Source organism: Arthrobacter sp. P1_D4 (assembly GCF_056406115.1).
Genome location: NZ_JBFUAU010000017.1, coordinates 57,672 through 171,492 on the forward strand (window position 1 = coordinate 57,672; position 113,821 = coordinate 171,492).

Here is a 113,821-nt window from a genome sequence, read left to right on the forward strand (position 1 = left end):
GGCAAGTGCCGGGCGGGCACACAGTGAAGCCGTCCGAGGCCGCCTGGGACACCGCCTGTAACACCGTGTGATCCACGCCGCAGTCCTCTTTGGTTTATCCACAGGATTGACTACAATGGATCAATACCTTTCCCCCGCTGAGCTGGTTACTGCGTCATAAAAGTGGCCACCGTGGCGGGGTCTTTGCTTGTATGACCACCCAAAGGAGAAGTCCGTGTCTACCACCAACAGCGCAACTGCGGCTTGGCTTACCCAGGAAGCTTTTGACCGCCTGAAGGCAGAGCTGGACAACCTTTCCGGCCCCGGCCGGGCAGAAATCGTCCAGAAGATCGAAGCGGCGCGCCAGGAGGGCGACCTCAAGGAGAACGGTGGCTACCACGCTGCCAAGGAGGAGCAGGGCAAGATCGAGGCCCGCATCCGCCAGCTCACGGCGCTCCTCCGGGACGCCCACGTCGGGGAGGCCCCGGCCGACGACGGCATCGTGGAGCCCGGCATGATCGTCGTGGCCAGGATTGCCGGCGACGAGGAGAGCTTCCTGCTCGGCTCCCGCGAAATTGCCGGCGACTCGGACCTGGATGTCTTCAGCGAGAAGTCCCCCCTCGGCGCGGCCATCGTCGGCCACAAGGAGGGCGACAAGCTCAGCTACACCGCCCCGAACGGCAAGGACATCACGGTGGAGATCATCTCCGCCAAGCCGTACGCCGGCTGACACCAGCGACATAACAGCGACGCCGGTCTCCCCTCGCGGGGAGGCCGGCGTCGTGTTTTCCGCCCGTTGGCGGGGGCTGCTGGGGCCGGCCGGTTTGGCCGGAGTCCCCGGAGGTGTCCTCTACCCGGGTAGTCAGCGTCCCGCGGGCAGCGCCCCGGGACGCCTGGTGCTCAGCAGCAGCGCGGCTGTGATGCCGCCGATAGCCCCACCCAGGTGGGCCTGCCACGAGACGAAACTGGCCACGGTGGGCAGGATTCCGAACAGGATGCCGCCGTAGGCCATGAACAACACCACGGACAGGGCGATCTGCCACCAGTTCCGGTTGATGAAGCCGCGGACCAGGAGGAACGCGAAGAGCCCGAACACCAGCCCGGAGGCGCCCACGGTGACGCTGGCGCCGCCGATGAGCCACACCACGAGCCCGGATGCCAGCCAGCTGGCGGCCAGTGCGGTGATGAACACCCGGTGCCCGGAGAGGAACACGAGGAAGCCGAAGATGATCAACGGAAGCGTGTTGGACATCAGGTGGGCCAGGCTGGAGTGCAGCAGCGGAAAGGTCAGGATGTCCAGGATCCCGTCCGGGCTGCGCGGCCGCAGCCCGAAAGTGCGGTTCAGGGAGTGGAACAGTGCGGTGTTGAGGATCTCGATCAGGTAGAGCAGCACCACGAAGGAGCCGACCACCAGCAGTCCCCGGCGGGCCCGCACCGCGGTGCTCTCCCCCTCCTGCGGCTCCCCGCCCCCAAACGAGTCCATCACCATGGCCCCTAGTGCACCACGATCGGCTGGAAACCCTCGGCGCGCAGCGCCGCCAGGACCTGGCTGCAGTGCTCGTGGCCCTTGGTTTCCAGGTTGACGGTGATGGAGACGTCGCCCATGCTGATGGAGCCGCCCACCCGGGTGTGGTCCAGGCCCGTGACGTTGGCGTCGTTCTCGGCGATGATGCGGGCGATCGTGGCCAGCGAGCCCGGACGGTCGTCCAGCATCATCCGCACGGTCATGTACCGGCCGGCGGCGGAGAGGCCGCGCTGGATGACCTTGAGCATCAGCATGGGGTCGATGTTGCCGCCGGAGAGGACCACCGCAACGGTTCCGGGATTTTCGATCTTGCCTTCCATGAGCGCCGCGACGCCGACGGCACCGGCAGGTTCCACCACCATCTTGGCGCGCTCCAGCAGGAAGATCAGCGCCCGGGCCAGGGCGTCCTCGCTGACGGTGACGACGTCGTCGACGAGCTCGCGGATGATGCTGAACGGCAGCTGGCCCGGCCGGCCGACGGCGATGCCGTCGGCCATGGTGGAGACCTTTTTGAGCGGGACGAGGGCGTCGGCTGCGAGCGAGGGTGGATAGGCGGCGGCGTTTTCAGCCTGGACGCCGATGATGCGGATCTCGCGGCCGAGTTCTTTGGCGCGCGCCTTCACCGCGACGGCAACGCCCGCGAGGAGTCCGCCGCCGCCGACACCCATCAGGATGGTGTCGACGTCGGGGACCTGTTCAAGGATCTCCAGCCCGACCGTCCCCTGGCCGGCGACGACGTCGACGTCATCGAAGGGGTGGACAAAGACGGCACCGCTTTCATCGGCATAGCGCTTGGCTTCCGCCAGCGCCTCGTCCACGTTGTGGCCGTGCAGCACCACCTCGGCGCCGTGGCTGCGGGTGGCGGCGAGCTTGGGCAATGCGACGCCGAGCGGCATGTAGATCCGGGCCTTGATGCCCAGGCTCTTGGCTGCGACAGCCACGCCCTGGGCGTGGTTTCCGGCAGAGGCCGCCACGACGCCGCGCTTCTTTTCGGCGTCGGAGAGCTTGGCCATCCGCACGTAGGCGCCGCGGACCTTGAAGGAGCCGGCGCGCTGCAGGTTTTCGCACTTGAGGAAGACCTCACCGCCGACCGTGCTGCCGAGGGCCCGCGATGATTCCACGGGCGTCCGCGTAATAATCCCGTCGAGCAGCTTCTGCGCCTCCAGGACATCGTCCAGCGTGACGGGCAGGCTCTCAAGGGTATTCACGAACTGTTCTCCTTCTTTGGATCAGGCGTCGGTGCCCCGTCCGGCATCGCTGCCCGGAGCACCGCTGTTGGGTGCGGCGCCCTCGCCGCCGGGGTTTGCGCCCGGCAGGTGGACGTCTGTGAAGGTGGTGTCTGCGCCGGGTTCGGGGGCAGAACCGCCCCCGGCTCCCGAGGTTGCCAACACTTCATCATGTTCCCACGTTCTGCCCGCAATGTAGCGAATCGACGAGTTTGCTACGGCAAGGATCGGAACGGAGAACAAGGCGCCGGGGATCCCGGCGAGGTAGGAGCCGGCCGCGACGGACAGGATCACGGCGACGGGGTGGAGGGAGACGGCCTTGCCCATGACGAGGGGCTGCAGGATGTGGCTTTCGAGCTGCTGGACGCCGAGCACGATCGCCAACATGATGAGGGCGTTGACGGGCCCGTTGGCGACCAGCGCCAGCAACACGGCGATCGCGCCGGTGAACAGCGCGCCGACCACCGGGATGAACGAGCCGAGGAAGACCAGCACGCCCAGCGGCAGCGCGAGCGGCACGCCGATGATGGCGGCGCCGACGCCGATTCCCACGGCGTCCACGAAGGCGACGAACATTTGGATGCGTGCGTAGCTGACCATGGATGTCCAGCCGCGGCGGCCCGCGCCGTCCGTGGCCCGGCGCGCCTTCCGGGGCATGAGCCTGACGAGGAAGGCCCAGATCCTGTCGCCTTCGAGCAGGAAGAAGATCAGGATGAACAGCGCCAGGACCAGGCCGGCGGCGAAGTGCCCGGCGGTGCTCCCGAACGTCAGAGCCCCGCTGAGGATGCTGCTGCTGTTGTTCTGCAGGGCAGCGGTGGCGTCCTCGATGTACTTATCGATCTGGGCGGCCGTCAGGTGCAGCGGGCCTTCCGACAGCCAGGTCTGTACCTGCTGCACGCCCGTGAGCGCCTGGGACCACAGTTCGCCGAAGCCCTGCATGAGCTGGCGCCCGACCAGGGTCAGGGCACCGACGATGAGGCCGATGAAGCCGAGCACCGTGATGGCGACGGCGAGCCCCTTGGGCACACGCCGGTTGGCCATCCAGCGCACTGCGGGGCTGAGGAGCCCCGAGAGGAGGGCGGCCACCATCACGGGGATGATGAGGAAGCTGACGTGGCTGAGCAGCCAGACCAGCAGCCCGATTACGAGCAGGATCAGCCCGCCGCGCCACGCCCAGGCGGCGGCGATCCGCACGCCGTAGGGAATGTCCTGGTCGATCTCCCGGTCGGTCCGTGCCCGGGCCCCGGCGCGTGACCCGGTCCCGGCCGCGGAATAGGAGGGGCTTGTGGCAGGTGCGGCGTCCTCAGCTGGCGTCATAGCCCCATGATTCCGTAGGCGACGCCCAATAGGAAACCAGAAACCAGCAACCAGCAACCGGCAACCAGCACCGGGCTACGGTCCAGGCACGGGCGACGGCCGAGGCACCGGCCCGGGGGCCGTTCATGGGGTCAGGCCGCCCGGTCAGCCCACAGCGTCAGCCGGCAGCGGCCGTCAGCGAGGCGGAGATGCCCCAGGTCATGGAGAACTGCTCCCCCGGCGCAAGCCAGCGCAGGCCCTCGCCGCTGTTGAACGCGTTGGCGGGACCGGTCATCGGCTCGATCGCGACCGCCTTCGACCGGCCCGGAAATTCCGTCGTCACGAAGACATGGACATACCCGCAGCTCGCGTCCTGCCACAGGCTCACCGTCCGCCCGTCGGGTGAGCGCAGCGTGTGCCGGGCGACGCCGCCGTCGAACTCCAGGTCCGTGTAGGCCGAATCGAGGTCCAGGGTCCCCACCGGCCGCCCGCCGCGCAGATCGAAGTCGCCGCTGACCGGTTCACTGCTGCGCGGGATGAGGCGGTCGTCGGCGACCAGCCTGGTCCGGGCGTCCACACTCACGGTGAGGTCCTCGCTGGGCACATCGCCCAGCCGCAGGTACGGGTGCGCGCCGAGCACGAACGGCGCACGGTCCTGGGAGTCGTTGATCAGGGTTTGGCGCACCACCAGCCCCAGGTCCTCGGCCAGTTCGTAGCGGACCCGGTGCCGCAGAAGAAACGGGTAGCCGTGCTGCGGAAAAACCGCCGCCTCCAGGGTTACGGAGAACTCGTCCTCGTCCACGAGATCGTAGGAGGAGTTCCGCAGCAAACCGTGGCTGGCGTTATTGCGGGAGACCTCGGTGATGTCCAGCTGCAGCTTCTTGCCGTTGAGGTGCCAGACGCCGTCCTCCACCCGGTTGGCCCAGGGTGCCAGCGTGATTCCGGTGGCGCCGGGCGCGATGTCGGCATCCCCGTAGGTTTCCGTCAGGGCGGTGTCTCCACGGCTGTAGAGCCGCAGGCCGGCGGCGAGTTCGGTGACGACTGCCAGGGCGTCGCCGCGCCGGAGCTCGTACTGCCGGCCGGACGCGTACCTGCGCATCGTGTCATTGGCGGCGGATACAGTGCCGGATGCCGGGGGTGTCGCTGAGAGATCCATGGTGACCACCGTACAGCCCGCACCACACAAACAACCCCGCGAACCCGTATACCTTGGACCCATGACTTCCAGCAGCGCAGGAGCCAGGCCATGAATCAACCCCTGGACGGCCGCGGGCTCGCCGCCCGGTTTGAGACGGTCTTCGGCGCCCGGCCCGACGGCGTGTGGCAGGCACCGGGGCGGGTCAACCTCATCGGCGAGCACACCGATTACAACGAGGGCTTCGTCCTGCCGTTCGCCATCGACCGGGCGGCCCGGGTTGCCGTCCGGGTCCGGCCGGATTCCACGGTGCGGATGCTCTCCACGTTCGGCAACCAGGGGCTGACCACCGCGGAGACCGGCTCGCTGGCCCGCGCCAGTGCCAGGGGCTGGACAAAGTACCCGCTCGGGGTCATCTGGGCGCTGCAGCAGCGGGGCCTTCAGGTTCCCGGCGTGGACCTGCTCCTGGATTCCGAGGTTCCGCGAGGGGCCGGCCTGTCGTCCTCCCACGCCATCGAATGCGCCGTGATTTCGGCGCTGAACGGGCTCATGGACGCCGGCCTCTCCGTGCAGGACATGGTCCTGGCCACCCAGCGGGCGGAGAATGACTTCGTCGGCGCGCCGACCGGCATCATGGACCAGTCCGCCTCGCTCCGGGCCACGGCCGGCCACGCCGTCTTCCTCGACTGCCGGGACCAGAGTGTCCGGCTGGTGCCGTTCGACGCCGATGCCGCGGGACTGGTGCTGCTGGTTGTCGACACCCGGGTTTCCCATTCCCACGCCGACGGCGGGTATGCGGCCCGCCGGGAATCGTGCGAACTCGCCGCCGAGGTCCTTGGCGTGCGGGCGCTGCGCGACGTCGGGCTCGAGGACCTCGAGGAGGCCAGCGGGCTTCTGGACCGGGAGACCTTCCGCCGGCTCCGGCATGTTGTCACCGAGAACCAGCGCGTGCTGCAGACGGTGGAGCTGCTGGACACCCGGGGCCCGGCCGCCATCGGCCCCTTGCTCGACGCGTCCCATGCCTCGATGCGCAATGACTTCGAGATCTCCTGCGCGGAGCTGGATCTTGCCGTGGACACGGCGCGGTCGGCCGGCGCGGTCGGCGCCCGCATGACCGGCGGCGGCTTCGGCGGCTCCGCGATCGCCCTGACCCCGGCGGGATCGGCGCAGCAGGTGCGCTCCGCCGTCGAACGTGCCTTCGCCCGGGCCGGGTATGCCGCGCCGGAGATCTTCAGCGTCAGCCCCGCGGCCGGAGCCATGCGGCTGGCCTAGGCGGGGCGTAGTCTGGGCGCATGCCAGAAGCTGTCATCGTTTCTACTGCCCGGAGCCCGATCGGCCGTGCGTTCAAGGGGTCCCTGAAAGACGAACGGCCGGACGATCTCGCCGCGGCCATGATCACGGCGGCCCTCGCCGGGATTCCGGAGTTCGACGCCGCCGCCGGGGCCGGCCACGGCCTGGACGACATCTATCTGGGGTGCGCCGAGCCAAGCGGCGAGGCCGGCTCCAACATGGCCCGTGTGGTCAGCATCCTGGCCGGGCTGGACAACGTTCCGGCCGCCACGATCAACCGTTTTTGTGCCTCCAGCCTGCAGACGCTCCGGATGGCCTTCCACGCCATCAAGGCCGGCGAAGGCCAGGCGTTCGTGGCCGCCGGGGTTGAGGCCGTGTCGCGCTACCGGGACTGGGCCGGTGCCGGCGAGACCGACGCCAGCACGCACAATCCGCGCTTTGAGGCGGCCCGGAAACGCACCGAGGCCCGCGCGGCCGCCAACACGCCGTGGACCGACCCGCGGCTGGGCGGCCGGATGCCGGACGTGTACATCGCCATGGGCCAGACGGCGGAGAACGTCGCCACAAGCTACGGCATCACCCGTCAGGAGCAGGACGCCTGGGCGGTGCTCAGCCAGAACCGGGCCGAGGCGGCCATCGCTTCCGGGTTCTACGCCCGCGAAATCACCCCCTATACCCGCGCCGACGGCTCGGTGGTGGACCGCGACGATTCACCGCGGCCCGGGGTGACAGCAGAGGCGGTCGGTGCCCTGCAGCCGGTTTTCCGCAGCGGCGGCACCGTGACGGCCGGGAACGCGTGCCCCCTCAACGACGGGGCCGCCGCCGTCGTGGTTATGAGTGATTCTCGCGCCCGCGAACTGGGCCTCGAGCCGCTTGCGCGGATCGTCTCCACCGGTGTCAGCGCCCTGTCCCCGGAGTTGATGGGCATGGGGCCGGTGGCAGCGACCCGCCGGGCGCTCACGATCGCCGGGCTGACCATCGGGGACATCGACCTCGTGGAGCTCAACGAGGCCTTCGCGGTCCAGGTGGTGGCCAGCGCCCGGGAGCTCGGCATCGATCCGGAGATACTCAATGTCCATGGCGGCGCCATTGCCCTTGGCCATCCCTTCGGGATGACCGGCGCACGCATGACCACCACGCTGATCAATGGGCTCCGCGCCCGCGACGCCTCTTTGGGACTGGCCACGCTGTGCGTCGGCGGCGGCCAGGGCATGGCGGTTGTGTTCGAGCGGCTCAGCTGACGGCTTCCTGCTGAGCCGCATACGAGAGGAGCCCCCTGCGGGGCGCCGGCGTTGATGGCCGCCTCGATCGACGTGAAGTCCATGATCAGGGAGAAGGCGGCCAGGCCGATCGCCAGGAAGCCGATGAAGACGCCGAGCGGGATGCCCATGATCTCCACGCTGGTGCTCAGGCCAAACGGCGTGGTCACGGCCCCGGTCATCATCATGACGACGTTGACGAGGGCAAACACCGCATAGCCGATCAGGGCGATCATGAAGAACCGCATGAGCTTGGGCGTCGCCCGGACCTTGCCGCTCTTGAACAGCACGAGCGTCACGGCGAAGACGGACAGCGTCCCGACGACGGCCTGGATGCCGACTCCCGGGAACAGGTTGTCAAGGATGCGGGTCAGGCCGCCGAGGAAGAACCCTTCGAGCAGGGCGTAGGCCAGGATAAGTCCGGGCGACGGCTGCTTCTTGAAGGTGTTGACCATTGCCAGGGCGAAGCCGCCGAGGGCTCCGAGGATCATCAGCATGGATCCGGTGCCCTGCGGGACGGCGAGCGCCACTGCCGCGCCGACTACCAGGATGCCGAGGCACCCCGCGGTCTTGACGATGACGTCGTCGTACGTCATCCGTCCAATGTCAGCCGGCCCGGCCGCCGGGCGGTTGTACAGGTCCTGGAGCTGTTCCTGGGTCATGCCCTGCTGGGCCGCATTCCACCCGCCCTGGACCGGGGCCTGACCGTAAGCGGTCTGGCCATACGGGTTCTGACCGTACGGGGCCTGACCGTACGGGGCCTGCGGGGCAGGCGGTGCCTGGGTGGCTTCGCGGAAATTCTTTCCGCTGAAGATCGGGTTTCCGCCATGTGCCATTGCGGGTGTCCTCCAAAATAAGGGGGTGGGTGATGTTCCGGTGCGATGCGGACTAGACGAAATGGGGATTTTATATAGTCACGCTACCAATTCCCACGGCTGACCGGGAGGGATAGTTCCCCACGGGGACCGCCGCAACCGAACCGTGATCTAGGTCAGCGGGTTTTTCAGGCCTAGCATGCCCGCGGAGGCCAGCCTCCCGGTGCGGCTCGCGAGTGTGCGGCTCGTGAGCGTGCGGCTCGTGACTGTGCCGGCCGCCAGCAGGCCGGACTGTCCGTCACCGTGGAAATCGTCGAACCGCTGCGACGGGTCACCCTTCGGCTCGGGGAGCGGGCCGGGAACCGGCGCCGGCGTTCCCGTGCCGCTGTTGATAATGACGTCGTCGATGTAGATGTCGGCCATTTGCTGATCGTGTTCGGAGCCAAGCTGGAGCGTGTCGAGCGTCGTCGCGGAAATACTGACAGTGCCGGCGTAGACCGAACGCCCGTCCCACCAGATTTGGACGTTGGTCCCGGGGCCGTTGGGGACCACGTGCATGACGAGCCGGTGCCAGGAGTCAGTCGGGACGTCCCGCCGCAAGGTGGTGTAGGCGAACCCTGCGGGTGACGAGGTACGGAGCACGAGCTCATGGGAGATGTTCTGCCGGAAAACATCCAGGACGCGGACTCCGCCGGCAAAGAACCGGAAGTAGGGAACATTGTTTCCCGCCATTCCTTCGGCGGCGATGTTGAACCAGCCGTCCGCATATGCCTCCGTGGTCCCGGGGGTCAGGCCCACCGTCAGCCTGGCGATGGAGCCCGGCACCGCGGTGGTGTGCAGGAGGGCGGCACAGTTCCCGGAGTGCGAGAGCCCGGTGGACACCGAGACGCTCCCCGTCCCGGCCGCGGAAATGCCGAACCCGTCCAGGGTGCCTGCCTCGAAGCTGGACGCCGCGGCCTGGATCCCCGGATAGGGGTCCCTGAGTGCCTCCGTGGAGGGAACGCAGGCCTGCGCCCCGGCAGTTTCGGGTCCCAGGCTGAGCGCCGGGAGGCCCAGGATCGCCAGTACAAGCGAACCCGCGAGGCACAGCTTGACCACCCGGTTCATCAGTCGGCCCTCCACGATCGGCCCCTGCCTTCGGCGCCGGCCGGATTCCGGAACGAACGGACTCGGGTTCTGGCGCTCTCCGCACCATAACGCCGGCGGGCTTGTAAAAAGCTTGGGGGTGGCGGTTCCGCGGGCCGGAGCGTACGTGCCCAGCCGCCCGCGCCAGCAGTGGGTGGCCCGGCGAATTGCGGACCGGGCAGGCCACTGTTTAGGCATACTCGGAATCAACAAAAGTTTTCTTTAGCTGGGCTACAGCATGGTGTCGGCGGCGCTACACGGTTGTTACCCGATCGCGACGTTCTCCCTGCTCGCAGCGGCATTCTTTGGGTCGCCCGGGCTGTAGCATAGGCCACACAGGGTGACGGACATCACAACACGTGATCGTAGTGCCAGACGCTCGTCCCCTGACCGTTCGCAACGGTTGCAAAGGCGCAACCCACAGCACCCCCATGTGGAGGTTTTCAATTTGAGAAGCACAACGAGCGGCCTGTCGCAGAGACGGCGCGGCAGACTATTGAGGGCTGTGGGGTCAGTATTCGCCGCCACGGCTGCGCTACTGCTCATCGTGGCCCCGGCGTCCAGCGCCACGACCCCCTCGCCGACACCATCCCCGTCGGCCACCCAGTTCACGAACAGCATCAGCGGCTTCCTGCGCGGCGACGACCGCGCACCGATCCCCGGGGTGACCATCACCGCCACGAGCGGCGATTTCACGGGAACCACGAAATCGGGAGCCAACGGCGCCTGGACCATCGGCGTCCCCACCCAGGGAACCTACGAGGTCAAACTCGATGAGTCCACGCTTCCGCAGGGCATCAAACTGGCCGAGGGCCAGGAGAACCCCCGCAACGTCACCTTCAGCCAGACCTCAAACCTCTCGGTGATCTTCACGTTTGGCAAGGGCATTGTCGTGGAGCAGCAGAACTTCATGCAAAACCTGCTCAACCGGCTGGTGGCAGGCCTGAGCTTCGGCCTGTTGCTCGCCCTCGCGTCCGTGGGCCTGTCCCTGATCTTCGGCACCACCGGCCTGACCAACTTCGCGCACGGAGAAATGGTCACCCTCGGCGCGGTACTGGTGTTCGCCTTCAACCAGATGCACCTGCCGTTCTGGCTGGCCGTCATCCTGGCCGTCATCGGCGGCGGATTGTTCGGCTACGTCCAGGACGCGGGCCTGTGGAAACCCCTGCGGCGCCGCGGAACGGGGCTTGTTCCGATGATGATCGTCAGCATCGGCCTGGCCCTGTCCGTGCGCTACATCATCCAGTTCTACTTCGGCGGCGCCACCCAGCAACTGCCGTTCGCCCAGAGCGTGGAAATCCTGATCGGCCCGATCTCCATCTCCCCCAACAACCTCTTGTCCCTCCTCGTCAGCGCCGTCGTGATCGCCGCCCTCGGCGTCGTCCTGCTCAAGACCCGCCTCGGCAAGGCCACCCGTGCTGTGGCCGACAACCCGGCGCTGGCCGCGGCCTCCGGCATCGACGTCGACTCCGTCATCCGGATCGTCTGGGTGGTCGGCGGCATGCTCGCCGCCCTCGGCGGCATCCTCTGGGCCTACTACCGTCCCGGCGTCACCTTCGACATGGGCTCGCAGATCCTGCTGCTCATCTTCGCCAGCGTCACCCTCGGCGGCCTCGGCACAGTCTGGGGCGCCCTGGTCGGTTCCATCATCGTCGGCATCTTCGTTGAGCTGACCACCGTGTTCGGCCTCGCAGCCGACCTCAAATACGTGGGAGCGTTGTTCATCATGATTGTTGTCCTCTTGTTCCGCCCTCAGGGCATTCTGGGCCGCAAAGAGCGCGTGGGTTAGGAGACAGCCATGGACTTCGGATTCATATTTTCCAGCGCCGCCGGCGAACTATTCAGCCCGACGACAGCTGCCTACGCCCTGGCCACCCTCGGCCTCGCGGTTCACTTCGGCTACACCGGCCTGCTCAACTTCGGCCAGGCCGGCTTCATGGCAGTGGGAGCCTACGGCTTCGCCATCTCCACCCTGACGTTCCATGTGCCGTTCTTCGTCGGACTGCTCGTCGCCGTCGTCGCCTCCGCCATCTTCGCCCTGCTACTGGGCATCCCGACGCTGCGGCTGCGGGCGGACTACCTGGCCATCGTGACCATCGCGGCGGCCGAAATCGTGCGCTACATCGTCACGACCAACCAGCTGACCGCCGTCACCGGCTCGGCCAACGGCCTGGCCGCCTTCGAGGGCGATTTCTACGCCATGAACCCGTTCCCTCCCGGGACCTACATCGGCATGAACAACCGTGACTTCTTCATCCGGGTGGTGGCCTGGGCCGTCGTGGCCGTGTTCTGCCTCTTGGTCTGGCTGCTGATGCGCAGCCCCTGGGGCCGTGTGCTCAAGGGCATCCGCGAGGACGAGAACGCCGTCCGCTCGCTGGGCAAGAACGTGTACGCCTACAAGATGCAGTCCCTGATCATCGGCGGCGCGCTCGGTGCCCTGGCAGGCATGATCTTCACGATTCCCCGCGGCGCGGTGCAGCCTGCCAACTACGGCACGGAATTGACGTTCTTCCTCTACACCTGCCTGCTGCTCGGCGGGCTCGGCACTGTGCTCGGCCCGGTGGTCGGCGCGATGATCTTCTGGGTGGTGCTCTCGCTCACCCAGGGCATCCTCTACGGCCTGATCGAGTCCGGCACCATCACGTGGCTGAACACGGTCCAGGCCGGGCAGCTGCGTTACATCCTGGTCGGCGTGGCGCTCATGCTGCTGATGATCTTCAGGCCCCAGGGCGTTCTCGGCAATAAGAAGGAGCTGGCATTCGCATGAGCATTCCAAGCGAAGAGTCACGGGACGAACCCCGCACGTCGGAAGAGATCGACTACATGACGGACACCCGTCCGATCGCCGCCGGCGAGATCGCGCCCGGTTGCAAGAAGCGTGATCCGATCGTGGTGGCAGAAAACGTCACCCGCACCTTCGGCGGCATCAACGCCGTCGACGTCCAGTACCTTGAGATCCCGCGGCACAAGATCACCGCACTGATCGGCCCCAACGGCGCCGGCAAGACCACCTTGTTCAACCTGCTGACGGGATTCGATACCCCGAACTCGGGTACCTGGCAGTTCGAGGGCAACAACATCGCCGGCGTCTCCTCGTACAAGGTGGCCCGGATGGGGATGGTGCGTACGTTCCAGCTCACCAAGGTCATGGGCAAGCTCACCGTCATGGAGAACATGCGCCTCGGCGCCTCCAGCCAGTCCGGCGAACGGCTGTCCAAGGCTTTGTTCAAGGGCATCTGGGGCGGCCAGGAAAAGAAGATCACCCAGGAAGCCAACGTGCTGCTGGAGAAGTTCAAACTGGACGCCAAGAGGGACGACTACGCGGCGTCGCTGTCCGGCGGGCAGCGGAAGCTGCTGGAAATGGCCCGCTCCCTCATGGTGCGGCCCAAGCTGGTCATGCTCGACGAACCGATGGCCGGCGTCAACCCGGCGCTGACGCAGTCGCTTCTGGACCACATCAAGAACCTCAAGGCCGAGGGCATGACCGTCTTGTTTGTCGAGCACGACATGAACATGGTCCGCCACATCGCCGACTGGGTGGTGGTGATGGCAGAGGGCAAGATCGTGGCCGAAGGGCCTCCCGCCGAAGTCATGAAGAACCCCGCCGTGATCGACGCCTATCTCGGCGCCCACCACGACGTGGATCTCGGCGACGCCGAGGGCATCAAGGAACTGGCCGCGGAGCTGGTCGCCGATGAGGAATCGATTGTCGGCACTGAAAACGCCGGCATCATCTCCGCCGACGTCCTCACCACCGAGGCGGAGGAGGCGACGAACGGGACAACGCGCGGCCGCCGCAGCGCCGGCGAGCCGAACACCGCCGAAGAGCCAAACCGCACAGAGAAGGACAAAGAATGAGCGCCACCAGCGCGGCACCGGCCGCCCAGCCCGCCTTCGATGGCGACTCGGTCGTGAAGGTCACCGATCTGGTGGCTGGTTACATCCCCGGCGTCAATATCCTCAATGGCTGCAGCATCGAGGCCCGCAGGGGTGAGCTGATCGGCATCATCGGCCCCAACGGCGCCGGCAAGTCCACGCTGCTGAAGGCCATGTTTGGCCTGGTCAAGGTCCACTCCGGCTCGGTGGTGGTCCGCGGGCAGGACATCACCGGGCTCAAGGCCAACAAGCTGGTCAGCAAGGGCGTCGGCTTCGTTCCGCAGAACAACAACGTGTTCGCCGCCCTGACCATCGAGGAAAACATGCAGATGGGCATGTTCCAGCGGCCCAAGGACTTCGCCCAACGGTTCGACTTTGTCTCCGAACTGTTCCCGGAGCTCGCCAAACGGCGCGCCCAGCGGGCCGGCTCGCTCTCCGGCGGCGAACGCCAGATGGTCGCCATGGGACGGGCCCTCATGATGGACCCGGCCGTTCTGCTGCTCGATGAGCCCTCCGCGGGCCTCTCCCCTGTCAAGCAGGATGAGACCTTCCTCCGGGTCCACGAGATCAACCGGGCCGGCGTCTCCGTCATCATGGTGGAACAAAACGCGCGCCGCTGCCTGCAGATCTGCGACCGCGCCTACGTGCTGGACCAGGGCAAGGACGCGTACACAGGGACGGGCCGGGAGCTCATGAAGGATCCCAAGGTCATCCAGCTCTATCTGGGGACGCTCGCAGACACTGTCGAATAGCGCCGGGCAGTATCCCCCACAGGGCCGTCACCAGCCGGTGGCGGCCCTTGTGCGTGCCCGGCGGCGCCTGGCTGCGCCCCAGGCCTCTGGCCACGCCTCCGGGCGCCTCCGCAGCCTGCGACGGCGTCACGCGTTGCAGGTTTATGGACGGGGACCTTGAGGGCGTAGCTGGAAATCCGGCGTCAGCTGTCCAATGCCGGTCTAATGGCTGCCGTGCTTGATGCCTGGCCCGTACGGACGCTGGCCCGCTCCCCCGCACACAAAAGACCCCCGTCCGGACTGGACGGGGGTCTTCTGTTAGTCAGGGGAAGCGGCTTACAGCTTGCCGAATTCTTCCTTGACCGGCTTGTAGGTGTTGTCATCCTGGTACTCGTAGATGCCGATGTAGGCTTCCGTCGGGTCGCCGGCGTCGGAGAACGTCACGGGGCCGGACTGGCCGTCGTAGTCGATGTCCTTACCGTTGCGGAGCAGGGTGACGCAGCTCGGGAAGGTGTTGCACTTCTCTCCACCCTCAGAGACTGCCTTGAGCTGGGCTGCGATGTCGGTGCCCTTGGTGCTCTTGGCGGCCTCGGCGGCCAGTGCGATCAGGTTCACGGCGTCGTAGGACTCGCCGGAGTAGCTGTAGTCCTTCAGCGCCGGGTCAATCCCCAGGAGCTTCTTCTTGAAGTCCTCCTTGGCGAAGGTGCCCGGGATGGTGCCCTGGGCGCCCTTCAGGGTTCCTGCCTGGAAGTCCTTGCTGTAATCGGACATGTTGCCGTCCACCATGAAGATCTGGGTCGGCTTGACGCCCTTGCCCGTCATCAGCGGAACGATGCTCTTGGCCTGGTCGAAGGTGATCAGGGCAATGGCATCCGGCTTGGCGGCCAGAACCTTGTCCACCTGGCTGCTGAACTGGGAATCGCCTTCATTGAAGAGCTCCTGGGCAACAACCTTGCCGCCTGCCGCCTCGAAAGCGGACTGGACGTTCTTTGCAAGGCCGGTTCCGTAGGCGTCGTTCAGGACGATCATGCCGACCGTCTGGGCGCCACAGGTGGCCATGTAGTTGCCGAGGACCTTGCCCTGGAGCACGTCCGAGGGGGCGGTGCGCCAGTAGAGGCCCTTGTCATCCCACGCCGTGAAGTCCGGGGAGGTGTTGGCCGGGGAGAACTGGACGACGCCGGCGCCGGTGATCTGGTTGATCACGGTCTTGGAGACGCCCGAGGAGGCGGCGCCGACGATTGCGCTGACGCCCTGTCCGAGCAGTGCCGTGGTGGACTGGGTGGCGATGTCGGTCTTGGTGTCGCCGGAGTCACGGTGGATGACCTCTACCGGCTTGCCCAGGACGCCGCCGGCATCGTTGACCTCCTTGATGCCGAGGTTGACACCTGCAATTTCGGGCGGGCCGAGGAAGGCCAGCGAACCCGTCGTGGGCAGGAGCGAGCCGATCTTCAGGGGCGTGGGGGTGGTGGTGGCCGAGGCGGGCACAGTGCCCGCTTCGCCGGCGGCGCTGGTACCGCCACCGGTGGCGCTGGGAGCCGGGCACGCGATTCCCGCGGCCGCGGCTGAGCTGGATCCCGACGAACTCGGGGCGGGTGAACCGCCACAAGCCGTAGCCAAAAGGGCGACGCCGAGGCTAAGCACGGTGAGCTTAGCGACGCGGGGCGCAACCCGGGGGAGTGAAGTCATGTACAAGCTCCTCGATCTAAAGGTGCGAACGGCCTTTGACGCGAAAGATCAGGTGTTCCTGATTCCACTTCAAGCTAGTGCAATTTCGACGTGAAAATAAGTGACTACGGTCACATCCTTATAACACTCGTTGCATAGAGGAAATCTGGACGGTTTGCGGCGGCTGTTTTGTCGGGGGCGACGGCCCGGAACGGCTGCCCGGGTCAGTCGATCCCGAGGGCAAGCACGTGCGAGGGACAAGCCCGTGCGACGGGCCTGGGAACGCCGGGGGCCAGGGCCGCCAGGCTGCCGGGCGCCGCAGGGCGGCGCGCAGCCCAGTGCCCCAGGTGGGACTCGAACCCACAACACGCGGATTTTAAGTCCGCTGCCTCTGCCAATTGGGCTACTGGGGCGCCCGGTCAATGGTATCCCGCCGCCGGGCGGATCAGTCCGCGAAAGGCTCCGCGTAGCGGAAGGTGCCGCTCACGCCGCCGGGCCAGACGGCGAGCGGCAGCAACTGGAAGTGCGCGGCCCAGCCTGCCTCCGGCGGCGCCACCCCGAGCGAGGTGGACGGAACAAAGCCGAAGCGGGAGTAGTACTCGGGACTGCCCAGCAGGGCTATCCCCCGCTCCCCCGCGGTGTTGGCCCGCGCCACGGTCTCGTTCATGAGCGCGGTGCCGATGCCGTGGCGCTGCAGCCGCGGCACCACCCCGATCGGCCCGAGGCCGAGCAGCTCCAGTCCGTCCACCCATCCGCGGGTGCTGATCACATGCCCCACGATTTCGCCGTCGAGTTCGGCCACGATACTGAACGCCGGCAGGTATTCCTGGCACTCGAACAACCGCGCCAGCAGCTTCACTTCCTCGGGTTGGCCGTCGATGTGCTCTCCGGTGGCGGGCGAGATGGCAAACGCGGCGGCGGTGAGGGCGAGGATGGCGGGACGGTCCGCCGGTTCCTCGCTGCGCAGCACGAGTTCCGGTGCCGGTTTGTGCACACCGTTGGCCGCGACGAGCTCGTGCAGTACCTCCAGCGCCCGTTCGGTGTCCGCCACCGGCACCAGCAGATGGTCATGGTGGAAGCCGGCAAGGACGTTGCAGCTGATCTTCGCCTCGGTCAGGGCCGCGCTGACGGCTGCCGTGAGGCCGATCGCCTCCAGCGAAGAGTGCACCTGGAGCGTGATCCAGGCCGCGACGAAGTCGTAGGAGAGCCCCAGGCTGTCTGCTTCGTTCCGCGGCAGCACGACGGTCAGCCCTTCCGCCTCACGGACGGCGGCCGCAATGGCCCCGGCCAGGGGCTTGCCGTGCGGCCACAGGGCGTAGACGTATTCGCCCTCGCGCAATTCGGGGTGCATGGTGGCCAGGAGGGCGTGCAGGTCCTTTTCAGCTGTCATGGAGCCAGTCTAGGCGCGGGGCCCGTGCTCCGGTCCGCTCCCGGCGTCCTGGGGCGGCTGCCCGCCACGAAAACGGCGGCCGCTCCCCCTGAGGGGAACGGCCGCCGTCGAAGGCTCAGATCAGGCTACTTGGAGTCGGCCGGAACAGCTTCCTTGGTGTCGTTCTTAGCAGTGCCGTTCTTCCCGGCGTCGTTCTTGGCAGCATCCGCAGGCGTGCCGGCAACGGGAGCAGCGGCAGGCTTCGGGGCCGGCGTCGCTGCGGCCACGAAGGCGCCGCGCGGGTTGTCCAGATCCATCAGCTGCGTGGTGTCGCGGCCCAGGAAGAAGGCCCAGATCCAGCCGGAGATCACGCGGATCTTGCGCTCCACGGTGGGGATGGCCATGCCGTGGTAGCCACGGTGTGCCAGCCAGGCCAGCGGGCCCTTGAGGCCGATGCGGCCAAGCAGGTTGATGTTCGCCACGCCCTTCCATTCGCCGAAGCCGGCGACGGCGCCCAGGTTCTTGTGCTTGTAATCCTTGAGCGGCTTGTCCCAGCGGGAGGCCCACAGGTTCTTGGCGAGGCGCTTGGCCTGGCGCAGCGCGTGCTGCGCGTTCGGCACGCACGTGCCGTCCGGCAGGCCGCTGCCCGTGAGGTCGGGGACGGCAGCGACGTCGCCGGCGGCCCAGGCGTTCTCGATGATGCCCTCGTCGCCTGCGATGCGCAGATCGGCCAGGACGCGGACGCGGCCGCGCGGCTCGAGCGGGAAGTCGGTGGAGCGGACCATCGGGTTGGCCTGCACACCGGCAGTCCAGACCAGGGTGTCGGTCTCGAATTCCTGGGCCGGGCTCTTGTCCGGGAGGTTGATGAGCTTCAGGGAACCCTCGGCGTTGTCGAGGGAGGTGTTCAGCAGGACCTCGATGCCGCGGCTGCGGAGGTGCTCGACGACCCATTCGGCCTGCGATGCCGTGACCTCGGGCATGATGCGGCCCATCGCCTCGACCAGGACGAAGCGGACTTCCTCCTGCTTGATGCGCGGGTTGTTCTTGACCGCGGCGCGGGCCAGGTCTTCCATTTCGGTGATGCACTCGATGCCGGCGAAGCCGCCGCCGACGACGACGAACGTCAGGGCGCGGGCGCGCTCAACGGGGTCCGTCATGAGGGAACCGGTCTCGATCCGCTCGAGAACCTTGTTGCGCAGGGCGACGGCCTCTTCGATGGTCTTCAGGCCGATGCCCTTGTCCGCGAGGCCCTTGATCGGGAACGTGCGGGTGATGGCGCCGGCGGCAAGCACGACGTCGAAGTAGGGAATCTCGAAGGTGCCGCCGCCGTCGGAGGGTGCGACCACTGCCGTGCGGTTGGCGTGGTCGATCGAGGTCACGCGGCCCTGAATGAGTTCCGTCTGCTTCAGGTGCTGGCGGTGCGAGACGACTGCGTGGCGCGCCTCGATGTTGCCGCCGGCAACTTCCGGCAGGAAGGGCTGGTAAGTCATGTAGGGCAGCGGATCCACGAGGGTGACGATGCCACCGGCATTCGCGATCTTTTTCTGAAGTTTGAGGGCTACATACAGGCCGACGTACCCGCCGCCGACGACGAGTACCCGGGGACGGTCCTGGAGCTGAAGGGAGGATGCCATATCTCAAGAATACAGTAGTTTGTGAAAACCTTCACTAACTATGACGGCTTGCTGGAGTCCACCGGATTGACGGCCTCGGGTTCGGCCCTGCCGGTCCCGTCCGGCCCGTCCGGGCCGTCCTTCGGCGGCGTGCGCATGGCGGCCCGCAGCTGGAACGCGGCGGCCACAACGATTCCGACGAGCAGGGCTCCGAAGCCCAGGACCACCGCGGCCGGCACTGCACTGTCCAGCTGGGACGGCTTCTCCGCGACGGGCACGGTCGCTTCGGGCAGGGTGGGGGCAGCGCTGGAGGGTGCGGGCTCCGCGGCAGGGTCAGTCGTGGCGAGGTTTCCGCGCCGGTGGACCCGGATCCAGTCCGAAATGGACCCCAGCGGATTGACTTTGGTTTCCGGGACATCGGCCTTGAGGGCGGCCTCGGCGTTCAGCACGCCGAAGCCATAGAGCGGATCCTTCCCTGGCGCCCCGGCGTCCTTGGCCGTGGTGACGATCCGGTTGATGACCTGGCTGGCGGACATTTCGGGCCATTTGGAGCGAATCAGGGCCGCGACGCCCGACACGATGGGCGTGGCTCCGGAGGTGCCGGCCCAGTCGGCGTAGCCGCCGCCGGGCAGGCCGCCAACCAGGTCCTCGGCGGGAGCTGCGACGCCGATGCTGATGCCCTGGGAGGAGGAGTCGATGCTGGCCGCGCCGGTGCGGTCCAGGCCTGCAACCGTCAGGACGCCGGGGATGGTGGCCGGGGCGCCGACCTGGACGTTGCCGCCCACCCGGTTGCCCGCGGCGGCGACAATCACGACGTCCTTCTGTTCGGCGTAGAGGAATGCCGCGTCCCAGCTCTGCGGCCATTCCGGCGACGTGCTGCCGAGGGAGATGTTGATGACGCGGGCGCCGTTGTCCACGGCCCAGCGCACTGCCTCCGGGATCTGGTCCTGGTCGCTCTTGCCGCCCGGGTTGGCCGAACCGAGCCAAGTGGAGACGGACAGCAGCTGCGCTTCCGGGGCGACGCCGACAACCCCGTCAGGTCCAGCGGCCGGGCCAGCGCCAGGGCCAGTTGCGCTGGCGCTCGGTTTGGCAGTTGCTTCGGGCGCCTGGTGCCCCCGTCCGGCGAGCATGGTGGCCACGAGGGTGCCGTGTTCGGGTTTGGCGCCGATACTCTCCTGGCCGTTGGCCTTGCCGGCGCCGGAAATGTCCGCGCCGCCAGCGAGCACGCCGCCCAAATCCGGATGCCGGCCGTCCACTCCGCTGTCAATCACGGCGACCTTGACCCCGGCCCCCTTGGAAACGTCCCAGGCTTTGGTGATGCCGGACTCGGCGAGCCAGTATTCCTTGTCCCGCCAGGAGTCTGCGTGGGCGGGCGCGGCCAGGGTCAGCGCCGCCGTGGACGCCCCGCCGGCGAGGGCCAAGGCCATCAACGCGGAGGCGGTCCGGCGGCGCCGGGCTGTTGCTCTGGTCATTCAGGTCCTATCGGCGGATGCACCAGCGGCACGGGCGCGCGCTGGGGCACGGCTGCTGGGGCGGGATCATCGGATGCTGAGGGCAATTCCGTCAAGAATATCGTGTTCGCTGCTCACGGCCGTGGTGATGCGGCCGCCGGTGACCTCGGCCAGGCGCTGCAGGACCCGCCGCCAGACCAGGCCACCGGCGCCGATCACGTCCACCCGCCCGGGGTGCATGTAGGGCAGCGCGGCCCGCTCTTCCCGGGTCATTTCGAGCAGCTCGGTGCAGGCTTTCCGGATCGCGTCCAGGTCCAGTTCGGTGCCGTGGATCGCGGCCGGCGAGTACTCCGGCAGGCGCAGCGCGTGCGCGGTGATGGTGGTGACGGAGCCGGCCACGCCGACGACGGCGGTGGTGCGTTCCAGCGGAACGGTTTGTGCCGCCTCGCTGATGGCGGCGTCGACGTCGGCCTCCGCGGCCGCGATCTGATCCGCGGTGGGCGGGTCGCTGCGCAGGTGCCGTTCGGTCATCCGGACGCAGCCGACGTCGACCGAGCGGGCCGCGATGACGCCGCCGGCGTTGCCCAGCACGAACTCCGTGCTGCCGCCGCCGAGGTCCACCACCAGCACGGGGTCCTGCCCGCGGGAGGGCAGCACACTGCTGGCGCCGGCGAAGGACAGCGCGGCTTCCTCGTCGCCGGTGATCACCTCGGGTTCGACGCCGAGGATGTCGCGGATGCCGTCGACGAAAACCTGGCGGTTACGGGCATCGCGGGTGGCGGAGGTGGCCACGAAGCGCACCTTTTCGGCGCCGTGCTCGCGGATGAGGGCAGCGTAGTCCCGGGTCGCGGCGAAGGTGCGCTCGAGCGCTTCCTGGGCCAGTTCGCCCGTGGAGTCCACGCCCTGGCCCAGCCGGACCACGCGCATTTCCCGCACGATGTCGGTCAGCCGCGGTGTGGCCGGCCCTGTTGCGTCGCCTGCGCTCACATCGGCGATCAGCAGGCGGATGGAGTTGGTGCCGCAGTCTACGGCCGCGACCCGGGTCACTTGGACTCCCCCGTGCCGGTGGTACCGGCCGTCTCAGCAGCGCCGGCGGTAGCGGCGGTGTCAGCGACGCCGGCGCCGGCGGCGTCGACGCGGGACTTGCGGACCGGTGCGGGCCGGCCCACGATCTCCGGCAGGCCTTGGGGGCCATGGCGGCTGAGGTCCCGCGACGGGGCCTCCCCGCCGGTGTCCCAGGCGCCGTCGCAGTAACAGCGCTCCACGGTCCACCACTCGGCGATGGCCGCGATCGATTCATCCCCCAGCGGGTTCACGCCCGGGCCGGCCGCCAGCGAATGCCCCACGAGGACGTGCAGGCATTTGACGCGGGTCGGCATTCCCCCGGCGGAGACGCCGTCGATTTCGGGAACGGCCCCGATGCCGGAGCGCGCGCCGATCTCGGCACGGGAGGCCAGATATGCCTCGTGGGCGGACCGGTACCGGGCCGCGAGGCCGGCGTCGGCAGCGAGCCGGTCGTTCATTTCGTTCATCAGCCCGGCGGCCTCCAGCCGCGATACCGCCGACGTGATCACCGGGTGGGTGAGGTAAAACGTGGTGGGGAACGGCGTACCGTTGCTGAGCCGCGGCGAAGTGGCGGCGACGAGCGGGTTTCCGCAGACGCAGCGGGCCGGGATTTCGACGACGTCGCGCACGGGCCGGCCCAACTGGCGGCTGAGGACCTCGAGATCGTGCGGTGACGGCTGGCGGGAGCCCTCCGGGGCGTCTGCCCTGTGCCGTGGTGCCGGGGTCTTGGCCCCGTCGTTGTCCTCGGCTGCTCGGTTCTGGTCCACTCGGTTCTCGTCCACGGGAGTGGCACCTTCCTGCCCTGTTCCGGATTGTCCGCGGGACAATCCCGGCGGCGGGCGCCGCTTCTAGTCTGTTGCCGATCGCCTGATGGACTCCCAGAGGGCGTCCACCCAGGGCAGGTTGGCCGGGTCTTGTGCTGATGCTGCACCCGCCGCGCCACCGGATTGCGCGGCAGGAAGATCGCTGCCGAATACCCAGTAGCCCGTCTCTCCGGGCATAACCATGTTAATGCGGTCGCGGGCCTGCTGTTTCACATAGTTGGGATCCTGCCACCGCGACACCTGGCGTTTGAGGTCCTCCTGCTTCGTCTGTTTGGCCGCAATGTCGGCCTGCAGCGCCGCGATTTCGGCGCGTTTGTCCAGGAAGATCTTGACCGTAGGGGCCAGCAGGATGGTGATGGCAATCATGACGACACCCAGGGCCAGCAGCCGGCCCGAGAACGCTTTGGCGGGCACGGGGTCCAGGGATTCGTCCGGCCCCCCTGCGGCGGTCCGGCCCTGGTTCTTGCCGCCGGTCCTGGCGTCGGTCCTGCTGCCGGACTTGGCGCCGTCCTTCCCGGCCGCCGGGCGGCTCTCGGGCTTTGCCGGAGCTCCTGCCGGGGCTGTTACGGGACGGGGTTTGGCCGCAGATGCGGCGCCGGAGCTGCCCGGGGCCGGCTTGCCTGTGGAGGCTGATACCCGTGGCGGGGCAGGCGCAGCGCCGGCCGGCGCCGCCGTGCCGCTGCGGGCGCCGCCAAAGTCCGCCTGGATGACCTCGCCGCCGTCGGCTGCTGCCCCCAGGCCCGTGGCCGCAGGCTTGGCAGCAGCAGCCTTGGCGGCAGGCGTAGCCCGGGGAACATTGGGGCGTCGGGTTGCCATGTCACTCCTTCAAAAGCGGACCAAAAAAAGAACCGGTGGCCATGGTCTTTCAACCATAGCCACCGGTTACCGGTTTTCGCGGCTAACTAGCCCTTGAAACGCGGGAACGCGCTGCGGCCGGCGTACCGTGCGGCGTCGTCGAGTTCCTCTTCGATGCGCAACAGCTGGTTGTACTTGGCCACGCGCTCGGAGCGTGCCGGGGCACCGGTCTTGATCTGTCCCGCGTTGGTGGCAACGGAGATGTCAGCAATGGTGGTGTCCTCGGTTTCGCCGGAGCGGTGTGAGGTGATGGTGGTGTAGCCGGCACGCTGGGCCAGGGACACGGCGTCCAGGGTCTCGGTCAGGGAACCGATCTGGTTGACCTTGACGAGCAGCGAGTTCGCGGTCTTGGTGTCGATGCCGCGCTGCAGGATGGCCGGGTTCGTGACGAAGAGGTCATCGCCCACGAGCTGGACCTTGTCGCCGATGGTGTCGGTGAGGGTCTTCCAGCCTTCCCAGTCGTTCTCATCCAGCGGGTCCTCGATGGACACGAGCGGGTAGTCGGCCACGAGCTCGGCGTAGTAGGCGCTCATCTCGGTGGCGGAAAGTGCCTTGCCTTCGAACTGGTAGGCGCCGTCCTTGAAGAACTCGGAGGAGGCGACGTCGAGGGCCAGGGCGATGTCCTTGCCCGGGGTGTAGCCGGCGTTCTTGATGGCTTCCTGGATCAGGTCCAGGGCGGCACGGTTGGACGGCAGGTTCGGCGCGAAGCCGCCCTCGTCACCCAGGCCGGTGGACAGGCCCTTGGCCTGCAGGACGGACTTGAGGTTGTGGTAGACCTCGACGCCCCAGCGCAGGCCTTCGGAGAAGGTCTCGGCGCCGATCGGGACGATCATGAATTCCTGGATGTCCACGTCGGAGTCGGCGTGCGAGCCGCCGTTGAGGATGTTCATCAGCGGCACGGGCAGGACGTGCGCGTTGGGCCCGCCCAAGTACTTGTACAGCGGCAGGTCAGCGGAGGCGGCGGCGGCGTTGGCCACGGCCAGGGACACGCCCAGGATGGCGTTGGCGCCGAGCTTGCCCTTGTTGGGGGTGCCGTCCAGGTCGATCATGGCCTGGTCGATGCTGCGCTGGTCGGTCGCGTCGAAGCCGGTCAGGGCCGGGGCGATCTGGTCGATGACCGCGTCGACGGCCTTCTGGACGCCCTTGCCGAGGTAGCGGCCCTTGTCGCCGTCGCGAAGTTCAACGGCCTCGTGCTCGCCGGTGGAAGCGCCGGAGGGAACTGCTGCGCGGCCGATCTGGCCGTCCGAGAGCAGGACTTCAACTTCTACGGTCGGGTTGCCACGGGAATCGAGGATTTCGCGGGCGTGGATGGCATCGATAAGCGCCATGGATATGCTCCTTTGGGTGAAGCGATCTGCAGGGAATCTGACTGCTTGGACTCTGGCTGAACATCAAGCGGAAAGCCGACGTCGTCGTCGCTACTAGCGTAGTCGAGAGCGGGATAAGTTACGGAAACCTATCCAATCCCCGGACGTCATGATGGTGCCGCTACCGTGCCGACTCTAGTCTGCCAGCACTATTGTGCCGAGGGCCTGGGGCCGGTGCTGTCCTGGAACCGGCGCAGGGCGCCGCGGAGAGCGCGTTCGGCGTCGAGCCCGCCGGCCCGGGCAGCGGCCACGATCCCGAACAGCAGGTCGCCGAGTTCCTCCTCGGCGGCCGGGAGGTCGACGGCGGTTCCGGCGGCGGTTTGGCCGGCGGCCGCTGCCATGCCCGCGCGTTCGGCGCGGTCCAGGAGCTTTTGGGCCCGCGCGAGGGCCGGCAGCGCGGCGGGAACCCCGTCGAAGACGTGGCCGCGTTCGGGCATCTCGGCCTTCTTGACGGCGTCCCATTTCAGGACGATCTCCTCCACCGTTGCCGGGAAGGAATCCTGCAGCGAGCCGTCGGGCCGGAACACATGCGGGTTGCGCCGGATCATCTTGGCCTTCAGAACCCGGGCGACATCGTCCAGGTCAAAGGCGCCGCGTTCCTCGGCGAGCCGGGCGTGGAGCACCACCTGCAACAGGACGTCCCCCAGTTCAGACTGCAGTTCCGCGTCGCCGGCGCCGGTCTCGATGGTCTCGGCCACCTCATAGGCCTCCTCCAGGAGGTACTCCACGAGGGACTCGTGGGTGAGGGCACCCATCCAGGGGCAATGCTCGCGCAGGGCCGCGATCGTCCCCCGCAGCTCCCCGACCTCGCAAGCTCGGCCGGGGACCCCTGCCGCTGTGGGCCCAGCGAGCCTCTGGACGGGTGATGTGTCCTCGTTAGCCAAGATCGGAGTAGGCCTCGTTGATGTATTCGACCAGGGCTTCCTTCTCCTCGAGCGGCAGGAAGGCGGCCTCGGCCGCGTTCAGCGTCAGCTCCAGCAGGTCATCGAGGTCGTAGTCGAACGTCTCAACCAGGAGTTCGAACTCGTCGGTCAGCGTCACGCCGCTCATGAGCCGGTTGTCGGTGTTGATGGTGACGTTGAAGCCGAGCTGGTAGAGCATGTCCAGCGGGTGGCTTTCGATGCCCTCACCGAAACCGGCAATGGCGCCGGTCTGCAGGTTGGAGGAGGGGCAGATCTCCAGGGCGATGCCACGGTCCCGCACCCAGCTGGCGAGCTCGCCCAGGGTCACCATGCCGATGGTGTCGTTGACGGAGTCGTCGAAGCCTTCGGCGGCGGCGGCCTCTTCGTCCTCTTCGAATTCGATCGTGACGTCCTCGGCGATACGGACGCCGTGGCCCAGGCGCAGGGCCCGGCCGTCAACGAGGGCCGACTGGATGCTTTCCAGACCGGCGGCTTCGCCGGCGTGGACGGTGGCCGGGAAGTTGTGCTGGGCCAGGTAGGTGAAGGCGTCCTTGAAGCGGGACGGCAGGAAGCCGTCCTCGGCGCCGGCGATGTCGAAGCCGACGGCGCCGTTGTTGCGGTGGCGGACGGCCAGTTCGGCGATCTCCTGGCCGCGGTCGGCGTGGCGCATGGCGGTGATGAGCTGACCCACCTGGATATCGCGGCCGGTCTCTGCCACGGCGTCCACTCCAGCCTCGAGGCCGGCCTGCACGGCTTCGACCACGTCGTCCAGGCTCAGGCCCTTCTGCAGGTGCTGTTCGGGTGCCCAGCGCACCTCGCCGTACACGACGCCGTCGTCGGCCAGGTCTTCGACGAATTCCTTCGCGACGCGGAACAGGCCCTCCTTGGTCTGCATCACGGCGATGGTGTGGTCGAAAGTCTCCAGGTAGCGGACCAGGGAACCGGAGTCGGCGGATTCGCGGAACCACTCCCCCAGGGCGACGGGGTCCGTGGACGGCAGCGTGTGGCCGACGGCCTCAGCAAGTTCAATGATGGTGGCCGGGCGGAGTCCGCCGTCCAGGTGGTCGTGAAGGGAAACCTTGGGAAGGCCCTTCAGGTCGAAATCGAGGTCAGGGGCAGCGTCAGGAATAGTCTCAGTCACGTTCCAACCATAGGGTCGCCGGGCGCCGGAAGCTACTTTCCGGACGCTCCGGACTCAGCGGACGGACCGGCCAGCATCGTGCCGTGCAGCTCGGAAGCACGCTCACCGGAGGCGGGTTCGGCGACGTATTCGGTCTCAGACGGGACCGGACGGGTGTCGTGGCGGCCCAGGCGCTTGTGCCACCAGCGCAGGAGATGGTCGATGAGGACACCGAGCACAATGGCGAATACCACCGCGATGCCCGCGCTGAGCAACGGGTTGTGGTGCAGCCACGGGAAGGAACTGGCCAGGACGCCGATGCCGATGGAGTAGGCGACCCACGTCAGGCAGGCGAAGCCGTCCAGGAAGAAGAACCGGCGGTGCGGAAACGCCGTCGTGCCTGCCACGTAGTTGACCGCGACACGGCCCCACGGAATGTATCGGGCGGTGAAGATCAGGACGGCGCCGCGCTTCTCGAGTTCGTAGTGGGCCCAACCGAACACCTTTTGGACCTTTGGCTTGCGCATCCAGCGGAACCGCTCGAGGCCAATCTTGCGGCCGAGCATGTAGGCCATGTTGTCGCCGGCCATGGCTCCCACGAGCGCCGTGAGGCCCAGGATCCACAGGTTGGGCTGGCCGCTGTGCACGGAGTACGCCGCCAGGGCAACGATCAGGGTCTCGCTCGGGACCACCATCGCGAAGCCGTCCACGAAGAAAAAAACCAGCAGGAGGGGGTAGATCCACCACTGGCCAGCGGCATGGAGCACGGCCTCGTTAATGAACTCCATGCAGGTGGTGCTCCTTGATGACTGGGAACGGACAACTAAGCCGTAACGTACTCGCGATGACAGTGGGTAGAACTATGGACGAAACTTTGCGCGACGTGCGGCCAACAAACGTGACCCAAATCGCTCCTAAGTGTCCCATGGGCGGGCCCAATCCGCCTAGGACTCGGCGGGCGGCACGGAATGCGTCGGTTCCTCCGGTGCGCGGCCGCGCACCCTGCTGATCACGCGGTCCAGGACGACGCCCAGGACGATCGCGCAGACGATGGCAATGGCCGCTCCCAGCACGTGGTTTTTCTCAAACCACGGACCAACAGTCAGGCCGATCCCCACCGAGTAGCTGGCCCACAGCAGCGCCGAGAGCACCGTCAGGCTGACGAATCTGCGCCACGGGTAATGTGTGGCACCGGCGGTCAGGTTAACGGCCACCCGCCCGATCGGGACGAAGCGGGCAACAAGGATCAGTGAGGCAGGCCGTTTCCGCAGTTCCCGGCCGGCCCAGCGGAAGGCCGCCTGCATGCGCGGGCCGCGCTGCCACGCCCAGCGCCGGGTTCCGGTCCCGCGGCCGATCAGGTAGGCCATGTTGTCGCCCACTAGTGCCCCTGCGGCAGCCGTTGCGATCAGGAGCAGAGGGTTGGGGACGCCCGCCGTGGCGGCGACTGCAGCCAGGCCCACCACCACCGATTCGCTCGGAATCGGGGGGAAGAAGCCGTCGATCACGCAGCAGGCGAAAACCAGGACGAGGACCCAGGGTTGCCCTGCGGCGGCGAGGATGAAGTCGTTGATTGCCTGCACAGCTTCCTAACGCGCGGCGGGGCCAGATCGATCCAAGCGCAGGCTCGGCCGGAGCCGGGCCTGCGCCAAGGGTACTGCTGTGGAGTCAGTCTTGTGGAGTTAGTGTACCGCCGGCTCCGGCCGCCGTTGCCCCATCACGTACGGCTGTTATCCCCAGGGTTTGGGCGCCATAAGGGATAGGGCAACGGGGTTAGGCGATGCGGTCGATGATGAGCTTCTGGGCGGGCCGGGAGCCCTCGGGGGCGATCACGGCGGCGTGTTCGAGCGCTTCCTTGGCACGCTCGAACTTCTCCGGTGTGTCCGTCAGCAGGGTCATGAGCGGTTCGCCCGCCTTGACCGTGGCGCCGGGCTTGGCGTGCATCCGCACCCCGGCACCGGCCTGGACCTGGTCCTCCTTGCGGGCGCGTCCGGCGCCGAGCCGCCAGGCAGCGACGCCGACGGCCATCGCGTCGAGCTCCACCAGGACGCCGTCGGCCGGGGCGTAGATGACCTCGGATTCCTTGGCGACCGGGAGCTTGGCGCGCGGGTCTCCGCCCTGGGCCTCAATCATCCGGTTCCAGACGTCCATAGCCCGGCCGTCCCGGAGTGCTGCCCGGGGATCGGCGTCGCGGATGCCGGCACACGCCAGCATTTCCTCCGCGAGCCGGACGGTGAGTTCGACGACGTCGTCCGGGCCTCCGCCGGCGAGGACCTCCACGGATTCCTCGACCTCGATCGCGTTGCCCGCGGTCAGGCCCAGCGGCGTGTTCATGTTGGTAAGCAGTGCCACCGTGTTGACGCCGGCGTCCTTGCCCAGGGCCACCATGGTTTCGGCCAGTTCGCGGGCGCGCGCCTCGTCCTTCATGAACGCGCCGCTGCCCACCTTGACGTCGAGCACCAGCGAGCCGGTGCCTTCGGCGATCTTCTTGCTCATGATCGAGGAGGCGATCAGCGGGATGGCCTCCACGGTTCCGGTGACATCGCGGAGCGCGTAGAGCTTCTTGTCCGCCGGGGCCAGCCCGGCCCCGGCCGCGCAAATGACCGCGCCGACGTCCTGGAGCTGGGCCATCATTTCGTCATTGCTCAGGGCCGCACGCCAGCCCGGGATGGCCTCGAGCTTGTCCAGGGTGCCGCCGGTGTGGCCGAGGCCGCGGCCCGAGAGCTGCGGCACTGCCACGCCAAACACCGCCACCAGCGGAGCCAGCGGCAGGGTGATCTTATCCCCGACGCCGCCGGTGGAGTGCTTGTCCGACGTCGCCTTCACGCCGCCGTCGGGCCGCCGCAGGCTGGAGAAGTCCATCCGCTCGCCGGAGGCGATCATGGCCGCCGTCCAGCGGGAGATCTCGGCCCGGTCCATGCCGTTGAGCAGGATGGCCATGTTCAGGGCGGCCATCTGTTCGTCGGCGATGGCGCCGCGGGTGTACGCGTCGATTGTCCAGTCGATCTGGGCCGGGCTGAGCACACCCTTGTCCCGCTTGATGCGGATGATGTCGACGGCGTCGAACGCTTCACTGTTGTTGGGGTTCTGTGTCGTTTGTGTCACCGGGGTTCCTCCAGGTGTTGGGGGCCAAAGGCATCGGGAAGGACCTGGTCCATGGTCTTGATTCCCTGCGTGGTCATGAGCTCCATGTCCGGAGCCCGGAATTCGTAGAGCAGCTGGCGGCAGCGCCCGCACGGCATGAGGACATTCCCGCCGGCGTCGACGCAGTAGAAGGCGCGCAGCCGTCCCCCGCCGGTCATCTGCAGGTTGCCCACCAGGGCGCACTCGGCGCACAGTGTCAGCCCGTAGCTGGCGTTTTCGACATTGCAGCCGCTGACGATCCGCCCGTCTCCGGTGAGGGCCGCGGCCCCCACCGGAAACTTCGAATACGGCGCATAGGCGTTCTTCATGGCGGAGACTGCCGCGGCTTCGAGTGCAGCCCAGTCGACGTCGGTGCTGTCCATTCTCAGCCCTTGATGTACGGTATGCCGTCAGCGGCCGGCGGCCGGGAGCGGCCGACGAGCCCGGCCACGGCAAACACGGTCACCACGTACGGCAGCATGGCCATGAACTGGCTCGGCACCGGGGTGCCGATGATCGTCACGATGCTCTGCAGGTTGTCGGCGAAGCCGAACAGCAGCGCCGCGAAGAACGCCCCGATCGGGTTCCAGCGGCCCAGGATCATGGCGGCGAGGGCAATGAAGCCGCGGCCGCCGGAGATTTCCTTGGTGAAGCTGTCGATCGCCACGAGGGTGAAGAACGATCCGCCGATCCCGGCGACGGCGCCGCCAAGAGTGACGTTCCAGAAGCGGGTCGCGTTGACCTTGATGCCCAGGGTGTCGGCCGCCTGCGGGTGCTCGCCCACGGCACGGACGCGCAGGCCCCACTTCGTCTTGAACAGTGCGACCCAGATCACGATGACTGCCACGTACATCAGGTAGCCCACCACGGACTGTTTGAAGAGGATGGGCCCGATCACGGGGATGCTGGACAGGACCGGGATATCGATGATGGGCAGCTCGGCGGGCGAGTTGTATTTCTCGGGGTCCGACTGCATCACCGTGGTGAACAGGAAGCCGGTGAGCCCGGAGACCAGGACGTTGAGCACGACGCCGACGATGATCTGGTTGACCACGTACTTGATGCTGAACACTGCCAGCACCACCGACACAAGGGCGCCCGCCACGGCCGCCGCAAGCAGGCCCAGGTAGGGGTTGTGCGTCAGGCTGGCGACGAGCGCGGCCGTGAAGGCACCACCCAGGAGCTGGCCTTCGATGGCGATGTTAACGACGCCGGCGCGTTCGCACAGCACACCTGAGAGGGAGCCGAATACGATCGGCACGGCGAGGGTCACGGATCCGGCGATGAGGCCTGCCAGCGAAATACTGGGGGTCCGGGCGCCGCCCACCACCCAGATCAGGAAGGCGACCACGAAAACGACGGTGAACACGGCCGGCACCCAGCGCGGGGGCCGCCGGTTCGCTCTCGCCTTCAGGACCAGGGCGTAGCCCGCGAGGACCAGCAGGATCAGGGAGAGCACCATGCCGGACAGGAACGCGGGTACTTCGATCGCCGGGAGCTGGAAGAAGTCTCCGCTGGATGAAACCCCGAACTTGGCGTTCGCCTGCGGGCCCAGCAGTCCGAAGAAGATGAAGGCGATGGTGGCCAGAACCGCAAGCGTGACCGGCAACTTCCAAGTCACGGGCTTGGCGGACACCGTCGGCCTGTGGTTCTTCTCCGGCTGTGGTTTTCCTTCAACGGGCGAGGTTGCTGTTGTGCTCATGCGGCACCTCCGGTGGTTGCGGCCTGCTTGGTTTTGCCGGCGATCGCGGCCTTCTTCTTGCGCGGGTTGAGTCCGAAGATCGCCCGGACCAGCGGCGGCGCCGCGATGAACAGCACGATGAGCGACTGGACCACGAGCACGATGTCGATCGGAGTTCCGGTCTGGATCTGCATCTGGACGGCGCCTGCGCGGAAGGCCCCGAACAGCAGGCCGGCGGCGAAGGTGCCCCATGGCGAGGACCGTCCCAGCAGCGCGACCGTGATGGCGTCAAAGCCGTAGGTTGCCGCGACACCGTCGGTCAGGACCTTTTCGGTGCCCGCCACCTGTGCCACGCCGGCCAGGCCGGCCAGGCCACCGGCAATGGTCATCACCAGGATGGTGGCCCGGGAGACGTTGATGCCGGCGGTCAGGGCTGCCTTGGGGTTGGCCCCGACGGCACGGAATTCGAAACCGAGCGTGGAGCGGTTCAGCAGCCACGAAACAAACACGGTGGCCGCGATGGCCAGCAGGAATCCCAGGTGCAGCCGGTACTGGCTGCCGAAGATCAGCGGGTACGCGGCGCTGGGGTCCACGATGGGCGATATCGGTGTGTCCGCCCCCGGACGCTGGAACAAGTCCGTGTCGAGCAGGTAGCGCAGGAAATAGAGTGCGATGTAGTTGAACATGATGGTCACGATGACCTCGTGGGCGCCGGTCCGGGCTTTGAGCACGCCGACGATGCCGCCCCAGACGGCGCCGCCGATGACGCCGGCCACCAGGACCAGCAGCAGGTGTATCCCCAGCGGCAGGTGCAGCGCGAAGCCGACCCACGAGGCGAGGATGCCGGCCATGATGATCTGGCCCTGCGCACCGATGTTGAACAGGCCCGCGCGGAAGGCCAGGGCGACGCCGAGGCCGGCGGTGATCAGCGGGGTGGCGATGGTCAGCGTCTCCATGAGGGGGGCGAACTGTCCGGCCACGCCGTTCCCGCGGGGGTTGAAGACCGCGCCCTGGAAGAGGGCGACGTAGGAATCGGTGGCGGCGGACCAGACGGCGAGGAGGAAGTCACTGGGCCGGGCAAAGAGATAGCCCGCCGTGGTGCCGACAACCTTGTCCGTCATGGCGATGAGCAGACCGCCCAGGATCAGCGCGAGCAGCACCGCCAGGATGGTCACTATGCCGTTGCCGGTGAAGATCTTGCGCAGCAGCGACTCCTCTTCCGGGGCACCCGGAAGAGCTCCGCTCTGGGTCGAGACCGGAACGGCCGATGGCTGGTGGGCGCCTCCCGCGGTGTCCAGCGAGGTGACGAAGTCTGCATCGTCCTCGAGCGGTTCAGGCTCCACGTCGGTGGCCTGCGATGCCGGAAGTTGGTCCGGGTCCGGTGCGGCCGCGGACCGCGGCTCGGTGTTCTCACTCATGGGGGTCTCCTACGGCGCCGGAGCCGGGCTCCTGCACGGACGGGGCGGCGGGGGCCGGGTTCATGGCCGGCTTCGTTGCGGGTTTTTCGGCCGGGGTGCCGGCCGGGTTTTCTGCTGCGTTCGCGGCCGGGTTTTCAGAAAGGGATCGGGCCGAGTGCCTGCCTGCGGCGTCGGTCTGGGCCTCGTCCGGGGAAACGCCGGCCATCATCAGGCCCAGGACGTCACGCCCGGTGCCGGCCGGGACGATCCCGACCAGCCGGCCCTTGTACAGCACGGCGATCCGGTCGGCGAGTTCAATCACCTCATCCAGTTCGGTGGAGACGATCATGACGGGCGTGCCATGGTCCCGCTCCGCGACGATCCGCTTGTGCAGGAACTCGATGGAGCCCACGTCCACGCCGCGGGTGGGCTGGGAGGCGATGAAGAGCCGCAGCGGCCGGGAGAGCTCCCGGGCCATGACGACCTTCTGCTGGTTGCCGCCGGACAGGGTGCCGGCTGCCAGCGAGCCGGACGGGGTGCGGACGTCGAATTCCGCGATCCGGGTCTTGGCGTTCTCCAGGACCTTGGCCGGGCTCATGCTGATGCCCTTGGCGAACGGCGCCTGGTCGTACCGGTCCAGGATCAGGTTCTCGGCGATGGAGAACGTGCCGATCAGCCCGTCGAGGGAACGGTCTTCCGGCACGAATCCGACGCCGGCGTTGAGTACCTCCTTGACGCTGCGGCCCACGAGTTCTTCGCCGTCGAGGGTGATCGAGCCGTGGACCCGCTCGTGCAGGCCGAGGATGGCCTCGGTCAGCTCGGTCTGGCCGTTGCCCTGGACGCCGGCGACGGCGAGGATCTCGCCGCGGGCAATTCCGAAGCTGATCCCGTCGACCACGTGCTGGCCGTTGGGGGCGATGACGGTGAGGTCCTTGACCTCGAAGGTGGTCTCCTGCGGATTCGCGGGAGCCTTGTCCAAGGTCAGGCTCACGGCCCGGCCCACCATCATGGAGGCCAGCTCGGTGGTCGAGGCGCCGGGATCGGCCGAGCCCACTACCTTGCCGCGCCGGATGACGGTGATGGTGTCCGAAACGGCCTTCACCTCACGCAGCTTGTGGGAAATGAAGACGATCGAGGTGCCGTGGCTCTTGAGCTGGCGCATGATGTCCAGCAGTTCATCGGTGTCCTGCGGGGTCAGCACGGCCGTGGGCTCATCGAGGATGAGCACCTTGGCGTCGCGGACCAGGGCCTTGATGATCTCCACGCGCTGCTGCACGCCCACGGGGAGGTCTTCGATCAGCGCGTCGGGGTCGACGTCGAAACCGTACCGGTCGGAGATCTCCCGGATTTTCCGGCGGGTGTCATCCAGGTCCAGGAATCCGCCGGTCTTGGTGGTCTCCGCTCCCAGGGCAACGTTCTCCGCGACGGTGAAGACGGGGACCAGCATGAAGTGCTGGTGCACCATGCCGATGCCGGCCGCCATGGCGTCACCGGGGCCGCGGAACGTGACCGGTTTGTCGTCGATGAGGATTTCGCCCTCTGTGGGCTCGTACAGTCCGTAGAGGACGTTCATCAGCGTGGACTTGCCCGCGCCGTTCTCACCGAGCAGACAGTGGATCTGCCCGGGTTCAACAACCACATCGATGTGATCGTTTGCTACCAGGGAGCCGAAGCGTTTGGTAATGCCCTTGAGTTCAAGTTTCAAAACTCTGACCAATCTCGAGGTGTCCGGAAGGCTTGGTCCGGACGCGTAGGGGCGCTGCAGCACCAGCTTAGTGCCTGGGATCTGAGGCACTAAGGGCCGCAACGAAAAGCGCCACAGCCCGTGCGGTGGTGACCGGACGGGCCGTGGCGCTTAGCGGAGGAAGTTAGGCTTTCGGGCTTGCTGCGGATTCAACCTTCAGCTTGCCGTCGGCGATGTCCTTCTTGATCTGGTCCAGCTCGGACTTCAGTTCGGCCGGAACCTGGGAATCCATGTCGTGGAACGGGGCAAGCTGAACGCCGTCGTTCGCGAGCGTGCCGACGTACGGCTTGTTGGTGAACTGGCCGTCCTTGTCCTGCTTGACGACCGCCTCGACGGCCTGGCCCATCTGCTTCATGACGGAGGAGAGCATGATGTCCTTGTAATCCGGTGCCGTGAGGAAGCCGTCGGAGTCAACCCAGATGAGCTTGACGTCCTTGCCGGCTGCCTTGGCTTCCTGCAGGGCCGCGCCCGCACCCTTGCCGACCGGACCGGCGACGGGCATGACGATGTCGGCGCCCTGGTCCAGGAAGTTCTGGGTGAACTGCTTGCCCTTGTCCTGCTTTTCGAAGTCGCCGGTGAAGGAGCCGTCCTGCTTGGCCTTGTCCCAGCCGAGAAGCTTGACGTCCTTGCCCTTCTTCTCGTTGTAGTACTTCACGCCGTCGGCAAAACCGTCCATGAAGATGGTGACCGTGGGGATCTTGATGCCGCCGAACGTGGCGACCGTCCCGGTCTTGGTGGTGCCGGCTGCGAGGTAGCCGGCCAGGAATGCTGCCTGGGCGGTGTCGTAGATGATCGGCTTGACGTTGGCGACCGGGGTGTCGTAGCCGAAGTCGATGATGGCGAAGTGCTTGTCCGGGTTCGCGGTGGCCTGGGACTTGGTGGCGTCGCCGAGCAGGAAGCCGACCGTGATGGTCAGGTTGCAGCCGGCGGAGACCATGGCGCGCAGGTTGGGCTCGAAGTCGTTGTTGGTCTTGGACTCGGCCTGGTTCATGTTAAGGCCCAGCTCCGACGTGACCTTCTTCAAGCCCTCGTAGGAAGACTGGTTGAACGACTGGTCATCGAACCCGCCCGAGTCGGACACGATGCAGCCCTTGTAGTTGCTGGCGGTGTTGGTGGCGGTGCTGGCCTCCGGGGCAGCTCCGCAGCCGGTCAGCAGGAGTGCAGCCGCGCCCGCGGTGGCGACGCCGGCCATTGATCCGCGCTTAAAGGTGGCACGCAGAGAGTTCTTCAATTTTCCTCCAGGAAGAAAGAGTAGGCGCTACGACGGAAGTTCAATGAGTGTCTGTCTGCGGTGTTCCGCTGATCTCTGTTGTCACTGATGGATTTCGCAGCACTGCGCCGAGGCGCACTGATGCAAGCTACTGTAGTGGCCTGCGCCACGTCCCGATAACACACGTCCCGGCGAATGCCCAGATTGTTGAGAACTTGTTACCTAGAGGTAGCCGGTGCCCGCCGCGACCACATAAGCTCCGGCGCCGGTCCCCGCAGGAACCGGCGCCGGAGGCGTATGTGGCGGCACGGCGATTGCCGGGTGTCAGGCTACAGCCGCACGAGCATCTTGCCGGTGTTGGCGCCGTCGAGCAGGTCCATGAAGGCCTGCGGGGCATTCTCCAGCCCGTCCACCACCGTCTCGTCGTAGCGGACCGTTCCGTCGGCCAGCCAGCCGGACATGGTCTCGACGAACTCGGCCATGTGCTGCCAGTAGCCGCCCACCAGGAAGCCCTTGAGCGTCAGCTGCTTGCCGATCGCCAGCATGAGGTTCCGCGGCGCCGGCGTGGGCTCGGTCGCGTTGTACTGGGCGATGGCCCCGCACATGGCCACCCGGCCACCGACCGTGAGGGCGGACAGCGCGGCTTCGAGGTGCTCGCCGCCGACGTTGTCGAAGTAGACGTCGATCCCGCGCTCACCCGCGGCCGCGGCGAGCTGTTCCGCCACGGGGCCGTCGTGGTAGTTGAACGCGGCGTCGAAGCCGAGTTCGAGCAGGCGTGCCACCTTTTCCGGCGAGCCGGCGCTGCCGATCACCCTGGACGCGCCCATGGCCTTCGCGATCTGCCCGACAAGCGAGCCGACCGCGCCGGCGGCGCCCGAGACGAACACGGCGTCGCCGGGCTTGAATTCCGCGACCTTCAGCAGTCCCGCGTAGGCGGTCAGCCCGGTCATGCCGAGGGCGCCGAGGAATGCTGACGCGGGGGCAAGATCGGTGCGCGCCACCGTGGTGGCCGCTGCATCGACGACGGCGTATTCGCGCCAGCCGAGGCCGTGCACCACCGTGTCGCCCACAGCGCGCGCTTCGGCCCGGGACGCGATGACTTCGCCGACGGCGCCGCCGTCGAGGGCGCTATCCAGCGCAAACGGCGCGGAGTAGGACTTGACGTCGTTCATGCGTCCGCGCATGTACGGGTCCACCGAGATGAACAGGTTGCGGACCAGGACCTGGCCGTCCTGCAGTTCTGGCAGCGCCGACTCGGCGAGGCGGAAGTTCGCCGGGACGGGGCGGCCGTGGGGGCGGGACGCCAGCTGGATCTCGCGGGTGGTGGCGGGAAGGGTGAGAGTTTCGGTGTTGTTGCTCATGCGGCTACCTCCAGGATGGTGATGTCGACAGTGATGTTGCCGCGGGTGGCGTTGGAGTACGGGCAGATCTGGTGGGCCTTGGCCACGAGGGCCTCGGCCGTGTCCCGGTCCACGGCGGGCAGGGCGATCTCAAGTTCGGCGGCCAGACCGTAGCCGGCACCGTCTTCGAGGGCGCCGAAGTGGATTTTGGCGGCGACGGCGGAGTCCGTCAGGTCGGCGCGTTCCTTGCGTCCCACAAGGCGCAGGGCGGAGTGGAAGCATGCGGCGTAGCCGGCGGCAAAGAGCTGTTCGGGGTTGGTGCCCGCGCCGTCACCGCCGAGTTCGACCGGGCTGGCAAGGGTGACGCTCAGCTTGCCGTCCTTGCTGATGGCGGTGCCGTCGCGGCCTTCGCCGGAGGCCAGGGCCTCTGCTGTGTAAAGGGTCTTCATGGGGTTTCCGTTCTGTCGGAGGGAAGAAGGGGTTCAGTGGGAACTCGCCGGAAGCCTGCGGAGTCGCCGTAAATTTCCGGCGAGTTGGCACGCCTCCCGCGGTTTCGACGTCGGCCGTGTGGGCCTGGGAAGGGTGGTGGAGGGGGAAGGGCTTAAGGGAAGGGCTTAGTGGGAGGCGTGAAGCGCGTTCGTCAGCCGGCCCAGGGTGTCGCGGAGCTGGTCCAGTTCCGATGCGGTGAGCCCGGCGGCGTCTGCCAGTCGCTGCGGGATACCGCTGGCCTTGGCGCTCAGGGCGGCGCCGGCGTCGGTCAGGAAGATCTCCACGCGGCGCTCGTCCTCGGCGGAGCGGCGGCGCTGGACGAGGCCGAGCGCTTCGAGCCGCTTGAGCAGCGGCGAGAGCGTGCCGGAGTCCAGGCCCAGCTCCTCCCCCAGTTCACGCACGCTGCGCGGCGCCGCTTCCCAGAGCACCAGCATGGCGAGGTACTGCGGGTAGGTCAGGCCGAGCTCCTCGAGCATGGGCCGGTAGGCGGCCGTGGCGGCACGTGAGGCAGAGTACATCGCAAAGCACACCTGCCGGTTCAGGCGGAGCGCTTCCGGGCCGCCAGTGCGGGCCTCTTCTGACGTGGTCATGCCTCCACCATACTGCACAATTCAGTTGTGTACAATTCAGTTGTACACAACTGAATTGCACAGCGGGAACCGGTAACAGGTGTGCAGGGGGCCAGCCGCGGCACCGTTCCCAGCCGCGGCCGCCGAGATTCCCCATGTTTGACGGGTGCCGCCGGCGTGTCGGCCCGCAACCGCCGGCGTGTCCCGGCGTCGTGCCGGCAAAGGTGGGGAAACTCCGCGCGGCGGTCCTGGCCGGGTGTAGCGGGGCAGGACCGGCGTAGGGGCCCGGGCGGAACGGCTTACAGGTCGCGGATGGTGCGCAGGGCCGCCGCCGTGAGCACCTGGATGCCCAGGCCCAGCGCCCGCTCATCGACGATGTAGTCACCGCGGTGGAGGTCATACTCTTCCCCGCCGGGCGTCTTCGTGCCGAGGCGCATCATGGCGCCGGGGGTGTCGGCCAGGAACCAGGCAAAGTCTTCCCCGCCCATGGACTGCGGGGTCAGGACCACGGCGCCCTCGCCGATTTCGGCGCGGGCCGCGGCCTCGATCAGCGCGGTCTCGTGCTCGGAGTTGACCACCGGCGGCACGCCGCGGGTGTGTTCCAGGTGGACATCGACGCCGTACGGCTCGGCGACCTGCCGGATGATGTCGTCGAGCAGCTCGCCGGCGTCGTGCCAGGCGTCACGGTCCAGGCAGCGCATGGTGCCGGCCATGTAGCCGCTGCCCGGGATGGCGTTCGGGGCCGAGCCCGCGGAGATCTGCCCCCAGACCACGGACACGCCGCTGCGGACATCGACGCGGCGCGAGAGCACTGCGGGAACGTTGACCGCGATCTGCGCCAGGGCGAAGACCAGCTCCTCGGTCAGGTGCGGGCGCGAGGTGTGGCCGCCGCGGCCGGAAAGTTCAATCTTGATGGTGTCCGAGGCGGAGGTGATCGCCCCGATCCGGGTGCCGATCTTGCCGATCTCGATCCGGGGGTCGCAGTGCAGCGCCAGGATGCGCGGCACGCCTTCCAGGACGCCCTGTTCGATGCACGAGGTGGCGCCGCCGGGCATGGTCTCCTCGGCCGGCTGGAAGATGATCCGGACGGTCCCGCGCAGAGGGGAGGCCTCGTGCATGCGCTGCAGGACCAGCGCGATCCCGAGCATGGTGGCAGTGTGGACGTCGTGGCCGCAGGCATGGGTCACGCCGTGGTTCTTCGAGGCGAACTCAAGGCCCGTTTCCTCGATGATGGGCAGGGCGTCGATATCCCCGCGCAGTGCGGTGGCGATGGGACCCTGTCCGACGTCGACCGTCAGGCCTGTGCCCTCGAGGCGGCGCGGCTTGAGCCCGGCTTCCTCGAGCCGTTTCGCCAGCTTGTCGGTGGTGCGGAACTCCTTGAACGAAAGTTCCGGATGCGCATGGAGGTCGCGGCGGAAAGCGATCAGCTCCGGCAGGAGGGGCTCCAGCCACGGCCCCACGAGAGTCGTGGGCTCAGCTTCAGTCGAATAGTTGCGCACGGAATAACTCTATCGAGCGGCCAAAGAATAGCGGCATCGGGTACGGCGCGTTACGGATTGCTGAACATTGCACAGGCCGTGATCCGCTCTCCTCCGGCTACAGGACGTCGGTGTCGCCCTTGGCCTTGATGGCATCCACGGCCTGCTTGACCCGCTGCGAGTGTTCCTTGGTGGTGACCAGCAGGGCGTCCGGGGTGTCAACGATCACGACGTCCTTGATGCCGATCAGGGCGATCACCCGCTTGGTATCGGAGACCACCACGCCGCTCGCGTTCTCGGTGAAGACGCGTGCGCCCTCGCCCAGGACCGTGACCTCGTCGACTTCCTTGGCGCTGTTGAGCCGGCCCACGGAGGCGAAGTCCCCGACGTCGTCCCAGAGGAACGTTCCGGGCACCACGGCGACGTCGCCGGCGGCGGCGGCGGGCTCGGCGACGGCGTAGTCAATAGCGATCTTGGGCAGCGTGGGCCACACCCGCGCCGTGACGGCGTCGCGCTCCGGAGTGTCCCAGGCCTTGGCGATCTCCTGGAGGCCGGCGAAGAGCTCGGGCTGGTTGGCTTCGAGGTGCTTAAGCATCAGCGAGACCGGGGCCACGAACATGCCCGCGTTCCAGACATATTCGCCGCTGTCGACGTACTCCTGGGCCACTTCCTCGCTGGGCTTCTCCACGAACTCCACCACGGACTGCGCACTGGGCGCGTCCGGGATGTGGAGGTTCGCGCCGGAACGGATGTAGCCGAATCCGGTGGAGGGATGGGTCGGCTTGATGCCGATGGTGACGATCTTCCCCGCGGCCGCGGTGTAGACGGCTTCACGGACGGCGTCCTGGAAGAGGTCGTCCGGGCTGATGACCTGGTCCGCGGCAAACGAGCCCATGATGATGTCCGGGTCCCGCTCGTGGAGGATGGCCGCGGCGAGTCCGATCGCAGCACCGGAGTCTTTGGGCTCGCTCTCCAGGACGAGGTCGGCTTCCAGGACCTCAGGCAGCTGGCGGCAGACGGCTGCCCTGTGGGCGGAGCCGGTCACCACCAGCACGTGCTTGCCGGCGACGGGCTGGAGGCGGTCATAGGTCGCGCGCAGCAGAGTGCTGCCCGAACCGGTGAGGTCGTGAAGGAATTTCGGGGCTGCTGCCCGTGACAGGGGCCAGAGGCGGGTCCCCACTCCGCCCGCCGGAATGACCGCAATAAAACGGTCCAGCGGTGAATCCTGGCTTGTCACTTTGTCTGTAGTCATCACGGCTACTTTAGCCGACGGCGGCCAATTCGGTCCGAATTGAGCCGGGATCCGGCCGTACCGGCGCCTGCGACCACAGCCAAATGTGGCGTTCGTCTCAAAACAAACGCAAAACCGCGCCGGGGCCGGTCAACAAGGAGTTCCCAAATTGAATAAGCTGTTAGCGAAGCCTAGATTTAGGCTTGAGCTTACGAGTGCTCTCGCAGCAGGCGTTCCCCCCGCGTGGATCCCATGCCAGCGCCGCTGTGTTGCAGGGAGGTTTATTCAGTGCCGACAAAACCAGCTGGCACCTTGTACCGCGGCCGTGAAGGCATGTGGTCCTGGGTTGGACACCGCATTACCGGTGTAGTGATTTTCTTCTTCTTGTTGGTCCACGTGCTGGACACCTCATTGGTGCGTGTGTCCCCCGAGGCCTACACCGCAGTGATTGGTGCCTACAAGAACCCCCTCATGGCCCTGGGTGAAACGGGCCTTGTCGCGGCGATCGTGTTCCACGCCTTCAACGGCCTGCGGATCATCGCCGTCGACTTCTGGAAGAAGGGTGCCAAGTACCAGCGTCAGATGCTCTGGACGGTCCTGGGCCTCTGGGTCGTCGTCATGGTCGGCTTCTCCATCCGCCACCTGTCCCTCGCCCTTGGAGGTCACTAAGCCATGACTGCAACCATTCAAAGCCCACGTAGTGGAAAACCCAGTAGTGGAAAACCCAGTAGTGGAAAACCCAGTAGTGGAAAGATCCAGCCAAAGTACCGCCGCACTGGCGGTTCCAAGGGCAACTTCGAGATGCTCGCCTGGCTCTTCATGCGCCTCTCCGGCGTCGTGCTGGTGGTGCTGATCTTCGGCCACCTGACCGTGAACCTGCTGGTCGGCGAGGGCATCCACGCGATCGACTTCGGCTTTGTGGCCGGCAAGTGGGCCGACCCGTTCTGGCAGTTCTGGGACCTGGCCATGCTGTGGCTCGCCATGCTGCACGGCACCAACGGCGTCCGCACGATCATCAATGACTACGCCGAGAAGGACGCAACGCGCCTTTGGCTGAAGATTGTGCTCTACGCGGCCACCACGGTCATCATCATCCTGGGCACCCTGGTCATCTTCACGTTCAATCCGTGCCCCGTGGCCAACGGCGTCCAGCTTCCCGGCGGTTTCTGCCCCGCGCCTTAGCGGCGCAGCCGTAATGGTTCAGCCGTAGCGGCGGAACCGCCGCGGACAGGAGCCCGTAAGGGCAGGAATCCGCGGTCCGTCACGGCAACTGATCTTGCCTGCCGAGCGCAGGCGCAGATTGCACGAGACTTCACCGGGCAGGCGCGGCCTGCCGGTGGTTTATAGCGAATTTTGAGAGAAAGAGCGTCTGGTATGCAGGTCCATAAGTACGACGTCGTGATCGTCGGTGCCGGTGGCGCCGGGATGCGCGCGGCGATCGAATCAGGTCAGCGCGCCCGAACAGCAGTACTGACCAAGCTCTACCCCACGCGGTCCCACACCGGCGCGGCGCAGGGCGGCATGTGTGCAGCCCTGGCCAACGTCGAGGAAGACAACTGGGAGTGGCACACCTTCGACACCATCAAGGGCGGCGACTACCTGGTTGACCAGGACGCCGCCGAGGTTATGGCGAAGGAAGCGATCGACGCCGTCCTGGACCTGGAAAAGATGGGCCTGCCGTTCAACCGCACGCCCGAGGGCCGCATTGACCAGCGCCGCTTCGGTGGCCACACCCGCGACCATGGCAAGGCACCGGTCCGCCGCGCCTGCTACGCCGCCGACCGCACCGGCCACATGATCCTGCAGACCCTGTACCAGAACTGCGTCAAGCACAACGTCGAGTTCTACAACGAGTACTACGTCCTGGACCTGCTGACCGTCGAAGAGGACGCTGTCCGCGAGGACGGCACGCCGTACAAGCAGAAGCGCGTCGCCGGCGTCGTGTCCTACGACCTCGCCTCCGGCGAGCTGCACGTCTTCCAGGCCAAGTCCGTGGTGTTCGCCTCCGGCGGCGCCGGCAAGGTCTTCAAGACCACCTCCAACGCCCACACCCTGACCGGTGACGGCATGGGCATCGCGTTCCGCCGGGGCATCCCCCTGGAGGACATGGAATTCTTCCAGTTCCACCCGACCGGCCTGGCCGGCCTGGGCATCCTGCTCTCCGAGGCCGCCCGCGGCGAAGGCGCGATCCTGCGCAACTCCGAGGGTGAACGCTTCATGGAGCGCTACGCGCCCACCATCAAGGACCTCGCCCCGCGCGACATCGTGGCCCGCTCCATGGCCAACGAAGTCCGTGAGGGACGCGGCTGCGGCCCGAACAAGGACTACGTCCTCCTGGACCTGACGCACCTTGAGCCTGCGCACATCGATGCCAAGCTGCCGGACATCACCGAGTTCGCCCGCACCTACCTGGGTGTGGAGCCGTACACGGAGCCGGTTCCGGTGTTCCCGACGGCGCACTACGCCATGGGCGGCATCCCCACGAACATCAGCGCCGAGGTCCTCCAGGACAACGACACGGTGGTCCCGGGCCTCTACGCCGCCGGCGAGGTCGCCTGCGTCTCCGTCCACGGCTCCAACCGTCTGGGCACCAACTCGCTGCTGGACATCAACGTGTTCGGCAAGCGCGCCGGCATCGCCGCCGCCGAGTACGCCAAGACCGCCGACTTCGTGGAGCTCCCCGTTGACCCGGAGGCCTACACGCTGAACCTGCTGGACCACGTCCGCACCTCTGACGGCACCGAGAAGGTCGCTGCGATCCGCAAGGAACTGCAGGACACCATGGACGCCAACATGCAGGTGTTCCGCACCGCCGACACGCTGAACCAGGTCCTGAAGGACATTGCCTCCTTCGAGGAGCGGTACCAGCGCATCAGCGTCCAGGACAAGGGCAAGCGCTTCAACCTGGACCTGCTCGAGGCGGTGGAGCTGGGCTTCCTGCTCGAGCTCGCCAAGGTCATGACCGTGGCGGCCCTGCACCGCGAGGAATCCCGCGGCGGCCACTTCCGCGAGGACTTCCCCGAGCGCGACGACGAAAAATTCATGAAGCACTCCATGGCGTACAAGGATGACCACGCCCCGGCGGACGGTTCCGCCGAGTCGATTGCCGGCATCCGGCTTGCCACCAAACCGGTGGTCTTTACGCGCTACGAGCCGATGGTGAGGAAGTACTAAGATGAGCGCTGAACTCGCTGAGCCAGCATCCAAGATCGAACTGCCCGCCGGCGTCGGCGGGGGCGGGGAAATCCCGTCCTTCGACGTCACGCTGCGCGTGCGCCGCTACAACCCCGAGGTCTCCGAGGACGCCACGTGGGATGACTTCAAGGTCACCATGTACGGCACCGACCGTGTCCTGGACGCCCTGCACAAGATCAAGTGGGAGATGGACGGCAGCGTCTCCTTCCGCCGTTCCTGCGCCCACGGCGTCTGCGGCTCCGATGCCATGCGCATCAACGGCCGCAACCGCCTCGCCTGCAAGACCCTGCTGAAGGACCTGGACACGTCCAAGCCCATCACGGTCGAGCCCATCAAGGGCCTGCCGGTGGAGAAGGACCTGATCGTGGACATGGAGCCTTTCTTCCAGTCCTTCCGCGAAGTCATGCCCTTCCTGATCAACCGTGGCCACGAGCCCACCAAGGAACGCCTGCAGTCCGCCGAGGACCGCGAACGGTTCGATGACACCACCAAGTGCATCCTGTGCGCCGCGTGCACCTCGTCCTGCCCGGTGTTCTGGACCGACGGGCAGTACTTCGGCCCGGCGGCGATCGTCAACGCGCACCGCTTCATCTTCGATTCCCGTGATGACGCCGGCGACATGCGCCTGGAGATCCTCAACGACAAGGAAGGCGTGTGGCGCTGCCGCACCACCTTCAACTGCACCGAAGCATGCCCCCGCGGCATCCAGGTCACGCAGGCAATCGCTGAGGTCAAGCAGGCCATCCTGTCCCGCAAGGTCTAAGGATCGGTTCCACCGGCCCGCATTAACGGCTTCACCTTCAGTAGTTACCGACGACGGCGCCTCTCACCTTCCGGGTGGGGGCGCCGCCGTCGTTTCCGCCCTCACTGATTCGCCCTCACACGAAAGGGGACACTTTGTCCCACTCAGAAAAAGTCTCGTTCCTGGGTTCCACCGGCGAGCGGCTCTCCGGCGTGCTGGACCTGCCGGAGGGCCCGGTCAAGGGCTGGGGTGTGTTCTCGCACGGCTTCACCCTGGGCAAGGACAGCCCCTCGGCGTCGCGGATGTGCAAGGCCCTGGCGGACAACGGCGTGGGCATGCTCCGGTTCGACAACGTGGGGCTCGGAGAGTCGGCGGGAATGTGGTCGGAGGGGTCCTTCAGCCACAAGGTGGCCGACACCGTCAAGGCCGCCGAATTCATGCGGGACTCAGACCGGCGGGTTTCCCTGCTGGTGGGCCACTCGTTTGGCGGCGCGGCCGTCCTGTCCGCCGCGCGGCAGATCCCGGAGCTGAGGGCCGTGGCCACCGTGGGTGCCCCCTTCTCCCCCAAGCACGTGGCGCACGTCTTTGACGCGGCCCTGGACCGCATCCTGAGCGAGGGAAGCGCCGAGGTGGACCTCGGCGGCAAGCGGGTGGAGATCCGCCGGCACTTCGTCGAGGATCTCGAGAAGGCGGACCTGACGGACTGCATACGGCAGCTGCACAAGCCGCTCATGGTGCTGCACTCCCCCACCGACAATACGGTCGGGATCGAAAACGCCAGCACCATCTTCCAGACGGCACGCCACCCGCGCAGCTTCGTCTCGCTGGAGGGCAGCGACCACCTCCTGACCGGCAAAGGCCAGGCAGCCCGTGCGGCGAAGATTATTTCGGCGTGGGCCGACCAGTACCTCGACGCCTGAACGCGGCGGCCAGCGGCCTGCGGCGGGCCCGCTGCTCTACCGGGGTTTTACCCGGCTGGACGCGCCGGGCACCCCAGCCGGTGGTCGTGGCGGCGGGCCCGGCCTTGAGGTCCTCTTCCCGGATCGCCACCCACGCGGCGCAGATCACGTAGACCTGGCTGACCAGGTTGAACCAGATCAGCAGGCCGATGATGATGGCGAAGGGCGCCAGAATGGGGTTCTTGCCCGCGCTGGCCAGCAGCTGGGTGCTGAAGATCTGCAGGATGGTGGTGCCCACCGCGGCGAGAATGGTCCCTTCCAGCAGGGAGCGCCGGGCGGGCTTCAGTCCGGCGGCCACCCCGTACATGATCAGGGCGGTGCCCCAGCCGAGCAGCAGCGGGACGAGGATCGTGACGGAGGTCGTCAGCGGCCCGGCAATTATCGGCTCGAGGCCCAGCTGCCCGGTAACCCATCCGGCGGCCGTCCCGAAGATCAGCGAGGCCGCGGAGCTGACTACCAGGGCCAGCCCCATCAGCAGCAGCGTGCCGACGTCCTTGAGTATCTGCAGGATCGGATTCATCACCAAGGGGCCGAGTTGCATCATGCTCCGCATACCGTCGCGGATGCCGCTGATCCAGCCCAGGGACGTGAACACCGTCACCACGGCGGCGATCCCGGCGGCCCAACCCAGGCTGGTGGGGTTCAGCAGCGCATAGGGGTCAACCAGCCCCTCGCTGCCGTCGACCTGCAACAGGCCGGGCGCGGCGGCGGCCACACTCCTGATGACCTGGTCCAGCAGGGCCGGGTGGTCGCTGAGCACGAGGCCGGCCAAGGACAAGCCAGTGGCCAACAGGCCCGTGATGGAGAAAAACATCCGGAAGCCGATGCCGGCACTCAACAGCGGGCCACGCTGACGCAGGTAGTGCGAGTATGCGCGCAGGGGCAGCAGCATGTTCAGCCGGGCCAGGAGCCAGTTCATCATCGCGATCAGGGACGCGACTATGCCGCCGCCGGAGCGCCGGGCCCGGCCCCATTCGACCCTCTTGCGGATGACTTCCAGTTTCAGCCCGGCCAGATCGGTGGGGAGCGGCGGCTTATCGGGCGCCTGCGGTGCCGTCCGGGCCTCTGTCGTGGTCAGGTTTGGTCCCAAAATCAAGCTCTTCCCGTAGCTGCCAGATGCCGTTGTCATCGTGCTCGTAGAGTCCCATGCTAGCCACAGGAAACGTGGCCCTGTAATCCTTCAGGACCGTTTCGGCCTCGTCGAGGCTTTCCGGGGCGACATCGTGGGCTACGGTGACGTGCGGGTGGTAGCCGAACGGCAGTTCCCGCTCCAGCGGGCCGGACTGCAGCTGGCGGTGCAGGTTCACGCAGTCCCCGAAGCCGTCCTCTACGTTCAGGAAGACCACCGGGGACACCGGCCGGAAAGACCCGGTCCCTGCGATGGTCACAGTGAAGGGCTCCTGCCGCCGTGCCACGTCCCGGACATGGCGTTGGGTCGCGGCCCAGTCCTTCGTCATGGTGGTGGTGACCAGCGTGATGTGGGCCGGGACGACGGCGGCCATGGGATCCCCGAAGGATGCCCGCCAGCGCTGGAGCTCCTCAGCGATGTCCGCCGGGAACCTCAGGATCACACCGATGCTGATGCCTTCGCTGCGCTGTCCGTTCGACGTGGCGGCTTTCGCGGTGACTTTGCTGACGGAGGACATTGACCTAGCGGACTCCCTGGGCGCCGGCGTAGGGCAGGAAACCCACCTTGGCGTAGACGTCGCGCAGGGTCAGCGAGGCAATCTCCCGGGCCTTGTCCGCGCCGAGGCCCAGCAGCCGGTCCAGCTCCGCTGGATCGTCCAGCAGCTCCTTGGCCCGGTTCCGGATCGGCGTCAGGTGCTCCGTGACCACCTCGGCGAGGTCCGCCTTCAGGTGGCCGTACATCTTTCCCTCATAGGCGGTGACGAGGGCGTCGACGCTTTGCCCGGTGATCGAGGAGTAGATGGTCAGCAGGTTGGACACGCCCGGCTTCGCCTCCCGGTCGAACCGGATTTCGGTCTCCGTGTCCGTCACGGCGGACTTGATCCGCTTGGCCGTGACCTTGGGCTCGTCCAGCAGGTTAATCAGCCCCGCCGGCGACTCCGCAGACTTGGACATCTTGGCGGTGGGGTGCTGCAGATCGTAGATCTTCGCGGATTCCTTCTGGATGAATGGCTGCGGCACCGTGAACGTGTCGCCGAAGCGGGAGTTGAACCGCTGGGCCAGGTCACGGCTGAGTTCCACGTGCTGGCGCTGGTCCTCGCCGACGGGGACACCGTGCGGCTGGTACAGCAGGATGTCCGCTGCCTGCAGGATGGGGTAGGTGAACAGCCCGACGCTGGCGTGGTCTGAACCCTGTTTGTGCGCCTTGTCCTTGAACTGGGTCATCCGGGACGCCTCGCCGAAGCCAGTGATGCAGTTCAGGACCCACGCCAGCTGGGCGTGCTCGGGCACCTGGGACTGAACGAAGAGCGTGCACTTGTCGACGTCGACGCCGCCGGCAATGTACTGCGCGGCCGTGACCCGGGTGCGGTGCGCCAGCTCGGCCGGATCCTGCGGAACGGTGATTGCGTGCAGGTCAGGGATGAAGAAGACGGCGTCGTACTCGTCCTGCATCCGGACCCAGTTCACGAGGGCGCCGAGGTAGTTGCCCAGGTGCAGGGAGTCGGCGGAAGGCTGCATGCCGGAGAGGATGCGGTGCCGGGCCGCGGTGGCCGCAGAGGCGTCCTTCGCGGTGGCAGTCTGAGCGTCGGGGGCGACGCCGGCCTGGGCCACAGTGGTCGCAGTTGAAGTGGTGGTCATTCGTGGAAGCCTTAAGACTAGAGCCGGTAGTCCACTACCAGCGGGGCGTGGTCGGAGAAGCGTGTGTCCCAGGACGCTGCCCGGTCAACAACGGCTGACACTGCGGCAGCAGCGAGAGCGGGCGTGGCCATGTGGTAATCGATGCGCCAGCCGGTGTCGTTGTCGAAGGCCTGGCCCCGTTGCGACCACCAAGTGTAGGGGCCGTCGACGTTACCCGCCAGGCCCCTGTGAACATCCTTCCAGCCGATTTCCTCGCCGAAGAAGCGGTCAAAATAGGCTCGCTCTTCCGGCAGGAAGCCGGCACGTTTGACGTTGCCCTTCCAGTTCCTGATGTCCAGCTCTGTGTGGCCGACGTTGAGGTCGCCCACCACCAGCGCGTGGTCACTGTGCTTGGCGAGTTCGGGCAGCCGCTGGACCATGACGTCGAGGAAACGGAATTTGTCGTCCTGCTTGGGAGTGCCGGCTTCGCCCGAGTGCACGTAGGCGCTCACGACGGTCATCTGTGATGCCTGCCCGTCCGCGTCCCGCACGATGTAGTCCGCCTCGACCCAGCGTCCGGCCGTGGCGAAGAAGTCATCGCCGATCCCCACCCGGGTGGCCAGGGGCTCTTCCCGGGAGGCAATGGCAACGCCGGCCCGGCCCTTGGCCTCGGCCTCGGCATGGAGAATGTACCAGCCCTCGCCGAGCAGTTCCTCGACGATCGCATCCGGTGCGCGGACCTCCTGGAGGCACAGGATGTCCACCTCGCGCGGCTCAAGCCACTCCGCCATGCCCTTCTTGTAGGCGGCACGGAGGCCGTTGACGTTGACTGACGCGATGCGAAGGTGGTCCTTCTTCAATGCCGAGCTCACCCGATCCACTCTAGTCGATGATGGTTCCGCTGACGGGAGCGTCATCGCCGCCCGAGGATTTGATCATGTCCCGCGCGTTGGTGGCGGTGATCTCGATGGTCTCCAGGGCGCGGCTGATCGTGTCGCGATCCGCCGCCTCGCCCTTCGCCCGCTCCTGCTCGACCACCCGGACCTGGACCTGGACAATCTTGAAGGAGTGGTCCAGCTTCATGTCGCGGACGCTGTCCGCTACGCGGCTTTCGCTCACCACGCGGGTTCCGCCGTGGTCCGCGCTGCCCGCCGCCGGCGGCCGCCCCGCTGCGGCGTTGAACGCGTTCTGGGCCTCGTTCAGCCTGGCCCCGGCCTTCTTGGCGGCTTTCTGGATGCTGAACACGACGAAGGAGGCCAGCGCCAGCCAGAAGCCGGCGATGATCGCCACGATCCAGCCCACGACGTCGTTCTGGTTGGCCGCGAAGATCACGGCCACCACGAACGCGATAATGAAGACCAGCAGCCCCGGCCCGCTGATGCGGAACATGGAAAACCGGCCGCGGGCCGTGGTGTCGTTGGACGTGGACGAGGAGCTACCCAGAGATTGCATGAGCCCATTATCGCAAACGGGGCCGGCCGCCCGTTGCGCTTCCACCCCGGGCGAACGCCGCCCCGGCGCCCGGCCTAGGTCAGGACCAGCGTTTAGGTCAGGACCAGCATTTAGGTCAGGACGGGCGTTTAGGTCAGGACCAGGCAGAACGGGTGGCCGCTGGGGTCCGTGTAGACCCGGAAGGTTTCCGTCCCGGCGCCGAGGCTTGTAGCGCCGAGCCGGAGCACCTCGGCTTCGGCGGCGTCGAGGTCCCCGACGAGCACGTCCACGTGCATCTGCTGCGGGTGCTCGGCGTCGGGCCACTGCGGGCGGACCAGCCGTTCCACCCGCTGGAAGGCGACGGCGGGACGGTCGGCGGCGTCGCCGATCGAAATCCATTCCTCGTCCTCCTGCACCCGGATCATCCCCAGCAGCTCCTGGTAAAAACCGGCGAGCTTGTCCGGGTCCTCACAGTCGATGACGAGGGCCTGCCATTTTCCGATCATGGGTTCTCCTTTTTGGAAGGACGGCTACTTGAGGAACAGTTTGCGCAGCCGGCTCGTGGTGAGCAGGACGCCGAGGGCAATCATGACTAGGTAGTAGCCGATGTGCACGGCCGTGGCCGGCGTAAACACCCCCACGCTGATCTGGCGCAGCAGTTCCACGCCGTGCCACAGCGGCATGGCCTGGATCAGCCACTGGATGGACTGCGGGTAGACGCTGAGCGGGTAGAACGTGGCACTGAAGAGGAACATGGGCAGCATGACGAAGTTGATCCAGTCCATTTGCTGGAATGTCTTCATGTAGCTCGTGATCCCCATGCCGAAGCTCGCGAAGCCGAAGGCGATCAGCACCGAGGCCGGGATCATCAGGATGGCCCACGGCGTGGTGATGAGGCCCATCAGGCCCATGACGGCCGTGAAGCCGGTCGCGTACATGGCCCCGCGCAGCAGGGCGAGGAAGATTTCGCCCATGGCGACATCCAGCGGCCCCAGCGAGGTGTAGAGCATGCCCTGGTACAGCTTGGCGAAGTTCATCTTGAAGAAGACGTTCCACGTGGAGTCGTAGACGGCGCCGTTCATGGCGGACACGGCCAGCAGTGCCGGCGCGATGTACGCGGCGTAGCTGATTTCCTGCCCGCCCGGGCCCTGGACCGACCCGACAATGGCGCCCAGGCCCACGCCCATGGAGATCAGGTACAGCACGGGTTCGAAGAACCCGGAGACCATGACCATCCAGTTGCTGCTCTTGGTGGCCATGAGCCCGCGGGCGACGACGGCGCGGACGTTGCGGGAGTAGATGGCCCCGAAGCGGCGGCGGCGCGCGGCTTCGGTGACGCTGTGGTCCCCTGTGTTGAAACTTCCCGTCAGGACGCTCATGAGGCCATCCTTTTAGCGAACTGGCGTTTGGTCAGGATCCAGCCGGCAGCCGCCAGGCCCAGCAGGAAGAGGACATGGACGACGGTGAGCCACGGCTCTTCCTCGTACCCGTAGCTGACCACGCGGCCAAGCTCGGTTCCGTGCCAGATCGGTGAGATCCAGCCGATCCAGCGGACTGCGAGCGGGAGCGTGTCCAGCGGGAAGAACGTGCCGGAGAACAGGAACAACGGCATGACGATGAACCGCATGACCATGGCGAACTGGCCCTTGTCGTGCTGGATGGTGGCCGCGTAGGCCATGAGCGGCAGGCCGAAGGACAGGCCGGCGAGGGTGGCGATGAGGATCGACACCCAGCCCCAGGCGCCGGGCGAGGCGCCGAAGAGCGCGACGACGGCGAAGTAGATGGCCGACTGCAGCAGGAAGCGCACCGTCACGGCGATGATCTGGCCGCCGGCGATCTGCTCGGGAGTCAGCGGTGAGGCGTGCGGGCCGTAGTAGACGCGCCGCCACTTGAAGCCGTCCATCACGGGAAAGGTGAACTCGTTGGCGGCCGTCATGACGGCGGCCGAGATCAGCAGGGCGGGCGCGATGAACGTCAGGTAGCTGACCCCGCCGAAGACGCCGGCGCCGTTGGACTCGACCAGGGTGGCCAGGCCAACGCCCATCGCGAACAGGTAGGCCACCGGCTGTCCCACGCCGTACATCACGATGGTCCAGCCGTAGCCCTTCATGACCCGCAGGACCTGTTCGGCGTAGTAGAACGCGCCCCAGCGGCGGGCACGGGCGGCCGATACTTCCGGCGAGTGCGCGCGCAGGGCCGTCCCCGCCGCCGCGGCGCCCGCCGTCGTGCCCGCTGCCTGAATTGGCTTAGCCAGCTGCTCTTTCTTAGTCAACGAGGCTCCTGCCGGTCAGGCGCAGGAAGACGTCTTCGAGTGAGGAGCGGCGGACCAGTGAGGTGACCGGACGCAGGCCGCGGGCGGTGACCTGCTCCAGGGCGGCCTCGCCGTCGTGGGCGTAGATAAGCACCCGGTCCGGCAGGGTTTCCACCCGTTCGCCGATGCCGCCGAGCTCCGCGCCGACGCTCGCGTTGCGCTCCGAGCCGAAGCGCAGCTCCAGGACCTCCCGGGTGGAGTATTCGCGGATCAGGCTGGCCGGCGATCCCTCGGCCATGATCCTGCCCTTGTCCACCACAATCAGCCGGTCGCACAGCTGCTCGGCCTCGTCCATGTAGTGCGTGGTGAGGATCAGGGTGACGCCCTGTTCCTTGAGCCTGAACAGCCGGTCCCAAAGGATGTGCCGGGCCTGCGGGTCAAGGCCGGTCGTCGGCTCGTCCAGCAGCAGGATCCGGGGCTCGTTGATGAGCGAACGGGCGATTGTCAGGCGCCGCTTCATGCCGCCGGAGAGGGCATCGACCTTGGAGTTGGCCTTGTCGGTGAGCTGGGCGAATTCCAGCAGCTCGTCGGCCTTGGGCTTGAGGTAGCTCATGGGCAGGCCGAAATAGCGGCCGTAGACCAGCAGGTTGTCCCGGACTTTCAGTTCCTCGTCCAGGTTGTCCTGCTGCGGCACGACGCCGAGGTGGGCGCGGACCTCCGGCCCGTGCTGTTCGGGGTCCAGGCCCATGATGTTCAGGCTGCCGGAGGTGCGCTGCGAGACCCCGCCGATCATCTTCATCGTGGTGGACTTGCCGGCGCCGTTGGGGCCCAGCAGGCCGAACGCTTCCCCGGCGGGAACGCGGAAGGAGATGCCGTCGACGGCGGTGACGTCGCCGTAACGTTTGGTCAGGTTCTCGGCGGTGATGACGTATGGGAGAGCGGCGTCGGAGGGGCTGCTCGCGCGTGATTCTTTAGAGGCAAGTTCGGACACCCGCACTACGGTAGTGGATCCCCGCAAACTATGAAAGAGTCTTTTCGTAAAAACTCCTGACGTATCCGTTCCGTTATGCCGGCCGGCGGTAGAACGTGCGGAATCCTGCGGTGGTTGGGCCCMCCSAAASCCSSCCCAACCCACCGCGGGAGCCTTAGGCGGGCCCCGGGCGGCGTTCCTCTGCCCATTGGCGTTCCGCGGTTTCCACCACGTTGGCGAGCAGCATGGCGCGGGTCATGGGCCCCACTCCCCCGGGGTTCGGCGAGAGCCAGGCGGCGACGTCCGCCGCAGCGGGGTCCACGTCGCCGGTGACCACTGCCTTGCCGCTGCCGTCGTCGACCCGGCTGACGCCGACGTCGAGCACGATCGCCCCGGGCTTGAGGTCCGCGGCCTTGATCATGTGCGGCTGCCCGGCGGCGGCAATTACGACGTCGGCCTGCCGCAGTTCTGCCGGCAGGTCCACCGTTCCGGTGTGCGCCAGGATGACTGTGGCATTGACGTCCTTCCGGGTCAGCAGCAGACCCACGGGACGGCCGATGGTGACGCCGCGGCCCACCACGAGGACGCGTTTGCCGTTCAGGTCGATCCCATGCCGGGTCAGCAGCTCCACGCAGCCCTTGGGCGTGCACGGCAGCGGGGATTTCATGGGTCCGCTGACGTTGGCCACGAGCCGGCCCAGGTTCATCGGGTGCAGGCCGTCGGCGTCCTTCTCGGGATCCATGGCCTCCAGGATGACGTCCTGGTCGATGTGTTTGGGCAGGGGCAGCTGCACGATGTAGCCGGTGCATTCCGGGTTCTCGTTGAGCTCGCGGACCACGGCCAGGAGTTCGTCCTGGCTGGTCTCTTCCGGCAGGTCGCGGCGGATGGAGGTAATGCCCACCTCGGCGCAGTCCTTGTGTTTGCCGCCGACGTACCAGGTGCTGCCGGGATCGGAGCCCACCAGGATGGTGCCCAGCCCGGGCGTGATGCCCTGGGCCTTGAGCACGGCCACGCGCTCGGTCAGCTCGGCCTTGATGGCGGCGGCGGTGGCCTTGCCGTCAAGGATCCGTGCAGTTTCAGCCGTTTTTGCGGTGTGCGAAGAAGTCATGGCCTACCACTGCTCGTGCTGCGGGTACAGCGGGAAATCGGCGGCGAGCTTGTCCACGCGGGCCTGCAGGGGTTCGATCTCCGTGGCAGCTCCGGACTTCAGCGCCGTGGCGATGATGTCCGCCACCTCGGTGAATTCCTCGGCGCCGAAGCCGCGGGTGGCCAGGGCCGGTGTGCCGATGCGCAGGCCGGAGGTGACCATCGGCGGGCGGGGGTCGAACGGCACGGCGTTGCGGTTGACGGTGATGCCGATCGAGTGCAGGAGGTCCTCGGCCTGCTGGCCGTCCAGCTGGGAGTTGCGCAGGTCCACCAGGACCAGGTGCACGTCGGTGCCCCCGGTCAGGACCGAGACGCCCGCACCGGCGACGTCGGCCTGGCCGAGGCGCTCGGCGATGATCTTGGCGCCTTCGAGCACACGTTCCTGGCGCTCCTTGAATTCCTCGGTGCCGGCGATCTTGAAGGCCACGGCCTTCGCCGCGATCACGTGCATGAGCGGGCCACCCTGCTGGCCGGGGAACACGGCGGAGTTAAGCTTCTTGGCCCACTCCTGCTTGGCCAGGATCACGCCGGAGCGCGGACCGGACAGCGTCTTGTGCACGGTGGAGGTCACGACGTCGGAGTACGGGACCGGGCTCGGGTGCAGCCCAGCGGCGACGAGGCCGGCGAAGTGCGCCATGTCGGTCCAGAGCAGGGCGCCGACCTCGTCGGCGATCGAACGGAAGGCCGCGAAATCGAGGTGCCGCGGGTAAGCGGACCAGCCGGCGATGATCACCTGGGGCTTTTCGGCGATGGCCTGCTCGCGCAGCTTGTCCATGTCGATCCGGAAGTCATCTTCCTCGACCTGGTAGGCGGCGACGTTGTAGAGCTTCCCGGAGAAGTTCAGCTTCATGCCGTGGGTGAGGTGCCCGCCGTGGGCCAGGGACAGGCCCAGGATCTTATCGCCCGGGGTGATCATGGCGGCGAGCGCGGCGGCGTTGGCCTGCGCACCGGAGTGCGGCTGCACGTTGGCGTATTCGGCGCCGAACAGGTCCTTGACGCGGTCGATCGCGAGCTGCTCGGCGACGTCGACGTATTCACACCCGCCGTAGTAGCGGCGTCCCGGGTAGCCCTCGGCGTACTTGTTGGTCAGGACGGAGCCCTGGGCTTCCATCACGGCGCGCGGGGCGAAGTTCTCGGAAGCGATCATTTCCAGGGTGCCGCGCTGGCGGCCAAGTTCCTGGGCCAGGACGGCGGCGATTTCAGGGTCGAGTTCGGCCAGCGGCTGGTTGCTCACGGCGGCTGAGGTGGCGGTGGTAGTAGTCACGAGGAACTCCTGGTTGGCAACGGGTACGGCTATTGGTCAGGCTACCGGCTGGCCCGTTGCGCCGCCCCTTGATTACGGGCCCCTTAACAGGGGGCCGCGACAGCGGCGGCCGGCACCCCGTGCGGGCACCAGCAACGGTGCGGCAGCGGTGATGCTGCCGACCGGTAAGACATGACCCTCGGCCCAGGCGTACGATCCGTGGTCTTCGTGAGTGCCGCTCCCTGATGGTTAGCCATCCAACGCCAGTTGCGACGGGTTAACACTACCAAAACCCTTTCAAAACTGCCCTTGAAGCGCAGGTAGGCTGTTCCTCGTGACTGATGAGAACCTGACTGCCTCCTACATCCTGACTCTTTCCTGCCCTGACCGGCCTGGCATCGTGCACGCCGTCGCCGGGGCCCTCCTGGTGGCGGGCTGCAATATTACAGATTCCCAGCAGTACGGCAGCCAGGGAACGGGCACCTTCTTCATGCGGGTGGAGGCGACGACGGCGGCGGCCCAGGCGGAGCTGCAGGCGGCGCTGGAACCCGTGGCGCAGGCCTTCGGGATGCAGTGGAGCCTCAACCCGGCCGGCCGGAAGGTCCGCACCCTGCTGATGGCCAGCACGTCCGCCCACTGCCTGAACGACCTGCTGTTCCTGCAGCGCTCCGGAACCCTGCCGATCGACATTCCGGCCATCGTGTCCAACCACCGCGACCTCGAGAGTTTGGCGGAGTTCTACGGCATCCCGTTCCACCACATCCCGGTCACCCCGGACACCAAGATCCAGGCGGAGGACGCCCTCCGGGTCCTGATGAAGGAACACGACATCGAGCTCACAGTCCTGGCCCGGTACATGCAGATCATCTCCGACGAGCTCTGCACCGAACTGACGGGCAAGGCCATCAACATCCACCACTCGTTCCTGCCCTCCTTCAAGGGTGCCAAGCCCTACCACCAGGCGCATGCCCGCGGCGTGAAGCTCATCGGCGCCACGGCGCACTACGTCACGGCGGCCCTGGATGAGGGGCCCATCATCGAGCAGGAAGTCATCCGGGTGGACCACCGGCGCACCGCGGAGCAGTTCGTCCAGATGGGCCGCGACGTGGAGGGCCGGACCCTCGCCCAGGCCGTGCAGTGGCATGCCGAGCACCGCGTCCTGCTCGACGGCAACCGGACGGTTGTCTTTAACTAGAAGCGGTCATTAACTGGAGCTATGGAATCCTCCCGCAGGGACCGGCTCGAATCGTTTGTGGCGCTGTTGAAGAACGAGGGCCGGCACGGCGTGCTGGGCCTGGATTGCGGCCCGGGCGCCGACGGGCTGCACTTTGTGCAGTCCGGCATCCATTTCACCGGTGTCGACCAGTCCGAGGAGAACATCCACATCGCCCGATCCCACGGGCTGGAAGCCTCCGTGGCGGGACCGGTTTCCCTGCCGTTCGCCGATGCCGCGTTTGACTCGGTGTGGGCGGTGGATGCCCTTGCGGGCCTGCCCCCGGAACAGTGGGACGACGTCGTCCGCGAACTCGGGCGGGTGGCCGAACCGGGCGCGCCGATCGCCGTCATACTCCCCGCACCCGACCCACGCGGCGCCGGCGACCCGCGCACCTCGGGCTGGGGCGGCGAGGGCTTCACAGTGCTCCGCTCCCCCGCCTGACGGGGGCGGCGGTGTGTCCTAGGCTGGAGGCATGGCTCCCCTCTACGCATTCGCCGGTACCACTCCGGCCGTCCATGACTCCGCCTTCGTCGCGCCCACGGCGTCCGTGATCGGCAACGCCACCCTGGCCGAGAACTCGAGCGCCTTCTACGGTGTCAGTGTCCGCGCCGATACCGCCGCCATCACCGTCGGCGCCGGCAGCAACCTGCAGGACAACGTGGTGCTGCACGCCGACCCCGGCTTCCCCTGCACCGTCGGGGCGCGGGTCAGCGTCGGCCACAGCGCCGTGGTCCACGGCTGCACCGTTGAGGACGACTGCCTGATCGGCATGAGCGCCACCATCCTCAACGGGGCCGTGATCGGCGCCGGGTCCCTCATCGCCGCCGGCGCCGTGGTGCTGGAGGGCACCGTCATCCCGCCCCGCTCGCTGGTGGCCGGCGTTCCGGCCAAGGTCCGGCGCGAGCTCAGCGACGAGGAGTTCGCCGGCGTCCAGCACAACGCCGCCCACTACCAGGAACTGGCACGCGCGCACCGCCAACTACACAACGCCTGAGGAGCACAGCGCCGGGGCCGGCGCCGCTCAGTCCAGGGCGATCGGCCCGAGCTCGGAGAGCAGCTCGCCCGGTCCGGGATTCCCGGCGGGGGTGGAGCCACCGAGGTGGTTGACGACGCCCCAGACTGCGTTGAGCCCGGTGGTGACGGCTCCCTCGGCCCAGCCGGCGGTAAAGGAGACGTCGTCGCCGGCGAGGAAGATCCCGCGCTGTTCGGCCGGCAGCCCGTCCTGCTTGAAGTGCGTGAAGAGCCGCTGCTGGTAGCGGTAGTGTCCCGGCAGGTTGGCCTTGAAGGCGCCCATGAAGTTGGGGTCGGCCTCCCACGAGACGGTGATCGGCTGGCCCACGATGTGGCTGGCGATGTCCACCCCGGGGTAGATCTGCTCCAGCGAGTGCAACATGAGCTCCGCCCGTTCCTCCGCGGTGAGCGAGAGCCACTTCAGCGCGTCGTCGTTCCAGGTGTAGGACAGCAGGATCACGGCCGGCTGGTCCGGACCGTTGTCCAGCAGGTAGGTGGCACGGTTCAGCCGGTCGGTCAGCGTCATGGACAGGACCTCGCGGCCCGTGGCCGGGTCGATGTCCTTCCAGAACGGCCGGTCCACCATGACGAAGGTCTTGGAGGACTGCATGTAGTGGGAGCGTTCGATCGCCGTCCACAGTTCGGCAGGGAACAGGGCCTCGTCCGTGTGGATCCGGGTCGAGAGCAGCCATGACTGGCAGGTTGTCACCACCGCCGGGTAGGCGGATTCGCGTCCCCAGCGTTCCCGGATCCGGAAGTCGCCGCCGCCGTCGCGGGCGATGCGGTCCACGGCGCCGCGCGGCGCGCCTGCGTGCAGCGAGGCCAGCGAGGTGCCGTCCGGCCAGTGGGCCATGCCCGACGGCGCGTGCTCCCACAGTGCCTCGGGGAGCCGCTGCGCGCCGCCGTCGATGAGCCGGTGCCGGTCATCGGCGTCGGTGTAGACCACCCGAAGGATTTCGAGGATCGAGTTGGGGAAGTCGGTGTCCCAGCCGCCGGTGCCGAATCCCACCTGCCCGAAGGCCTCGCGGTGGGCGAATCCGGCTTCCTTGAAGGAGTCGCTGCCGGCGATGAAGCCATAGAACGTCTGCTCGTCCAGCTGGGGGAGCAGCGCGTTCCAGAGGTCCTTGATCCGGGCTGTGTCCCGGGCGCGGATGGCGTCCTGCATCTCGGCGAACCCGGCGCCGTCGTTCACGGCGGCCTTCCACGCGTCCGCCACCTCACGGAAGAACGGCGGCAGGTCTGCCGCGGTCTCGGCATAGTATTTCTGGCCCGCGAGCTCGATCACCGTGCTGGAGGTCGCCGGCGCCAGCGGATTGGGGAAGGCCCTGGTCTGCAGCCCGAGCAGGTCCACATAGTGGTAGAAGGCCTTGCCGGATTCCGGGAAACGCATTCCGCCGAGGTCCGCCACGATGCCCGGCGCGGACGGGAAACTGGCGGTCCGCAGCCGGCCCCCGATCCTGTCGGCCTCGTAGACCACCGGCCGCAGGCCCAGCTTCATGAGCTCATACGCGGTCACCAGTCCGGACAGTCCGGCACCAACGACGGCGACTTCGGTCCCGTAAAGCTCGGGCGGCACCGATCCCAGGCCCTCCGGGTGGGCGAGGTAGTGGTCGTAGCTGAACGGGAAGTCCGGATTCAGCATGGTGACGGGCGCCGCGCCCGCTTCAGCAGCGGGTTCGGGAGCCGGAAGTTCGGTGGCGATGGTCATGAGATCTCTGCCTTCAGTTCCTCGTGTGTGGTGGTGTTGTCAGGGTGGCGGCTTGATAGGTCAAGGTAGTCCTCGTGGCTCAGCGCAGCCACCCTGGAGTTCTTCCGGCCGTAGCCGAAGTAGGCGGCACAGCCAACAAGCATCCAGGCACCGAACACCGCCCAGGTCTCGGCGCCGAGGTTGGCCATGAGGTAAACGCACATGAGGGCGCCGAGAATCGGTGTCAGCGGAAAGAGCGGGACGCGGAAGCTGCGCGTGAGTTCGGGCCGGGTCCGCCGCAGGTAAATGACTGCCACGTTGACCAAGGCGAAGGCGAACAGGGTACCGATGCTGGTCGCGTCCGCGAGGGCACCGAGCGGCACCAGGCCGGCGGTCAGTGCGACGGCGGTGCCCACGATCAGGGTTCCGGCAGCCGGCGTGCCGGTCCGGGCCGAGATCCGGCCGAAGACCTTGGGCACCAGGCCGTCGCGCGACATCGAAAGCAGGATCCGGGTCTGCCCGTACAGCACGGTCAGCACGATGCTGGCGATGGCGAGCACGGCGCCGACGGCGAACACCACGCCAACCCAGGGCTGGCCGGTGATTTCCTCAAGGATCTTCACGAGGGCCGCCTCGGTACCGTCGAACCAGCCCCAGGGGCGCGCGCCGATGGCGGCGACGGCCACAAGCACATAGATGCTGGTGACGATCAGCATGGAGAGCAGGATGGCCCGCGGGAGGTCGCGCTTGGGATTCCGGGCCTCCTCGCCGGCCGTGGAGGCTGCATCGAAGCCGATGTAGGAGAAGAAGACCCGGGAGGCTGCGGCCGAGACGCCGGCGGCGCCCATCGGCATGAGGGGTTCGAAGTGTCCGCCGTTGAAAGCGGTGAAGGCCACGGCGCAGAAGAACAGCAGGATGCCGACTTTGACCAGGACGATCGCCGTGTTGATCCAGGCGCTCTCCTTGGCGCCGCGGACCAACAGCACGGTGGCCAGGGCGACAATCACGATTGCGGGCACGTTCAGCACGCCGCCGGCTCCCGGCGGTTGCGAGATGGCGTCCGGGAGTTCCAGGCCGAAGACCGCCAGGGCCTCGTTGACATACTGGCCCGCACCGACCGCGACGGCGGCCACGGAGACGGCGTATTCGAGCACCAGGCACCAGCCGCAGATCCAGGCCATGCCCTCGCCCATGGTGGCATAGGTGTAGGAGTAGCTCGAACCGGCGGCAGGGACCAGGCCGGCCATCTCCGCGTAAGAGACGGCGGAGAGCAGGGCGGCGAAGCCGGCGATGGCGAAGGAGATCCAGATGGCCGGGCCGGCGAGCGGCACCGACTGGCCCAGGATGACCAGGATGCCGGTGCCCAGGGTGGCCCCGACGCTGATCATGGTCAGCTGCAGGACACCGAAGCTGCGGACCAGCCGCGTGCCGCCGTGTCCGGTCTCGGCCTCGCGGACCAGTTGGCCGATCGGCTTGCGGCGCAGGAGCTGGGCGGTGAGCCCGGGACGGCCGGCTTCCGCCGGCGGGCGTTCGCCGATCAGAGTTGGCACAGTCATCGTTGACGTCCTTATCTTCAGTAGTGGTCGGTTTCCCGAACCAACCCTAGGCGTGTGAGCCACCTCTCAAGGTTGTGCAAAATGACCTGTAGTCTTCCCCCATGAGACTTAATGCACTTGGACTCCGCCGGCCGGGCGGCCGGCACAGGGGCCGCGGCCGTGGCTGCTGAGGACCCGGAGCGGCTCGGCTTCGTCACGCTGGCGCAGTTCCTGGGCCAGTTGCCGGCACTGGCCGTCGTGCACGACGGCGGCAACGGCCAGGAGCGCCTGCGCTGGGTGGAGCCCAGCGAACTGGAAGATCCCACCCCCTACCTGCTCGACGGCGAGTTCCTGCTCACGGCCGGCCTGCCGTTCGTGGGCGGGGGCGGCAGCGAGGAGGCGGTGGACGCTTATGTGCGGCGCCTGGTCCAGGCCCGCGTGGGCGCCCTGGGCTTTGGCCTGGAGCCGTATTTCGACGCCGTGCCCGATGCCGTGGTGCGGGCCTGCCGGCAGCACAACCTGACCCTGGTCGCCATCCCGGAGAGCCTCCCGTTCGCCGCGCTGGGACTGGAATTCTCCCGGCTCCTCGAGTCGGACAACGCCAAGACCTTCCGCCAGCTGGCCGACACCAGCCGGCAGCTCATGCGCGCGGTCTTGTCCGCGCGCCCCGAGCACGAACTCCTCGCGGCCCTGGTCCAGCGCGTCCCGGTTTGGGCCGTGCTGGTCGGCGCCGACGGGCGGGTGCGCGCCCGCGGTTCGGGCCCCTCCCCCGGCCCGCAGGCCGCCGGCGCCGCTGCCGCTGCCGGCGCCGTGCCGGGAGTTGACTCCGCCGACCTGCAGCCGCTGCTGGCCAGGCTGCTCGCCGGCAGCGGTCCGCGGGTGGAGATGGATTCGTTCGACGCCGTGGGCTCGTCCCTGGTCTTCGGGTATCCGCTGCGCAGCACCCGGGACGCCAACCTCGGTGCGCTCATCCTCGGCACGGACGCCCCGCTGACCCCGGCCCAGAACAGCGTTGTCTCCACCGCGGTCGGGCTGCTGGAACTGCTGGTCCGCCAGCGCATCAGCGGCTCCCTGGCCCCGAGCCAGCTGGCCACGGCGCTGCTGCTGCACCCGGAGAGCGTGGCCTCAGGATCCGCACGGCAGGCAACGGGTTCAAGGACCTGCTGGCCCAAAGCATCTCCTCCACCCGGTCCGGCCAGCTGCGGGTCGTACAGGGTCTCCGGATTGACGCCGCCCCGGACAGCTCCCGGACCCCGGACAGCGCCCGGACCCCGGGCGGACCGGGCGAGGCTCCGGTGCGGGCACTGCTGGAGTGGCGGCGGCTGTTCGACACCAAGCTGGTGGAGCTCACCGAGTACGGCTTTGCCGCCATCACCAGGCTCAAGGTCGACGACGCCCTGCTCGCCGAAGTGGAGCGGCTCGGCTGGCGCCTTGTGATCGGCAGCGGCACCGATTTCGCGAACCTGCCGGAGGCCTACCGGAACGCCGCTTCACTGCGCAACCGCGTTCTCACGAGCCGCCGGAGCGTCCGGGCGGACGACGTGACGTGGTCGGTGGCCGGCCTGCTGGGACCGGCTGCCGGCACCCTGCTGGCGGGCCATCTGCTGGCACCCCTGCTCGCCCTCGAGCCGGAGCGCCGCGACAACCTGCTCGGCATCCTGCGGGCCTGGCTGGGCGAAAACGGAAGCTGGGACGCCACAGCAAAGGCCACGGGACTGCATCGAAACAGCGTCCGCCGGCAGATCGGCATCATCGCTGAGCTGCTGGGCCTTGACCTCAACCAGGCCCAGGCGCGCGCGGAACTCTGGATCGCCCTGCAGTACCAGGCCGAGCCTGATCCGCCCACCCCGGCCACCGCAGGTCAGGCGTCCAGCGCACCGGCCAGCGCAGGTCAGGCGTCCGCCGCCGGTCAGACTCCCCAGGAGCGGTAGATCTCCGGGCGGCGGTCCCGCAGGTAGTCCACGGCGTCCTCGACGCCGTCTGCCGCGGCGCGGCCGGGCTCACCCAGTTCGGCAAACAACAGTTCCGGCCCCGCTCCGGCCGCGGCCAGGACCGAGCCGTCCGGGCCCGCGACGATGCTGCCGCCGCGGAAGTTGCAATCATCCTCCGAACCGGTGTGATTGGCGTAGGCGACCGTCAGCTGGTTCTCCAAGGCGCGGGCCCGGATCAGCACCTGCGGCACGACGTCGAATCCGCCGGCGAGTGCCGTAGGCACCAGCAGCAGGTCCGCGCCGCGCAGGGCGGCCGCCCGCGCCGACTCGGGAAACTCGATGTCGTAGCAGATGACCAGCGCCGTTTTATGCCCGTGGAAATCCACGACGCCGGGGGCAGCCGCGGCGGGCGTAAACGCCGCCCGCTCGTCCGGGCCGAACAGGTGCACCTTGTCGTAACTGAGCAGCTCCTCGCCCGCCTCGTCGACCAGGGCGGCGGAAATGTGCCACCCGCCGGCCGGCGTCACCGCGGGCAGGCTGTAGACCAGGGCGATGGTGTTGCGCCGCGCGATGCCGGCCAGGACTTCCCGAAGCGCGGGCAACCTGCCGGGATCGAACGCCTCCCGCAGCCGCCGCGGCGCATAGCCCACGGGGAAGAGTTCCGGTGTCACCAGCAACTGCGCACCCGCGGCGGACGCATTGCGCGCCGCGACCTCCACCGCGGCGCAGTTCGCCTCGATGTCCAGCACGGCGGAGTTCGCCTGCATCAGGGCCAGCAGCACCATTACCACCTCACGTTTCCGGACGCCTCCGCGGGGCGCGGCGGGCTCTCCCGACCAGAGTAGCCGCGGCCCGGAACGCGGGGTGTGGTGCAATTCCACCCGGACAGCGTGCCAGCGGGGCAGAACGTCCTTGCCGCGGAGACGGCGGGTGCTGACCGCCCTCTCCCCGGCATTCGACCGGCGCGGCCGTTATCGTTGCGTTAACTTCTTGACTACAAGGCGTGAATGCGTCACGCTTCATAGCATGCCCTCACCAACGCGCTCAACGAGGAGCCGAACCAAGAACCCCGGATCGCAGTCCGCCCTCCGGCATTTGAACCAGCAGCGGATCATTGAATGCCTCCTTGCGGGCCCATCCACGCAGGCGGAACTGGCCCGCCAGACCGGGCTTTCGACAGCCACGGTCTCGAACATCGTCAAAATCATGCAGGACGCCGGGCTGGCCTCGACTGAACCGATCACCAGTTCCGGGCGGCGCGCCCTGAACGTCCGGCTCAACAGCAACGGGGCCGTCGCCGTCGGAATCGACTTCGGCCGGCGCCACCTGCGCGTCGTGCTGGCCTCGCTGAGTTACCACGTGATCGCCGAAGAGTCCGTCCTGCTGCCCCTGGGCCACCACGCCGAGGAAGGCATCCAGGCCGCCGTCGGGGTGCTGGACCGGCTGCTCACGGACAGCGGTGTGGAACGTAGCGCCCTGGTGGGTGCCGGCGTCGGAATTCCCGGCCCGATCGACCGCCGCACCGGCACCGTGGCGCAAGGCGCGATCCTGCCCGAATGGGTGGGCATCAACATCCTCAAACGCCTCGAAGAAGCGCTGGAACTCCCCGTCTTCGTGGACAACGACGCCAACCTGGGCGCCCTCTCCGAGGTCACCTGGGGGCCGCACAGCGGCATCAGCAACCTGATGTTCCTCAAGATCGGCTCGGGCATCGGCGCGGGGCTGATCCTCAACGGCGTCCCGTACTACGGCAACGTGGGCATCACCGGCGAAATCGGCCATGCCACCATCCACGAGCACGGACTGATCTGCCGCTGCGGGAACCGCGGCTGCCTGGAAACCATCGCCTCCACCACCACCATGATCGAGCTCCTGAGCCGCGGCGAGGACCGGCCGCTCTCGCCCGGGGACATCGTTCGCAAGGCCCTGGAGAAGGACTCCGCCACGCTCCGTGTCGTGGACGACGCCGGGCTCGCCGTCGGGCGCGCGCTGGGCAACGTGGCGAACCTGATCAACCCCGAGGTCATTGTGGTCGGCGGCCCCCTGGCGGGCCTTGGCCAGCTGCTGCTGGACCCGATCCGGCGCGGCCTGATCCGCCACGCGGTGCCGGTCATTGGCGAGACAACCACCCTCACGATGTCATCCCTGGGCGACCGGGCCGAGGCCCTCGGGGCCACGGCTTTGGTCTTCCAGCACGCCGGAATCCGGCGAAACTAACCATTTCGTTATGCGGCTGTTGCGTTAAAGACTTGACGACAAGGGCTGTGATCCAGTTTACTTTTCCATCAGACGGCCCTGCGGTTTGCAGGGGCGGACAACGAAGTCATGCATTGGAGGCGTAAGGGCAGATGACGTCCCTCAACACGCACAGTGATCCGCTAATCCTCGAGATGCGTTCCATCACCAAGGAATTCCCCGGCGTTAAAGCTTTGGCCGATGTGAGCCTGCGGGTGAAGGCCGGCGAGATCCACGCCATCTGTGGTGAGAACGGCGCCGGGAAATCGACCCTGATGAAGGTGCTCTCGGGTGTATATCCCTACGGCACCTACACCGGCGACATCGTGTATCAGAACGAGGTCCAGGAATTCAAGGACATCCGGGCCAGCGAGCACGCCGGGATCGTGATCATCCACCAGGAACTCGCGCTGATCCCCGAACTCTCCATCATGGAGAACATCTTCCTCGGCAACGAGCCCACCAAGCGCGGCGTGATCAACTGGGCCGAGGCCCGGACCCGGTCCACCGAACTGCTGGCCCGGGTGGGGCTGCGCGAGGACCCCGACACCCCTATCAAGGAGATCGGCGTCGGCAAGCAGCAGCTGGTCGAGATCGCCAAGGCGCTGAACAAGTCGGTCAAGCTCCTAATCCTGGACGAGCCCACGGCGGCGCTGAACGAGTCCGACTCCCAGCACCTGCTGGACCTCATGCTGGGTCTCAAGGGCCGCGGAATCACCTCGATCATCATTTCGCACAAGCTCAACGAGATCGAACAGATCGCGGATGAGATCACGATCATCCGCGACGGCAAGTCGATCGAGACCCTGAACGTCAAGGCCGACGGCGTCGACGAGGACCGGATCATCAAGGGCATGGTGGGCCGGACCCTGGAATCACGGTTCCCGGACCACGAGCCGAAGATCGGCGAGGTCCTCTTCGAGGTGAAGAACTGGAACGTCGGGCATCCGCAGATCCAGGACCGCCTGGTCTGCAAGAACTCCAACTTCTTTGTCCGCCGGGGCGAGATCGTCGGGTTCGCGGGCCTGATGGGCGCCGGACGCACCGAACTGGCCCGGTCCGTGTTCGGCCGCTCCTACGGCCGCTTCATCTCGGGCCATGTCTATAAAGACGGCAAGGAACTGCAGCTCAGGAGCGTCCGCCAGGCGATCGACGCCGGGCTGGGTTACGTCACCGAGGACCGCAAGTCCCTGGGCCTGAACCTGCTGGACGACATTAAGGCCACCACCGTCTCGGCAAACCTGCGCAAGATCAGCAAGAACTTCGTGGTGGACGCCAACAAGGAATACGCCGTCGCGGAGGAATACCGGAAGTCGCTGCGGACCAAGACGCCCTCCGTGGAGGAAGGCGTCGCGAAGCTCTCGGGCGGCAACCAGCAGAAGGTCGTGCTGGCGAAATGGATGTTCACCGACCCGGACGTGCTGATCCTGGACGAGCCCACCCGCGGGATCGATGTCGGGGCCAAGTACGAGATCTACGGCATCATCCAGAAGCTGGCCAACGAGGGCAAGGCCGTGATCGTCATTTCCTCGGAACTGCCCGAGCTGCTGGGCCTCTCGGACCGGATCTACACGATTTTCGAAGGCGCCATCACCGGCGTGCTGAACAAGGACGAAGCCAGCCAGGAAAGCCTCATGAAACTCATGACGTCCGCCCGCAAAACCGCTTGACCCTTTGGGACAAACCAGAACAATCCGAACACCCCGGACACAAGGACTGAAACAATGAACGCGCTCAAGAAGCTCTTTGGCGGCAACACCCGCCAATTCGGCATGATCTTCGCCCTGGTTGCGCTGATCGTGTTCTTCGAGATTTTCACGGAGGGCCGCACGCTCACATCGGGCAACGTCATCAACCTCTTCAACGGCAACTCCTACATCCTGATCCTCGCCATCGGCATGGTGCTGGTCATCATCGCCGGGCACATCGACCTCTCGGTCGGTTCCGTCGCGGCTTTCGTGGGTGTCTGCGTGTCACTCTTCATCCGCGACTGGGGCCTGCCCTGGTACATCGGCGTCCTGATGGGGCTCGGGCTCGGCGTCCTGATCGGGGCCTGGCAGGGATTCTGGGTGGCCTACGTCGGCATTCCCGCGTTCATCGTGACGCTGTCCGGCATGCTGATCTTCCGCGGCGCCAACCAGTTCGTCGGCAAGTCGAACACCATCCCGGTCCCGGCGGATTTCCAGTACATCGGCTCCGGCTACCTGGCCGAGTTCGGCCCGAAGACCGGCTACAACAACCCCACCATGCTGATCGGCCTGCTCGCCGTCGCGTTCGTAATCTTCAGCGAGATCCGGTCCCGCCGCAACGCCAAGAAGCTCGGCGCCGAGGTCCCCGAAGCCTGGGTCATGGTCCTCAAACTGGTGCTGGTCTGCGGTGCCATCCTCTACGCGACGTACCTCTTCGCCACCGGCCGTCCGGGCACGTCCTTCCCGGTGCCGGGCCTGATCCTCGCGGTCCTCATCATCGTCTACGGCTTCATCTCCTCCAAGACCGTCATCGGCCGCCATATCTACGCGGTCGGCGGCAACCGGCACGCTGCGGAGCTCTCCGGCGTCCAGTCCAAGAAGGTCAACTTCCTGGTCATGATGAACATGTCCTTCCTGGCCGGCCTCGCGGGCATGATCTTCGTTGGCCGCTCCACCGCCTCGGGACCGTTCGACGGCGTCGGCTGGGAACTGGACGCCATCGCGGCCGTCTTCATCGGCGGCGCCGCCGTCACCGGCGGCGTGGGCACCGTGATCGGCTCGATCATCGGCGGCCTGGTCATGGCCGTACTGAACAACGGCCTGCAGCTGCTCGGCGTCGGCGCCGACCTCACCCAGATCATCAAGGGCCTCGTGCTCCTGATCGCCGTCGCCTTCGACGTCTACAACAAGACCCAGGGCAAGAAATCGATCGTCGGCATGCTGATGAAGAACTTCGGCCGCAGCAGCGAGATCAAGGCCGACGAGACCACGCAGACCAAAGAGGTCATCTCGAGGGGAATCTAATCCCCTCCCCCCAGTTCCCCAACCCCACAATTCTCCGCACACCACCGAAAGAAAGTGAACCAAGCAATGCGAATGATTGGTAAAGCAGGAAAGGCAGCAGCAATCGCTGCTATTGCGGCACTGGCGCTGACAGCCTGCGGCCGTTCCGACACCGGAACCACCAGCGGTTCCTCCACCGGAGGCGAAGCATTCCCGAAGGGCTCCGCGATCGGCGTCGCACTCCCCCAGAAGACCTCCGAAAACTGGGTCCTGGCCGAGCAGCTGTTCAACGACGGCCTGACGGCGGCCGGCTACAAGCCGGACGTGCAGTTCGCCAACGGCGGCGTCTCGGAGCAGCAGAACCAGATCAGCGCCATGATCACCAAGGGCGACAAGGTCATCATCGTCGGCGCCATCGACGGTGCACAGCTGGGCACCCAGCTCCAGCAGGCCAAGGACGCCGGCGCAACGATCATCGCGTACGACCGTCTGCTGCTGAACACCCCGAACGTGGACTACTACGTGGCCTACGACAACTTCAAGGTCGGTGAACTCCAGGGCAAGGCGCTGCTGGACGGCATGAAGGGCAAGAAGCCGGAAGGCCCGTACAACATCGAGCTCTTCGCTGGTTCCCCTGATGACGCCAACGCGAAGGTCTTCTTCGACGGCGCCATGAGCGTCCTGAAGCCGAAGATCGACGACGGCACCCTCAAGGTCCTCTCCGGCCAGACGAGCTTCGAGCAGGCTGTGACCCAGGGCTGGAAGGCAGAAAACGCCCAGAAGCGCATGGACACCCTCCTCGCCGGAACCTACGGCACCGCAGCCCTCGATGGCGTGCTGTCCCCGAACGACACCATTGCCCGCGCGATCCTGACCTCCGTCAAGGCCGCCGGCAAGCCGCTTCCAATTGTCACGGGCCAGGACTCCGAGGTTGAGTCGGTCAAGTCCATCATGGCGGGCGAGCAGTACTCCACCATCAACAAGGACACCCGCGCGCTCGTTGAGCACTCGATCGTCATGGTCAACGACATTCAGGCAGGCAAGACGCCCGAGATCAACGACGACAAGTCCTACAACAACACGGTCAAGGTTGTTCCCGCCTACCTGCTGGAACCGGTCATCGTCACCAAGGACAACGTCCACACGGCGTACGAGAACGATCCGGTCCTCGGCCCGATCACCAAGCAGTAGTTCCTTATCTGGGCGACCGCTTCACCGGCCGCGCCAGAGTACAGAGCCCCGGCTCTCCCGCAAGGGAGGGCCGGGGCTCTTGCGTTGGCCGTGGTGCGCGGCCGTGGTGTCCCGGCTGGGACCTTGGCAGTGACCTCGCCTGCGGCAATCGGCTTCACAGCAGATCCATAGCTCCCCGGGGAGGTTCGCACAGCGGCCCGTACCACTGTGGGACCAGCGCCGGGCATCGGGTCCGGCAAGAGATCCCCCATAGACACCCAAGAAAAATTAGGAGCACCGTGAGCGTTCTTGCCCGGAGTGTAGGCAACGCCTTTCGAAACAAGGTCAGGACCGCCGCTGTGGTGGCGGTGCTGGCCGTAGCCATTGGACTTGCCCTGGCCATGCTCGTGGCCAACCAGGCCGTCACCGGCAAGGTTGCCGAGCTGAACGCCTCGGTGGGCACGGTCCTGACCGTGAACCCGGCCGGCGGCCAGGGCTTCGAGGGCGGCGGCGAGCCGCTGACGTCCGCCCAGGCGGCCACGGCGGCGGCCGTCCCCAACGTCAGCAGCGTGGTCGGCACCAAGGCGCTGCGCCTGCGCAACGCCGCTGACATGGCCGCCGAGGCCGCGTCAGGACGGACAGGCCAAGGCGGCCCCAGCGGCCAGTCGGCCACCTCCGTCACCACGAGCCTCACGGCCGCCGTCGACGCCGGCACCCTCGGCAACCGTAACCAAGCCAGTACCGGCGCCTCCGGAAGCAGCACCGCGGGCAGTACCGGCAGCACTGCGCAGGCCGCGCCGGCGTTCTCGCTGCCCATCACTGCAACGGGCATCGGCGCCGAGATGGACTCCACCGGCAAGGCCCTGCAGCTGACGCAGGGCACCGGCCTGCGCAACTACACCGCCGCGTCCACCGGCGCCCTGCTGGGCACCACCCTGGCCACCAAGAACGGCCTCAGCGTGGGCTCGACGTTCACCATCGGTGATAAAACCTTCACCGTCCAGGGGATGTTCGACGCCGGGACCGCGTTCGGCAACAATGCGCTCTACGTGACGCTGCCGACCGCCCAGACCCTCGCCGCGCTCCCGGACGAACTCTCCACCATGATCGTCACGGTCAACAGCATGGAAAACGTCGACGCCGCCAAGACCGCCCTGCAGACGGCGCTGGGCTCCGACAAGGCCGACGTCACCCAGGGCCAGCGGAACCTTGAGACCGCCGTCAGCTCGCTGGACAGCGTCAAGAACATTTCCTTCATCGCCTTCGTCGCGGCCCTTGGCACCGCCGGCCTGATCATCCTCCTGATCATGGTCATGCTGGTCCGCGAACGACGCCGCGAGATCGGTGTCCTGAAGGCCATCGGCGCCCCGAACCGCACCATCGGCCTGCAGTTTGTGCTGGAGGCCCTCGTGCTGGTGGCCATGGGCAGCGTGGTGGGCGCCGCCGTCGCCTCCCTTGCCAGCGGCGGCATCGCCAGCGCCCTCATCAGTTCAAGCAGCAGCACGAGCGCGGCGGCCACCGGCCAGCGCGGCGGCGCTGGCGGCTTTCCCGGGGGCGGGTTCCCGGGCGGGGCGGGCGGACCGCTGGGCGGGGCAAGCCAGCTGCTGACCTCCGTGACGGCGAGCGCCTCCCCCGGCGTGATCGCCGCGGGCATCGCCGCAGTTTTCGGCGTCGCCATCATCGGCGCGCTCGTCCCGGCCCTGCTCACCGCCCGGATCCGTCCCATCGAAGTCCTCCGAGGAGAATAGCCATGATCGAAGTCAAGAACCTGGTCCGCACGTTCAAGTCCGGCGACCGGACCATCAAGCCGGTCAACGATGTCAGCTTCGAGCTCGAGCAGGGCACGCTGGCCTCGATCGTGGGCAAGAGCGGCAGCGGCAAGAGCACCCTGCTCTCCTTGCTCGGAGCGCTGGACAAGCCCACCAGCGGCGACGTGGTGGTCAACGGCGTGAGCCTGGCCAGCATGCCCGACGGGAAACTGACCAACTACCGGCGCCGGGACATCGGCTTCGTGTTCCAGCAGTTCAACCTGATCCCGAACCTCTCGGCCGTGGACAACGTGATGCTGCCGATGGAATTCGCCGGCGTGCGAAAGGCCGCGCGGGCGGAGCGGGCCCGGCAGCTGCTCGAACAGGTCCAGCTCGATCCGGACAAGCACGGGCGGCGCATCAACCGGCTCTCCGGCGGCGAGCAGCAGCGGGTGGCGATCGCCCGGGCGCTGGCGAACGAACCCAAACTGATCCTGGCCGATGAACCCACCGGCAACCTGGACGAACAGACAGGCGAGCACATCATCGAGCTGCTCAGCACGCTGAGCCGGGACCACAACACCACCATCCTGGTGGTCACCCACGACCGTGCCCTGGCCAACAAGACGGACCGGCGCTTCCGGCTCCAGCAGGGCCGGCTCACGGAGGAAACGGCCCGGACCCGTGCGACGGCGGCCCTGACCGGCTGAGGACCGGCCGGCTGAGTACCGGCTGCTGAACTCCAGCCGCGGCCGACCCCCTGAGGACCGGCCGGCTGAGTACCGGCTGCTGAACTCCAGCCGCGGCCGACCCCCTGTGGTCCGCCCGGCTGCGGGGGCTTCGGCGGCGGAGCTGCGGGGGCTTAGGCGTCGGAGCTGCGGGCAGGCCTTGGGGGCCCGCCCGCGGCTCCGGCGTCGAGCCGCCGGGGCTGAACTTCGTGAGACTGGATCTCCGCGTCGAACCTCCGCCATGCCAGGGCCGTCAACACTGCGGCCCGCCCGCCCCTGGGTGAGAAGATGGCACCATGTCTGCCCTCATCGCAAAGCCGTGGCTGTTCAGCCAGCCGGACCAGGATCCCCGCACAGCCACCGGCGCCAGGCTGCGCTGGGGCGTCATCGCCACCGGCGGGATCGCCGCTTCGGTCACACGCGACCTTGGGCTGCTGGCGGATGCGGAACTGTACGCCGTCAGCTCCCGCACACAGGCGGCCGCGGACGCGTTCGCGGCCGACTACGGCTTTGTCCACGCCTACGGTGACCAGAACGGCGCGAGTGGCTACGCCCGCCTGCTCGCCAATGACGCCGTCGACGTCGTCTACGTCGCCACCCCGCACGCCCACCATCACAAGATAGCCCTCGCCGCCCTCAACGCCGGCAAGCACGTGCTGTGCGAGAAGGCCCTCACGATCAATGCCCGGGAAGCAGCCGAGTTGATCGCGGCGGCCCGGACCAACGGAGTCTTCCTGATGGAGGCGGTGTGGAGCCGGTTCCTGCCCAGCATGCAGCGGGCGTTCGAGATCGCTGCCTCGGGCGAGATCGGCGAGGTGAAATGGGTCGGCGCCGACCTCGGCTTTCCGGCGCCGTACTCGCCCGGTTCCCGGCTTTGGGCACCCAAGGACGGTGGCGGCGCCCTGCTGGACATGACGGTCTATCCCCTGCTCTGGGCGCTCGGCACCCTGGGGTTCCCGCAAACGGTCAGCGCCACGGGCTGGCTGAACGACGACGGCGTCGACGCCCAGAATGCGTTGACGCTCGGTTACCACCACGGCGCCCAGGCCCAACTGACCTCGTCATTGATGGCCTACGGCCCCCGCACGGCCACCGTCGCCGGCACCAAGGGCTACCTCCAGAGCCCGGGCTCCATCAACAACCCGAAGGAACTGCTGGTCCGGATCGGCTTCGAGGGGCCACGGACGGAGCAGTTCACGGTGGTGGGACGTGGCTACACTTACGAGCTCCGGGAGGTCACGCGGTGCATCCAGCAGGGCCTCACCGAGAGCCCGGTCATGCCGCTGGAGGACTCCCTGAACACCATGCGGCTTTTCGACGGCGTACGCGCGCAGCTCGGCGTGAGCTACCCCAACGACGCCCACTAACCGCCTCCCACTTTCCTCGCCCCAGACAACGGACCCGGCGCATTCCAAGTGTCTCGGTATGCCTACAGTTTCGGCCCCGCTCTGGACTCTCCTGTTGAGGCCGACTTACCCTGTAGGCAATTGTCCAGTCTTCCGGGAGCGGGGGTGCGCGCATGGATCCTGCAGCAGCGTCCTCCCGCGCGGGCCGCACCCTGCGCCCCCTGCGCCCCCTGCGCCCCTTGCGCCGCGTGCTTTTGGCCGCCGTCGCCGGCGCCGCGTGGCTGACACTGACCTGCACGGCTGCGCAGGCGGACGACGCCTGCGCGTTCTACGGGACAGCCGACGGCGCCGGCGAGAGCGCGGCCGCCGCCTCGTGTACGGACGCCGACGACCTCCCTGTTCCCTCCCTCGACGGCGTGGTTTCCGTGGACCTCCCCGCGGTCCCGGCGGGCACCTGGGCGGCGGGCACTGTTCCGGGGTCGGTTGTAGCTTCCGCCGACGTCGTTCCTGCCGACCCGAACGGGCCCACGGACACCGCCCCTGACCCGGCGGTTCCCGACGCGCCACCGCCCGCCGCCCCTGGGCAGGCGGCACCGGACCCGGCACTCCCCTCCCCGGCGCTCCCTGACCCTTCGCTCCCTGCGCCGGCAGTCACCCCGCCGGCAACCGGGCCCGTGCTGGACCCTGCGATTCCGGTTCCCGGTGTTGTTCCGCCGGTGGTGGACCCTGCGATTCCGGTTCCCGGTGTTGTTCCGCCGGTGGTGGACCCTGCGGTACCGGTTCCCGGCGTCGATCCGCCGGTCGGCGATCCCGCGGCTCCGGTTCCAGAGCCAGCAGCTCCGCTCCCCGGCGACCCGGCGGCCGGGCCACCAGACGGCGTCGTTCCAGGCGGCACCGTTCCAGGCGGCACCGTTCCAGGCGGCACCGTTCCAGGCGGCATCGTTCCAGGCGGCGACGTCGCGGCGGGATCGCCGGCGGGGACGCCGGCCGCCGTCGATGGCGAATCGGCACCGGCGGCCGCCGCAAAGGCAACCGCCGCCAACGCAGCACCAGCTCAACTGCAGGCGCCTGCTCCCACCGGCACCGTGGCGGCCCGTCCCTTCCCGGCATCTCCTTCCCCCGGTGCCACAGTTGCCTACCCCGCTTTGCTGATCCCTGAACCCCGGGGCGCGGCAGCTGTCCAGTCCGGCGCTGCCCCGCCGGCCAAGGCCCCCGCCGGGACCGGTGAACCGCCGGCTCCCTCCGGCAACCCGGGTCCGGGCCCATGGCATGGCGGAACGGGACTGCCTGCGCCTGACGCACTCCCACCGGCTCCGGGCTCGGGGTCCGGCAGCGGGCACTCCGGCGGCGGGCCTGCCGGAACGGCTGCGTGGATGCCCAGCCTGGTCTTCTACCTGCCCACCATCGGGGCCGACGCCATCGGCGGACCGCTCCAGCACGAGTACGCAGCCGTTAGCGCTGATCCCGGTTCTTCCCCTGACTAGTCGGGCCGTCTCTGCCTCCACAGAGCACGGCCCGTCGGGCTGCCTTCGCCGCCCGCCAACAGTCACCCAGGAGAATCCCCCATGGACACGACCGTCCACCGCCGGGCTTCCGGCACCCCAATTCCCGCCAGCCTGACCCCCGCAGCGCCTGCCCACCCGGAGCGCTCCGGTCCGCAGCCGAGACCCGGCTGCAAGCCCCGCCCGCCCTAGCGCATGCCACCGCTCCCATCACGGTCCTGTACCGCCGGAGCGAGGTCGTTGGGTCCGCTGGGGGACCCAACGGCATGCTCCGGCGGAGGGGCGTCCGCGGGGCGTCCGGTGAGGGAATACGCTTCGGCGCCGGGACCGGAGGTCCCCTCTGAACAGAAGCGGATACTAATTACCCTTATCATTCTTTAGGTGCGCCGTCGGTGCGCACACGGAAGATACGGGGACATCGTGAACAGTTCGCCCAACAGCATCACGGCGGAGCCCTTGGGCGGCCGCTACCAGCTGGGGGAGGTGATTGGCCGGGGCGGCATGGCGTCGGTCTACACGGCCAAGGACCTGAACCTTGGCCGGGACGTTGCCCTGAAACTCTTTGCACCGCAATCGGCCGATCCCGACGAGCTTCGCCGCCAGGAAGCGGAGATCGAGTTGCTGGCCACCCTGAATCATCCAAGCCTGGTGACGCTGTTCGACGCCGGGACGGACACCCGGATTCCCGAGGAGCCGCGGCCCTTCCTGACCATGGAGCTCGTGGACGGCCAGGATCTGCGGACCCGGATCCGCCACAGTCCCCTGCCGCTGGCCGAGTTGGCCGTCGTCGGCGCCGGGATCGCCGATGCCCTCGCCTACGTCCACGGCCTCGGCATCGTCCACCGGGACATCAAGCCCGCCAACATCCTCCTGGTGCCGGTCCGGCCGGGAGAGCCGCTTCGGCCCAAGCTCACAGACTTCGGCATCGCCCGGATCATCGACGGGACCCGGCTGACGGCCACGGGAACCATGGTGGGAACCGCCGCCTACCTCAGTCCCGAACAGGCCCGCGGTGCCGACCTCGGTCCCGCGAGCGATATCTACTCGCTGGGCCTGGTCCTGCTCGAATGCCTCAAGGGCGAGGTGGAGTACCCGGGCAGCGCCGTCGAATCCGCCGTGGCCCGCCTGCACCGCGCCCCCGTCATTCCGGACGCCGTGCCCGAGGAGTGGGCCCGGCTCATCCAGGCCATGACCGTCCTGGACCCGTTGGACCGCCCCGCGGCCGCCGATCTCGAGGCAGCCTTCCGTGTGGCCCTCGTTTCCCCCGGATCGCTGCCGGGACCGGTCACAGCGGAACCCACCCGGGTCCTCCCGGCCCCGCCGGCAAGGCGGCCCCGCCCACCCAGGCCCGGAGTCGCACCGGCTGCGGCGTCGAGAACACGCCCCCTGAACTCGCTGGACCCGGATGCCCTGCCGCTGCGGCCGCGCCGCCGCCGCTCCTTGTCGCGGGGGGCCGCATGGTTCCTCCGGGCCCGGCCCCGCACCCGCGTGGCCGTGCTGCTCGCCGCGCTGGCAGTCCTTGCCGTCGTGGCGACGATCGCGGTCGCCCTGTCCGCCCCCGCGGCGCCCGACGTCGTCCCCTACCCCACCGTCACCGGACCGCTCGGCGATCACCTGAAGGAACTGCAGAAGGGCGTGGAACCATGAGCGATTCGCGAACCGCCGGGCAAGACCGCGGCGGGGTGAGGTATCGGGTGTCCGCAAGCCTCCTCGCCGGACTGCTGGCCGCCGGGACTTTGGCCGGCTGCGGCTCCCCCGCCCCCGAACTGGGCAGCGCCGCGGCCCGTCAACTTCAATCCGAAGTCTTGGCTGTCAGCGAGGCTGCAGCCGCCAACGACCCGGAGGGTTCCCTGAAGCACCTTGACGAGCTGCTGACCCGGCTGGATGCCGTCGCCGCGAGCGGCGAGGTGTCCTTCAGACGCCACCAGAGCATCAAGTCATCGATTGACGCCGTCCGGGCGGACCTTACCGCGCAGCAGGCGGCCGAGGCGGCCCGGAAGGCTGCAGAAAAAGCAGCGGCTGACAAGGCGGCAGCCGACAAAGCAGCGGCTGAACAGGCTGCCGCGGCCCAGGCAGCAGCCCAGGTCGCTGCCGCGCGGACGGCCCCGGCCGCCGTCGCCCCGGCCCCGGCCCCGGCCGGAAAGGGGAAGTCGAAGGACAAAGGGAAGGGTAAGGGCTAAGGCGCGCCGATTACCCTGCTGCCGGACGGGCTTCCACGACACCTGAGGCCGCGACCGGCATCGACCTGGCCGCAGACCGAACGCGGCGCCTCCGCCGCCACTATCGTCAGCCTGCTTACCATTTCAGCGGAAGCCCGCTAGCGTGGAGGAACGGCTTTATGCCGGTCAACGACAAGAATCGCGGACCGCGGTCCGCCAATCGAAGGAGTGACGCCTGCATGGCAACAGTTCAGGAATCCATCGAAGTCAATGTTCCGCTAAGCCAGGCCTACAACCAGTGGACGCAATTCGAGGAATTTCCGCACTTCATGAGCGGCGTGGAATCGGTTAATCAGCTGGACGACACCACTGTGCATTTCAAGACCAGCATCGGTGGAGTCCGGCGTGAGTACGATGCGCGGATCACCGCGCAGGAACCGGACCATCGCGTGTCGTGGGAGAGCCTTGATGAACCACGGAACGCCGGCACCGTCTGGTTCGATGATCTCGGCGAGGCCGCAACGAAGGTGAACGTCGAGCTGACCTGGGAGCCGGACTCGGCGGCGGAAAAGATCGGCGCGGCCATCGGCCTTGATTCCCGTCAGGTTGCCGCCGACCTGAAGAAATTCAAGCAGTTCATCGAAGAACGCGGGGCCGAGACGGGCGGATGGCGCGGACGCGTGGACGGAGTCGCCCCGGGCGCCACCACCGCCGTGCCGCTCCAAGAAGAAGTGGGATATGGCGCGGAACCTGCCTTCGAGCGCGTGGACGCCGATCCCGACCTCGCCCCCGAGCCGCCTTTCGGCCACGACCAGCCGCGCTGACCGGCCGTTCGCACTGATCTGGCTGGTTTGATTACTCCGCCGGACTGACAGCGGAACGCCCCGCCTCCCTTTCGGGAGGCGGGGCGTTCTGCGTGGCGACCTACCGCGCTGCCGGAGCGTTGAGGCTGGGACTACTTGGTCAGCGTCGCAAGCACTTCACTGAACTTCGCCGAGGGGCGCATGACCGCTGCGACCTTGGCCGCATCCGGCCGGTAGTACCCGCCAAGGTCCACCGGGGAACCCTGGACGGCCAGGAGTTCGCCGGTGATGGTGTCCTCATTGGAGTTCAGCGCGTCAGAAACGGCGGCGAAGGCCGCGGCGAGCTCGGCGTCGTCGTTCTGGCTGGCCAGTTCCTGGGCCCAGAACTTGGCCAGGTAGAAGTGGCTGCCGCGGTTGTCCAACTCACCGGCCTTGCGCTTCGGGGACTTGTCCTCCAGCAGGAACGTGCCGGTGGCGCGGTCCAGGGTGTCGGCCAGGACCTGGGCGCGGGCGTTGCCGGTGCTGGTGGCGAGGTGCTCGAAGCTGACGGCCAGCGCGAGGAATTCACCCAGACTGTCCCAGCGCAGGTGGTTTTCTTTAAGCAACTGCTGGACGTGCTTCGGGGCGGATCCGCCGGCGCCGGTCTCGAACAGGCCGCCACCGTTGATCAGCGGCACCACGGAAAGCATCTTGGCGCTGGTGCCCAGTTCCAGGATCGGGAAGAGGTCGGTGAGGTAGTCGCGGAGCACGTTGCCGGTCACCGAGATGGTGTCCTCGCCCTTGCGGAGGCGTTCCACCGTGAAGGCCGTGGCCTCGTCCGGGGACATGATGGCGATTTCCAGGCCCTCGGTGTCGTGGTCCTTGAGGTATTCCTCCACCTTGGCGATCATCCGGGCGTCGTGCGCGCGGCCCTTGTCCAGCCAGAAGACAGCGGGCGTGGCGGAGGCGCGGGCACGGGTGACGGCCAGCTTCACCCAGTCGCGGATCGGCACGTCCTTGGTCTGGCAGGCGCGCCAGATGTCGCCCGGGGCAACCTTGTGCTCGATCAGCACGGTGCCGGCGTCGTCGACGATCTGGACGGTGCCGGCGGACTGGATCTCGAACGTCTTGTCGTGGCTGCCGTATTCCTCGGCGGCCTGGGCCATGAGGCCGACGTTCGGGACCGTGCCCATGGTGGTGGGATCAAAGGCCCCGTGGGCGCGGCAGTCATCAACCACGACCTGGTAGATGCCGGCGTAGCTGCTGTCCGGGAGGACGGCGAGCGTATCGGCTTCCTGGCCGTCGCGGCCCCACATGTGGCCCGAGCTGCGGATCATGGCCGGCATTGAGGCGTCGACAATGACGTCGGAGGGCACGTGCAGGTTGGTGATGCCCTTGTCGGAATCGACCATCGCGAGTTCGGGGCCCTCGTTGAGGCCCTTTTCGATGGCTGCCTGGACCTCGCCGCGGATCTCCTCCGGCAGGTCCTCGAGGCCGTTGAGGATGGAGGCGAGGCCGTTGTTGGGGCTCAGGCCGGCGGCGGCGATCTGCTCACCGTAGGTGGCGAAGAGGTCCGCGAAGTAGGCCTTGACGACGTGCCCGAAGATGATGGGGTCCGAGACCTTCATCATGGTGGCCTTGAGGTGGGCTGAGAACAGCACGCCCTCGTTCTTGGCCCGGACAACCTGGGCTGCGAGGAACTCATCCAGGGCCGCGGCACGCATCACGGTGCCGTCGATGACCTCGCCGGCCAGGACCGGGAAGGCACGCTTGAGGACCTTGACGGTGCCGTCTTCCTTGACGAGCTGGATCTTGATGTTGGTGTCGGCCTCGATCACCACGGACAGCTCGTTCGAGCGGAAGTCGTCGGCGTCCATGTGGGCCACGTTGGTCTTGGACTCCGGCGTCCAGGCGCCCATGCTGTGCGGGTTCTGGCGGGCGTAGTTCTTGACCGAGAGCGGGGCGCGGCGGTCCGAGTTGCCTTCGCGCAGGACCGGGTTCACAGCGGAGCCCTTGATCTTGTCGTAGCGGGACCGGATGTCCGTTTCCTCGTCCGAGGAGGGGTTGTCCGGGTAGTCCGGCAGCGCGTAGCCGTGGCCCTGGAGTTCGGCGATGGCGGCCTTCAGCTGGGGCACGGAGGCGCTGATGTTGGGCAGCTTGATGATGTTGGCTTCGGGCGTCTTGGCGAGGGCACCAAGCTCGGCCAGGGCGTCGCTGACGCGCTGCTCTTCGGTGAGGTAGTCGCCGAACACGGCGATGATGCGGCCGGCCAGCGAGATGTCGCGGGTCTCCACTTCCACACCGGCCGTCGAGGCGAACGCCTCAATGATCGGCAAGAACGAATAGGTGGCCAGCATCGGCGCTTCGTCGGTGTGGGTATAGATAATCTTTGCCATTGCGCGGGCGTCTCCCTGAAGGTCTGGGTATTTCCGGAATCTTGTGTTATCTCAACACCCCTAACTTACCCGAGGTGCCCCCGTTGGCGCCTACCGGCGTCGTGCGCGGACGGATGAGTGACGTCCCGACACGGCATAACAAAAATTGACAAGTTACTTTACAGATTAGTCAAATTGCCGTAGTTTCAGTCCATCCAGCGGCCGCCAACAGCGGCCGCCCCGCTTTTCCACCGGTTAGGACATCCATGAGAACACCCAAGACTCTGGCCACCAGCCTGCTGACTCTTTCGGCCGCCGCGCTGCTGGCCCTGAGTGCCGCGGGAGCGGCCACGGCCTCCCCCGCACCGGCCAAGGCACCGGTTTCCACCTCCGATGTCGCCAGCCACACCGTCACCGAGACGGGCGCGGCCGAGTACTGGACCGCGGAACGCATGCGCAGCGCCGTCCCCGGCGACGTCCTGGCCGACAGGACCATGAAGCGCAACGGCAAGGCCACTACGGCCAGGGGCCCGGCGGAAACGGGCGCGCCGAGCAAGGTCGAGGCCGCGGCTCCCAAGCTGCAATCCCAGACGCTCCAGACCAAGACCAATGCGAGCGAAACCCCCGTCCCGCACATCGGCAAGGTCTTCTTCACCCTCGGCGGGACGAACTACGTCTGCTCCGGCAACTCGGTCTCCTCCGGCAACAAGAGCACGGTCTCCACGGCCGGACACTGCGTGAATGAGGGCCCGGGCGCCTTCGCCACCAAGTTCACGTTCGTCCCGGCGTACCTGAACGGCGCGGCCCCCTACGGCAAGTGGACGGCCAAGGCCCTCTACGCCCCCACCCAGTGGAGCTCCTCGGGTGACATGACCTACGACACTGGCTTCGCCGTCATGTCCACGCTCAACGGCCAGTACCTGAGCGACGTCGTCGGCGGCTCGGGGCTGCAGTTCAACGCCGCCCGCGGCCTGAGCTACAAGTCATTCGGCTACCCCGCCGCAGCGCCCTTCAACGGTGAATCCCTCAAGAGCTGCTCCGGCACCGCCACGAACGATCCCTACAACCCGCAGTTCAACACCCAGGGGATCCCCTGCAACATGACCGGCGGTTCCTCAGGCGGTCCGTGGTTCATCGGCACCAGCGCCGCCGGCTACCAGAACTCCATCAACAGCTACGGCTACGGCAGCAAGTCCACCACGATGTACGGCCCGTACTGGGGCAGCGTGATCCAGCAGGCCTACACCACGGCGGCCGCTTCCTGACCTGAGGGCACGGGCACCGTTCGCGCGGGGCCCGTGCTCCGTTCGCGGGGGCCGTTCGCGGGGCCGGGCTCCGTTCGCGGGGGCCCGCGCGGGCAGCGCGGCCTGGGTTCCGTTCGCGGGGGCCGCGCGGCCGGGCTTGTTTCCCCTGTCTACCCTGTTTACCCCAGCGCGGGGTCATTGCGTCCCATCTTCAGCAGTGGGGAGGACGCAGTGGCCCCGCGCTGGCTTTATCTGCGACGGCGGATCGCCCCCCGCCCGCTGGACATGCCCTCCGCTAACACGAAGGCCCGGACATATGCCCCATATGTCCGGGCCTAGCCATGAGGAGTGGACATGTCCTCCCGGGTGGCTTCTCGGCGCTTGGGAACGAATGAGCATGTAACCCGGCTGGCCCGCTGCGCTCCAGAAAGAACGGGCATGTCCCGCGGCTGGCCCAGGCAGCCCCGGGTCGCACGGGACATGCCCTCCCCACACGCCGAAGCCTGGACATATCCCTCATATGCCCACTCCTTGCCACGAAAAATGAGCATGCCCCGCGGAAAGAATGGACATGTCCCCCGGGCTGGCCGCCAGCCCACCCAGTGGCACAAAAAATGGACATGTCCCGCGGAAAGGGAGGCATGTCCCGGAAAGAATAGGCGTGTCCGCCCGGGCCGGTCTCGAGCTCCTGAAGCCGTGAGCATGTCCTTTTGGGCTGGCCCGGTACGCACCGAAAGACTGAGCATGTCCCGCGGTTGGCCCAGGCAGCCCCAGGTCGCACGGGACATGCCCTCCCCACACGCCGAAGCCTGGACATATCCCCCATATGCCCATTCTTAGCCGCGAAAAATGAGCATGTCCCGCGGAAAGAATGAGCATGTCGCCCGGACCGGCCATATGCCCACTCCTTGCCGCGAAAAATGAGCAAGTCCCGCGGAAAGAATGAGCATGTCCCCGGCACTGGCCACCAGCCCACTCGGTGGCACAGAAAATGGACATGTCCCCCGGATAGGGAGGGCATGTCCATTTTTTGTGCGGGGGTCTCTAGGGGGTCTCTTGCGCTGGTCCCTTGTGCGCGAACCGCAGCCCGAGTGGGCGAGCCCTAGTGGAAGAAGTGGCGAGCTCCGGTGAAGTACATGGTGATGCCGGCGGCGTTGGCTGCGGCGATGACTTCCTCGTCCCGGACGGAGCCGCCGGGCTGCACGACGGCGCGCACGCCGGCGTCGACCAGGATCTGCAGTCCGTCGGCGAACGGGAAGAACGCGTCTGACGCCGCAACGGCGCCCCGGGCCCGTTCCGGTGCACCGGCGGCGCCTGGTTCTGCCTGAACGGCAGCCGCCCCGCCTGCACCCTCGACATCGGACTCCACGGTGACTCCGAGGGTGTTGGCGCGCTCGACCGCGAGCTTGCAGGAATCGAGCCGGTTGACCTGGCCCATGCCGATGCCGACGGCGGCACCGTTGTCCGCGAGCAGGATGGCGTTGGACTTCGCCGCGCGGCACGCGGTCCAGGCGAACGCGAGGTCGGCCAGGGTGGCGGCGTCGGCGGCGTCGCCCGCGGCCAGGGTCCAGTTCGCGGGGGTGTCGCCGTCGGCGTCGACCTTGTCCGTGGCCTGCACCAGCATGCCGCCGGAGACCTGGCGGAACTCGGTCGGGTAGCGGCCGTATCCGTCCGGGAGGGCCAGCAGGCGGATGTTCTTCTTCTTGGACAGGATCTCCACTGCCTCGTCGTCGAAGCCCGGAGCGATGACGACCTCCGTGAAGATGCCGGCGACGGTCCGTGCCATCCCGGCGGTGACGGTGCGGTTCGCGGCGATGACGCCGCCGAACGCGGACACGGGATCGCAGGCGTGGGCCTTGGCGTGGGCGTCGGCGATCGGGTCGGCCGCCGACGCGGACCCCACGGCCACGCCGCACGGGTTGGCGTGCTTGATGATGGCGACGGCGGGCTCGGCGAAGTCGAAGGCGGCGCGCAGGGCGGCGTCGGCGTCGACGAAGTTGTTGTAGCTCATGGCCTTGCCGTGCAGCTGGTCGGCCTGGGCGATGCCGGCCGGGGCGGCCTTGTCCACGTACAGTGCGGCCTGCTGGTGCGGGTTTTCGCCGTAGCGGAGCACCTCGGAGCGTTCCAGGGCCAGGCCGGCGTAGGCGGGCCAGTCGATCACGCCGTCGCCGTCCTCGTCGCGGAACTGGCTGGCGGTCCAGGTGGCCACGGCGGTGTCGTAGGCCGCGGTGTGCGCGAAAGCCTTGGCGGCGAGCCTGCGGCGAGTCTTCAGGTCAAAACCGCCCGAGGCTGCTGCCTCCACCACGGCACCGTAGGATGCCGGGTCCACCACGATGGTGACGGCGGCGTGGTTCTTCGCGGCGGAGCGCACCATCGCGGGGCCCCCGATGTCGATCTGTTCGACGACGTCGTCCGGCGCGGCACCGGACTTCACGGTCTCCACGAAGGGGTAGAGGTTGACGATGACGAGGTCGAACGGCTCGATCTCCATGTCCGCAAGGGTCTGCATGTGGGCCGGGACGCGGCGGTCCGCGAGGATGCCGCCGTGCACGCGCGGGTGCAGGGTCTTGACGCGGCCGTCCAGCATTTCCGGGGAGCCGGTGACTTCCTCGACTTCCTGCACGGGGATGCCCGCGGCGGCGATCTTCTTGGCCGTGGAGCCGGTGGAGACGATCTTGACGCCGGCGGCATGCAGGCCCTGAGCGAGCTCCTCCAGACCGGTCTTGTCGTAGACCGAAATCAGTGCCCGGTGGATGGGAACTCGGTCGATGGATACACGGTCAAGCTGAGTGAAGCTCACAAAAGTCTCCGTCTTATATCGCGGCGGGGCCGCGGGTGGTGGGGATGCGGCAAGTTTATCGCGTCCCCACCACCGGGCCCTCCCGCGCGCCGGAGTGTGAAGCACGCGCGGGCCGCGGCCCGGCCACGTAGAGTTTTCACAGGAGGCCAAGATGAACACGTACACCACTGTGCCCAGCGGCGAACAGGTGGTCCAGGAACTGCCGTGGCGGTGGAAGGTCCAAGGCCGGATCTTCCTGATCGGCGGGCTGGGCTTCATGTTCGATGCCTGGGACGTCACCCTCAACGGCATCCTCATTCCGTTGCTGTCCAAGCACTGGTCACTGAGCCCGGGCGATGCCGCCTGGATCGGCACGGCGAACCTCATTGGCATGGCCCTGGGCGCGTTCGTCTGGGGCACCATCGCGGACACCATCGGCCGCAAGAAGGCCTTCACCGCGACCCTGCTGATTTTCTCCATCTTCACCGTGCTCGGCGCCTTCTCCCCCGACTTCATGTGGTTTGTCGTGTTCCGGTTCCTGGCCGGGTTCGGCCTGGGCGGCTGCATCCCTGTGGACTACGCGCTGGTGGGCGAGTTCACCCCCCGCAAACAGCGCGGCCGGGTGCTCACCGCGATGGACGGCTGGTGGCCGATCGGCGCCGCCCTCTGCGGCTTTGTCTCCGCCGGGCTGGTCGCGGCCTTCGCGGACTGGCGGCTGACCATGCTGGTCATGGTGCTCCCGGCGCTGCTGGTGTTCTGGATCCGCCGCAGCGTGCCTGAATCCCCGCTGTTCCTAATCCGCAAGGGCCGCCGCGACGAGGCCGCCAAGGTGATCGACGCCCTGGTCCAGGCCACCGGCGCCGAGGCCCGCGTCTACAGCCTGCCGGCACCGCAGGATGCGCCACGCCTCTCGGCAGGGAGCGCGTGGACGCAGTTGCGCGCCCTCTGGCAGTTCAACTGGAAGATCACGACGGCGGCATGGGCCCTGTTCTTCAGCATCCTGCTCGTCTACTACCTGTCGCTGACGTGGATGCCGCGGATCCTGATCGGCGCCGGCTTCGAGGAGTACAAGGCCTTCCTGACCACCGCGTCGATGGCCGCCGTCGGACTCCTGGGCGTGGTGGTGGCCGCCCTGCTGGTGGAGCGGGTGGGCCGCAAGTGGATCCTGGCGATCACCGGCCCGCTGTCCGCGCTGACGCTGGTGATCGTGGCGATCGTGGTGGACATTCCCACCGCCGCCGTGTTCTGGCTCCTGGTGTTCGGCTTCGTGGTGCAGGTGGCCATCCCGGTGCTCTACACCTACGTCTCCGAGCTCTACCCCACGGAGCTGCGCGGCTCCGGCTTCGGCTGGGCCTCGACGTTCTCCCGGCTCGGCGCCGGGTTCGGTCCGCTGATTTTCGCGGCCTTCCTGTGGCCGGAACTGGGGCTCGCGACGTCGTTCGCCCTGGCCGGCGGCCTCGTGCTGCTCTCCGTGCTGTGGATGGCGTTCTTCGCCCCCGAGACCAAGCAGCGCCGGCTCGAGTAACGCACCCACCCCGCCCAACTGACTCGCAGCAGGGGCCGTTCTGAGCGCTCAGAACCCGCGCCGCTGTAGTCCTCTTCCCTGGCGATGTCGCGGATGACCTGGGCCGCGTCGGAGTGCACGGCCCCCTCATACTCCACAGCAACCCGGTGTTCCGGATAGGCAAGATCAGGTTGACGCACGACGCCGGAGCGCAGGACCGTGCGCACGTTCAGTTCCGGTTCCGGTAGTCCTGAGCGGCAGAGGGCAAGCCGGAGTCTCGTCTCGGGGGCCGAATCCGCACCGATTCGGGCCTGCTCCAAGGCGAGCCGCGCCTTGCGGATACCGGGTGTTCCCTTGTGGCGGTCCAGCATCTCGGCCAGTTCCCCGGGACGGGCATAGGGCATGGTCCGGCTTTCAAACTCGGGCCGGGGATGGCGCAGCAGGTGGTCCGCCACCACGGTCAGTTCGTCAATGCTCATCTTCCGGGCGCAGTCCAACCACGTCCTGGTCCGTGAGGTTACCAGCACGCCGTCGATCGTGGTGATTTCGTCGGCGAAGAATTGCCCGACATGGCCAATCACGCCCTTGCGCCGCGGTATTGCCATGGAGTCCGGACGAGATATGTGGATGGCGGGGGCACCAGAGCCCGGGAGAAAGCCCGGGAAGTCCCAGATCAGGAAGGCGGTCGCGTGGGAGGCTGCCGAGAACTGCGTGACAAGAGTTAGGGGCCGGGCATTCAGCTTCACGTCAGCGGAGTGTTCTGCCGGCAGCCGGATCCCGCGGCTCGGAACCCGCAGTGAGGGATGCCTGAGCCGGCGACGGCTGACCCCGGCGTCGGCTGCCTCCCGGAATGTAAACGGCGCCGAACCGAGCGGCGCCGGGAGCGGCCGGGGTGTCTTCATCGACCCATCGTCGCAAAACCCAGGACTGCCTAGGAGAGTTATCCACAGCCCGCGGCCCGTCCTCCCAACTGACTCGCAGCAGGGGCCGTTCTGAGCGCTCAGAACGGGATTCCTCGCTCTCGCCGTCCCCGACCGCCACGGCTTCCTGCGCGATGATGGGGCCCGTGTCCACCCCGGCGTCGGCCCAGTGCACCGTGCAGCCGGTGACCTTCACGCCGTAGGCCAGCGCGTCGCGGACACCGTGGGCGCCGGGGAAGGACGGCAGCAGCGCCGGGTGCGTGTTGAGGTATTTGCCGCCAAACGCGTCGATGAAGTCGGCGCTGACAATCCGCATGAAGCCCGAGGACACCACCACATCCGGGGCGAAGCCGACGACGGCCTCGGTCAGGGCCGCGTCCCAGGCCGCCCTGTCCGGGTAGGCCTTGAAGTCCACTACAAACGTGGGAATCCCGGCGGCGGCGGAGCGTTCCACCCCGAACGTCCCCGGCCGGTCGGCGCCGACGGCGGCGATCTCGACGTCGAGCGCGCCGGACTTCACGGCATCGATTACTGCCTGGAGGTTGGAGCCGGTGCCGGAAACGAGGACAACTATGCGCATGGTCCTAGCTTATGGGGCCGCTCGCGTAGGCTGGAAAACATGAATCCCCCCACGGAATCCGGCAGCGGCCAGTCCGACCGGCAACCGGTCGGCCAGGCAGCACAAGATTCCGCACGGCTGACGCACACCCTGTTCCGGCTGTTCGTCATCGCGGTCCTGGGCTCGTTCTTCGTCTTCCAGCTCGACGTGGGTTACGTGTGGCTGACGGCGCTGCTCACGGTGGCGGGGATCGTGCTGGGCATCGTGGTCCTGGTCCGGGCGGTGAAATACAAGGAATCGCGGCTGGTTCTGTACGGCGCGATATCCGGACTGGTGGTGTCGGCGGTGATGCTGCTGGTGGTCCTGGCCTCGACACTGTTCTTCAACCAGATCCGCGATTACCAGCAGTGCGTCCGCTACGCCCTGACGCAGCAGGCAACCTCGGAATGCAGGACGCAACTGGAGAAGTCCCTGCCGAGGCAGCTGCCCACGCAGCTGCGCTAGCAGCCGAACCCACACTCCGGGCTAGCGGCTGCTGACCGTCTCCAGGTCTGCCTCGCGCAGCTTCTGCTGGCGTTCCAGCCACGGTCCGGCCGCGTAGCCGATCACGACGCCGATCCCGACCTCCGCGGCCACGAACAGTGCCGTGCGCAGCGGGTCGGGCCCGATCTCCGTCAGCCGACCGATGCCGGCCGAACCGCCGGCCAGCCAGGCGAGCCCCGCCGCGAGCAGCCCGGCGACGGAGCCGATCACCGCACCCAGCACCAGGGTGGAGGCGGCGGCGGTAAACCAGCGGGCCCGGATCTTGATGGACAGCCATTCATCGAAGTGGTTTTCGCCTTCGCGCAGGAACCACCAGCCGGCCAGCGCTCCGGCCAGCGCCGGCACCACCAGGGCCACGAAGCCGAAGTCGAGGGAACCGGCCGGCAGCGCGGCGAACACCGGAACGGACGGCAGCGGCCCGACGGCGGTCCCGAGCGGTCCGGCCAGCGACCCGACGCCCAGGGCGAACCCCGCGCCGGAGATCCAGGCCAGGGCAAAGACGACGAGGTTGGGCAGGAAGCCGAGCTGCACGATGGTGAGGACACCGCCGCCCATGGCACCGGCGTCGAGCCCTTCGTAAACGGCGACCACAAGGTTCCAGTGGATGAAGAGGTCAACGGCCAGCAGCGCGGCGGACATCGCCAGGCTCGCCATCAGCGCCACCGAGCCTGCCTTGATGGCCGAGCCCAGGTAGGATCCGGCCCAACGGGAGTGCTGGCTGGTACGGGCCAGCCAGGCCACGGCGTCGACGCCGATCAGCCGGCTCCACGACCCGGCCTCGCGGCGCGCACCCACCACCATGCCGAGCCCGAACGGGACGAGAGGAATGAACGCGGCGGCCCACAGGCTGATGCCGACGTCGGCCGTGCGGCAGACGAAGCCCGTCGCAATCCCGAATCCGGCGTACGCCAGCCAGGAGCCGAGCAGCGCCTGCCAGAGCTGGTCCGTATATGAGGCGCGGGCAAGGCGCCGTCCGGCACGCCAGGCGAGCAGGAACGGGATGAGGGCCAGGCCCAGCGGAATGAGCGAGAGCGTCCCGGATTCCGGCTGCGCGGCGGACCCGGCACCGGCGGTGTCCAGCAGCAGGGGCACGCCGTGGATCAGCAGCCAGGCCTGGCCGGCCAGGCGCGCCAGGACATCGAATCCGTCATGCTGGAATCCGGCCGTGGCCCAGACCATGACGATCGGGGCCACCACCACGAGGGCGGAAATGACGGCGGCCTGGGCGGACTCGAGGGCACCCTGCAGCCACAGGGGCATGGGAAGGCCACGTTGTCCGGTCTGATCAGCGCGCAGTTTCATCGAGATCCATGGTGCCACGGGCCCGGCACCCGGCCGGTTTCCGACAGGCACATTGGCCGGATCCGCCGGATTTGCCGTCGGGGGCCCCCGGCGCTTTTTGCACACCCCGGTCGTAAAATTGTAAATGTCCGCAATCAGTGGTTGGAGGCAGATAATGACTACCGCATCTCCTCATGCGCACGGCGTTCATTTTGGTCGGACAGATGTACAGAACGTCGGCATGGGTGCAGGTATCGTCCTGATCGTCGTGGGCATCTTGGGGTTCATCCCCGGCATCACTACGAATTACAGCGAACTGAGGTTCTTCGGGCCCGATTCCAAGGCCCTGTTCCTGGGCCTGTTCCAGGTGTCGATGTTGCTGAACATCGTTCAGCTCGCGATCGGCGCCACCGGCCTGACCATGTCCCGGACTGCCATGGGCGCCCGGAATTTCCTCATGGGCTCCGGTCTGCTGTACATCGTCCTTAGCATTTACGGTTTCATCGTCGGCGTGGATTCGGCGGCCAACTTCCTGTCGCTGAACACCATGGACACTTGGGCCTTCATGGTGATGGGCGTAGTAATGGCCGGCGCAGGCTGGCTGATGACGAGGCACCTGGAAGAAGACGTAGAGACCCGGTCATCAACCCCCGGGACATAGGGAGCCGCGAATGAGTAACGTTTCATAGTATTCAGAAAATTCGTACTACCTGCTGGTGCAGTGGTTTAGCGGAAACGCGGCGGCTGCACCAGCTTTCTGTGTGGCGTCGGGGGCCGCCCGACGGCGGTACCTCCCGGCACGCCGGAAGGCCGGGACTTTGTGAGTCCCGGCCTTCCGTGATGCCCTGCCGCTGCCGTTGCCGCCGGTGATGATGCGGGTGCCGCGGCGGCTCGTTAGCTTGCTTGTTCCTGAACGCGGGGCGGAACTGTGTCCCACTCCGTTTCGGTGGCACGCATCCAGGGAAAGGGCAGCAGTTCCTTGATCCGGACCTTGCCCACCTCGCCCCCGGCATCGACCAGTACAGATGTCTCGGTTCCGTAAGAACGCAGCAGCTCCCGGCAGAGGCCGCACGGGTTGGTGACCTGGGGGTGTCCCTGCCCGTCCATGCTGACGGCTACCACGGAGTGGATTGCTGGCTCCTGGGCCATGCGGGCATTGGCGAGGGCGCTGGATTCGGCGCACACGTTGATGCGCTTGGCGCCAATGTGCAGTCCGAGATAGATGGCCCCCGATTCACCGCGCATGGCGGCAGCCACCCGGTGGTTCTCGCTGTGGTGGGCGGTGAGCAACAGCGCGCGCGCTGCCTCGTAAAGCTCCACGTCGGAGGCGTCGAGATCAAAGGAGATCACGTTTGCCTGCAAGCCGTTTGTGTCCGGGCGACTGGCGTCCATGAGGGTTCCCACTTTCCGTTCCTGCTTACCGCTGTTCTTGCGTGCCTGTGTTCTGGTCTGGCTGTTTTGGTAACTGGCTGTCTTCGTAACCGGCCGTGGTCGTGGCCGGCTGCGTGCTCTACCGGCCGATGAAGATGCCGTTCTTCTTCCGGGCGAGCAGGTAGAAGACGATGCTGAGCGCCGACAGGACGGCCACGTAAACGGGGAAGATCCAGGAGGCATTCATGGACTGGAGCCAGACCAGGAGGTAGGAGGCCGTGCCACCGAAGAGGGCGACGCCCAGGCCATAGCCGAGCGCGGTGCCGGCGCCGCGGCAACCCTTCGGCATCAGGGAGCTGGTGACCACGTTGTACAGGGTCATGTTCAGGACCAGTACAACCGAGCCGCCGAGGAGGACGGCCGCGAAGCCGGCGATGCCGGGCTTGACGTACATCAGCATCAGGAACACGGACGGAATGGCCAGCGCACGGGTGATCAGGAACCACTTGGACATTGACTTGCCGTCAGCGACCTTGCTGATGATGAGGCTGCCGACAACCAGCACGACGCCGAGGATGGTGGTGAGCGCGAAGACGGCGGTTGCGTCCTCCTTGAAGCCGGTGCGGGCCGCCGTCGGGAGGCCGGTGTTCCAGGCGTAGTTGTAGGCCTGCGCCGCGCCGACGACGAAGGTGATGGCCAGGACGCTGAGCCAGTGCTTGCGCACTCCACCCCAGACGGTCTTGGCGGAGTTGTTCGCCAGTTCTTCCGGCTTCATGGTTTCCGGAAGCGTCCGGCGGAGGTAGACAACGACGAAGCCGAAGGCTGCGCCGACGATGAACGGCACACGCCATCCCCAGTCGGCCATGACGGCCCCACCGAGCATCAGGGACGAGAGGTAGCTGACCAGCGAGGCGAGCAGGATGCCTGCGTTGACGTAGAAGGAGATGATGCCGGCGACAAAGCCCTCGCGTCCCTCGGGGACGAGTTCGACGGCGTGGGCGGTGGACAGCGGAGCTTCGACACCGGTGGAGATGCCCTGAACGATGCGGCAGACCAGCAGGATGACGCCGGCCGCGGGGCCAATCTGGTCATAGGTCGGCGACACGGCAATGATCAGGGTGGTGATCGCCATCATCATGATGGACCAGAGCATTACCCGCCGTCGTCCGATCCTGTCGGCGAAGGTGCCGAGCAGGATGCCGCCCAGCGGACGGAACGCGAAGCCGACGGCAAAGACTGCCAGCGCGCTCAGCGTCGCGGCAACGGGGTCCTGCGACGGGAAGAACTTGGGTCCGATGAAGGCCGACAGTAGGCCGAAGACCATCCAGTCGTACCATTCCAGGGTGTTTCCAAGTCCAAGGCCGAGCAGTCCCCGGCGGACTTCCGGAGATAGCCGGGACTTGCGGCCGGTCTCCAGGTCAGTCTTGACGACAGTGTCAGTCATGATTCCTTTTTCCTTCCCCCGCACTTTCGGGGTGCGTGAGGGTACGGATTGCCGGCGGGCACCCCTGTTGGGGTCGCCGGCAATCGAAACTATCGTTTGGCTTGGTCCGCGGGGCGGGACCGGCTCGCCACATGGGAGGCGAGTTAGCCCAGATAGCTACGCATGCCTCTTCGTAGCGCTTGAATGCAAACGGGCCATCCAGCTCGGCAACAAGGAACTGGTCCCTGGTGACCGGCCAACATCGTGCTCTGCGGATGGCTTGGCAGATGTCACGGCAGCTTTGCTTAAGGAAAAGAACGGGTTCGCGGGTCGGATGCACCTTCCGCCAGAAGGCTGTGCACTCTAACCTGTTTGAAGCGTTCCTGCCCAAAGTGTTGCGGCTCACACAACTATATTGAAGATCTTCACAGAGTCAATGGTTTTCGGAGAAGTCCCGTCCGCCCGCGGCAGGCCGGGCCCAGGCCGGATCACAAAGCCCCACGTCAGGCGCAGATTCAGTCCGGAACCGCAAAAATATTCAGCAAAACCTTGATTCGCTAAAAGTTTTCACTATAGTTATGTGTGTTAGCTCACCAAGAGAGAGTCGGAGCATGACCAACGAAATCGTCACGGGACATTCCCCCGCCGGCACAAGCGTCCTTCTTGCCACCGTCGGCAACAAGGTCCGCAACATGCGCAAGGACAAAGGAATGACCCTCGCGAAGCTCTCGGAAGTCACTGGCCTCAGCCCGGCGATCGTCAGCCAGATCGAACGCGGCCTGGCCAATCCCTCTTTCACCACCTTGGCGCAGCTGGCACACGGCCTGGACATTCCGGTGGGGAAGTTCTTCCTCGGACAGGAGGAAACCAGGTCTCCCGTGGTCCGCAAGGCCGAGCGGCGGAACCTCAAGGGCGTCACCAAGAAGTCCGTAGGTGAAGCAGTCTATGAACTGCTCACCCCGGACCTCAACGGTGCGCTGGAGGCCCAATGGATCGTGAGTCCGCCAGGCCACGACACCAGCGCCACTCCTTTCCGGCACAGCGGCGAGGAATTCGGCATCGTGCTCTCCGGCCGGAAGGACATCTTCCTGGACGGCGAGAAGTACACCCTGGAAGAAGGCGACTCGATCACCTTCTCCTCGGATACGCCCCACTGGTACAAGAACAGCTACGAAGAGGTCTGCGTAGCAATCTGGGTTAACGCACCTCACGCGTGGTGATCCGCCGGCCCTAGCCGCCGTCACCCTCTCTCCGGTCCGGACGCCTCTTTTCTATACCGCGGTGTCCGCCGGAACCCCTCCAACAGCCCGCACCACGGCCCGCAACGGGCCGCGATGCGTCATACCCTCTGCCGGGTCGATTTCGCGGTCAGCGTTGCCGCGTTACTGCCGGGCACCGTCTTCTACGTCACCGGCACCGTTCCAACGGCACCCGTTCCCACGGCACGCCTCTAACGGCACTTCGGCCGAAACAGTAAGGATCCCACATGAACCCGTCCACAGCCATGTCGTCGCTGGAACTCAGCACCACCACGGCGGACCTCACCGCCCCTGTCATCTCCCGCTCCGACGTCCTCGTCGTCGGCGGTGGCCCCGCAGGCGTGGCCGCAGCCGTCACCGCGGCCCGCTCGGGCGCCTCTGTCACGCTGCTGGAACGCTACTCCGCCCTGGGCGGCCTCGCCTCCGGCGGCATGGTCCTCGTGCTCGATGACATGATCAACGGCCAGGAAATCACGGTCACCGGCATCGTCTCCGAGTACGTCGAGCGGCTGCAGAAGCTGGGCCTGGCGATCGTCCCGCCGGCCGATGACCGCAAGACCTCCGAGGAACTGTGGAACAAATGGGGCCGCTACGGCACCTTCGACTTCCACTCCCACACCACCCCCAAACCGGTCTGCTACGCCGCCGCTTTCGACCCGGACGGCTGGAAGCGTGTCTCCAACGACCTCGTCCGCGAGGCCGGCGTCAACCTGCGCCTGCACTCCTGGTTCTCCCGCCCCATCGTGGACAACGGCGTCATGAAGGGCGTCATCTGCGAGACCAAGTCCGGCCCGCAGGCCTTCATGGCCGACATCGTCATCGACACCACCGGCGACATCGACGTCGCCTCCCGGGCCGGCGCCAGCTACGTCAAGGACAGCTACCTCACCACGCTCGTCTTCCGCCTGGGCAACGTGGACACCAACGCCGCGGAGGCCTTCGAACAGGCCAACCCGAAGGAAGCCCGCGCCATCAACCGCAAGATCAAGCGCCTCCTCGGCGGCGCCTGGGAACTGTGGTGGCTCAAGACCCCCATCGACGGCGTCGTCTGGTGCAACGCACCGCACATGACCGGCTTCGACGGCGTCGACCCGGCGGACATGACGGCCGCCGAGTTCGCCGCGCGGGACCGCATCACCGAGGCCGTGGACTATGTCCGCGCCAACCTGCCCGGCTTCGAGAACTGCTACATGCTCGACGTCGCGTCCCAGATGGGCGTGCGCCAGACCCGCCTGCTCGAAGGCGAGTACGTCATGACGAAGGAAGATGTCACTTCCCGCCGCCACTTCGCCGACACCGTGGCCCGCGGCCGCGACTACTACTACCCGTTCCGCTCGCTGCTGCCCAAGGAAGTTGACCAGCTGCTCGTCGCCGGCCGGCACTACTCCGCCACCCCCGAGGCCCAGAAGATGTCCCGCGAGATCCCGCCCTGCATGGCCATGGGCCAGGCAGTCGGCGTCGCCGCCGCGCTGGCGATCCAGAACGGCACCCTCGTCCGCGACGTCTCCGCCCTGGACATCCAGCAGGGCATGCGCCGGCACGGCGCCGACCCGGGCGACGTCCCGTCGTCGAACGCCACCCTTGACGTGGACGCGGTGGTGGGGGCATGAGCACCGTCATCGACGACCTGTTCTCAGGCGCAACAGCAGAAGGCACGACGGCGGCAACCGCCGCCGCTGAGGCCGGCACCCCGCTCCCGCTTGATGGAATCAAGATCGTGGACTTCACCCAGGTGTTCATGGGCCCGTCCTGCACCCAGCTGCTGGGCGACTACGGCGCGGACATCATCAAGGTGGAACGCCCCGGCGCCGGGGACATCTCCCGCAACTCGTTCCCGGACAAGGACGGCCAGGACAACCCGATCTTCCTGTCCATCAACCGGAACAAACGCAGCATCTCCGTGGACACCCGCACCGATGAGGGCAAAGCCGTGCTCCGCCGGCTGCTCGCCGACGCGGACGTCGTGGTCAGCAACTTCCGCTCCGGCGTCATGGAGCGGATGGGCTTCGGCTACGAGGAGCTCAAGGAGCAGAACCCGGGCATCATCTGGGCCTCCGGCACCGGCTTCGGCCCCGAGGGCCCCTACTCGCACAAGGGCGGCCAGGACGCGATCGCCCAGGCCTACTCCGGTGTCATGTGGCGGCGCGAGTCCGATGACATGAAACCGGCCATCTACCCCACCACGCTGTGCGACTACATCACGGGCATGCACCTCATGCAGGGCATCCTGCTGGCACTGCGCACCCGCGAGTCCGCCGGCGTCGGGCAGAAGGTGGAGGTGACCATGTACGACTCCATGCTGCACCTGCAGATGCAGGAGGCCTGCATGCAGCTCAACCGCGGCTACGAGGTCAACTGGGGCGCCATGCCGCTCAGCGGCGTCTTTGAAACCACCGACGGCGCCGTCTGCATGGTGGGCGGCTTCACCCCGGATCCGCTGCTGCGCATTTCCGAGGCCCTGGGCCTGGACGAGGACCTCACGCTGCGGCCCGAGTTCGCCAACCTCGAACAGCAGTTCAAGCACAAGCCGGCACTGCAGGCGATCTTCCGCGAGCGCATGGCCACCAACACCACCGAATACTGGACCACCCGGCTCGAAGACCAGGGGCTGCTCAACGCCCCGGTCCACACCCTGGAGCAGACCCTGGCCGATGCGCAGACACACGCCAACAACATGATCGTCGAGGCCGAACACCCCGGCGTCGGCACCGTGAAGATGCTCAACGCACCCATCCGGCTCTCCGCCACCCCGCCCACCATCCGCCGGGTGGCCCCGCGCCTCGGCGAACACAACGTCGAGGTGCTGCTGGAGAACGGCTTCGACGCCGAGACCATCGAGCGCCTGCAGCAGCTGGGGGTCCTTCGGTGACCGCCGTTTCAGAGGCCGGGACGACCGCGTCAGTTCCCACCGCCGTTGACCAGGTCACCCTGACCATCGAGAACCACGTCGCCACCGTGGTCATCGACCGCCAGCACGTGCTCAACGCCGTCGACGGCGGCGCGCAGGCCCGGCTCAACGAGATCTGGGACCAGCTCGAAGCCGATCCGGATGTCCGCGCCGTGGTCATCACCGGCGCCGGGACCCGGGCCTTCTGCGTCGGCGCGGACATGTCCGCCTCCGCCGTGGACAAGACCGGGCTCGAATACTGGGCGGGCCTGGACCCGAACGGGTTCGGCGGGCTCAGCCTGCGCACCACGCTGGACATCCCGGTGATCGCCCGGGTCAACGGTTATGCGCTCGGCGGCGGCATGGAGATCGTGCTCGGCGCGGACATCGTGATCGCCGCGGACACGGCCCGCTTCGGGCTGACGGAACCGCGCGTCGGGCGTCTGGCGCTCGACGGCGGCATCCACCAGCTGGTGCGCCGGATCCCGTACACCCAGGCAATGGGCATGCTCCTGACCGGGCGGAAGGCCGAGGCCACAGAGATGCAGTCCATGGGCCTGGTCAATGAGGTGGTCCCCGCGGACCAGCTCGACGCCGCGGTACAGCGCTGGGTGGACCAGATCCTCGCCTGCGCCCCCACCTCGGTCCGGGCGGTCAAGCAGATGGTCACGCAGACCGCGCACCTGACCGCCGCCGAGGCCCGTGGCCTCCGGCTCCCCGCCCTCATGGCGGCGCTGGACAGCGAAGACTCCGCCGAGGGCGTCCGCGCCTTCCAGGAGAAGCGCCCGCCGCACTGGCCGGGACGCTAGCCGTTCCACGGCCCGAAGATTCAGCCGCTCGAAGAACAACAAGAGCTTAGAAGGAGAAACCAATGCGGGAGTCACTGACACCCGGCGTGTGGGGCGTCGTCGCCACACCGTTCCAGGGCAGCACCCTGGATGTCGACACGGACAGCCTGGCCGGGCTCGTGAGCTACTACGAGTCGATCGGCGCCACGGGACTCACGGTCCTGGGCGTGTTCGGCGAGGCCGCGGCCCTGACGGCGGCCGAGCGCAGCCTGGTCCTGGAAGTGGTCGTGGAGGAAACGCGCCTGCCCCTCGTGGTGGGGGTGACTTCCCTCTTCACCGGCACGGCCGTCGATGAAATCCGTTCCATCCAGGCCGCCACCGGGGACAGGCTGTCGGCCGTCATGGTCCAGGCCAACTCGGCCAGCCCCGGGGTGGTCATCGCGCACCTGAACGCCATCCACCAGTCCACCGGCGCCAACGTCGTGTTGCAGGACTACCCGCTGGCCAGCGGCGTCCACATCAGCACCGAGGCGCTCATTTCCGTGGTGCAGGCCTGCGGCTTCGTCACCGCGGTCAAGGCCGAGGCCCCGCCCACGTCCGTGGCGATCGGGCACCTCACCGCGGCCCTCGACGTCTCTGTCTTCGGCGGCCTCGGCGGCCAGGGGCTGCTGGATGAGCTCATGGCTGGCGCCGCGGGGGCGATGACCGGTTTCTCCTACCCGGAAGCGCTCATCGCCTGCGTGCGGGCCTGGCAGAAAGACGGCTACGGGGCCGCCCGCGATGCCCTGCTGCCATACCTGCCGCTGATCAACTTCGAGCAGCAGGCGAAAATCGCGCTGGCCATCCGCAAGGAATGCCTGCACCAGCGCGGACTCATTGCCGACGCCGGCGTCCGGGCACCGGCCGCGCCGTTCCCGGAGGCGCTCCGGACCGGGCTGCGCACGCACCTGGCCGAGGCCGCAAAGGCCCTCGGCCCGAACCCGGCCGCAGTGCTGACCACGGCGGGGAGGAACTGATGGATTTCGGAATCAGCGGAAAGACCGCCTTTGTGGCCGCCTCGACCGGCGGCCTGGGCCTCGCCATCGCCCGGGCCCTCGCCGCCGAAGGCGTCCGGGTGGCCATCACCGGCCGGCGCGAAGTCCGCGCCAAGGAGATCGTGGCCGAACTGACGGACGCCTACGGACCGGGCGCCGTCGCCATCGAAGCGGACCTCAGCACCGCCGAGGGCGTGGCCGCCGCCGTCGAACAGGCAGTCGCGGAACTCGGGCCCATCGACATCCTGGTCCTCAACGGTCCCGGGCCGAAGCCCGGCGCGGCCGCCACGCTCGGCGCGGACGACATCGCCGCGGCGTTCGAACAACTCGTCAAACCGCACCACGCCCTGGTCTCGCACATCCTGCCGGGCATGCGGGAACGGCGCTGGGGCCGGATCCTGGCCGTCGGCTCGAGCGGCGTCGTGGCACCGCTGCCGAACCTGGCCGTGTCCAACACCGGCCGCGCGGCACTGGCCGGCTATCTCAAGACCCTCGCCGCCGAGGTGGCGCTGGACGCCGTCACGGTCAACATGCTCCTTCCCGGACGCATCGCCACGGACCGGGTCGCGGAACTGGACCAGGCCGCCGCCAAACGGCGCGGCACCACGCCCGAGGAAATCCAGCTCGAATCCCGCAAGACCATCCCCGCCCGGCGCTACGGCGAACCCGAGGAATTCGGCGCCGCCGCGGCGTTCCTCTGCAGCGCGCCGGCCTCCTACATCACCGGCGTGGCACTGCGCTGCGACGGCGGCCTGATCCGCGGGCTCTAGCCACAGGCGCTGAACACCCAGCACACACCCTGCTCCGACTCTCACGAAGGACCACTATGACTTCCACCGACACAGACACCTCAACCGCAACAGCCCGGGACCTCCTCACCGCCCGGCACCTGATCAACGGCGAATGGCTCGGCGGGGCGGACACCGAGCGGATGAACCCGGCCCGCCCGGGCGAACTCGCCGCCCTCTCCCCCAGCGGCACCGCAGCCGACGTCGACGCCGCCATCACCGCCGCCGCCGCCGCGCAGCCGGCCTGGGCAGCACTGCCCGCCCCGTCCCGCGGCGCCATCCTGATGGCCGCCGGCAACCTGCTCCTGGAGCGCCAGGCCGCCATCGCCGAGGACCTTGTCCGTGAAGAGGGAAAGACCCTCGCCGAGGCCAAGGGCGAGGTCAAGCGCGCCTCCGACGTGCTGCGCTTCTTCGGGTCCCTCGGCTGGGCCGCCACCGGCGAGGTGCTGCCCAGCGGCCTGCCGGACACCACCATCACCACCCGCCGCGAGGCTCTCGGCGTCGTCGGGCTCATCACGCCGTGGAACTTCCCCATCGCCATCCCGGCCTGGAAGTCCGCGCCGGCGCTGATCAGCGGCAACGCCGTGGTCATCAAGCCGGCCGAGCTCACGCCGCTCTCCGCCACGCACCTGGCCCGCGCCCTGCAGGACGCCGGGCTGCCCGCCGGCGTGTTCAACGTGGTCCACGGCAAGGGCCGCGTGGTGGGCGACGCCCTGGCCCGCGATCCCCGCATCGCCGGGTTGTCCTTCACCGGCTCCACCAACGTCGGGCTCGGGTTGCAGGAGATCCTCAACGCCCGCCGCGCCCGGGTCCAGCTGGAAATGGGCGGCAAGAACGGCGTGCTGGTCCTGGACGACGCCGATCCCCGCAAGGCTGCCCAGGTGGTGGCGGCCGGCGCGTTCGGCCTCACCGGCCAGGCCTGCACCGCCACGTCCCGCGTCTACGTCACGCTTGGCATCCGCGAGGAATTCCTGGCGGCCCTCACCGAGGAAGCCGCGCAGTACACCGCCGGCGACGGCCTCGAAGCCGCAAAGATGGGCGCCGTGGTGAGCAGCCAGCAGTTCGAACAGAACCAGGCCGCCGTGCGCACCGCCGTCGAACGCGGCGCCACGCTGCTGCACGGCGAGTACGACGGCGGCACGGACAACGGCTTCCTCTTCCCGGCCGCCATCCTCACGGACCTGCCCTTCGACGACGCCGCCGTGACCGAAGAGATCTTCGGACCCGTCGTGGCTGTCCTCGAGGTCCCGGACTACGAGGCCGGGCTCGCCGCGATCAACGACTCCCGCTACGGCCTGACCGCCGGCATCTGCACCGACTCCCTGGCGCTCTCCACGGACTTCGCCGCCCGCGCCCAGGCCGGGGTCATCAAGGTCAACCGTCCGACGGCGGGCCTGGACCTGAACGTGCCGTTCGGCGGCGTCAAGGACTCCTCCACCAACACGTTCCGCGAACAGGGGAAGTCCGCGCTGGACTTCTTCACGTGGGGCAAGACCGTCTACACAGGTGTGTAGCCAGCCATGACGTACGTGATCGCCCAGCCCTGTGTGGATGTCAAGGACAAGGCCTGCATCGACGAATGCCCGGTGGACTGCATCTATGAGGGTGAACGCTCGCTCTACATCCACCCGTCCGAATGCGTGGACTGCGGCGCCTGCGATCCCGTCTGCCCGGTCGAGGCGATCTACTACTCGGACGATGTCCCGGACGAGTGGGCCGACTACGTGCGCGCCAACGTGGAGTTCTTCGAGGAACTGGGGTCGCCGCAGGGCGCCTCAGCCCTCGGAAACCTGCACCGCGACCACCCTGTGGTGGCGCGTGCGCCTCTAGGCGCACGCGCCGTCGGCTGAGCCCGTGACTGAACTGGTTGATGACCGGGGACAACCGCTCCCTACCCGTCCCTTTTCTCCCGTTGGAACGCCCTCACTGCTTCGCTCACAGTTGGGTAGAAATGTTCGGGAGAGAAGCGGGCGCCCATGCCGTACTGCAACAATCTGTCTTTGACCGGGTCTTTGAGCTCGGCGAACACCAGGTCCACGCCGTGCCGGTCCAGCCATTCGTCAAGCTGCACCAACTCGTCCAGTGCAGTCGTGTCGATTCCCGTCACTGGTTCTGCCGCCAGCACCACGCGTTCTATGCCGTCCCCCGCCTGGTCCAGTTCGTTGCGCACGAAGGACCCCAGCAAGGCGCCGTTGCCGAAGAACAGCGGTGCGTCGAAGCGCAGGATCAACAGGCCGGGGATGCGTTCCCCTTCCGGATGACGGCTCACGTCGTGGTATCCCGGTACCCCGGGCACGTCCACCAGTTCAGCACGGTAGGGGTCCCAGGCCTGCCGTAGGAAGTCCAGAATTGCCAAGCCGATGGCAACGGCGATGCCCGGGAGGACGCCCAGTATGGTCACCCCCAGGAAGGCCGCGAGCATCACCAACGATTCACTGCGGCTCATGCCGATGAGCCGTCGCACACCGGCCGGGTCGGCTATTGCGGCGGCGGCGGCGATGACAATGGCGGCAAGGGTTGTGGCCGGCAGGAACTCGGTGACGCCGGGCGCCACGAGCATGAAGCCGAGCACCAGGACGGCGCCTACGGCCCCCGTGAGCTGGGATTTCGCCCCGGACTCGACTGCCACCGGCGTGCGGGACGTGCTGGCCGACACCGGGAAGCCACCGAGCAGCCCGGTGGCAGCGTTCGCCGCGCCCAAGGCTGCCATTTCGTGGTTGCCGGATACCCTGCCGCCCTCTGCGGCCGCCAGGGATTGGGCCAGGGTTCCGGTATCAACGAAGACGATGAGGGCGATTGCGGCGGCAGCGGGCAGCAGTGTCAGGACGTCGGCCCAGCCAATTCCGCCCAGGGCCGGTGCAGGGAGCCCCTGCGGGAGGGCACCTGTGACCGTCAAACGCTCTTCGAGTCCCAGCACGGCCACGGCGAGGCAGGACACTACCACCGCAATGAGCACGCCCGGAACCTTCCATTTCAGCCGGCGGGGAACCCAGATAAGCGCCAGCGAGACCAAGCCGAGCAGTAGTGCCGTCAAATTGGTCTCGCCGGCAAGCACCTTCGGCGCGGCGGCTATGAGTTTTTCCCAGGGTGTACCGCCTTCCACGGAGATCCCCAGGAGGGTGGGAAGCTGGGACACGGCCACCAGCAAGGCGATGCCGTTGAGATAGCCGAGCCGGATGGGCTTCGACAGCAGTCCAGTGACGATTCCCAACCTCAGCACTGAGCCGAGCAGCAAGATGCCGCCAATCAGTATGGCGAGGAGACCGGCCAGGGCCACGGATTTCTGCTCGTTATCCGCGGCCAAGGGAATCAAGGCTGCCACGATCATCGGAGCGAGCGCGGAATCCGGGCCCAGCACCAGCACACGCGATGGCCCGACTGCCGCGTAGACAAGCAGGGGCACTACCGTCGCGTACAGGCCGGTCACCGGTGGAAGGCCGGCGGCCTGGGCGTACGCCATGCCAGCGGGGACCAAGATCGCGAAGAGCGCGGCGCCGGCCACCACGTCGTGGCGAAGCCACTCGATCCTGTAGCCACGCAGGGCCGGCGGGACCGCCCAGAATGCAGTCCTTCCGGATCGGCGCATCTTCTGATCATGTCCCATCACGCCCCTGCTCGCCATCCATCATCGGGCGACCCCCGCCTTGCGCAGAGAACTGTGAGCAGCCGGTTTGACTCTGGCGAATACTGACCCGGATGGGCCGTCAATCAGCTCGATCGCATGGCCGCGATTCACAGGCTAATCGGGCCGATCCTGGTGTCAGTCTTTCTTCAGTTTCTGGGCGAGCATTACGAGGATTCCGCTGGGGCCGCGGAGATACGTGAGTTTGTAGTCGTCACCGTAGGTCGCCACACCACGGAGCGGGCGGCATCCGTGCTTCGCAGCTATCTCAAGGGCCTTGTCGATGTCGTCAACCGAGAAGGCCACGCGGTGCATTCCGATGTCGTTGGGACGGGTTGGGTTCGACTCGATCGCTTGAGGGTGGATGTACTCGAAGAGCTCAAGTCGGCCATGACCGTCCGGGGTCTGGAGCATCGCAATCTTGGCGTGGTTGCCATCAAGTCCGACGGCAGTGTCGGTCCACTCGCCGCTGACCGTGTCACGGCCGACGACCGTGAGACCGAGATCGGTGAAAAAGGCGATTGTAGCTTCGAGGTCACGAACCGCAATACCGACGTTTTCAAGTTTGATGGCCATGCGTCGAAGCTACCAAGACGGGGCGAATAGCTCCAGTGCCGGGCCGGGACTATACAGATGGTCGAAGGCTTTGAGCCCGCTGCGCCGGTTGCCCGCGATCTCGGAATGTCGCAAGCAACGTCGAATCCATACCCGTGACTTATGGCTCTGGTCGACTGATGTCTGCCTGAGGACCATCACAAGCATTAGGACTGTGCCTGGCTGGGGGCATTCTCCTGCCCTGACTGCACTCCCGACCTGCAAGAAGGACCCTCATGCCGATGGTCTGGATCCGCGCAAAATCCCGCCGGCTCACGGCCGCAATCCTCGCCGTCGTGCTTACGGCCGCCCTCGGCGGCTGCGTCCCCGGGCCGAAACCGCCGGCGCCGGTGTCGCCCGATTCCGGCTACCGGGCCGTGCTCGAACAGTTCGGCAGGAGATTGCTCGACGACGGCGCCCCGGCCGTCCTCATCCAGGTCCGTGTGGGCGGGGACGAGTGGTCCGCGGCCTACGGGGTCCGAAACCTGAACAGCCCGTCCCGGGCCGAGATAACGGACCCTGTGCACATCGGCGGGGTCACCAAGTCCATGGTGGCCGTCTGCGTGCTCAAACTGGCCGAGGAGGGCCGGCTGGAACTGGATGCGCCGGTCAGCACCTACCTGCCGGAGTTCAACAAGGTGATGCACCCGCCGGGACCGGTCACCGTCCGCCAGCTGCTGCAGCACCGCTCCGGCATGCCGTCGGTGGACGGGCCGTTGTTCGATCCGGCCACGGTGCGCGAAGCCCTGACCACCAAGGTGAGCCTGGCGGATCTGCTGGCCATGGCGGGGCGGATCTCCTGGCAGGCGAAGCTGGCCCAGGGATTTGAATACTCCAACTCGAATTACATTGCCCTGGCGCTGATCGTCGAGCGCCTCAGCGGCCGGCGGATCGGCGAGGTGATCAGCACCGACATCATCGAGCCGCTGGGCCTGAGCGAGACCTTGATGACGGCGGCCGGGCCGGCGCCGTCGTCCATGGTCCACGGCTACATCGCGCTGGACCGCAAACAACTGGACGTCACCTATCCGGCCGCCCAGATCGACAACGCCGCCGGCGGCATGGTGTCCTCCGTGGCGGACGTGAATACGTTCTACCGGGCGCTGCTGCAGAACAAGCTGCTCAAGCCGGCCACGATCACGCAAATGGAGAGCCCGCTCTACGCCAGGTACGGACTCGGCGTGGTCCGCTGGAACGATTTGTGCACCAACGACTTCTACTACGGCCATCCCGGCGACGTGCCCGGCTACGGCACCATCACCATGACCAGCGCGGACGGAACCCGGCAGCTCACCATGGCCGTGGCCTACCCGCCGGAACCGCTCCCACGCGGGGACACCCACATTCTGCACCAGATGGAGTCCATCGCGGAGGACACCCTCAACGCCACGTGCATGACCGGGCCGACCGGGCCGCTCAACAATGCCGCAGGCAGTCCGGGCACTGCGACAATGGGCAGATGACAGCAATCATCCTCGTCTGGAACCCCGACGAATGGAACGATTGGACCTACCCGGCCGTGCTGGAAGAGGTCGCCGAAACAGGCCGGCACCTGGCCAGCTGGGACGTCGGGACGTCTCTCGACAGCGACGCCGGCAGCGCCGCCGGCACGGACGCGTGGCTGGTGCTCCAGGGCCGCCACGGACGCGGCTTGATCGGCCACGGCGTTATCGTCTCGGAACGGCCGGCTCTCCGCGCCCAGGCACGGGACTCCGCGAGCGCCCCCGCGCGGGCCGCCGCCCGGGTCGGCGCACAGCCCGGCGCATCCCCGCTCTACCTCCAGGTGGACTTCGACGCCCTTCTGCCCGCCGGCGACCAGGTCCCGACCGGGGTCCTCGCCGAGGCCGTGCCCGGCATCGACTGGGAAGCCCTTCACGGCCCCGCGCTGGCCGTCGAGCCCGCCGTCGAGCCCCTGCTCCGCGGCCTCTGGGGTGAGTTTGGACCGTTGCCGGCTGACCCCACCCAGCCCGTGCCCGGCACCGTCCCGGCGGCGGCGGTCACTCGGGTCGAGGTGAACAAGTACGAACACAGTCCGGACGCCCGGCGGGTCTGCGTCGCCCACCACGGGACCAGCTGCGCCGCGTGCGGATTCTCGTTTGAAATCGCCTACGGCGAGATCGGCAAGGACTTCATCCCGGTCCACCATCTGGTCCCGGTGTCACAGCTGGGCAGCGGGTATGAACTTGACCCCATCACAGACCTCGTCCCGCTCTGCGCCAACTGCCACGCCATGGCGCACCACGGGGTACGGACGCCGCGCAGCGTCGCGGAGCTGCGCCGGATCATGGCCGCCGCCGGGTTCCTGACCGGACAGTCCGTGACCCCGCAGCAGCTCCAGGCCCAGCAGGACGCCCGGCGGATCCTGGAACAGCACTAACAGCCCTAACAGCCGCGACAGCAGCAGCCGGCTCAGGCGGACCACACCTCGCGGAACTTGCCGCGGCGGTCCGGCCGGGGCGGCTCATCGCTAAAGCGGACGTCGACGCCGGCGGCGCCCTGGGCCGCGAAGAACGCACCCAGGCGCTCCCCCACTGCCGTCCGCACGGCCGTCGTCGCGGCATCCGGCCAGAGCTCGAGCCGCACGGTGAGCGAGCGCGGCCCGGTGCGGATCGCCTGGAACCGGCGGACGCCGGCGGTCTCCTCGATCACCGTGCCCAGCGCCAACGGCAACACGGTGACCACTTTGCCGGCCGGCACTGCCCCGTCCGAAATTGCCCCGTCGGCGGCAGCGAAGCTCAGCACGCCGCCGCTGCGGCCCTCGACCCGCAGCGTGGGAGACGGGCTGCCACAGGCGCACGGGCCGGCAGCCAGCTGCACCCGGTCGCCCAGGTTGTACCGGATGAGCGGCTGGACCCGGTTGGCCAGGTTGGTGACCAGCACCGTGTGGGAGAGTTCGCCGGGCGGGACGGGCAGGAAGGCGTCGTCCACCGGCTCCACGATGTTCCAGTCCGCGTTGACGTGCAGCAGCCCCTGGCGGCAGCGGCTGGTCAGGGCGAGCGCCTCCGAGGCAAGGTATCGCTCAGTGACCCGGCAGCCGAGGGCCGCCTCGATCCCGGCCGCGGCGTGGGCTGCCAGGCTCTCCCCGGACGCGACCGCCAGGAGCGGATGAATCCGTAGCCGTCCCGCCTTCTGTTCGACGGCCAGTTGCGCCATGGCGCTCGGATACCCGTAAAGCACGGTCGGCTGGAAGTCGTTGAGGTCCGCCACGAGGTCCGGGAGCGGCCGGAGCACGGAGAATACGCGCACGCGGCGGGCGATGCGGGGGCTGTGCCGCCGCGCGGATTCGGTCAGCACGACGCCGGCAAAGTGGTCCCCGTCCGCGATCAGCGCCGCGGCCCGCAGCCCCCGGTGCAGGAAAGCCCGCGCCTCCTTGGCCGCCATCAGGGTCCGCCGTTCGCGGATCGGGCCCAGGAGACTGGCCACCAGCTGCGAGGCCCGGTCATGGACCAGGACCGCGGGTTCACCGGTGGATCCCGACGTCGTCACCACGAGGTACTGTCCGCGGTAGAGGCCGCCGATCCGCGACGGGTCATCGAGCAGGTCGTGCTTCAGCCCGGCGAGCGTGATGTGGGGATCGGTCACCCAGTCATCGAAGTTCTCCATGAGCTCGCGCTTGCCCACCGGAGGCAGCTCCCCTAAATACCTGCCCAGCTCCGTGGCCCGGTCCGTGCCGGTGTCCGAAACCCTGTCCGCGACCATGTCCGGGACGTCCCGGTACAGCCTGCGGTAGAAGGGCGAGGAGGACCGTGCGCACTCAACCAGCGCGGCGAGCCGGTCGCGTTGCCGGCGGTCGATCTCATCCTGGCTCGCCCGACCGGCCCGCCAGATGTCCCACGCGATCCCGGCCGTCCGTGTCATCCCGAGAGGAGAGCCGCGCATCACCCATCACCCCTTCACGGGTCCGGCACCCCTGGCGTCCGCCCTTCCCGCTCGTCCCTGCAGGCACGCTCGTCCGCCCTTCCACGCCCGCACGCTCTCCCACGCTGGCACGGCGGCGAAGACTCCCAACAGGGGCTTTAGGCACCGGCGGGACTTGGGCATATGCCCGGACACCGTCGAATTGCTGGACTTCCCGGCCGGAAGCACCACAGACTGTGTACAACAGCTGGCTGGGCGGGGTGGGAATTTCTGCCTCCAGGCCGGCCGGGGACTACCAGCAGCATCGTTTGGGGCTTTGCTTAATACCTTTTTCCACCGCCGTGAAAGGACCTGGTTATGCCGGACTTGTCATTTTTGTATCCGCTCATTTCGATCATCCTGGGGGCGGTCGCCGTCGTCGGCGTCATCTGGGTGGCAACAAAACTGATGTGGAAGGTGGCGGAACCGAACGAGGCCCTCATCATCTCCGGGCTGACGCGCGGCACGCTGGAAACCCGTGAAGGGATGGACTTCAAGATCGTCACGGGCAAGGGGGCCCTGGTGCTGCCGGGCCTGCAGACGGTGCGGCCGCTGTCCCTGACGCTGAATGAAACCGAACTCAAGGTCTCCTGCGTCACCTCCCAGGGCATCCAGGTGATTGTCGACGGCGTGGTCATCTACAAGATCGGCGACGCCCCGCCGTTCATTGCCAACGCCGCGCGGCGCTTCCTGGGCCAGCAGCCCAAGATGGAAAGCCAGGTATACAACGTCTTTGAAGGCCACCTGCGCTCGATCATCGGCAGCATGACGGTCGAGGAAATCATCCGCGAGCGCGACAAGCTGGCCTCCCAGGTCCGCAGCGCCAGCGGCGTCGAAATGGAGAAGCTGGGGCTCGTGGTCGATTCGCTGCAGATCAAGGACCTCCAGGACCCCACGGGCTACATCCAGAACATCGCCAAGCCGCACATCGCCATGGTCAAGATGGAGGCCCGCATCGCAGAGGCCACCCGGAACCGCGAGGCGGCGGAAAAGGAAGCGGAGGCCGAGGCCTTGATTGCCGACGCCCGGAGCCTGTCCGCGATCCGGCAGTCCGAGGCGCAGGCCAACGCCGAGCGCGCCAAGGCGAACGCGGCCCAGGCCGGGCCGCTGGCCGACGCGACGGCCCGCCAGCAGGTGGTGGTCCAGGAAACCGAGGTGGCCAAGCTCGAGGCCGACCGGGAGGAACAGAAACTGCAGACCACCGTCCGCAAGCCCGCCGACGCGAGGGCGTACGCCAAGCGCACCGACGCGGAAGGCCAGAAATCGGCGGACATCAGCGCGGCCGAGGCGCTGGCCCGGCGCACCGAGCTCGAGGCCCAGGCCAACGCCCGGCGGACCGAGGTGCAGGCGCAGGCGAACGCGACGGCGGCAGCAGCAGCGGCTGGGGCCACCAAGGTCACCGGCGAGGCCGAGGCCGCCGCCACGAAGGCCCGCGGCGATGCCGCCGCCTCCGCCATCAAGGCCAAGGCACTGGCCGAGGCAGAGGGCATCAAGGCCCGCGCCGAAGCACTGGGCACCAACCAGGACGCCGTCATCTCCCAGCAGCTCGCCGAGAACATGCCGGCGATCGTGGCGGCGGCGGCCGAACCGTTCGCGCACGTCGGCCAGATGACCGTCCTCAACGGCGGCGAAGGGGTCAACCGGATGATCGGGGGTATTTTGGCACAGGTGGGCGACTACCTCCCGGCGCTCTCCACGGCGCTCAAAAACACCCGGGATGGCGGGAAACGGCCTGCGAAGGCGCCTGAGGCGTAGGGGCGGGAATGCGCGCGGGGAACCGGAGGATCTGATGTACTGGGATTCTGATGTGCTGGGGTTCTGATGCATAAGGATGTTGACCGGAGCCTGACCGGAAAGATCGGCCGGGTCACCGGACGGATCGGTCCGGGCACCATCGGCGAGGTCATGCTGCCGGTCCGCGGCGGAACCAGTGCGTTCCACGCGCACCCCTTCGATAAGACCAGCGTTTTCGCCGTGGGCGAGCAGGTACTGGTCATCTATTTTGAGCCGCCGCAGACGGTGTTTGTGGACGAACTTCCGGATGTCCTCAAGGCCGATTGACCCTCTGGACGGTAGGAGGCGACGGGCGTATTCTGAAGTTCCGTAGCCTCTGGAGGTATTTCTGATGGAAGGCAATAAGCGTGCGCGTTGCGGTCCGGTTTCCGGCATCCGTGCCCGCTTCCCGGTCGGCAACTGGCCCGACCCGCTGTAGCCCGACTTTCGTCATGCCATCCGGCACCTCTGCTTGGTGGGGTTTGCGCCGTGGACGCATGGCCGCGCTGAACTGCGCCCACTTGAGGGTGCCCGACTAGTTCCCGGCAACCGCCCGCCTTTCTGCGCGCCCTGTGGCGTTCCCTCCTGAGTTCGCCCGCCTGTTAACCCACTCTTCCCCTCCCGGCCACGCCTGCTCCGCCGCGCCGCAACCCGCCGCCCGCACCGTGGAGGGGTGAGGATCGCAATCGTCGCCGAATCATTCCTGCCGCTCATGAACGGGGTCACCCACTCCATCCTGCGCGTGCTGGAGCATCTGCAGGAGCGCGGGGACGAGGTGCTGGTGATCGCGCCGTCCACGCAGGATACGGATGCACCGGACGAGGTCTATGGCGCCCGCGTCCTCCGGCTCCCCTCGCTCCCGCTGGCCGGCTACGCGAATCTGCGGGTGGCGATGGGCGGTGTGTATCGGGTCAAGCGAATCCTTGCCGACTACGCGCCCGACGTCGTGCACCTCGCGTCCCCGTTCGTGCTCGGCTGGCGGGCAGCGCAGGCCGCCCACCAGCTCGGAATTCCCACGGTCGCCATTTACCAGACCGAGGTGCCCGGCTATGCGGGGCGTTACGGCGTCCACTTCCTGGAGAACTGGGCCTGGAACCGGGTGGACCAGATCCACCTGCTGGCCTCGCGCACCCTGGTTCCTTCGACTTTCGCGCTCAACCAGCTCCGCGGCCGCGGCATTCCGCGCGTGGACATGTGGCGGCGCGGCGTGGACACCCAGCGGTTCAACCCAGCGAAGCGCGACGCCGGCTGGCGGGCTTCCGTCGCGCCCGGCGGCGAGCGCATCATCGGCTACGTGGGCCGGCTGGCGGCCGAGAAGCAGGTGGAGGATTTGGCGGTGCTGGCGGATGTTCCCGGGACCCGGCTGGTGATCATTGGCGACGGGCCCCAGCGGCCCGCCCTGGAAGCTGCCCTGCCGCAGGCGGTCTTCACCGGTTTCCTCGGCGGCGACCACCTCGCCCGGGCAGTGGCCTCGTTCGATCTCTTCGTCCATCCCGGCGAGTTCGAGACCTTTTGCCAGACCATCCAGGAGGCCATGGCGTCCAGGGTGCCGGTGGTGGCCACGGGCCGCGGCGGCCCGCTGGACCTCGTGGAGAACTCGCGGACAGGCTGGCTGTACGAACCCGGCGACCTCGCCGGGTTCCGTGCCCGGGTGATGGACCTGATGGGCGACGACGCCAAGCGCCGAGCGTTCGCCGCGGCCGCGCACGCCTCGGTCCAGGGCCGGACGTGGTCCGTGCTCGGCGCCGAACTCGTTGGCCACTACAAGGCCGTGATCGGCGACTCCCAGGTGGGGGCGGCCATCGCTGACCTCGAGGGCGTGCCGCTGCCCGGGTAGCAGGGCTGGTGCCCGGGTAGCAGGGCTCGTGTCAGCGAGGCCGGGCCGGGTGCACTTGCGCAGCCGGCGCGTTCGACACCTTTGGTTGCGGCATGATGGCCATCACGCCCGGGAAGCCCGCACCGCATATGATTCAGTCAGCGCAGTGCGCCCTGCTTTTCGCAAGGTGCCCGCTATCCGTATTCATCGCCGGGGGGCTGTTAGACATCGTGGAAGCTGGTTTCGCACAACAACTGCTGGAGTACAGCCCGGATGCACTTTTGCTGGTCGCCCAGGACGGAGCCATCTCCTTCCTCAATGCGGCCGCGGAACGGCTCTTCGGCTACCCCCGGGCGCAGCTCCTCGGCGCGGACCACAGCATGCTCCTGGCCGAGGCCTCGCGGGAGGAATTCCACGGCGTCCTGGCCGGGCTGGCCAAGGCCACAAGCCCCGGCACCCCGTCCGCTGGCTCCCCGTTCGCAGGCTCGGGCCGCCGCTCCGACGGCACGGAACTCCCGGTCGAAATCACGTGCTCGCTGGTCCCCGCCCCGGCCGGAGCAGCCGACGCCGGAACGTCCGTGGCCCTCTCCATCCGCGGCGCCGCAGGCCGGAACCCGGGCGCCGACAGCGCCGGGCGCACCCTCAGCGGCGACTTTGGCCGCCGTCGTACTTCTGGTGCAGCGGGAGCTTCACTTTCCGGAGGTCCAGCGGCCGCCGCTCCTGCGGCGTTTGCCGAGCACGACGACGAACTCAAGGCGGGCTCGCTCCGCGACCCCTTGACGGCGCTGCCCAACGGCCCCCTCTTCAACGAGCGGCTCGCCGCGGCCCTGCGCCGCCCGGATCCGGTGGACATCCTGCTGCTGAACCTCGATGACTTCAGGCACCTCAATGACGTGCTGGGACGCTCCGCGGCCGATGAACTGCTGGTGGAGGTGGCATCCAGGCTGCGCAACTGCGTCCGCCCGCATGACACGGTGGCCCGGCTCGGCGGAGACGAGTTCGCGGTGCTGCTCACCGAATGCCTCAACGCGGACGCGGTGGCCAAGCGGATCGCCGAGTCCCTCTACGCCCCCCTGCGCGTGGGCGGCTCCATGGTCCGGCCCGGCGTCAGCATGGGCCTGGCGTCGAAGTCGGGGCAGACGCTGGACGGCGCGGAACTGCTGCGGCAGGCCGACGTCGCCATGACCGCCGCGAAGGCTGCCGGGAAGAACAACTGGATGCGGTTCCGGCCGGAGATGCTGAACACCGCGGCCCACAAGGCCGACGGCGATTCCGGGCTGCGGCGCGCCGTCGAACTGGGCCAGATCTCGGTGCACTACCAGCCCGTGGTCTCGCCCGGCATCGGTTCGGTGGTGCAGTTCGAGGCGTTCGCGCGGTGGGAACGGCACGGCCGGCTGGTGCCGCCGAACCAGTTCCTGCCCGTGGCGGAGCAGAGCGGCCTGATACGCGAGATCGGCGACGAGGTCCTGCGCCGCGCCTGCGCCGAGATCCGGCCCTGGCTGGCTGGCGATCCTGCCTACAGCGTCGCTGTGAACGTCTCGGGCCTGCAGTTCCAGCACCGGGACTTCGCAGCGGACGTGCTCGCGATTGCGGCGTCCACGGGCGTTGACCCGCGCCAGCTCACGCTTGAGCTGACGGAGAGCGTGTTCTTCGACGCCTCCTCGGACGTGCTGGGCCAGCTGCGGCAGCTGCGCGGCGCCGGTGTCCGGATTGCCATGGACGACTTCGGCACCGGGTATTCCACGCTCGGCCGGCTCCAGGAACTGCCCCTGGACATGGTCAAGATCGACCGCTCCTTCGTGGCCATGATCAAGACCGGCCAGGAACAGCTCCCGTTCTTCGCCACCATGATCAGCGCGGCGCATGCCCTCGGCCTGAAAGTCACGGCGGAAGGCATCGAGACGCCCGCGCAGGCCAAATACCTGATGGACCGCGGCTGCGACTCCCTGCAGGGCTATCTGTTCGCCAAGCCGGCCCCCGCCAGCCACCTGGCCGGGACCATGGAGAGTGCCCTGAACGCCCTGGACAAGGTCGACGCCGCGCGGTAGTCGGGCGGGCTGGCTGACGTTAGGCCGGCCGCTGGCCGTCCAGGCGGGTCGCATTGTCGCCGCCACACTCCGCCATTGGACGCAAACGGCCGCTAAGCATCATGGCTTAGCGGCCGTTCGTGGCAATTCGTTGGATGGTCCGGGCCTGCCCCAGGGGTCAGAGTCCCGGCGGGCTCCCGGCCCTAGCGCTTTTCGCAGGCGATGCCGTCGTTGTCACGGTCGAGGTCGTACTGGCGGAAACCGCCGTCGTTGAGGTTGTACAGGGTGTTGTCGACGCGGAACGTGGTGACAGGCTTTCCGCTGGTCTTGTCGCGGGCGCCCTTCTTGCCGACGCCGTGCGGGTAGACCTTGTTCAGCTCCGTGCAGTTCTTGTACGACTTCGGCGCCGGCGCGGCGGTTGCCGGCACGGCCGTGGCGCTCAGGACGACGGCGGTACCCGCCAAGGACGCGATAAGCAATTTTTTCAGGCGCACGTTTAAGAGCACTCCCCCAGGTAGAAGCCCTCAGCCGCGGATCGGCGAGGGGCAGGAAAATGCTAACCCACGAATTCGCTGTTTCCGGTCAGGCTCAAGCGCCGTGATCCGAGCCCTGGTCCAGCTTGTCGAGGTCCTGGGCCACCATCGCCTCGCTGCGCTGCCACAGCGCCTTCGCCAGGCCCGCATCGTAGGCCTGCCTGTTGGCCTTGGAGAGCGTCCGTTTGGCGTAGTAGGCGCCGGAGATCCAGTCGTGGCCCGGGGTGGCGTTGGCGAGCCACACGAGGGTGTCCGCGCCCTGGTCAGGGGTCAGCATGAAGCGCTTGAGGAAGGACTTGTAGGCCAGGCGCATGGGGCTGGTGGAGTCGGCCGCGAAGTTGGTGGCCACGCCGCCGGGGTGGAACGCCGCCGTCGAGATTCCCTCGGTGTTGTAGCGGTTGTGCAGTTCGGTGGTGAAGAGGATGTTGGCGAGTTTGGCGTTGCCGTAGGCGCGGTTGGTGGAGTAGCTCTTGGCCGCGTCGAGGTCGTCGATGTCGAACTTGGCGAAGAGCGAATTCGCGACGCTTGAGGTGTTGATGACGGTGGCCTGGCTGGCGGTGAGCACCCCGATCAGCTCGGTGGTGAGCAGGAACGGGGCCAGGTGGTTGACCTGGAACGTTTTCTCGTGGCCGTCCACGGTGAGCTCACGGGGCCCCATGATGCCGCCGGCGTTGTTAGCCAGGACGTCGATCCGCGGGTACTTTTCCTTCAGCTGCGTGGCCAGGGTCCGCACCTGGGCAAGGTCGGCGAAGTCGCTGACAAAGAAATCGGCGCCGATTTCGTTCGCGATCGCCTCGGTCTTTTGCGCGGAACGCCCGACGACGACCACACGTTCCCCCTGCCGGGCGAAGGTCCGCGCGGCGGACGCGCCGATGCCGTCGCTGGCTCCGGTGATGACGATAGTGCGCTCGGGCATTGAGGTGTCCTTAGAACGAAGCGATGGGCTGGTCTTTGGGAATCCAGCCCCGTCGAATTCTAACGAGTGCAACTGAGAGTTCGTTCCGGAAGGCCTGCGTGCCGGCTCCGGGTTTGCTGGGAGTCCCGCGACGCTCCCTCAGGTTTCGCGGCATATCCTGCGACGCTCCCTCACGTTCGGCTGGGTGCGGCGGGATGCTCCATCACGTTTGGCGGGGTGCGGCGGGATGCTCCCGCAGGTGTTGCGGGCCCCGGCCCGGGCCCCGGGCCGGATTTTGTGGAGGGGGGTTTAAATGCGGGAGGACCCCCACCTGGTGGTGGGGGTCCTCGACCGTTAATGGTGTTCCGGCGGTGACCTACTCTCCCACACCCTCCCGGGTGCAGTACCATCGGCGCTGTGGGTCTTAGCTTCCGGGTTCGGGATGGGACCGGGCGTTT

96 protein-coding genes, 1 tRNA gene, 1 rRNA gene and 3 pseudogenes are annotated in these 113,821 nt (G+C 67.5%); 45 read left to right on the plus strand and 56 right to left on the minus strand.

Going from position 1 to position 113,821, the window contains the following annotated elements; translation table 11 throughout:
• The first annotated feature begins 214 nt into the window (after positions 1 to 214).
• Positions 215 to 709: a transcription elongation factor GreA gene (gene greA / locus AC1D0A_RS16955; RefSeq protein ID WP_028277369.1), complete on the plus strand. Its 495-nt coding sequence runs from the start codon at positions 215 to 217 to the stop codon at positions 707 to 709.
• 132 nt (positions 710 to 841) lie between these two features.
• On the opposite strand, the gene AC1D0A_RS16960 is transcribed toward greA, so the two are convergent.
• From AC1D0A_RS16960 to AC1D0A_RS16975, 4 genes are all read right to left on the minus strand, one after another.
• The gene (locus AC1D0A_RS16960; RefSeq protein WP_476946356.1) at positions 842 to 1,468 is read right to left on the minus strand and encodes a rhomboid family intramembrane serine protease; all 627 of its coding nucleotides are present in this window, start codon (positions 1,466 to 1,468) and stop codon (positions 842 to 844) included.
• Positions 1,469 to 1,473: 5 nt separating this feature from the next.
• Positions 1,474 to 2,712: a threonine ammonia-lyase gene (gene ilvA, locus AC1D0A_RS16965; protein ID WP_028277367.1), complete on the minus strand. Its 1,239-nt coding sequence runs from the start codon at positions 2,710 to 2,712 to the stop codon at positions 1,474 to 1,476.
• 21 nt (positions 2,713 to 2,733) lie between these two features.
• The gene (locus tag AC1D0A_RS16970) at positions 2,734 to 4,047 is read right to left on the minus strand and encodes an AI-2E family transporter (RefSeq protein WP_476946357.1); all 1,314 of its coding nucleotides are present in this window, start codon (positions 4,045 to 4,047) and stop codon (positions 2,734 to 2,736) included.
• A 157-nt stretch (positions 4,048 to 4,204) separates the two neighbouring features.
• Complete coding sequence (locus AC1D0A_RS16975) at positions 4,205 to 5,182, minus strand: aldose 1-epimerase family protein (RefSeq protein WP_243180042.1); 978 nt, start codon at positions 5,180 to 5,182, stop codon at positions 4,205 to 4,207.
• Between the two features lie 90 nt (positions 5,183 to 5,272).
• Here AC1D0A_RS16975 and galK point away from each other — a divergent pair, with 90 nt between their 5' ends.
• A complete protein-coding gene (gene galK, locus AC1D0A_RS16980; RefSeq protein ID WP_476946358.1) occupies positions 5,273 to 6,433 on the plus strand; it encodes a galactokinase in 1,161 nt (386 codons plus the stop codon).
• A gap of 20 nt (positions 6,434 to 6,453) precedes the next feature.
• Positions 6,454 to 7,692 carry an acetyl-CoA C-acetyltransferase gene (locus AC1D0A_RS16985; protein ID WP_476942927.1) on the plus strand — a complete coding sequence of 413 codons (1,239 nt, stop codon included), beginning with the start codon at positions 6,454 to 6,456 and terminating at the stop codon, positions 7,690 to 7,692.
• Positions 7,693 to 7,727: 35 nt separating this feature from the next.
• Here the strand turns inward: AC1D0A_RS16985 and AC1D0A_RS16990 are convergent.
• A pseudogene (locus AC1D0A_RS16990) lies at positions 7,728 to 8,546 on the minus strand (Bax inhibitor-1/YccA family protein); the annotation flags it as partial.
• A gap of 150 nt (positions 8,547 to 8,696) precedes the next feature.
• Positions 8,697 to 9,647 (minus strand): hypothetical protein, encoded by a 951-nt coding sequence (locus tag AC1D0A_RS16995; protein ID WP_476946359.1) that lies wholly within the window; start codon positions 9,645 to 9,647, stop codon positions 8,697 to 8,699.
• Between the two features lie 508 nt (positions 9,648 to 10,155).
• Here AC1D0A_RS16995 and AC1D0A_RS17000 point away from each other — a divergent pair.
• Genes AC1D0A_RS17000 through AC1D0A_RS17015 form a run of 4 tightly spaced genes read left to right on the plus strand, consistent with a single transcriptional unit; the run spans position 10,156 to position 14,278 of the window.
• On the plus strand, positions 10,156 to 11,439 hold the full coding sequence (locus AC1D0A_RS17000) for a branched-chain amino acid ABC transporter permease (RefSeq protein ID WP_028277361.1): 1,284 nt from the start codon (positions 10,156 to 10,158) through the stop codon (positions 11,437 to 11,439).
• Positions 11,440 to 11,448: 9 nt separating this feature from the next.
• Positions 11,449 to 12,417 (plus strand): branched-chain amino acid ABC transporter permease, encoded by a 969-nt coding sequence (locus AC1D0A_RS17005; protein ID WP_476946360.1) that lies wholly within the window; start codon positions 11,449 to 11,451, stop codon positions 12,415 to 12,417.
• Positions 12,414 to 13,508: an ABC transporter ATP-binding protein gene (locus tag AC1D0A_RS17010; RefSeq protein ID WP_476942925.1), complete on the plus strand. Its 1,095-nt coding sequence runs from the start codon at positions 12,414 to 12,416 to the stop codon at positions 13,506 to 13,508. Before AC1D0A_RS17005 ends, AC1D0A_RS17010 begins: the two co-directional genes overlap by 4 nt.
• Positions 13,505 to 14,278, plus strand: a complete 774-nt coding sequence (locus tag AC1D0A_RS17015) for an ABC transporter ATP-binding protein (protein ID WP_476946361.1) — start codon at positions 13,505 to 13,507, stop codon at positions 14,276 to 14,278. The genes AC1D0A_RS17010 and AC1D0A_RS17015 overlap by 4 nt, the downstream gene beginning before the upstream one ends.
• Positions 14,279 to 14,593: 315 nt before the next feature.
• On the opposite strand, the gene AC1D0A_RS17020 is transcribed toward AC1D0A_RS17015, so the two are convergent.
• The 24 genes from AC1D0A_RS17020 to AC1D0A_RS17135 form a co-directional block, all read right to left on the minus strand.
• A complete protein-coding gene (locus AC1D0A_RS17020; RefSeq protein WP_476946362.1) occupies positions 14,594 to 15,943 on the minus strand; it encodes an ABC transporter substrate-binding protein in 1,350 nt (449 codons plus the stop codon).
• Positions 15,944 to 16,261: 318 nt separating this feature from the next.
• Positions 16,262 to 16,335: transfer RNA gene (locus AC1D0A_RS17025), tRNA-Leu, on the minus strand.
• A 32-nt stretch (positions 16,336 to 16,367) separates the two neighbouring features.
• Positions 16,368 to 17,312 (minus strand): N-acetyltransferase, encoded by a 945-nt coding sequence (locus AC1D0A_RS17030; RefSeq protein WP_476946363.1) that lies wholly within the window; start codon positions 17,310 to 17,312, stop codon positions 16,368 to 16,370.
• A gap of 125 nt (positions 17,313 to 17,437) precedes the next feature.
• Positions 17,438 to 18,925 carry an NAD(P)/FAD-dependent oxidoreductase gene (locus AC1D0A_RS17035; RefSeq protein ID WP_476942923.1) on the minus strand — a complete coding sequence of 496 codons (1,488 nt, stop codon included), beginning with the start codon at positions 18,923 to 18,925 and terminating at the stop codon, positions 17,438 to 17,440.
• A 38-nt stretch (positions 18,926 to 18,963) separates the two neighbouring features.
• Entirely contained in the window at positions 18,964 to 20,376 is a 1,413-nt protein-coding gene (locus AC1D0A_RS17040; protein WP_476946364.1) for a S8 family serine peptidase, read from the minus strand.
• A gap of 66 nt (positions 20,377 to 20,442) precedes the next feature.
• Positions 20,443 to 21,402 carry a Ppx/GppA phosphatase family protein gene (locus AC1D0A_RS17045; RefSeq protein ID WP_243180067.1) on the minus strand — a complete coding sequence of 320 codons (960 nt, stop codon included), beginning with the start codon at positions 21,400 to 21,402 and terminating at the stop codon, positions 20,443 to 20,445.
• Complete coding sequence (locus tag AC1D0A_RS17050) at positions 21,399 to 22,202, minus strand: DUF501 domain-containing protein (protein ID WP_439954116.1); 804 nt, start codon at positions 22,200 to 22,202, stop codon at positions 21,399 to 21,401. Before AC1D0A_RS17050 ends, AC1D0A_RS17045 begins: the two co-directional genes overlap by 4 nt.
• Positions 22,203 to 22,268: 66 nt before the next feature.
• Positions 22,269 to 23,060, minus strand: a complete 792-nt coding sequence (locus AC1D0A_RS17055; RefSeq protein WP_243180077.1) for an FtsB family cell division protein — start codon at positions 23,058 to 23,060, stop codon at positions 22,269 to 22,271.
• A gap of 86 nt (positions 23,061 to 23,146) precedes the next feature.
• The gene (gene eno, locus AC1D0A_RS17060) at positions 23,147 to 24,427 is read right to left on the minus strand and encodes a phosphopyruvate hydratase (RefSeq protein WP_018774732.1); all 1,281 of its coding nucleotides are present in this window, start codon (positions 24,425 to 24,427) and stop codon (positions 23,147 to 23,149) included.
• A 188-nt stretch (positions 24,428 to 24,615) separates the two neighbouring features.
• Positions 24,616 to 25,221, minus strand: coding sequence for a MazG nucleotide pyrophosphohydrolase domain-containing protein (locus AC1D0A_RS17065; RefSeq protein ID WP_043436257.1), 606 nt, complete (start codon positions 25,219 to 25,221; stop codon positions 24,616 to 24,618).
• Between the two features lie 121 nt (positions 25,222 to 25,342).
• Complete coding sequence (locus tag AC1D0A_RS17070) at positions 25,343 to 26,509, minus strand: adenosine deaminase (RefSeq protein WP_476943518.1); 1,167 nt, start codon at positions 26,507 to 26,509, stop codon at positions 25,343 to 25,345.
• 32 nt (positions 26,510 to 26,541) lie between these two features.
• Positions 26,542 to 27,276 (minus strand): DedA family protein, encoded by a 735-nt coding sequence (locus AC1D0A_RS17075; protein ID WP_028277350.1) that lies wholly within the window; start codon positions 27,274 to 27,276, stop codon positions 26,542 to 26,544.
• A gap of 156 nt (positions 27,277 to 27,432) precedes the next feature.
• Entirely contained in the window at positions 27,433 to 28,068 is a 636-nt protein-coding gene (locus tag AC1D0A_RS17080) for a DedA family protein (protein ID WP_476946365.1), read from the minus strand.
• Positions 28,069 to 28,258: 190 nt separating this feature from the next.
• A complete protein-coding gene (locus AC1D0A_RS17085; protein ID WP_476943519.1) occupies positions 28,259 to 29,590 on the minus strand; it encodes a thymidine phosphorylase in 1,332 nt (443 codons plus the stop codon).
• On the minus strand, positions 29,587 to 29,991 hold the full coding sequence (locus AC1D0A_RS17090) for a cytidine deaminase (protein ID WP_028277348.1): 405 nt from the start codon (positions 29,989 to 29,991) through the stop codon (positions 29,587 to 29,589). The genes AC1D0A_RS17085 and AC1D0A_RS17090 overlap by 4 nt, the downstream gene beginning before the upstream one ends.
• Before the next feature lie 2 nt (positions 29,992 to 29,993).
• Complete coding sequence (locus AC1D0A_RS17095; protein ID WP_028277347.1) at positions 29,994 to 31,310, minus strand: ABC transporter permease; 1,317 nt, start codon at positions 31,308 to 31,310, stop codon at positions 29,994 to 29,996.
• Entirely contained in the window at positions 31,307 to 32,707 is a 1,401-nt protein-coding gene (locus AC1D0A_RS17100) for an ABC transporter permease (protein WP_476943521.1), read from the minus strand. Before AC1D0A_RS17100 ends, AC1D0A_RS17095 begins: the two co-directional genes overlap by 4 nt.
• Positions 32,700 to 34,391, minus strand: a complete 1,692-nt coding sequence (locus tag AC1D0A_RS17105) for an ABC transporter ATP-binding protein (RefSeq protein WP_476946366.1) — start codon at positions 34,389 to 34,391, stop codon at positions 32,700 to 32,702. The genes AC1D0A_RS17100 and AC1D0A_RS17105 overlap by 8 nt, the downstream gene beginning before the upstream one ends.
• Positions 34,392 to 34,554: 163 nt before the next feature.
• Positions 34,555 to 35,661, minus strand: coding sequence for a BMP family lipoprotein (locus AC1D0A_RS17110; RefSeq protein WP_476946367.1), 1,107 nt, complete (start codon positions 35,659 to 35,661; stop codon positions 34,555 to 34,557).
• Positions 35,662 to 35,969: 308 nt separating this feature from the next.
• The gene (locus AC1D0A_RS17115) at positions 35,970 to 37,001 is read right to left on the minus strand and encodes an NADP-dependent oxidoreductase (RefSeq protein WP_476946368.1); all 1,032 of its coding nucleotides are present in this window, start codon (positions 36,999 to 37,001) and stop codon (positions 35,970 to 35,972) included.
• A complete protein-coding gene (locus tag AC1D0A_RS17120; RefSeq protein ID WP_028277343.1) occupies positions 36,998 to 37,429 on the minus strand; it encodes an organic hydroperoxide resistance protein in 432 nt (143 codons plus the stop codon). Before AC1D0A_RS17120 ends, AC1D0A_RS17115 begins: the two co-directional genes overlap by 4 nt.
• 165 nt (positions 37,430 to 37,594) lie before the next feature.
• Positions 37,595 to 38,059: a MarR family winged helix-turn-helix transcriptional regulator gene (locus AC1D0A_RS17125; RefSeq protein WP_476946369.1), complete on the minus strand. Its 465-nt coding sequence runs from the start codon at positions 38,057 to 38,059 to the stop codon at positions 37,595 to 37,597.
• Between the two features lie 278 nt (positions 38,060 to 38,337).
• Positions 38,338 to 39,537 (minus strand): amidohydrolase, encoded by a 1,200-nt coding sequence (locus AC1D0A_RS17130; protein WP_223914196.1) that lies wholly within the window; start codon positions 39,535 to 39,537, stop codon positions 38,338 to 38,340.
• 97 nt (positions 39,538 to 39,634) lie between these two features.
• Entirely contained in the window at positions 39,635 to 40,768 is a 1,134-nt protein-coding gene (locus AC1D0A_RS17135) for a mannose-1-phosphate guanylyltransferase (protein WP_026537818.1), read from the minus strand.
• Positions 40,769 to 41,035: 267 nt separating this feature from the next.
• Between AC1D0A_RS17135 and sdhC the strand changes: the two genes are divergently transcribed.
• From sdhC to AC1D0A_RS17160, 5 genes are all read left to right on the plus strand, one after another.
• The gene (sdhC, locus tag AC1D0A_RS17140) at positions 41,036 to 41,416 is read left to right on the plus strand and encodes a succinate dehydrogenase, cytochrome b556 subunit (RefSeq protein ID WP_079553238.1); all 381 of its coding nucleotides are present in this window, start codon (positions 41,036 to 41,038) and stop codon (positions 41,414 to 41,416) included.
• 3 nt (positions 41,417 to 41,419) lie between these two features.
• A complete protein-coding gene (locus tag AC1D0A_RS17145; protein WP_476946370.1) occupies positions 41,420 to 41,929 on the plus strand; it encodes a succinate dehydrogenase hydrophobic membrane anchor subunit in 510 nt (169 codons plus the stop codon).
• 192 nt (positions 41,930 to 42,121) lie between these two features.
• Positions 42,122 to 43,921 (plus strand): succinate dehydrogenase flavoprotein subunit, encoded by a 1,800-nt coding sequence (gene sdhA / locus AC1D0A_RS17150; protein ID WP_028277340.1) that lies wholly within the window; start codon positions 42,122 to 42,124, stop codon positions 43,919 to 43,921.
• Position 43,922: 1 nt separating this feature from the next.
• A complete protein-coding gene (locus AC1D0A_RS17155; RefSeq protein WP_026537821.1) occupies positions 43,923 to 44,705 on the plus strand; it encodes a succinate dehydrogenase iron-sulfur subunit in 783 nt (260 codons plus the stop codon).
• Between the two features lie 134 nt (positions 44,706 to 44,839).
• Complete coding sequence (locus AC1D0A_RS17160) at positions 44,840 to 45,604, plus strand: alpha/beta hydrolase family protein (protein ID WP_243180106.1); 765 nt, start codon at positions 44,840 to 44,842, stop codon at positions 45,602 to 45,604.
• On the opposite strand, the gene AC1D0A_RS17165 is transcribed toward AC1D0A_RS17160, so the two are convergent.
• The 11 genes from AC1D0A_RS17165 to glyA all read right to left on the minus strand — a co-directional run bounded on the left by AC1D0A_RS17165 (position 45,567) and on the right by glyA (position 55,450).
• Positions 45,567 to 46,733, minus strand: coding sequence for a YihY/virulence factor BrkB family protein (locus AC1D0A_RS17165; RefSeq protein ID WP_476946395.1), 1,167 nt, complete (start codon positions 46,731 to 46,733; stop codon positions 45,567 to 45,569). The two genes, AC1D0A_RS17160 and AC1D0A_RS17165, sit on opposite strands and share 38 nt — an antisense overlap.
• Entirely contained in the window at positions 46,678 to 47,289 is a 612-nt protein-coding gene (locus tag AC1D0A_RS17170) for a 2'-5' RNA ligase family protein (protein ID WP_223914197.1), read from the minus strand. Before AC1D0A_RS17170 ends, AC1D0A_RS17165 begins: the two co-directional genes overlap by 56 nt.
• A 4-nt stretch (positions 47,290 to 47,293) precedes the next feature.
• Positions 47,294 to 48,409, minus strand: a complete 1,116-nt coding sequence (gene trpS / locus AC1D0A_RS17175; RefSeq protein ID WP_476946371.1) for a tryptophan--tRNA ligase — start codon at positions 48,407 to 48,409, stop codon at positions 47,294 to 47,296.
• Between the two features lie 17 nt (positions 48,410 to 48,426).
• Positions 48,427 to 49,260, minus strand: a complete 834-nt coding sequence (locus tag AC1D0A_RS17180) for an exodeoxyribonuclease III (protein ID WP_243180129.1) — start codon at positions 49,258 to 49,260, stop codon at positions 48,427 to 48,429.
• Positions 49,261 to 49,270: 10 nt separating this feature from the next.
• Positions 49,271 to 49,840: a hypothetical protein gene (locus AC1D0A_RS17185; RefSeq protein ID WP_476946372.1), complete on the minus strand. Its 570-nt coding sequence runs from the start codon at positions 49,838 to 49,840 to the stop codon at positions 49,271 to 49,273.
• Between the two features lie 128 nt (positions 49,841 to 49,968).
• The gene (locus tag AC1D0A_RS17190; RefSeq protein WP_243180146.1) at positions 49,969 to 50,325 is read right to left on the minus strand and encodes a VOC family protein; all 357 of its coding nucleotides are present in this window, start codon (positions 50,323 to 50,325) and stop codon (positions 49,969 to 49,971) included.
• 24 nt (positions 50,326 to 50,349) lie between these two features.
• Positions 50,350 to 51,198 carry an ABC transporter permease gene (locus AC1D0A_RS17195; protein ID WP_476946373.1) on the minus strand — a complete coding sequence of 283 codons (849 nt, stop codon included), beginning with the start codon at positions 51,196 to 51,198 and terminating at the stop codon, positions 50,350 to 50,352.
• Positions 51,195 to 52,073 carry an ABC transporter permease gene (locus AC1D0A_RS17200; protein ID WP_243180417.1) on the minus strand — a complete coding sequence of 293 codons (879 nt, stop codon included), beginning with the start codon at positions 52,071 to 52,073 and terminating at the stop codon, positions 51,195 to 51,197. Before AC1D0A_RS17200 ends, AC1D0A_RS17195 begins: the two co-directional genes overlap by 4 nt.
• Before the next feature lie 10 nt (positions 52,074 to 52,083).
• Positions 52,084 to 53,061, minus strand: a complete 978-nt coding sequence (locus AC1D0A_RS17205; protein WP_043436284.1) for an ABC transporter ATP-binding protein — start codon at positions 53,059 to 53,061, stop codon at positions 52,084 to 52,086.
• Between the two features lie 154 nt (positions 53,062 to 53,215).
• Positions 53,216 to 54,148: a bifunctional methylenetetrahydrofolate dehydrogenase/methenyltetrahydrofolate cyclohydrolase gene (locus AC1D0A_RS17210; RefSeq protein WP_476946374.1), complete on the minus strand. Its 933-nt coding sequence runs from the start codon at positions 54,146 to 54,148 to the stop codon at positions 53,216 to 53,218.
• 3 nt (positions 54,149 to 54,151) lie between these two features.
• Complete coding sequence (gene glyA / locus AC1D0A_RS17215) at positions 54,152 to 55,450, minus strand: serine hydroxymethyltransferase (protein ID WP_028277328.1); 1,299 nt, start codon at positions 55,448 to 55,450, stop codon at positions 54,152 to 54,154.
• Between the two features lie 313 nt (positions 55,451 to 55,763).
• On the opposite strand from glyA, the gene purU reads away from it, so the two are divergent.
• From purU to AC1D0A_RS17230, 3 genes are read left to right on the plus strand one after another with little or no spacing between them, the layout of a single operon-like run.
• Positions 55,764 to 56,624, plus strand: coding sequence for a formyltetrahydrofolate deformylase (gene purU, locus AC1D0A_RS17220; RefSeq protein ID WP_476943527.1), 861 nt, complete (start codon positions 55,764 to 55,766; stop codon positions 56,622 to 56,624).
• A gap of 21 nt (positions 56,625 to 56,645) precedes the next feature.
• On the plus strand, positions 56,646 to 57,086 hold the full coding sequence (locus AC1D0A_RS17225) for a class I SAM-dependent methyltransferase (protein WP_476943528.1): 441 nt from the start codon (positions 56,646 to 56,648) through the stop codon (positions 57,084 to 57,086).
• 31 nt (positions 57,087 to 57,117) lie between these two features.
• Positions 57,118 to 57,639 (plus strand): gamma carbonic anhydrase family protein, encoded by a 522-nt coding sequence (locus AC1D0A_RS17230; protein WP_476943529.1) that lies wholly within the window; start codon positions 57,118 to 57,120, stop codon positions 57,637 to 57,639.
• Between the two features lie 27 nt (positions 57,640 to 57,666).
• Here AC1D0A_RS17230 and AC1D0A_RS17235 read toward each other — a convergent pair whose 3' ends face one another.
• Positions 57,667 to 59,364 carry a flavin monoamine oxidase family protein gene (locus AC1D0A_RS17235; protein ID WP_476943530.1) on the minus strand — a complete coding sequence of 566 codons (1,698 nt, stop codon included), beginning with the start codon at positions 59,362 to 59,364 and terminating at the stop codon, positions 57,667 to 57,669.
• Positions 59,361 to 60,899 carry an amino acid permease gene (locus AC1D0A_RS17240; protein ID WP_476946375.1) on the minus strand — a complete coding sequence of 513 codons (1,539 nt, stop codon included), beginning with the start codon at positions 60,897 to 60,899 and terminating at the stop codon, positions 59,361 to 59,363. Before AC1D0A_RS17240 ends, AC1D0A_RS17235 begins: the two co-directional genes overlap by 4 nt.
• Positions 60,900 to 61,010: 111 nt before the next feature.
• On the opposite strand from AC1D0A_RS17240, the pseudogene AC1D0A_RS17245 reads away from it, so the two are divergent.
• Positions 61,011 to 62,809, plus strand: a pseudogene (locus tag AC1D0A_RS17245) (PucR family transcriptional regulator).
• Here AC1D0A_RS17245 and AC1D0A_RS17250 read toward each other — a convergent pair.
• The gene (locus AC1D0A_RS17250) at positions 62,788 to 63,594 is read right to left on the minus strand and encodes a nitrilase-related carbon-nitrogen hydrolase (protein ID WP_243180204.1); all 807 of its coding nucleotides are present in this window, start codon (positions 63,592 to 63,594) and stop codon (positions 62,788 to 62,790) included. The pseudogene AC1D0A_RS17245 and the gene AC1D0A_RS17250 overlap by 22 nt on opposite strands.
• Before the next feature lie 241 nt (positions 63,595 to 63,835).
• On the opposite strand from AC1D0A_RS17250, the gene AC1D0A_RS17255 reads away from it, so the two are divergent.
• The 11 genes from AC1D0A_RS17255 to AC1D0A_RS17305 all read left to right on the plus strand — a co-directional run bounded on the left by AC1D0A_RS17255 (position 63,836) and on the right by AC1D0A_RS17305 (position 77,493).
• Entirely contained in the window at positions 63,836 to 65,026 is a 1,191-nt protein-coding gene (locus AC1D0A_RS17255; RefSeq protein ID WP_028277321.1) for an ROK family transcriptional regulator, read from the plus strand.
• Positions 65,027 to 65,157: 131 nt separating this feature from the next.
• Entirely contained in the window at positions 65,158 to 66,714 is a 1,557-nt protein-coding gene (mmsA, locus tag AC1D0A_RS17260; protein ID WP_028277320.1) for a multiple monosaccharide ABC transporter ATP-binding protein, read from the plus strand.
• Positions 66,715 to 66,768: 54 nt separating this feature from the next.
• Positions 66,769 to 68,037, plus strand: a complete 1,269-nt coding sequence (mmsB, locus tag AC1D0A_RS17265; protein ID WP_243180208.1) for a multiple monosaccharide ABC transporter permease — start codon at positions 66,769 to 66,771, stop codon at positions 68,035 to 68,037.
• 66 nt (positions 68,038 to 68,103) lie between these two features.
• Positions 68,104 to 69,207, plus strand: coding sequence for a substrate-binding domain-containing protein (locus AC1D0A_RS17270; RefSeq protein WP_459384150.1), 1,104 nt, complete (start codon positions 68,104 to 68,106; stop codon positions 69,205 to 69,207).
• Positions 69,208 to 69,485: 278 nt separating this feature from the next.
• Positions 69,486 to 70,934 (plus strand): ABC transporter permease, encoded by a 1,449-nt coding sequence (locus tag AC1D0A_RS17275; protein WP_476946376.1) that lies wholly within the window; start codon positions 69,486 to 69,488, stop codon positions 70,932 to 70,934.
• 2 nt (positions 70,935 to 70,936) lie between these two features.
• Positions 70,937 to 71,644 (plus strand): ABC transporter ATP-binding protein, encoded by a 708-nt coding sequence (locus AC1D0A_RS17280; protein WP_243180213.1) that lies wholly within the window; start codon positions 70,937 to 70,939, stop codon positions 71,642 to 71,644.
• A gap of 314 nt (positions 71,645 to 71,958) precedes the next feature.
• Positions 71,959 to 73,029 carry a Gfo/Idh/MocA family protein gene (locus AC1D0A_RS17285; RefSeq protein WP_028277315.1) on the plus strand — a complete coding sequence of 357 codons (1,071 nt, stop codon included), beginning with the start codon at positions 71,959 to 71,961 and terminating at the stop codon, positions 73,027 to 73,029.
• Positions 73,030 to 73,181: 152 nt separating this feature from the next.
• The gene (locus AC1D0A_RS17290; RefSeq protein WP_476946377.1) at positions 73,182 to 74,492 is read left to right on the plus strand and encodes a hypothetical protein; all 1,311 of its coding nucleotides are present in this window, start codon (positions 73,182 to 73,184) and stop codon (positions 74,490 to 74,492) included.
• Between the two features lie 435 nt (positions 74,493 to 74,927).
• The gene (locus tag AC1D0A_RS17295) at positions 74,928 to 76,157 is read left to right on the plus strand and encodes a serine/threonine-protein kinase (RefSeq protein WP_476943541.1); all 1,230 of its coding nucleotides are present in this window, start codon (positions 74,928 to 74,930) and stop codon (positions 76,155 to 76,157) included.
• Positions 76,154 to 76,690, plus strand: a complete 537-nt coding sequence (locus AC1D0A_RS17300) for a mucin-associated surface protein (protein ID WP_243180225.1) — start codon at positions 76,154 to 76,156, stop codon at positions 76,688 to 76,690. Before AC1D0A_RS17295 ends, AC1D0A_RS17300 begins: the two co-directional genes overlap by 4 nt.
• Positions 76,691 to 76,908: 218 nt before the next feature.
• Positions 76,909 to 77,493, plus strand: a complete 585-nt coding sequence (locus AC1D0A_RS17305; protein WP_476946378.1) for an SRPBCC family protein — start codon at positions 76,909 to 76,911, stop codon at positions 77,491 to 77,493.
• Positions 77,494 to 77,624: 131 nt separating this feature from the next.
• Here the strand turns inward: AC1D0A_RS17305 and AC1D0A_RS17310 are convergent, their stop codons facing one another.
• Positions 77,625 to 79,847, minus strand: coding sequence for an NADP-dependent isocitrate dehydrogenase (locus tag AC1D0A_RS17310; RefSeq protein WP_476856615.1), 2,223 nt, complete (start codon positions 79,845 to 79,847; stop codon positions 77,625 to 77,627).
• A 245-nt stretch (positions 79,848 to 80,092) separates the two neighbouring features.
• On the opposite strand from AC1D0A_RS17310, the gene AC1D0A_RS17315 reads away from it, so the two are divergent.
• Positions 80,093 to 81,091 carry a trypsin-like serine peptidase gene (locus AC1D0A_RS17315; protein WP_476946379.1) on the plus strand — a complete coding sequence of 333 codons (999 nt, stop codon included), beginning with the start codon at positions 80,093 to 80,095 and terminating at the stop codon, positions 81,089 to 81,091.
• Positions 81,092 to 82,172: 1,081 nt separating this feature from the next.
• Here AC1D0A_RS17315 and purH read toward each other — a convergent pair.
• Complete coding sequence (purH, locus tag AC1D0A_RS17320; RefSeq protein ID WP_476946380.1) at positions 82,173 to 83,870, minus strand: bifunctional phosphoribosylaminoimidazolecarboxamide formyltransferase/IMP cyclohydrolase; 1,698 nt, start codon at positions 83,868 to 83,870, stop codon at positions 82,173 to 82,175.
• Positions 83,871 to 84,021: 151 nt separating this feature from the next.
• Between purH and AC1D0A_RS17325 the strand changes: the two genes are divergently transcribed.
• Positions 84,022 to 85,374, plus strand: a complete 1,353-nt coding sequence (locus AC1D0A_RS17325) for an MFS transporter (protein ID WP_243180242.1) — start codon at positions 84,022 to 84,024, stop codon at positions 85,372 to 85,374.
• A 975-nt stretch (positions 85,375 to 86,349) separates the two neighbouring features.
• Here AC1D0A_RS17325 and purN read toward each other — a convergent pair.
• Positions 86,350 to 86,853 (minus strand): annotated as a pseudogene (gene purN, locus AC1D0A_RS17330) (phosphoribosylglycinamide formyltransferase); the annotation flags it as partial.
• Between the two features lie 39 nt (positions 86,854 to 86,892).
• Here purN and AC1D0A_RS17335 point away from each other — a divergent pair.
• A complete protein-coding gene (locus tag AC1D0A_RS17335; RefSeq protein WP_243180256.1) occupies positions 86,893 to 87,336 on the plus strand; it encodes a hypothetical protein in 444 nt (147 codons plus the stop codon).
• Positions 87,337 to 87,357: 21 nt separating this feature from the next.
• Here the strand turns inward: AC1D0A_RS17335 and AC1D0A_RS17340 are convergent, their stop codons facing one another.
• Positions 87,358 to 88,677, minus strand: a complete 1,320-nt coding sequence (locus AC1D0A_RS17340; RefSeq protein ID WP_476946381.1) for a cell division protein PerM — start codon at positions 88,675 to 88,677, stop codon at positions 87,358 to 87,360.
• A 220-nt stretch (positions 88,678 to 88,897) separates the two neighbouring features.
• Here AC1D0A_RS17340 and AC1D0A_RS17345 point away from each other — a divergent pair, with 220 nt between their 5' ends.
• Positions 88,898 to 89,317, plus strand: coding sequence for a DUF4383 domain-containing protein (locus tag AC1D0A_RS17345; protein ID WP_476943929.1), 420 nt, complete (start codon positions 88,898 to 88,900; stop codon positions 89,315 to 89,317).
• Positions 89,318 to 89,550: 233 nt separating this feature from the next.
• On the opposite strand, the gene AC1D0A_RS17350 is transcribed toward AC1D0A_RS17345, so the two are convergent.
• Positions 89,551 to 90,060: a cytidine/deoxycytidylate deaminase family protein gene (locus AC1D0A_RS17350; protein WP_476946382.1), complete on the minus strand. Its 510-nt coding sequence runs from the start codon at positions 90,058 to 90,060 to the stop codon at positions 89,551 to 89,553.
• A 106-nt stretch (positions 90,061 to 90,166) separates the two neighbouring features.
• Positions 90,167 to 91,471, minus strand: a complete 1,305-nt coding sequence (locus AC1D0A_RS17355; protein ID WP_459384138.1) for an MFS transporter — start codon at positions 91,469 to 91,471, stop codon at positions 90,167 to 90,169.
• Between the two features lie 590 nt (positions 91,472 to 92,061).
• Here AC1D0A_RS17355 and AC1D0A_RS17360 point away from each other — a divergent pair.
• The 8 genes from AC1D0A_RS17360 to fdxA all read left to right on the plus strand — a co-directional run bounded on the left by AC1D0A_RS17360 (position 92,062) and on the right by fdxA (position 100,056).
• Positions 92,062 to 92,670: a helix-turn-helix domain-containing protein gene (locus AC1D0A_RS17360; protein ID WP_028277301.1), complete on the plus strand. Its 609-nt coding sequence runs from the start codon at positions 92,062 to 92,064 to the stop codon at positions 92,668 to 92,670.
• Positions 92,671 to 92,936: 266 nt separating this feature from the next.
• A complete protein-coding gene (locus AC1D0A_RS17365; protein WP_476946383.1) occupies positions 92,937 to 94,319 on the plus strand; it encodes an FAD-dependent oxidoreductase in 1,383 nt (460 codons plus the stop codon).
• Positions 94,316 to 95,578 carry a CaiB/BaiF CoA transferase family protein gene (locus AC1D0A_RS17370; RefSeq protein WP_476946384.1) on the plus strand — a complete coding sequence of 421 codons (1,263 nt, stop codon included), beginning with the start codon at positions 94,316 to 94,318 and terminating at the stop codon, positions 95,576 to 95,578. Before AC1D0A_RS17365 ends, AC1D0A_RS17370 begins: the two co-directional genes overlap by 4 nt.
• On the plus strand, positions 95,575 to 96,405 hold the full coding sequence (locus AC1D0A_RS17375) for an enoyl-CoA hydratase-related protein (RefSeq protein WP_243180276.1): 831 nt from the start codon (positions 95,575 to 95,577) through the stop codon (positions 96,403 to 96,405). The genes AC1D0A_RS17370 and AC1D0A_RS17375 overlap by 4 nt, the downstream gene beginning before the upstream one ends.
• Positions 96,406 to 96,467: 62 nt before the next feature.
• Positions 96,468 to 97,400, plus strand: a complete 933-nt coding sequence (locus tag AC1D0A_RS17380) for a dihydrodipicolinate synthase family protein (protein ID WP_476946385.1) — start codon at positions 96,468 to 96,470, stop codon at positions 97,398 to 97,400.
• Positions 97,400 to 98,188: an SDR family oxidoreductase gene (locus AC1D0A_RS17385; protein WP_476946386.1), complete on the plus strand. Its 789-nt coding sequence runs from the start codon at positions 97,400 to 97,402 to the stop codon at positions 98,186 to 98,188. Before AC1D0A_RS17380 ends, AC1D0A_RS17385 begins: the two co-directional genes overlap by 1 nt.
• A 56-nt stretch (positions 98,189 to 98,244) precedes the next feature.
• On the plus strand, positions 98,245 to 99,720 hold the full coding sequence (locus tag AC1D0A_RS17390; RefSeq protein ID WP_476946387.1) for an aldehyde dehydrogenase family protein: 1,476 nt from the start codon (positions 98,245 to 98,247) through the stop codon (positions 99,718 to 99,720).
• 6 nt (positions 99,721 to 99,726) lie between these two features.
• Positions 99,727 to 100,056: a ferredoxin gene (gene fdxA / locus AC1D0A_RS17395; protein WP_028277294.1), complete on the plus strand. Its 330-nt coding sequence runs from the start codon at positions 99,727 to 99,729 to the stop codon at positions 100,054 to 100,056.
• Between the two features lie 41 nt (positions 100,057 to 100,097).
• Here fdxA and AC1D0A_RS17400 read toward each other — a convergent pair whose 3' ends face one another.
• Entirely contained in the window at positions 100,098 to 101,792 is a 1,695-nt protein-coding gene (locus tag AC1D0A_RS17400) for a SulP family inorganic anion transporter (RefSeq protein WP_476946388.1), read from the minus strand.
• Positions 101,793 to 101,966: 174 nt separating this feature from the next.
• Positions 101,967 to 102,404 (minus strand): VOC family protein, encoded by a 438-nt coding sequence (locus AC1D0A_RS17405; RefSeq protein ID WP_476943936.1) that lies wholly within the window; start codon positions 102,402 to 102,404, stop codon positions 101,967 to 101,969.
• Between the two features lie 254 nt (positions 102,405 to 102,658).
• Between AC1D0A_RS17405 and AC1D0A_RS17410 the strand changes: the two genes are divergently transcribed.
• Both AC1D0A_RS17410 and AC1D0A_RS17415 read left to right on the plus strand, forming a co-directional pair.
• Complete coding sequence (locus AC1D0A_RS17410; protein ID WP_028277291.1) at positions 102,659 to 103,885, plus strand: serine hydrolase domain-containing protein; 1,227 nt, start codon at positions 102,659 to 102,661, stop codon at positions 103,883 to 103,885.
• The gene (locus AC1D0A_RS17415; RefSeq protein WP_476946389.1) at positions 103,882 to 104,799 is read left to right on the plus strand and encodes an HNH endonuclease; all 918 of its coding nucleotides are present in this window, start codon (positions 103,882 to 103,884) and stop codon (positions 104,797 to 104,799) included. Before AC1D0A_RS17410 ends, AC1D0A_RS17415 begins: the two co-directional genes overlap by 4 nt.
• Positions 104,800 to 104,831: 32 nt before the next feature.
• Here AC1D0A_RS17415 and AC1D0A_RS17420 read toward each other — a convergent pair whose 3' ends face one another.
• Positions 104,832 to 106,280 carry a phenylacetate--CoA ligase family protein gene (locus AC1D0A_RS17420; protein WP_476946390.1) on the minus strand — a complete coding sequence of 483 codons (1,449 nt, stop codon included), beginning with the start codon at positions 106,278 to 106,280 and terminating at the stop codon, positions 104,832 to 104,834.
• A 357-nt stretch (positions 106,281 to 106,637) separates the two neighbouring features.
• Here AC1D0A_RS17420 and AC1D0A_RS17425 point away from each other — a divergent pair, with 357 nt between their 5' ends.
• The 4 genes from AC1D0A_RS17425 (at position 106,638) to AC1D0A_RS17440 (ending at position 111,956) form a co-directional block, all read left to right on the plus strand.
• Positions 106,638 to 108,074, plus strand: a complete 1,437-nt coding sequence (locus tag AC1D0A_RS17425; RefSeq protein ID WP_079553343.1) for a flotillin family protein — start codon at positions 106,638 to 106,640, stop codon at positions 108,072 to 108,074.
• A gap of 66 nt (positions 108,075 to 108,140) precedes the next feature.
• Positions 108,141 to 108,380, plus strand: coding sequence for a hypothetical protein (locus AC1D0A_RS17430; protein ID WP_143264731.1), 240 nt, complete (start codon positions 108,141 to 108,143; stop codon positions 108,378 to 108,380).
• A 385-nt stretch (positions 108,381 to 108,765) separates the two neighbouring features.
• Positions 108,766 to 109,929 carry a glycosyltransferase family 4 protein gene (locus AC1D0A_RS17435; protein WP_476946391.1) on the plus strand — a complete coding sequence of 388 codons (1,164 nt, stop codon included), beginning with the start codon at positions 108,766 to 108,768 and terminating at the stop codon, positions 109,927 to 109,929.
• A 209-nt stretch (positions 109,930 to 110,138) separates the two neighbouring features.
• Entirely contained in the window at positions 110,139 to 111,956 is a 1,818-nt protein-coding gene (locus AC1D0A_RS17440; protein ID WP_476946392.1) for a putative bifunctional diguanylate cyclase/phosphodiesterase, read from the plus strand.
• A 182-nt stretch (positions 111,957 to 112,138) separates the two neighbouring features.
• Here AC1D0A_RS17440 and AC1D0A_RS17445 read toward each other — a convergent pair whose 3' ends face one another.
• The 3 genes from AC1D0A_RS17445 to rrf all read right to left on the minus strand — a co-directional run.
• Positions 112,139 to 112,429, minus strand: coding sequence for an excalibur calcium-binding domain-containing protein (locus tag AC1D0A_RS17445; RefSeq protein WP_476942812.1), 291 nt, complete (start codon positions 112,427 to 112,429; stop codon positions 112,139 to 112,141).
• 94 nt (positions 112,430 to 112,523) lie between these two features.
• On the minus strand, positions 112,524 to 113,384 hold the full coding sequence (locus tag AC1D0A_RS17450) for an SDR family NAD(P)-dependent oxidoreductase (protein WP_476946393.1): 861 nt from the start codon (positions 113,382 to 113,384) through the stop codon (positions 112,524 to 112,526).
• A gap of 342 nt (positions 113,385 to 113,726) precedes the next feature.
• Positions 113,727 to 113,821, minus strand: a 5S ribosomal RNA gene (gene rrf / locus AC1D0A_RS17455); the annotation flags it as partial.

Bases quoted from the DNA above. Each gene is read 5' to 3' on its own strand.
- AC1D0A_RS17365 (WP_476946383.1), top strand. From the start codon at position 92,937: ATGAACCCGTCCACAGCCATGTCGTCGCTGGAACTCAGCACCACCACG.
- AC1D0A_RS17010 (WP_476942925.1), top strand. From the start codon at position 12,414: ATGAGCATTCCAAGCGAAGAGTCACGGGACGAACCCCGCACGTCGGAA.
- AC1D0A_RS17340 (WP_476946381.1), bottom strand. From the start codon at position 88,677: ATGAAACTGCGCGCTGATCAGACCGGACAACGTGGCCTTCCCATGCCC.
- AC1D0A_RS17290 (WP_476946377.1), top strand. From the start codon at position 73,182: ATGGATCCTGCAGCAGCGTCCTCCCGCGCGGGCCGCACCCTGCGCCCC.
- AC1D0A_RS17305 (WP_476946378.1), top strand. From the start codon at position 76,909: ATGGCAACAGTTCAGGAATCCATCGAAGTCAATGTTCCGCTAAGCCAG.
- sdhA (WP_028277340.1), top strand. From the start codon at position 42,122: ATGCAGGTCCATAAGTACGACGTCGTGATCGTCGGTGCCGGTGGCGCC.
- AC1D0A_RS17005 (WP_476946360.1), top strand. From the start codon at position 11,449: ATGGACTTCGGATTCATATTTTCCAGCGCCGCCGGCGAACTATTCAGC.
- galK (WP_476946358.1), top strand. From the start codon at position 5,273: ATGAATCAACCCCTGGACGGCCGCGGGCTCGCCGCCCGGTTTGAGACG.
- AC1D0A_RS16960 (WP_476946356.1), bottom strand. From the start codon at position 1,468: ATGGTGATGGACTCGTTTGGGGGCGGGGAGCCGCAGGAGGGGGAGAGC.
- AC1D0A_RS17225 (WP_476943528.1), top strand. From the start codon at position 56,646: ATGGAATCCTCCCGCAGGGACCGGCTCGAATCGTTTGTGGCGCTGTTG.
- AC1D0A_RS17055 (WP_243180077.1), bottom strand. From the start codon at position 23,060: ATGGCAACCCGACGCCCCAATGTTCCCCGGGCTACGCCTGCCGCCAAG.
- AC1D0A_RS17190 (WP_243180146.1), bottom strand. From the start codon at position 50,325: ATGATCGGAAAATGGCAGGCCCTCGTCATCGACTGTGAGGACCCGGAC.
- AC1D0A_RS17075 (WP_028277350.1), bottom strand. From the start codon at position 27,276: ATGGAGTTCATTAACGAGGCCGTGCTCCATGCCGCTGGCCAGTGGTGG.
- AC1D0A_RS17155 (WP_026537821.1), top strand. From the start codon at position 43,923: ATGAGCGCTGAACTCGCTGAGCCAGCATCCAAGATCGAACTGCCCGCC.
- AC1D0A_RS16970 (WP_476946357.1), bottom strand. From the start codon at position 4,047: ATGACGCCAGCTGAGGACGCCGCACCTGCCACAAGCCCCTCCTATTCC.
- AC1D0A_RS17280 (WP_243180213.1), top strand. From the start codon at position 70,937: ATGATCGAAGTCAAGAACCTGGTCCGCACGTTCAAGTCCGGCGACCGG.
- AC1D0A_RS17020 (WP_476946362.1), bottom strand. From the start codon at position 15,943: ATGACTTCACTCCCCCGGGTTGCGCCCCGCGTCGCTAAGCTCACCGTG.
- AC1D0A_RS17125 (WP_476946369.1), bottom strand. From the start codon at position 38,059: ATGACCACGTCAGAAGAGGCCCGCACTGGCGGCCCGGAAGCGCTCCGC.
- AC1D0A_RS17405 (WP_476943936.1), bottom strand. From the start codon at position 102,404: ATGGCCATCAAACTTGAAAACGTCGGTATTGCGGTTCGTGACCTCGAA.
- AC1D0A_RS17090 (WP_028277348.1), bottom strand. From the start codon at position 29,991: ATGGACAGCACCGACGTCGACTGGGCTGCACTCGAAGCCGCGGCAGTC.
- AC1D0A_RS17210 (WP_476946374.1), bottom strand. From the start codon at position 54,148: ATGACTTCTTCGCACACCGCAAAAACGGCTGAAACTGCACGGATCCTT.
- mmsB (WP_243180208.1), top strand. From the start codon at position 66,769: ATGAACGCGCTCAAGAAGCTCTTTGGCGGCAACACCCGCCAATTCGGC.
- AC1D0A_RS17115 (WP_476946368.1), bottom strand. From the start codon at position 37,001: ATGAGCAACAACACCGAAACTCTCACCCTTCCCGCCACCACCCGCGAG.
- AC1D0A_RS17370 (WP_476946384.1), top strand. From the start codon at position 94,316: ATGAGCACCGTCATCGACGACCTGTTCTCAGGCGCAACAGCAGAAGGC.
- trpS (WP_476946371.1), bottom strand. From the start codon at position 48,409: ATGACCACCACTTCAACTGCGACCACTGTGGCCCAGGCCGGCGTCGCC.
- AC1D0A_RS17450 (WP_476946393.1), bottom strand. From the start codon at position 113,384: ATGCCCGAGCGCACTATCGTCATCACCGGAGCCAGCGACGGCATCGGC.
- AC1D0A_RS17390 (WP_476946387.1), top strand. From the start codon at position 98,245: ATGACTTCCACCGACACAGACACCTCAACCGCAACAGCCCGGGACCTC.
- AC1D0A_RS17285 (WP_028277315.1), top strand. From the start codon at position 71,959: ATGTCTGCCCTCATCGCAAAGCCGTGGCTGTTCAGCCAGCCGGACCAG.
- AC1D0A_RS17335 (WP_243180256.1), top strand. From the start codon at position 86,893: ATGAATCCCCCCACGGAATCCGGCAGCGGCCAGTCCGACCGGCAACCG.
- AC1D0A_RS17255 (WP_028277321.1), top strand. From the start codon at position 63,836: ATGCCCTCACCAACGCGCTCAACGAGGAGCCGAACCAAGAACCCCGGA.
- AC1D0A_RS17015 (WP_476946361.1), top strand. From the start codon at position 13,505: ATGAGCGCCACCAGCGCGGCACCGGCCGCCCAGCCCGCCTTCGATGGC.
- AC1D0A_RS17385 (WP_476946386.1), top strand. From the start codon at position 97,400: ATGGATTTCGGAATCAGCGGAAAGACCGCCTTTGTGGCCGCCTCGACC.
- AC1D0A_RS17425 (WP_079553343.1), top strand. From the start codon at position 106,638: ATGCCGGACTTGTCATTTTTGTATCCGCTCATTTCGATCATCCTGGGG.
- AC1D0A_RS17345 (WP_476943929.1), top strand. From the start codon at position 88,898: ATGGGTGCAGGTATCGTCCTGATCGTCGTGGGCATCTTGGGGTTCATC.
- AC1D0A_RS17400 (WP_476946388.1), bottom strand. From the start codon at position 101,792: ATGCGCCGATCCGGAAGGACTGCATTCTGGGCGGTCCCGCCGGCCCTG.
- AC1D0A_RS17030 (WP_476946363.1), bottom strand. From the start codon at position 17,312: ATGACAGCTGAAAAGGACCTGCACGCCCTCCTGGCCACCATGCACCCC.
- eno (WP_018774732.1), bottom strand. From the start codon at position 24,427: ATGGCGCTTATCGATGCCATCCACGCCCGCGAAATCCTCGATTCCCGT.
- AC1D0A_RS17235 (WP_476943530.1), bottom strand. From the start codon at position 59,364: ATGACCATCGCCACCGAACTTCCGGCTCCCGAACCCGCTGCTGAAGCG.
- AC1D0A_RS17410 (WP_028277291.1), top strand. From the start codon at position 102,659: ATGCCGATGGTCTGGATCCGCGCAAAATCCCGCCGGCTCACGGCCGCA.
- AC1D0A_RS17270 (WP_459384150.1), top strand. From the start codon at position 68,104: ATGCGAATGATTGGTAAAGCAGGAAAGGCAGCAGCAATCGCTGCTATT.
- AC1D0A_RS17325 (WP_243180242.1), top strand. From the start codon at position 84,022: ATGAACACGTACACCACTGTGCCCAGCGGCGAACAGGTGGTCCAGGAA.
- AC1D0A_RS17100 (WP_476943521.1), bottom strand. From the start codon at position 32,707: ATGAGTGAGAACACCGAGCCGCGGTCCGCGGCCGCACCGGACCCGGAC.
- AC1D0A_RS17040 (WP_476946364.1), bottom strand. From the start codon at position 20,376: ATGACCAGAGCAACAGCCCGGCGCCGCCGGACCGCCTCCGCGTTGATG.
- AC1D0A_RS17240 (WP_476946375.1), bottom strand. From the start codon at position 60,899: ATGACTGTGCCAACTCTGATCGGCGAACGCCCGCCGGCGGAAGCCGGC.
- AC1D0A_RS17360 (WP_028277301.1), top strand. From the start codon at position 92,062: ATGACCAACGAAATCGTCACGGGACATTCCCCCGCCGGCACAAGCGTC.
- AC1D0A_RS17120 (WP_028277343.1), bottom strand. From the start codon at position 37,429: ATGAAGACCCTTTACACAGCAGAGGCCCTGGCCTCCGGCGAAGGCCGC.
- AC1D0A_RS17430 (WP_143264731.1), top strand. From the start codon at position 108,141: ATGCATAAGGATGTTGACCGGAGCCTGACCGGAAAGATCGGCCGGGTC.
- AC1D0A_RS17310 (WP_476856615.1), bottom strand. From the start codon at position 79,847: ATGGCAAAGATTATCTATACCCACACCGACGAAGCGCCGATGCTGGCC.
- AC1D0A_RS17145 (WP_476946370.1), top strand. From the start codon at position 41,420: ATGACTGCAACCATTCAAAGCCCACGTAGTGGAAAACCCAGTAGTGGA.
- AC1D0A_RS17065 (WP_043436257.1), bottom strand. From the start codon at position 25,221: ATGGGTGCCCTCACCCACGAGTCCCTCGTGGAGTACCTCCTGGAGGAG.
- AC1D0A_RS17185 (WP_476946372.1), bottom strand. From the start codon at position 49,840: ATGCAATCTCTGGGTAGCTCCTCGTCCACGTCCAACGACACCACGGCC.
- AC1D0A_RS17355 (WP_459384138.1), bottom strand. From the start codon at position 91,471: ATGACTGACACTGTCGTCAAGACTGACCTGGAGACCGGCCGCAAGTCC.
- AC1D0A_RS17135 (WP_026537818.1), bottom strand. From the start codon at position 40,768: ATGACTACAGACAAAGTGACAAGCCAGGATTCACCGCTGGACCGTTTT.
- AC1D0A_RS17415 (WP_476946389.1), top strand. From the start codon at position 103,882: ATGACAGCAATCATCCTCGTCTGGAACCCCGACGAATGGAACGATTGG.
- mmsA (WP_028277320.1), top strand. From the start codon at position 65,158: ATGACGTCCCTCAACACGCACAGTGATCCGCTAATCCTCGAGATGCGT.
- AC1D0A_RS17380 (WP_476946385.1), top strand. From the start codon at position 96,468: ATGCGGGAGTCACTGACACCCGGCGTGTGGGGCGTCGTCGCCACACCG.
- AC1D0A_RS17250 (WP_243180204.1), bottom strand. From the start codon at position 63,594: ATGGTGCTGCTGGCCCTGATGCAGGCGAACTCCGCCGTGCTGGACATC.
- AC1D0A_RS17300 (WP_243180225.1), top strand. From the start codon at position 76,154: ATGAGCGATTCGCGAACCGCCGGGCAAGACCGCGGCGGGGTGAGGTAT.
- fdxA (WP_028277294.1), top strand. From the start codon at position 99,727: ATGACGTACGTGATCGCCCAGCCCTGTGTGGATGTCAAGGACAAGGCC.
- AC1D0A_RS17315 (WP_476946379.1), top strand. From the start codon at position 80,093: ATGAGAACACCCAAGACTCTGGCCACCAGCCTGCTGACTCTTTCGGCC.
- AC1D0A_RS17035 (WP_476942923.1), bottom strand. From the start codon at position 18,925: ATGGCATCCTCCCTTCAGCTCCAGGACCGTCCCCGGGTACTCGTCGTC.
- AC1D0A_RS17420 (WP_476946390.1), bottom strand. From the start codon at position 106,280: ATGACACGGACGGCCGGGATCGCGTGGGACATCTGGCGGGCCGGTCGG.
- AC1D0A_RS17095 (WP_028277347.1), bottom strand. From the start codon at position 31,310: ATGAGCACAACAGCAACCTCGCCCGTTGAAGGAAAACCACAGCCGGAG.
- AC1D0A_RS17195 (WP_476946373.1), bottom strand. From the start codon at position 51,198: ATGAGCGTCCTGACGGGAAGTTTCAACACAGGGGACCACAGCGTCACC.
- AC1D0A_RS16985 (WP_476942927.1), top strand. From the start codon at position 6,454: ATGCCAGAAGCTGTCATCGTTTCTACTGCCCGGAGCCCGATCGGCCGT.
- AC1D0A_RS16975 (WP_243180042.1), bottom strand. From the start codon at position 5,182: ATGGATCTCTCAGCGACACCCCCGGCATCCGGCACTGTATCCGCCGCC.
- AC1D0A_RS17170 (WP_223914197.1), bottom strand. From the start codon at position 47,289: ATGTCCTCCGTCAGCAAAGTCACCGCGAAAGCCGCCACGTCGAACGGA.
- AC1D0A_RS17230 (WP_476943529.1), top strand. From the start codon at position 57,118: ATGGCTCCCCTCTACGCATTCGCCGGTACCACTCCGGCCGTCCATGAC.